This window comes from Allomuricauda sp. XS_ASV26 (genome assembly GCF_041224615.1).
GTDB lineage: Bacteria > Bacteroidota > Bacteroidia > Flavobacteriales > Flavobacteriaceae > Flagellimonas > Flagellimonas alginolytica.
The window spans coordinates 288,358-403,700 of record NZ_JBGFGK010000031.1; the positions used below are offsets into that span (position 1 = coordinate 288,358).

Below are 115,343 nucleotides of genomic sequence, written 5' to 3' on the forward strand. Positions count from 1 at the left end.
GACGGTAGGATAAACTTGGCGAACATCTCCCAAGCATATCCTGTGCCGGACGATTATAACCTTAAAGGCATATTGAATGCCGACGTATCCACATCTTTCGATATGGCTTCTTTGGAAAAGAAACAATATCAGAACACCAAAACCAGTGGTAAAGCATCTTTGACCGGTTTTGAGTATGCTTCGCAGGAGCTTAAAAACCCTGTAGCCATAAACAAAGCGGCCCTTACCTTTAATCCCAATACCGTTACATTGGATTCTTTTGAAGGTAAAACGGGAAGTACGGATTTTGCCGCCAAGGGAACTTTAACAAATTTACTGGGTTTTATGTTCAACAATGAAAATATTGAAGGTAGGTTTTCCTTGAACTCGAACCAATTTTCACTGAACGATTTTATGGTCGAGGAAACGGCAGATGAAAACCTGTCAAAGACCGAGGAAACTGCAATTGCTGGAGAAGAACGTATCAAAATACCATCTTTTTTGGATTGTACCATAGATGCTACTGCAAATACCGTGATCTACGATAACCTTGATCTAAAAAATGTAAAAGGGACATTGGTGATCAAAGACGAAACCGCTACTGTGAACAATCTTACTTCGGATTTATTCGGGGGTACTATGGGACTTTCTGGGGCGGTATCCACCAAACAAGAGACTTCTACATTCGATGTAAGCCTCGGTATGAACAATTTTAATATTGGCGAATCTTTTGCTGGTCTGGAACTGTTTAAAGTGTTAACCCCTTTGGCGAGTGCATTGACAGGTAAACTCAATTCGGATATTAAGATATCGGGTAACCTAAAAGAGGATTTTACCCCTAATTTGGCAACCATTTCCGGAAATCTGCTAGCGGAATTGATTTCTCCCAAGTTGGATGCACAGAAAGCACCTTTGGTGTCTTCTTTGGATAATAAGCTCAATTTTTTGGATACAAAGCAAATCAATTTGGACGGACTTAAAACCGCTTTGAGCTTTGAAAATGGGGCAGTTAAAGTAAAACCTTTTACCTTAAAGTATAAAGATATCAATATAAATGTCGACGGTAGCCATACTTTTGATAGGCAGATGCAATACAAAGCCACTCTGGACGTACCTGCTAAATACTTGGGTGCAGAAGTGAACAAACTTATCGCGCAAATGAACGATCAAAGCTTGGGAGAAGTAACCATTCCCGTTACCGCCAATATTGGAGGTAGTTTTACAAACCCGTCCGTGAACACCGATATGACTTCGAGTGTAAAAACACTGACCGGTAAGTTGGTGGAAATGCAAAAGCAGAAATTGGTGAGTCAAGGAAAGGATAAGGCCAAAGACCTATTGTCCGATGTCTTTAAAAAAGATGAAGCCGATACTACCAAGACCACATCTGGCGGCGTAAAAGAGGCCATTGGCAACATTCTTGGAGGAAAAAAGGATACTACGGCAACGGATACGAGCAAAACAGAAAAGGATGAGGTTAAAAATGCGGCCAAATCCATATTGGGCGGGCTGCTCGGAAAAAAGAAAAAGGATACAGTGAATTAAATGAGAAGGGCGATTTTAAAATCGCCCTTTTTTATTCCTTGATTTCGTTGTCGATGGTTTTCAGAATCTCATCTATACTTTGCATCAATGGATTGTAATGTAACGTTTCCGTTTTGATACTGGTTAGTATGAACATGAGCATATTGTTCTCAAACTCTTTCGACTTTAAAAGATTACGGTTGCTCGTTCGGTCCGAACTAGCGGGAATCCCCAATTCATCGGAGACCCCTGTGAGGTCATACAGCGTTTTAATGCTATTTTGTTCGCTGCGGAACATATCCAGTATCTTGTCCCGCTCATTGGCCAGCATCATTTCTTGCTTCGATATGTCCTCGATGTTGGAAATCCAATTGGTCAAAAGGATGCGAAGGCGTGGATTGGAGATGTCTTTTAAACTACCCGAATTGATCATTTCCATCAAAAGGGAATTGTTGGGGTTGAACGAAATATCGAAAGCCAAGGCGTTATACAGCAAATTGGCGAGCTCTTGCTCATCGGGCAGGTTTTTGGGGTCGACCATATAGACCAAAATTGTTTTAGAGTCCTCATAGCTTTGCCTGTTGAAGGATATAAGTTCTTTTAATTTGGTTTGGCTGGTCTCGAACTCATCCCGAAGTCCCATAAGGTAAATCTGCTCTTTTTCCCGTTTGATACCTTGCTCATTGGCGTTATCTATGGCCAGTGCGATCAAAATCCCGATGACCACCAGAACAATTTCCCCTATGGCGTAAAGAATGTAATTGCTGACTTTTTTCTCGGCTATCAATTCCTTCCTGATTTTTCTGAAAAACTTGAGCATTTTGGAATGGATTGGTCAGCTGATGTTTATACCTACAAAGTAGCCTTCGCTACTCCTAACATTGAAGACTGTATTGTCATCAAAAATAAGGTATTGGCCTTTTATGCCCTTTAAGGTTCCTTTGTAACTTGGGGTCTTGTCCAAATTGAGGCTTTTTACCTTTTCTGGATATTGAAGCACGGGAAACTCCAATAAGGTTTCTTGCTTATCGTTTATAAAGTAGGCAATGGTTTCTTCGGGAATACTGGATTTCAGCTTCTCCCTCCATTCCACTAGATCCACGTCCTCGATATCATTTTTAAGCATTTTTTGCCAGCTGGTCTTGTCGCTCACGTGCGCTTTAAGGGCAACCTCGGTAATGCCTGCCAAATATCGATTGGGCACTTCCATAATTTCAATGGCTTCGTGGGCGCCTTGGTCTATCCATCGTGTCGGCACTTGGGATTTTCGGGTAACGCCTACTTTTACATTGCTGGAGTTCGCCAAGTAAACAATGTGTGGCTGTAACTGCATTTTTTTCTCGAATTCAAGGTCACGGTCCGCTTTGTCCAAATGTGCCGTGCTCAATTCCGGTTTCATGATCCAATCTCCGGCAAGTGGAGTTTCAAAAAAGCACGTCTTGCAAAAGCCTTGTCGGAAAATAGGCAGGTCTCTGCCACAGTTCAAACACTGAAATTTGATAAAATCTATTTGAACCTCTTTGTCCAAGGCTTGGTTCATATTGATAAAATCGTTCTCGAAAACCAAAAAATACTGGATGGGGTTTCCGATTTCGGTTTTCATTTTTCTTAGGACTCCTTCGTACAGCATTTTTGGATTGAATGTATTTGACTTATTTGAAAATGAGTGTTAGAAAAGTTATTTTAGCTGTTGCACCAATCTAATTTTCCAGGTTAAAGATACCTAAAATGCCAATACCATTATTCAACTCCATCGCTTCTTGGTTGTTACGCAAACGTTATCACCAAATTGAACTTTTTTTAAAATATCCACTGGATGTTCAGGATGAGGTGTTGCGCAAGCTTTTGGATTTTTCCAAGGACACCATGATCGGTAGGCAATATGGTTTTCCGGACCTGCCAAAGTATGATGAATTCCGCAATAGGGTTCCCATAGTGACCTATGAAGATATTGCCCCGATGATCGAGCGTACCCGTCGTGGGGAACAGAACCTTTTCTGGCCCACTTCTATAAAATGGTTTGCCAAGAGCAGCGGGACCACCAATGCAAAAAGCAAATTTATCCCAGTAAGTGGAGAGGCCCTGGAAGACTGTCACTACAAATCCAGTAAAGACCTGTTGTGCCTTTATTTAAATAATAACGAAAATTCACAATTGTTCACGGGTAAAAGTCTCCGTCTGGGAGGGAGTAAAGAGCTGTACGAGGACAATGGGACTTTTTTTGGTGACCTTTCGGCCATTTTGATCGATAATATGCCTCTTTGGGCAGAATATAGCAGTACGCCCAGTAACAAAGTCTCCCTAATGACCGAATGGGAATCCAAGCTGGAGGCCATTATCGAAGAAAGTATTAGGGAAAATGTGACCAGTTTGGCAGGCGTACCCTCTTGGATGTTGGTATTGCTCAACCAAGTTTTGGAAAAAACGGGAAAGAACCACTTGTTCGAACTTTGGGAGAATTTAGAGGTGTACTTTCATGGAGGTGTGAGTTTTACCCCATATAAGAATCAATATAAAAAATTGTTGCCCCGCAAAAAGTTCAACTACTATGAAACTTATAATGCATCGGAAGGCTTTTTTGGGATTCAAGATCAAAACAGTTCCGACGAATTACTGTTGATGTTGGACTATGGAATATTTTATGAATTTATTCCTATGCACGCTTATGGAGAAGGGGATAAGGCCATTCCGCTTTGGGAAGTGGAAACCGGAGTGAACTATGCTATGGTCATCACCACCAATGCCGGCCTATGGCGATATAAAATTGGGGATACGGTGAGGTTTACGAGCAAAAATCCCTATCGGATAAAGATTACCGGGAGAACTAAACACCATATTAATGTGTTTGGTGAAGAATTGATCATTGAAAATGCCGAGGAAGCCTTAAAGCAAGTCTGTTTAAAAACCGAGGCTGAAATTATGGATTATACCGCAGCTCCCATTTTTATGGCAGGAAAGGAAAAAGGGGCGCACGAATGGATGATCGAGTTTAGAAAACCACCGAAAGATGTCGGCTATTTCACTGAAATGTTGGACAATGCATTAAAATCACTCAACTCTGACTACGAGGCCAAAAGGTACAACAACATAACCTTGAACATGCCAAAGGTGCATTTGGCCAAAGAGAATTTGTTTCATCAATGGCTGAAATCCAAGAATAAATTGGGTGGTCAACATAAAATTCCAAGATTGTCCAATGATCGCGATTGCCTCGAGGAACTTCTTCAAATGAACAAGGGGTAAGCCAGATTTACGGTATCATCAGGAACCAGTACAGAAGTAACGAAAACGTTTTCGTAAAATAATCCCTTTCGTCGTAAAAACTTTTCTCTTGAACAAATAAAAGTGGATTTGGGCCGTTTATTAAAGAACTTTCCCCTATCAATACTTTAAAAACACTAAACCATTAAAAGTCATGTCGGAAAAGCTTGTTGTTATCTCGGATAAATGGGGAGCCAAAAAAGGTCTTTGGATCGCCTCTTACTTTGGCTACTTGCAGCAGTATTATGATATTGAATTTCACGATTGCCAGCAATTGGGAAATGTGGAGGTTTCCATCTATTCGGAGGAGAATATAGATAAGGCCTTTAAAGAAGAAGGTCTGGAGAGAGCGGTAGCCAACTTATTGAGAAAAGAATCGGAGAAGGCCCATTATTTAGCCTTCGGTACTGGTGCCGCCGTTGTTTACAAAGCTGCTCTACAAGGTTTGCCCACCAAGACGATAACCGCTATTTCGGCCACTGGAATAGAGGGGGAAAACCAAATAGCTCCATCCGGTGTGCAACTGATCTATGGGGAATGTGATCAATTAAAGCCAGGAATGAAATGGGCCAAAAGTGTTGGGGCCAATCTAAAGATTGTACCAAATTTTGGGCACACCCTTTACTCGGATGAAAAGATTATCTCTGATGTAAGTTTGTTGTTATTGGAAAATATTACAAAAAAAGCGGTCTAGGAGACCGCTTTTAGTTTTTTAACTGTTTCGTAGGACAGTTTTTTCTCTGCGTATCCTTTGGTAACCTTGAATTCTGTTTCATCGCTGCTTGGTAGGGTAAACATGGCGTCTGTAAAAATGGCTTCGCACAAAGAGCGCAATCCACGTGCACCAAGTTTATATTCCACAGCTTTTTCTACAATGTAATCCAATGCCTGATCGGTAATGGAGAATTTAATATCGTCCATGGCGAACAGTTTTTCGTACTGTTTTATGATGGCATTTTTAGGCTCCGTTAAAATGGCGCGCAAGGTTTTTGCATCCAAAGGATTCATGTGTGTCAGTACAGGAAGTCTTCCTATAATCTCTGGAATAAGTCCGAATTCCTTTAAATCTTTTGGTATAATATATTGGAGTATGTTTTCTTGATCCAGATTTTCTTCGGCCTTGGAAGCACTGTACCCAACTGCCTGCATGTTTAATCGTTTGGTGATGATACGTTCGATACCATCAAAAGCACCACCGGCAACAAATAGGATATTCTCGGTATTTACCTCGATAAATTTTTGGTCCGGGTGTTTGCGTCCACCTTTGGGCGGCACGTTGACCGTTGTGCCTTCCAATAGTTTTAGGAGTCCCTGTTGTACTCCTTCGCCCGATACATCTCGGGTAATCGATGGATTATCGCTTTTACGGGCAATTTTGTCTATTTCGTCAATAAATACAATCCCGCGCTCTGCTTTTTCCAAGTTATAATCGGCAGCCTGCAGCAAACGGGTCAAAATGCTTTCAACGTCCTCTCCTACATAACCGGCTTCCGTTAAAACTGTAGCATCTACAATGGCAAGGGGTACGTTGAGCATTTTGGCAATGGTCTTGGCGATAAGGGTCTTGCCCGTACCTGTTTGCCCTACCATTATAATGTTGCTCTTTTGGATTTCGATTTCCTCGTCCTTGCCTTTGGGCTGCAATAATCTTTTATAGTGGTTGTAGACGGCTACGGACATAACCTTTTTGGTGCGTTCCTGTCCGATTACAAAAGTGTCCAAGAAATCGTGGATCTCCATTGGTTTTTTTAATACCAACTCGGATGATAGATCTTGATTTTTAGTTTGTTTGGACTCTTCGGCCACAATACTGTGGGCTTGTTCTATACATCTATCGCAAATATGCGCATCCAGACCGGCGATCAATAAATTGGTTTCCGGTTTTTTTCTTCCACAAAAAGAACATTCCAAATTTTCCTTTGCCATAAAATTTTATTCTTCAACCATCAATAACGCAAAAATAATGGATTTGTTCTGTGTTAACTGGTTGTTTTGTAATCTATTGAGAAGTTTTACTTTTCCCTTACTAATATTTCGTCGATCATTCCGTACGCTTTGGCTTCTGGGGCCTTCATCCAGAAATCACGATCACTGTCTTCATAAACTTTGTCGAAACTCTGACCTGAGTGCTTGGAAATGATTTCATATAACTCGTCCTTGATCTTTAAGACTTCTTGGGCTGCAATTTCAATATCGCTTGCTTGTCCTTGTGCTCCGGACAGTGGCTGATGGATCATTACCCTTGAGTGGGGCAATCCGCTCCGCTTGCCCTCTTGTCCGGCACATAGCAAAACGGCTGCCATAGATGCGGCGATACCCGTGCAAATGGTAGCAACATCGGGTTTAATAAACTGCATGGTGTCGTAAATGCCTAGACCGGCATATACGCTTCCTCCCGGAGAGTTGATATAGATTTGGATGTCCTTGGAAGCATCAGCACTTTCCAAGAACAGTAGTTGTGCTTGTATAATATTGGCCACCTGATCATTGATCCCGGTTCCCATAAAAATAATCCTATCCATCATCAATCTGGAGAAAACGTCCATGGCAACCGCGTTCAATTGCCTTTCTTCAATAATGTTCGGGGTCATGTTTATGGGATACATTGTACTCATGATCTGGTCATAGTACATGCTGTTTATACCATGGTGCTTGGTAGCGTAGTTTTTGAATTCTTTTCCGTAATCCATAGGATATGACTCGATTTATCTTAAAAAAAAGGTGCCGAAAAATTGGCTTTTCGGCACCGTAAAGATACTTAATTTTCTTTTAGTGGAATCTTAGCTGTACGCTTCCTTGATGAAATCTTCATAGGACACCTCCTTGATCTTAAGGTTGGCTTTTTCCTTATAAAGGTCCAAAAGTTTTTGGCTCATCAATTGTTCGGACAATCTTTTTACTTCGTCCTGGTTGCTCATTACCCTTGCGGCAACACTTTCCAGTTCTTCTTCTTTTGGGTCCATGTGGCCATATTGAGCCATTTGGGACTTAATGAAGCCTTTGGCGAACTCCTTAAGTTCATCGAACTGAACCTGAAGATCGTTCTCTTGAATGATTTTCCCTTCGATCAATTGGTAACGAAGTCCTTTTTCTGATTTTTCGAACTCTTCTTTGGCTTCATCCTCGGTCAAGGGGTTTTCTCCACTGATTTGAATCCACTTTTTAAGGAACTCGGACGGAAGCTCGAATTTGGTTTCGTCAATTAATTTTTCGGTGATATCGTTCAATAACTTCTGATCGGCTTGTTGTTCAAACTGCTTTTCAGAGTCTTCTTTGATCTTGTCCTTCAGTTCTTTTTCGGAACTTACTTTTCCTTCGCCAAACAATTTGTCGAAAAGTTCTTGGTCCAGGGCAGCTGGTTCTCTTTCGTTGATCTCTTCTATTGTAAAGGTAACATCGATCTTAAGGCCATCGGCTTTGTCTGCGGAAATTCCCAAGGCACTCGACAACAAATAGTCTTCTTTAAAAAGACCTTTGCTTGCTAGGGTCACAGTGTCGCCCACTTTTTTACCTACCAGGGCATCAATGGCTTTTTTGCCCTTGATCTTGTCCATTTCGATAGTGGTCTTGTTCTCTATTTCCTCTTCTTGATTGGTGAACGTACCGGTAATTTCATCCTTTTTGCCAACTTCGGACTTGGAGATCAGTTTTCCGTATTGCTTTTGGATACGTTCTACTTGTTCCTCGACCATTTTTTTATCGGCAACAATTTTATATTGGGTCACTGCTTTTTTTGTCTTCAAGTTTACGTCGAAGCTCGGTGCCAATCCCAGTTCAAATTCAAAATCGAGATTGTCTTTGTCCCAATCAAAATCGTCCTGTTGTTTTGGAAGCGGATTTCCAAGAACATCCAACTTTTCTTCGGTAAGATATTTGTTCAGATTGTCTTGGAGCAGTTTGTTAACTTCGTCCACCAAAACAGCTTTGCCGTACTGCTTTTTGATAAGCCCCATAGGAACTTGACCTTTTCTAAAACCAGGAATGTTTGCCTGTTTTCTGTAATCCTTAAGGATTTTCTCTACTTTGTCTTGATAGTCTTCTTTGCTTATGGCAACCTTTACTACTGCATTAAGATCGTCAATCTGCTCTTTGGTTATATTCATTTCCTACCTAATTTGCTTTCTAAAAATGGGATGCAAAAGTAAGTCTTTTTTGAATTGTCGGCAAGTTTTTAAACCGTTGGTTCTCAAACAAAATGAATTCTATTGATCTTCTTTTAAAATGGAGTGTAAAATGGCCTGTAAAATTGCTAGCAACAAACTGAAGATTACCGCCGACCAAAAACCACTTACATAAAATCCATCGATGAGTTTTGCGGCCAATAGAATAATTATGGCATTGATGACCAATAGAAAAAGCCCTAGAGTAAGAATGGTAATGGGCAAGGTGAAAATTACCAATATTGGTTTTACCAAGAAGTTGAGGATGCTCAGTACAACAGCCACTAGAATGGCGGTCATCATGGAGTCGACCCCGACCCCGGGGAGTACATAGCTCAGAATTACTACGGCTATTGCATTTAAAAGAAGTCTCAGTATAAGTTTCATAGTATTTAGTTTTGTCAGTAATAAAAAAAGGCACCGAAATTCGGTGCCCTTAAGATAAGAAAATAATGTTTGTTTAGTCAATATATAACCCGGTGTAATCCAATGGGTTTACGTTGGGTAAATTTGATCCGTATTTTGAATTTATTGCCGCTATAAAAGCGTTGGCAACAATGGCGTAGCCTCTTGGCGACGGGTGAACCCCATCTAAAGAGAATCCTCCGCCTGTTGCGAAAGTTGCGTCAACATTGCTACCATCTGCTTGCTGAAAACCATTGGTGTTCAGTTCGTTCAGCAAGGCGTTGGCATCTACAAAAGCTAGGTCGTAGGCTGTGGCCAAACCTGAAATGGTCTGGTTGTATGCTGTTAATGCGGTTTCCACGGTGGCCTGTTCTTCTGGAGTCAAAACCCATTCGTCTCCAAGGGGAACGGCAACTCCATTAATGGATGTTGGGTTGTTCGGGTCGGCAAGAGTGCCGATGAATGTTCTGGAGGTAAGCACCATTAAATCGTCTTCGGTGGCTTGCCTCATATTGATCAAAGCTGGGTTGTAGCCTGTTAAATCGGTCAAATCTTCATCGATAATTACAACAGCGTTACCTTCACCTGCCGAGAAAGATATGGTTCGCTTTGCCAGTTCGTCCTCTGTGATTATACCCAATCCTTGTAATTGTGCAAGTCCTGCATTATAGGCTCCGTAGCCTTCGGCGCTGTTCAAAAAAGCAGCAGTCGAAGCATCCAAAGGCACTGGATTGTGCGGCACGGTGGTAAAATAAGGAATATCTGTAACGTTGGGAAGGTTGGCAATAACGCCACCTGCACCGTTGGCTGTCATGGTTTGAATAATACCATCCAAGGTGGCTGCGAAAACGTTGGGGTCGGTGATGTCGCTTCTGGAATAGGTGCTAGGGTCCAAGTTGCCTGTTTGGTCAACTCCTGTTCCGCCGCCCGTTGCGTAAATTAAAATATCGTTCGCTCCGACCCATAAGGTGAAAAATGTAGCGCCTTGTGCTGCTGCATCACCTAAGACGGTGGCGGTCTCCGAGGATGAAAATCGTGCGAAGTAAGGATTGGCTGTGCCCATGGCAACCCCTGCGACGCTTCCGTAACCCGGAGCTAACAATTCATAGCTTTTGGCGCCAGGAACACCCATGTTGTTGTATGTTCCGGATAATTTAACGGCTACATCGGTAGAGCCTTGTCCTTCAGCAGGTACAGGACTTGGGCTTGCGCCCAAGAAGGATAGTATAAGTCTGTTGCCGGCAACTACGTTTCCGCCAAGCGTCATGCCTCCTAAATTATCGGCCATAAAAGGGATTTCAAAACTTCCACCTCCTGCAAGGGCGAAATTGGCGGCGAGCATATTGGGGAAAGATGCTGTTTGTCCGTCAATAAATAAAGCATTGTCCGAGAAGCCCGCGGTCAAGGAGTTGCCTATGGCTACGTAGTTGGAAAAATCTGCTGTTCCTGAAGTATATTCTACTGGTGTTGGGTCTGGTGTGTCGATCGGGGTGTCATCTTCACATGCAATCAAGAATAAGCCTAAGAATGGGAGTAAGGCATACAACTTTTTCATATCAAAAAATCTGTTTCAGTTAGTTTATGTTAATTGTTATGGTAACAACCAGAACTAACCAAATCTATATCAAATTTGTCATACAGGCAATAAATTGAGTAAAAAAATTATGCATGCATAATAAATATAGGCCAATTTTATGAATTTAAAAACGCATCGCTTTTTTCGAAAAACTGTTTGGGGTTTTCTGCATGGAGCCAATGTCCAGCTTTATCTATAGTTTCGATAATGGCGATGGGGAAGTGCCTTTTGATCTCGTCGTAGTCGTTAGGTTGGATGTATTCTGAGCGGTCGCCTCTTAAAAATAATGTGGGGCCATTATAAACTGCGGAAGGAAATATATTTTCCCCTATTTCTTCCATGCGGTTTTTGAGTACGTCAAAGTTGAAACGGAACCCTAGCTTTTCTTTTTCCACCCAATAGAGGTTTTTGAGAAGAAACTGTCTAATTCCCCTATCTTTTATGTGTTTGGCCAGTTCATCATCAGCTTCTCGACGATCCGAAATGGTGTTGAAGTCCAAATGTGAAAGCCCGTTAAAAATAAAGTCGTGATGCGGGGGGTAGTATTTTGGGGCAATGTCGGCCACTATTAATTTGGTCACTTTTTTGGGGTGGGATGTTGCCATTTGCATGGCTGTTTTGCCTCCCATGGAGTGTCCCATAACCAATGCCGATTCCACATTGTGGTGCTCCATGTATGTGACCACATCATTGCTCAATACATCATAATTGAACTCTTCGGAGTGGAAACTTTTGCCGTGGTTCCGTTGATCTATCAAATGTACTTCGAATCCATTTTCGGCATATTTGGAGCCCAGGGTTTTCCAGTTGTCGGACATTCCCAGAAATCCATGAAGAATAACAAGTGGCTGGCCTTTGCCCAATATTTTTGAATGTAATATTTGCATTATTTCAATCTATCTAAATACATGTTCACTACATTTTCGAGGCCTAAATAAATGGACTCACATATTAATGCGTGACCGACGGATACCTCTAAAAGGTTAGGAATATGTTCCTTAAAAAACTTGATGTTGTCCAAGCTAAGGTCGTGACCTGCATTTAGGCCAAGGCCAACTTCCTGTGCCATTTTGGCCGCTGCAACAAATGGAGCAATGCTACCTTTCTTGTTGCCTTTGGCAAACGTTTCGGCAAAGCTTTCCGTATAGAGTTCAATGCGGTCGGTGCCGGTTTCTGCCGCTGCTTTTACCATTTCTACGTCGGGATCCACAAAAATAGAAGTGCGGATACCACTTTCTTTAAAGGTTTTGATTACATCCACTAAAAAATCTTTGTGTTTTATAGTGTCCCAACCGGCATTGGAGGTTATGGCATCCTCAGCATCGGGCACCAAGGTGACCTGCGTGGGTTTTGTTTCAAGTACCAAATCAATGAATTTTGGAATGGGGTTGCCCTCAATGTTGTATTCCGTGGAGACCACTTTTTTTAGGTCCCGGGCATCTTGGTAACGGATGTGGCGTTCGTCCGGACGCGGATGTATGGTGATGCCCTGTGCGCCAAAAGATTCGATATCCTTGGTGGAAGTTATCAAGTTGGGTACGTTGCCGCCTCTGGAATTTCTTAAAGTGGCCAGTTTATTTATGTTGACACTTAACTTTGTCATGGAGTTCATTTTTAGAATGTCAAAAATAAGAATTCGGCATGCCTTTTGCCATTTTAAATTAGTATTTTGCACTTAATAGTAGAGATATGCAGATTCAAGATAAAATAATCAATACGGTTCCTGTTTTCAATGTGTCGGAAACTTTAAAAGATGTTATTGCGTTTTTTGAAGAAACCACATTTTCCCATGTTGGAATTACCGAGAACGGAACGTATTTGGGGCTACTGTCAGAAAACGATCTGCCCTGTTTTGATGCGGAAAGGAAAATTGAGGATTTTAGGTTTGAAATGGAGGATTTCTTTGTGACAAAGGAAACTGCTTGGCTGGATGTTTTGGAAATGTTTTCCCGTAACGAGGCCAATGTGCTGCCTGTATTGGACGCAGACCGTTTGATTATCGGGTATTACGACCTGGAGGATATAGTGGATGTATTTATCGATACGCCTTTTTTTAGGGAGCCTGGAGCTATATTGGTGGTTTCCATCGGGATAAAAGATTATTCTTTTAGTGAGATAGCCCAAATCGTAGAAGGCAATAATGCCCGTTTGTTGGGAGCCTTTATTACCGATTCGCACAATGATATTGTGGAAATAACCCTTAAGGTAGGTACGCAAAGCCTAAACGAGGTCACCCAGACCTTTAGGCGGTACAACTATACTATTGTGTTCGGAAACAGCGATGATCAGTTCTTGGAAGATTTGAAGCAGCGTTCCGACTATCTGGAAAAATATCTTAACGTTTAGTATGAAGGTAGCCATATACGGTCAATCTTTTCAAAAGGAAGATCAACTTTGTGTAGAGGAGCTAATGGACGAGTTGAAAAAACTGAATGCTTCCATATATGTAGAGGAATCTTTTTATGCGCTTGTAGCAACGATCACCAAGGAACAAATAAAAGGTACGTTTACCCAATCCAAAGGATTAGATCCATCTTTTGATATGTTCGTGAGTTTTGGTGGAGATGGAACTATGTTGCGGGCCGTTACCTATATTAAGGACTATGGGATTCCTATTGTTGGTGTAAATACCGGGAGACTGGGGTTTTTGTCCACGTTTAAAAAAGAAAATGTCCGAAAACTTGTAACCGAGTTTCAAGCGGGGCATTTTACTATAGAGGAGCGTTCTTTGGTGGAACTGGAACTCGATTCGGAGCTGGACGAATTCAACGGACTCAATTTTGCCTTGAACGAGATTACGGTGAGCAGAAAAGATACCACTTCTATGATCACTGTGGAAACATGGTTGGACGATGAATATTTGACCTCGTATTGGTCCGATGGCCTGATCGTTTCCACACCAACAGGGTCAACAGGTTACTCTTTGAGTTGTGGTGGCCCTGTAATGGTGCCCTCTGCAAAATCGTTGGTGCTAACACCGATTGCGCCGCACAACCTCAATGCGAGGCCATTGGTAATTTCGGACAATACACAAATCAGGTTAAAAGTTTCCGGTAGGGAACACACGCACTTGGTATCCTTGGATTCGCGAATTGCAGATATTCCGAACGGAAAGGAAATTCGAATCAAAAAAGCGGATTTTACCGTTAAAATGATTGAGTACAAATCGGAAAGTTTCCTGAAAACTTTGAGGAATAAATTACTTTGGGGGGAAGATAAACGCAATTGATACGGATAAAAACAATAAATAGAACGAAAAACTGTTTAACAAGGGAGGACAATTTTAAACGTACAACTATAGACCTTCCTTTACTCTTAATACTTGAAACTTTTTGGATCGTATGCGAATAGTTTTGGCAGTTTTTCTGTGCTGTGTGATCAAAGTGAGCGCGCAAACCTACGAGATAGGGGTGTTTGCCGGCGGGGCCAATATGATAGGGGATGTGGGAAGGACCAATTATATCTTACCATCGGGACCTGCATTTGGCGGAATATTTAAATGGAACAAGGGCAAACGCTATGCATGGCGTGGCAGTATACTTTATGGTAGTGTTACGGCTGATGACACTAAATCCAGTATGGAATCCAGGCAACAAAGAGGGTATAAAGTGGATAATTCCATTTTGGAGTTCTCTGCCGGACTGGAAATTAACTTTGTGGAATACAACCTGCACAAGCTCGGACCGGCCTTTACACCATACCTTTACACAGGTTTTACTTACTTCAGGTACGATTTTAATTATATTGATGCCCTTCAAATGCAGGATATTAACCAAAAAGACGGTAGTTTTGCAATTCCAATGACGGTTGGGGCCAAGTATCGTTTAAATCAGTTTTTGATTCTTGGAGCAGAGATCGGGGCCAGATACACCTTTACGGATAATTTGGACGCTAGTAACCCGGAGGGCTCCAATTTTGAACAGTTCCGTTTTGGGAATATATTGAGCGATGACTGGTACGTTTTTACAGGTATAACCTTAACGTATACCTTTGGACGTAAACCTTGCCAGGATTGTTTTCAATAAAATGTACACACTAGAAGAAGTAGACAAAGATAAACTGCCGCAACATGTTGCCATTATAATGGATGGTAACGGTAGATGGGCAAAACAACGGGGAAAGCTCCGTATGTTCGGGCACGAGAATGGTGTTGACGCTGTAAACCAAGCCGTTGAGAATTGTGCCAAACTCAAGATACCTTACCTTACCCTATATGCTTTTTCCACCGAAAATTGGAATCGCCCTAAAACAGAGGTCGATACCTTGATGCGACTTTTGGTCAATGCCCTTAAAAAAGAACTAAAGACCTTGACCAAGCACAATATAAGGTTAAAGGCCATAGGTAAGATCGACACGCTGCCCAAAAAAGTCTATAAAGAACTTACGGAGGTAATGTCCAAAACTGAAAACAATACGGGGATGACCCTTACGTTGGCATTGAGCTATGGCTCTAGGGAAGAGATAAAAACAGCTGTGCAAGAAATAGCGGTCAAAGTTAAAAATAACATAATTTCCCCCGAAAATATTGATGAAACAGTTATAAATACACATCTTTACACGCACTTTTTGCCTGATGTAGACCTACTTATACGCACAAGCGGCGAATGTAGGATAAGTAATTTTTTACTTTGGCAAATAGCATACGCCGAATTATATTTTATTGATGTATTTTGGCCCGACTTTAGAGAAAGTCATTTGGTAGAGGCCATAATAAGTTATCAAAATAGAGAACGACGATTTGGAAAAACGAGCGAACAACTTAACTAAGGGTATCACAAACGCTATACTTTCTACCCTTTTTATCCCCTTATTACTACTATCCACCCAGGCAGTTGCCCAAGAAACCACTTTCGAGGAAGGCAAGCAATATATTTTGGGCGGACTATCTGTAACTGGATTGCAGAGTTACAACGAGCAAACCGTTAAAAGTTACACAGGGTTACGGGTAGGTCAACCCATCAAAGTTCCTGGTGACGAAATAAGTGCAGTGATCAAAAAGTTGTGGAACTTGGATTTGTTCAGCAATGTGGAAATGTTCTACACCAAAGTAGAGGACGACAAAATATTTCTGGAACTCAATATTATGGAGCGTCCAACATTGAACAATGTCACTGTATATGGTGTCAAAAAAAGGAAGGTGGACGATATCATTGACGACACCGACCTTAAAAAAGGTAAAAAAATTACCGAGAGCTTGATCGCAAACACAAAGAACTACCTTCAGAACAAGTACAAAAAACAAGGTTTCCTCAATGCAAAGGTAAGTATTGCCACCGCTACGGATACTACCGGGGCCAATACGCAGAACATGGTCATCAATGTAAACAAAGGCGATAAGGTTAAAATTCGCAAGATCACTTTCGATGGCAATGAGAAACTTTCCAACAAGCGACTCAAAAAGTCTTTAAAAAACACTAAAAAGAAAAAGTTTTACCGTTTCTGGAAAAAGTCCAAATACATCGAAGCCGACTTTGAAGAAGACCTGTCCAATTTGGTCGACACCTATGCGGAAAGAGGGTATAGGGATGCCAGGGTGCTGTCCGACAGCTTTGTAAAGGTCGACGAAAAGAATATAGACCTTGTGATTTCTGTCGAAGAAGGGGACAAGTATTATTTTGGGGATATCAACTTTGTGGGCAACACAGTTTATACCGATAGAATGCTGACCCAATATTTAGGTATCAAAAAAGGTGATACTTACAATGGGGTTCTGTTAAAGGAACGTATCGCAGACGATACAAAGCCAGATGCAGAGGACTTGACCAATCTGTACCAGAACAACGGTTACCTGTTTTCGAGTATTAACCCTGTTGAAGTTTCTGCAGTAAACGATACCATCGATTTTGAGATTCGAATAATAGAAGGCAAGGAAACATTCTTGGACCACGTTACGGTTTCTGGAAACGACAAGACCAATGACCACGTTATTTTTAGGGAAATCCGAACCAGGCCTGGTCAAAAATACAGCAAGGCCAATATTGTTAGAACCATTCGCGAATTGGGCCAACTCGGATTTTTCGATGCAGAGCAGATCGTGCCGGACATTATCAATCCCAACCCTAACGAAGGAACTGTGGATGTAAACTATAGCTTGGTAGAATCCGGATCCAGCCAAATTGAACTCCAAGGTGGTTTTGGGGGTGGAGGTTTTATAGGGACCCTTGGGCTTTCTTTCAGTAATTTTTCCTTAAAGAATATTTTTAACAAAGAGGCCTATCAGCCGGTTCCCATGGGAGATGGTCAAACATTTGCTCTGCGTTTACAGGCGAGTAGAACTTTCCGTGTATATAGTTTAAACTTCTCGGAGCCATGGTTGGGGGGCAAAAAACCGGTCCGATTTAATTTATCGCTATCCAGGACCCAACAATTTGCGACCGGGTTCGATCAAAATGGAAGATTGGATGTGGATAAATCCCGTGGATTTGCCATTACAGGGGTATCTGCTGGTTTGGCAAAAAGAGTGCAATGGCCAGATGACTTTTTTACTATTTCACATTCCTTGAGTTATCAGTTGTACGACTTTAACGATTATAATAGTGGACTGTTCAATTTTGGTAATGGTAACTCCAATTCGCTGAGTTATACCTTTGGTATTTCAAGGAGTTCCCAGGGGCCAAGTAGAATTTTCCCGATGACAGGTTCAAACTTCGAACTAACGGCCAAGTTTACTCCGCCATACTCTTTGTTCAGTAATAAGGACTACGGTCAATTAAAAGATGATATCGACAATACCCTTGAGCGGTTGGATGAATTACAAAATTCCACAGATGCGGAAGAAATATTGGAGCGTGAGCAATTGGCAGAGGATTTGGAACGATTTGAAGAAGAGCGCTTTAAATTGTTGGAGTATTACAAAATCAAGTTCAAAGGCGATTGGTACACCACCCTTGTAGATAAATTGGTGCTGCGCACAAACGCCGAGTTTGGCTTTTTGGGAGCCTACAACCACGATATAGGAGATGTGCCGTTCGAGCGTTTCTATGTCGGTGGGGACGGACTAGGGAACTTTACTTTGGACGGTAGGGATGTAGTTCAATTGCGAGGGTATGAAAACCAGTCGCTTACACCATATATTCCAAATGCCATAACCGGAAATCTTGAGCAGGACGGGGGTACCATTTATAATAAATTCTCCCTGGAGATGAGATATCCGCTAACTTTAAAGCCTTCTGCATCCATTTATGCACTATCATTTTTAGAAGCTGGTAACGCTTTCAACAATTTTAATGACTATAATCCGTTTGAGTTAAAAAGATCTGCCGGAGTGGGGCTACGTATTTTTATGCCGGCATTCGGTCTCTTGGGAATAGATTTTGGTTACGGTTTCGATAGCGATGCTCGTCCAGGATCTGTAGGGCCAAGTGGCTGGCAAACGCACTTCATCATCGGGCAGCAGTTTTAATCAGTGGAAAATTGTGTATTACTAATTTGTAAATAACTCATATTTAATTAATTAGTAATTTTGGCACGATATTTTCTATGTAAAATGCGGAATCAAAGATGAATACCAAAGTTCTTTTATCACTAGTTGTTTTAATGTCCTCCTTGTATGGATTTTCCCAAAGGGGTGTTCGCATTGGGTATGTTGATATGGAGTATATCCTAGAAAATGTGGAAGAGTATAGGGACGCAACACAACAATTAAATGCCAAAGCTCAAAAGTGGAAGCAAGAAATTGAACTAAAGCAAAGTGTTGTCGACCAAATGAAGAAAGATCTAATGGCGGAAAAAGTGCTTCTTACCGATGAGTTGGTCCTTGAGCGTGAAGAAGAAATCCAAATTTTGGAAAAAGAAATGTTGGATTACCAACAAGACCGATTTGGGCCACAAGGAGATTTGGTGTTGCAAAAACAATTGCTGATCCAACCTATACAAGACCAAGTTTTTAATGAAGTACAAAAAATAGGTGCTAATAAAAGATACGATTTTATTTTTGATAAATCAGCAGATGTTGTAATGTTGTATTCCGAAAAACGGCACGATATCAGTGATTTGGTTTTAAGGGAAATAGGTCGCACAAGAAAAATAAGCGCTTCCAATAAAAAACAACAAGAACAAAGCCGTTTGGAGCAGTTCAAGGAAGAAGAGGACAAGATTAGCGATGCCCTAAAAGAAAGACAGGAAAATGCTGCGCAAGCTTTGGAAGAAAAAGAAAAGGCAGCAGAAGAACGAAGAGAGGAAAAGCTAAAGGAACGCGAAGAGCGCAAAAAGGCATACGAAGAACGAAGAAAAAAATTATTGGAAGAGCGCGAGGCCAAACGCAAAGCTAAATTGGAAGAGCGAAAAAAAGCGCAAGAACAACAAAAGGATTCAATAGGATAGTTTTATATTGAAGCACTAAATTTTAAGTCAAAATAGTAACGTAGAGAATCATGAAAAATGTAAAAAGAATCGCTGTGGCCCTAGTATTGTTTGTTGCGGCTACGGGTTTTGTAAACGCACAGAGCAAAGTTGCACATATCAATGTTCAGCAACTATTGTCTGACATGCCAGAGATGAAAGCTGCACAAGCTGAGTTGAAGAAATTACAGGAAACCTATAGAGCGGATATCCAAAGCTCAATGACAGAGCTTCAAAACAAGTATACCCAATACCAAAACGAAGCAACGTCCAAAACAAGAGAAGAAAACGAGCAAAGAGCAGTAGAGCTTCAAGGTTTTGAAAAAAATATTCAGGAAGCGGAACAAGCAGCTATGCAAGAAATGCAAAAAAAGCAACAAGAGTTGTTCTCACCAATCTCCGAAAAGGCCAAAGCAGCTATCGAAAAAGTGGCAGCAGCACAAGGTTACGACTATGTAATCGATGCAAGCCCAGGATTGAGCCTTATCGTGGCCAAAGGAAAAGACCTGTTGCCAGAAGTTAAGAAAGAACTTGGTTTCTAAACCATATCTAAGATTACGTAAAAAAACCGCTTTTATAAAAGCGGTTTTTTTATGCCATAAAATTTTTAGATACTATTTTTAATCATGCCAAAACCAATAGGAATATTCGATTCGGGAGTAGGGGGCACCTCCATTTGGAAGGAAGTTGCAAAAATGTTGCCGCACGAGCATACCATCTATCTGGCCGACAGCGCCAATGCCCCGTATGGAGAAAAGTCAAAAGAAGAGATTTTACGGCTCAGTATTAAAAATACCGAATATTTGGTCCAGCGTGGTTGTAAAATCATCATAGTAGCCTGTAATACCGCTACAACGAACGCAATTGATCATCTACGTTCCCATTACTCAGTACCTTTTATAGGCATAGAACCGGCAATCAAACCTGCAGCACTACAGACGAAAACAAAAAAAGTGGGTGTATTGGCCACTAAAGGAACGCTCTCCAGTAGCTTGTTCCACAATACTTCCAAACTTTTCGCCGAGGGCATAACCGTTTTCGAGCAAGAGGGAAAAGGATTGGTAGAGCTAATAGAGGCCGGTAAAATTGATACAGAAGAGATGAGGAACCTCTTGTCAACGCTTCTTGAACCTATGCTAGAGGAGAATATGGATTGTTTGGTGCTAGGGTGTACACACTATCCTTATCTTGTTCCTGTTTTAAAGGAAATATTGCCAAACAATGTAAATATCATAGATTCAGGTGAAGCCGTGGCCCGTCAAACCAAAACAATCTTGGAGCAGAAAAACTTGCAGACCAAGGTAAATGGTAATCCTGAACATATTTTTTATACCAATGGCGATGTAACGGTTTTAAAAGACCTAATAGATAGCCCCAACGCTAAAGTCTCCTATCTTGATTTTTAATCCCTATTTTCTACGGTAGGTCAAATAAGTGAAATCATATTGGTGCCTGTCGTCCTTTGGGTGGTATTCTTCCTTTACGAGCTCCCATTGGTCCTCATTTATTTCAGGAAAAAAAGCATCCGCTTCAAACTTGCCGTGCACCCGTGTCAATTCAATATCCGTGGCAATGGTCATGCATTGCTTGTAAATTTTTCCGCCACCAATTATAAAAGCGGTCTCGTTATCATCTACTAAATCGATCGCATCGCTAATGGAATGTACCACGGTACATGGGAATTTTGGCACGTAGTCCTCGTCCCGGGTAATGGCAATGTGCGTTCGGTTGGGCAAAGGCTTGGGGAAGCTCTCCAAGGTTTTTCGCCCCATAATGATCTTGTGTCCGGAAGTCAAGGCTTTAAATCGCTTAAAATCATCGGGCAAATGCCAAACTAGATCGTTGTCCTTGCCCAAAGCATTGTTTTCTGCGGCCGCAGCAATGATGATCAATTTTTTCACTGATCTTTTTTTTTATTGATTTTGGAAAGGGGGAAATCGGTTTCTATTTCCTTTTGAAGTTCGCTTATTCGTTTTTTCTGAAGCTCCACCAACCGTTCACGTTGGGATCGCTCCCAATCCTGCCCCATAAATTTATGTGTAACAAACACCTTAAAAGTGTGCATGGCGACCAAAAAGGTCCATATACAGATCAGCCAAATGGACCAATCGTAGGCAACACCATATTTTAAAACTTTGTTGGCAATAATCAAGAAAATACTGCCGATCAGAAATATGACCACATGGGAGTACAACCTCTTCTTCTGTTTTATACGTTTTTGGGCATTTTCCAGAAGTTGGTGCTGTTCCAAATCTATTTCAGGTTTTTTCTTTTTACCAAATGACAACATGGAATGGCTATCTTTATGGACAAAGATAATTGAATTGTTTCCAAAAATCCCGACATGCAAAAGCTAAGAAAAAAATTTCCAGTACTCAACCAGTGCATATATGCAAATACCGCAGCGACCGGTTTATTGAATGAGGATTTAATGGAATGGCGACAAGGACACGACCTTGATTACTTGATCGGGGGCAGTGAGATGAAAATGAACGGGTTTCTGCATATGCCTGAAATCAAGAGAACTGTGGGCAAATTTTTTAGTTGCCGGCCAGAAAACGTGGCCTTGGTACCCAATTTTAGTTTAGGGATCAATCTTTTGTTGGAAGGACTCCCCAAGAACAAAAGCATATTGCTTGTTAACAATGATTACCCTAGTCTTAATTGGCCTTTCGAGACGCGAAATTTTAAGAGAACGTATGTGGATGCCGATGAAAATTTGGAAGAAAATATCCGTGGGCAGCTTAGAAAAGGGGGATTCGATGTATTGGCATTGAGTTTGGTGCAATGGCTCAATGGACTCCAAATAAATATGGAATTTTTAAAAGACCTAAAAAAAGAATTTCCCGACCTTGTTATTATTGCAGATGGTACGCAGTACTGTGGAACACAACCCTTCGATTTTGAAGCTTCGGGTATCGATATTTTGGGGGCAAGCGCTTACAAATGGCTTTTGGCCGGGTATGGCAATGGCTTCTTTTTGGTCAAGGATACGGTAAAAGATCATTTCGAACTAAACGGTATCGGAAACGGGTCGGTGGATAACGATGCATCCAAACGAAATAATATCGGGTTTTGTAAGCATTTGGAACCGGGTCATCTGGATTCCCTCAACTTTGGAAGCTTGGAATTTGCGATCAAGTTTCTGGATGAAATAGGTTTGGACAATATTCAGTCTCAGGTTAAAAAGTTGTCCCACCGGGCCCTCACAGTTTTTAACGAATTGAATTTGTTGGAAGATAAGATCGTAAATCGGGAGCAACACAGTACCATTTTCAATATTAGGGGCGGAGACGAACTCTTCCATAAGCTTACCAAGGAAAATATTGTGGCATCGCCCAGGGGAGGTGGTATTCGACTGAGCTTCCATTTTTACAATACCGTGGAAGAGGTGGATAAGATTGCCGCACTATTAAAACAATGGACGTAAGAATGTTTAATGATAAAAATCTACAGACATATTTATCAAAAGTAATCCTATTGTTAGGTAGATTTTATCAATTTGATAAATCGGTTCTAACTTATTGTAAATAAGCAGTTTTATGTATTGTTTTGTGCTTTAAATTAAACAACATTACCATGGCAATTAAAAAACAATACCTTAAGAGCAAGCCAGTTTGCAAAGTTACTTTTACAGTTCCTGCGGACGAGGCAAAAACAGTTGCTGTAGTTGGGGACTTTAACAAATGGAACCCTAAAAAAAGTACTTTAAAAAAATTGAAGAACGGCACTTTTAAAGGAACGTTCGATCTACCTGTCGAAAACAGCTACGAGTTTAGATATTTAATAGACGGAAATTACACCAACGATGCCGAAGCTGATCGTTTTCAATGGAACGATTATGCAGGTGCCGAGAATGCGGTATTGGAGATTTAATCAAAAAACTGTTTGCCATCAGTAGTGTTGAAATTACTGATGGCGATTTTCTAAATTGCTACCTATCTTTTTCATGAACCTGCAATAGGGCTCCATAAACTTTTGGTATAATTTGATGGGGTGCGGAAAGGGGTTCAGCTGAATGAGCCCAAAAATTACTTGGCCCAATAGTCCACTACCAAAACATCTGCAATATGCGGGCCGGCAATGTCTCCAAACGCCACGTGGTCGGGGTGGGTAAGGTAAGCGTCACGGTCGTCTTCGTTGTCAAATGTCAGTAAAAAACAGTGGGTTAGGTCTTTGTTCAAGCTCTCCGGGCTGTTGTTCATTCCCCATTCATAACCTTTTATTACATCTATTTTGGATGGCAGGGCATTAAAGGCCTCCTCCACTAGGTTGATGTCCTCTGTGCTCGAAGACTCCTTAAATTTGAACAAAACTACATGGCGTAACTTAGGGGCTTCGGTCTCGGTATTTTCTTCCACGGTCTTGTTCTGCTTTTCCGTTTTTTCCTTTCTGGGTTCTTCACCGCAGCTGGCAAATAGCAGTGCGGTAAAAAGAGTGATGATGGGTTTCATGAAATATCGTTTTTTTGATGAATTGACTCAAATGTACGATTTTACAAAGATTAATATTGTTTCTGCTTCCACTACATTTTTTTGTCATCCTTAAACTCGATACATGTACTCATGAGTTCAATTGCCCATTTTGATGGGAGTGGGGCAGGTTAGCAAAAACCTGGATGGATTTAAGTCTAGGGAATACTTTGTGGATTAAACGAACCATATTTTGGCATTGGCCATTGTGTTGTGATACAGAAATATTTGGAAAAACAGATCTTGATTACTCGTTCAAAAGCTCTTGGAATTTTTCTAGGAATTGGCCAATATGGTAGCCGTCCACCAAAGCATGGTGTACATGAATGGAAACAGGCATAGTTTTAACGTCATTTACCTCTGTTACCTTTCCAAATGATATTTTGGGGCAACTATCCGGATGGGAATAACTCCGAGCGTGGGATAGGCTGGTAAAATCTACCCATGGAATAGCTGAAAAGTGGATAACGTTCTCATGCAGGGCGGGTATTAGAGTGGTGGAATTCTTTACTTTTTCTATTACCTCCAAAGCCTCTTTTTGGAATATATGTTCATCTTCAAAATACTCCATATAGGAGAATCCAAAAGTGCCATTGGGGCGGTTAATGGTGGGGGAGGCAAATATCTTTTCGTACAAATAGACATTATGGTCTATGATCCTGTACCGCAAGTTTTCTATCTGGTTTGCTGCTTTTAGCGCACGATACAGATAGTAAAGAAAAAAAGAGGAATTTTTTGATTTGGCCGTTGTGTACGCATGGGTGCAATCTACTTTGGCCGTTATACCGTAAAAGGGCTCCTCAAATTTTGAAAAAAACCGAAAATGTTCCCTTCTGTCCCAATTTTCAATATCAACCTGTATTTTGTCCTCATTTTGCCGCATTGCAACCTATTTTATACCGCGACCACTCCCTTAATATGTGGGTGTGGATCGTAATTGGATAACTCAAAATCCTCGAAACTAAAAGAGAAAATATCTTTTACTTCAGGGTTTAGCTTCATGGTCGGCAAGGGGCGTGGATCTCGTGTCAATTGCAATTCCACTTGCTCCATGTGGTTGTTATAAATATGGGCATCGCCAAAAGTGTGGATAAATTCACCCGGTTGGTAGCCACAAACTTGTGCCATCATTAAAGTGAAAAGGGCATAGGAAGCGATATTGAACGGTACTCCCAAAAATATATCCGCGCTTCTTTGGTACAATTGGCAAGATAGTTTGCCATCTGCCACATAAAATTGGAAGAAGGCATGGCAGGGTGGAAGAGCTGCCTTTCCGTTGGCTACATTTTCCGAAAAAGAGACCGATGTGTCTGGTAAAACGCTGGGATTCCATGCGGAAACCAACATTCTACGGCTGTTGGGGTTATTTTTTAAGGATTCCACTACTTCTTTGATCTGATCGATTTCCTCGTTGTTCCAATTGCGCCATTGGTGTCCATAAACAGGGCCCAGATCTCCATTTTCGTCAGCCCACTCGTTCCATATACGCACACCGTTGTCTTGCAGATATTGGATATTGGTGTCGCCGTTTAAAAACCACAGTAATTCGTGGACTATGGATTTTAAGTGTAACTTTTTGGTCGTTACCATAGGGAATCCTTCAGCGAGGTCAAATCGCATTTGATATCCAAAAACGCTCAAGGTACCTGTTCCTGTCCGGTCGCCTTTTTGGTTTCCGTTTTCCAATACATGTTTAAGAAGGTCGTGGTATTGTTTCATGCTGTTGTTTCGTTAACAAATGTCGCTTCGAGCAGGGGGAATGAGGGTAAATCCAAAACATTTCGACTACGCTCGATACGACAAAAAATCAATCTATCGAAATTAATTCAATAAGTGTGTTTTGGGAACTAAAATTAGCAAGACTTATGAAAACTTTATTAACTATAAGGGGTGAAAGATAAAGGATGTTTGGTTGAAGGGTTAATGGTTTGCCCGGTTGTATTTTATCAAGGATGCAATTCCCTGTTGTAGTTTTTGAATGTTTTTAATGATGAGCTTTGCTGAATTTGAAGAAATAAAATTTAAATCTTCGCATAGAATAATATGTGATTCCAGTTCGTAAGCAGAGCCTAAACTGACTTGTAGAAAGCGAACAAAATCTTTCTGTGAATATTTTGCACATCCTTCAGCAATTTACCCTAAAATCATCCCAGCAATGGTGGCGGATAACAAGGAAGCTAGTGAACCTCCCAAAACAGCCTTCATGCCAAATGAGGAGAGTACCTTGCGTTGGCCCGGTGCCAAAGACCCGATACCTCCAATTTGAATACCGATGGAGGCAAAATTGGCGAAACCACAGAGCATGTATGTAGCCATGATCACCGATTTATTATAGGTAAAATGAACCCCGCTGGCTACATTTTTAAGGTCTGCCAATTGAATATAGCCGACAAACTCGCTTGCGGCCAATTTTATCCCTAGCAATTGTCCCATGAGCATTATGTCCTCATTGGCGACACCAATTAACCACATGAGCGGGGCAAAAATGGTTCCAAGGATAGCTTCGAGGGAGAAATTTTCGTAGGGAGAGTTCGTAGATATCCAATGGTTCAGGGTGGTCAAGTCACCGATCCATCCCAAAATACCATTGATCATGGCAATAAAGGCAACAAAAACCAATAACATGGCACCAACGTTCAAGGCCAATTTTAATCCTTCTGTGGTTCCGTTGGCAATGGCATCCAAAAAATTGGCCCCTATTTTTTTTGCCGATACCTTAACATCGGTGTTGACTTCCTCTGTTTGTGGGTACAATATTTTTGAAATAACAATTGCTCCCGGGGCGGCCATAACCGATGCCGCCAATAGGTGTTTTGCAAAAACCAAACGGAGTTCGGGATCATCGCCTCCCAAAAAGCCGATGTATGCTGCCAATACAGCACCAGCTACCGTCGCCATACCACCGATCATAACCAACAGGATTTCTGACTTGTTCATTTTTTCCAAATAGGCTTTGATCAACAAAGGAGCTTCTGTTTGGCCCAAAAAAATGTTGCCGGCCACAGAAAGGCTCTCCGCTCCGGATATGCCAAGAGATTTGGAAAGCAACCATGCCATCCACTTAACAACAACCTGGATAACCCCTAAATAGTATAGCACCGATGTGAGTGCCGAAAAGAAAATAATGGTCGGCAATACTTGGAATGCAAAGATGTACCCGAAAGTATCCATATCCACAACAAGACCTTCAAATAAAAATTGGCTACCTGCCCTTGTAAAATCTAAAATGCTCACAAAAACACCGCCCACTTTTTCAAAAATATATTGTACAAAAGGTACTTTAAGCACACCGATGGCGATCAGTACTTGTAGTGAAAGTCCAATGCCCACGGTTTTCCAATTGATAGCTTTTCTGTTCGAACTGAACAAAAAAGATATTAAGATCAGTACTGCCATGCCCAAGGCTCCACGTAGTAGGGTGGAAAGTGAAAAACCCTGGTTAGGGATTATGTCAGAAGCTTGTTCTTGAGCGATATTTTCCGTAATGGTTGATCCAATCGCAATATTTAGTGAATCTGCGGGGATGGAACTTTGGCCGAAAGCGACCGAACAAACGAGTAAAAGTATGAGTAAACTTTGGGTCCTTTTCGCCATGTAAGTTTTATTTGCGCTTGGAAATTTCATCCCTTAATTTGGCCGCTTTCTCGTAGTCTTCACTGGCCACTGCTTTTTCCAATTCTTGATGAAGTTCTTGGAGGGACATTTCTCGGTATCCGTGGGTGTCGGAGCCCGATTCGATTTCGACAGCTTCACCTTCTTGGAGTATTTCATCTACCATAATACTGTCATTCTCATCTTCGTCCTTTTCCTTGGATGAAAATTTCAGGAAAATGCCTGCCTTGTCCAATATGGTTTTGTAGGTAAATATCGGAGCATTGAACCTAAGTGCCAATGCAATGGCATCGCTGGTTCGAGCATCTATAATTTCCTCTTCTTCATCCCTTTTGCAAATTAGGCTGGAATAAAAAACACCATCTACCAATTTATGTATGATCACTTGTTTTACCACGATCTTAAATCTGTCGGCAAAGTTCTTAAACAGATCGTGTGTCAAGGGGCGCGGCGGTTTTATTTCTTTTTCCAATGCAATGGCAATGGACTGCGCTTCAAAAGCACCTATAACGATGGGAAGTTTTCTGTCTCCATCCTCTTCATTCAAAATAAGGGCGTATGCGCCATTTTGTGTTTGGCTATAGGAAATCCCCTTTATTTTTAATCGTACTAAACTCATATATCTCCTCCTAAAGCAAAAGGGCCGTTCAAATAAGTGGCAATGCCAGTTATCTGAACAGCCCCTTGCAATGGGCAAATTAACAAAATTTAAGCGTTTTGGGCTTTAAATTCTTTTAATTTTTCTATCAGCTGGGGCACTACCTCGAAGGCATCGCCCACGACTCCGTAATCCGCAGCCTTAAAGAATGGTGCTTCAGGGTCATTATTGATTACCACTTTTACTTTGGAAGCGTTGATTCCTGCCAAATGTTGTATGGCCCCGGAAATACCGATCGCGATGTAGAGATTGCTTGCAACTGGCTTTCCTGTTTGGCCTACGTGCTCGCTGTGCGGGCGCCATCCCATATCCGAAACCGGCTTTGAGCATGCTGTTGCCGCGCCCAAAACATCCGCTAGTTCTTCTACCATGCCCCAGTTTTCTGGTCCTTTTAGGCCACGTCCACCGGAAACTACGATATCGGCATCGGCAATTGTTGCTTTGCCGACCACTCTGTCCACTTCCACAGATTTTACATTAAAGCTCCCATCTCCCAAATTGGCGGAGAATTTTTCCACCGAGGCCGGAACGTTGTTTTCCACAATTCCGAAGGCATTGCTGGATACGCCAATAATTTTTGTTTCTGCCGAAATCTCGGTCATGGCAAATCCTTTATTACTGAATGCCGTTCGTTTTACTACAAAAGGTGATGTGCTCTCAGGAGCGGCTACGACATTGGGAACGTACCCTGCACTAAGTTTAGCGGTAAGAATCGGTGCTAAAAATTTAGTATCTGCACTGGAGCTCAATATAATTACCTTGGCATCTTCTGCTTTGGCCGCTTGTGCCAAAACTTCTGCGTATGCCTTGGCATTAAATGTGGACAGGCTTTCATCGGAAATTTTTAAAACTTTGGAAACTCCATAATTGCCCAAAGATGCATCTTCTTCGGCATTAAAGGATACAGCAGTAACTGTTGTGCCTAGATCTTGGGCCACTTTATGTGCGTAAGAGGCCACTTCAAAGGCATTTTTTTTGAATTTTCCCTTTAGGGATTCTGTATATACTAGTACTGACATAATTTTTTCTTGTTTAGATAACTTTTGCTTCGTTGTGCAGTAGCTCGACCAATTCGCCGATATTTTCGGCATCTACCAATTTTACAGGTCCCTTGGCTGCTGGTTTTTCAAACTTTTGATCTTGTGTGTGCTGTGCGGCATCAATAGGTTCTACTACGTTCAAAGTTTTTTTACGGGCCATCATAATACCTCTCATATTGGGAATGCGAAGGTCGCTTTCCTCTACCAAACCTTTTTGTCCTGCGATGACCAACGGAAGACTGGTGCTTATTTTTTCTTTACCACCATCGATTTCGCGAACTGCTGTGGCATTGTTTCCGTCAATTTCTAGGCCTATACACGTGTTAACGAAGTTCATGTCCAATAGTGTGGCGAGGATACCAGGTACCATACCACCGTTGTAGTCGATAGATTCTCTACCGGCAATAACAAGGTCGTACGAACCATTTTTAACCACTTCGGCCAACTGTTGGGCCACAAAAAAGCCGTCTGTTGGTTCTGCATTTATTCTAATCGCCTCATCGGCGCCAATGGCCAAGGCCTTACGAATGGTAGGCTCGGTTTGAGCTCCACCTACATTCACCACATGTACGGTGGCACCTTGTTTCTCCTTGAACCACATGGCTCGGGTCAATCCAAACTCATCATTAGGATTAATAACAAATTGAACCCCGTTTGTGTCAAACTTGGTATCGCCTTCCGTAAAATTGATTTTGGAAGTGGTATCCGGCACGTTGCTTATGCAAACTAAAATCTTCATATATACTTTAGGTTTATGTGTTCAAATATAATTATAAAATTGGAAATTTATTATGCATGCATAATAAATTTTGTTCTTTTTTTGGATTTTGGTCAAGCAAATTTCGGGTAGTTTTTCCTATTTTTGCTTGCGTTTTTAAGCAGACTATAAATATTTAGTACGATTTAATGAAAACATTACAGTTTAGGGAGGCAGTAGCCGAGGCTATGTCCGAAGAAATGCGAAGAGATGATACCATTTACCTAATGGGCGAGGAGGTAGCCGAATATAATGGGGCTTACAAGGCTTCCAAGGGCATGTTGGACGAGTTTGGGCCGGAGCGTGTGATCGATACACCGATTTCCGAGTTGGGATTTGCCGGTATCGGCGTGGGTTCCGCTATGAACGGAAACAGACCTATCATTGAATTTATGACGTTCAATTTCTCATTGGTGGGAATTGATCAAATTATAAACAATGCTGCCAAGATTCGTCAGATGTCAGGTGGTCAGTTTAATTGCCCTATCGTATTTAGAGGGCCTACAGCCTCTGCAGGACAGTTGGCCGCGACACACTCCCAGGCTTTCGAAAGCTGGTACGCCAACACTCCTGGGCTAAAAGTTGTTGTTCCTTCGAATCCGGCGGATGCCAAGGGACTGTTGAAATCTGCCATTCGAGATGACGACCCTGTGATTTTTATGGAATCGGAACAAATGTATGGGGATAAAGGCGAAGTCCCAGAAGGTGAGTATACCATTCCTTTGGGGGTTGCCGACATTAAAAGGGAAGGTACCGATGTAACCATTGTTTCCTTTGGAAAAATTATAAAAGAAGCCTACAAAGCCGCCGATGAATTGGAAAAAGAAGGTATTTCTTGTGAGATAATCGATTTGAGAACCGTGCGTCCCATGGACCACGAGACCATCTTGACCTCTGTTAAGAAAACCAATAGAATGGTAATTTTGGAAGAGGCATGGCCATTCGGGAACGTAGCAACCGAGATTATCTATCACGTTCAGGACAAGGCATTCGATTATTTGGACGCCCCGATCGTAAAATTGAACACAGCTGACACCCCTGCGCCATACTCACCAGTGCTTTTGGCAGAATGGTTGCCAAATCACGAAGATGTGATAAAGGCTGTTAAGAAAGTGTTATACAAGCTTTAGAGTTAAAATTGTAAAGTATATTAGCCCCGTCAACATTGTTGATGGGGTTATTTTTTAGGGAACATTTTTTGATTAGAAATTACTTTAAACCAAATTTGACCTTATTAATTATTGGAATCGCTCGTAATTGGTTTCCATATGGCCCTTATATCTACCTATGAAAAGATACTTTTCCTATTTTTTACTTCTTTTTTGTTTTGGTGCATCCGCACAGTCCAAAATTGAAGGTGTGGTAACCGATGAAGAAGGGATGCCCATTGCCTTTGCAAACATAATTTTTGTGGATTCATCAGAAGGAACCATTACCAACGATAATGGTCGTTTTTATTTGGAATCCGATGAAACGCACGAGGCTATAAAAGTATCGTTTATTGGTTACGAGACCGTTGAGATTCCCTTGGGGCAAAAGGTGAGTTATGGTATGGAAATCATTTTAAGGGAATCGGCGGAGCAACTTCAGGAAGTGGTTATTTATACAGGGAAGCAATCCAAAAAAAATAATCCTGCCATTGATATTTTGCGAAAAATTTGGTCCAAAAAGCGCGAAAATGGCGTCCGTAAATTTGAACAATATCAATACGATAAATACGAAAAAATCGAGTTTGATCTTAATACCATCGATAGTGCTTTGATCAAAAGCAAACTTTTTAAAGGATTGGAATTTATGTTCGAGGATTTGGATACTTCTCGAATTACGGGCAAAACCTATTTGCCCATGTTCCTGAACGAAAGTTTTTCCAAGGTTTATGGAGATAATACGATGGAAAGGGAAAAGGAAGATGTACTTGGAAACAAAAATTCAGGATTTAGTGGGAACCAGGCTATTACAGCATTTGTGGAAGATCTTTATTCCGACTACGACATCTACGATAATTACCTTAAATTTTTCGATAAAAGCTTTACAAGTCCTTTATCCAAAACTGGGATAGATGTGTATAATTACGTGCTTTCGGACAGTACCTATATCGACAACAAATGGTGCTACAACATAATTTATTATCCAAGAAGAAAGAACGAGCTTACATTTAAAGGGGACTTTTGGGTAAACGACACCACCTTCGCCATAAAAAAGATTAATATGCAGGTCACCAAGAGTGCCAATATTAATTGGGTGAAGGAAATTTATATTGAGCAGGAGTTCGATGTGGTCAATGATTCTGTCTTTTTGTTGAAGCGTGACTATATGCTAAGTGATTTTAGTTTTTCCAAAAAAGAGGAATCCAGAGGTGTGTACGGAAAGCGTACCACCGTTTTTGATAATTACACGTTTAATAATCCTAGACCTGAGGAATTTTACAAAGCAGTTGCCGACCCTTACGATCCAAGGGTTTTCTCTCAGGACAGTATCTTTTGGAAAAACGCCCGTTTGGAAAGTTTGAACGAGGATGAATCGGGCATTTTTAAGTTACTGGATACTTTAAAGACCGTTCCAAAGTTTCGTACCTATTACGACATTGTAAGTATTTTAGGTTCTGGATATGTCGAAATAGATAAGTGGAACCTCGACATCGGAGATATATATTCCACATTTGGTTATAACGATGCGGAAGGAATCCGTTTGCGCGCAGGAGCCAGGACATATTTTGGTCAGAACGATCTATGGCGATTGGAGGGCTATATGGCCTATGGTTTTAATGATAAAAAGGTAAAACATGGATTCTCGGGTAAATTTTTGCTCGATCGTAAAAATAGATTGATCATATCGGGAGGAAATCGACGCGATATAGAACAATTGGGATTGAGCCTTACCAGTACCAACGATGTGATGGGAAGGAGCATTGCATCTTCTTCTTTGGTGACTGTTGGCTCCAACGATCGTTTGACCAATATTAACCTTTCAACGCTGAACGTGGAAATGGAACCGGTCAAAAATTTTAGGATAAATGTGGGAGGGTCGTTCCGTACCTTAAGCTCCGCATTGCCCGATGCCTTTAGTTTGGACTACGTGGATGCAGGTTCCCCTTCAGGTATTGCGTCGGAAATAAAACAGTTCGATCTGAACACCACACTGATCTATACTCCGGGCAAGCGCACCATTGGTTACGGCGTTGAACGCTCCAATATTAATGATGACTACAGCACATTTATATTGCAGTACACCAAAGGTGTGGATGGCTTTTTGGAAAGTGATTTTGATTATGAGAAAATTCAATTCTCCTATAGACAACCATGGCAATTGGGAGGATTTGGTAGGTTGACGAGTAGTGTGGAACTTGGAAAAACATTTGGAACGGTGCCATTAGGTTTGCTGAGTGTGGTTCCGGGCAACCAAACGTTGTTTTCTTTATACAATGTTTTTCCCAATCTGGATTTTTATGAGTTTGTTACGGATACCTATGCCACCGTACATTTGGAACACAATTTTAATGGTCGGATTTTTTCGCGGATTCCGTTGTTGCGAAAACTGAATCTAAGGGAGATTATTGGCGTTCGAGGAGCGTGGGGTCAGTTGTCCGAAGAAAATATAGCTCTGAGCGCCCCTACAAATATTCCGCTTATGGCCCCCGAAGATCAAATCTATTGGGAATACTCACTCGGTGTGGGCAACATTTTCAAAATATTGCGGATCGACTTTAATTTTCGTGGAAACTATCTCGAAAATCCAGATGCCAGAGCGTTTGGGATAACAGGAACCTTCGGATTTAATTTTTAATTAATACGAAACCGCCAATTTATGCACACTATTCCAGTTATACTGGTTATTTTTGCACAATAAATTTATTGCTGACATGTCTAAAAAACCACGTATTACCTTTGATGTACTGGTAGAAATTCCCAAAGGTAGCAGAAACAAGTACGAATACGACTTTACCTTGAACAAGATTCGGTTTGACCGAACCTTATTTTCTTCGATGATGTATCCCGGTGATTACGGATTTATTCCCGAAACCTTGGCCCTGGATGGAGACCCTTTGGATGTATTGGTGCTTTGTACCGAACCCACCTACCCCATGGTAGTGGTAGAAGTTAAGCCGGTAGGTGTGTTCCACATGACCGATGAAAAAGGTCCCGATGAAAAGATAATTTGTGTTCCGGTATCGGACCCTATTTGGAGCAAAAGAGATGATATCAGTGAATTGAACCCGCACAGATTAAAAGAAATCGAGCACTTTTTCCAGGTATATAAAGATTTGGAAGAGAAAAAAGTAGATACCGGGGGTTGGGGAGATGTAAACGAAGCGGTCAAAATCTATCATGAGTGCGTGCAGCGCTATGAAGAAAGTGATCATAAAAAGAGACGGGCCTATACTATATAGAATACATAACAAAAACTTTTAAAAAATGCGCTTTTAATAATTAAAGGCGCATTTTTTTTATTACTTCGTATTTCATTACATTAGCTTCCATTAAAAATCACTAAATAACTCAATCTATGGATTTAATCGTGAAATTTTTGCCCGTATTCGGTATTCTGGGCCTTTTGTACGTCTTTATTAAAAACGTATGGATCTCCAAACAAGAGGTGGGGGATGCCAAAATGGCAAGAATAGCCAAAAATATTGCCGATGGAGCAATGTCCTTCTTAAAAGCGGAATATAAAATATTGAGCATCTTCGTTATTGCAGTAGCTGTTTTGCTGTTCTTTAAAGGAAGTAATGAGACAGGCTCAAATGGAATGGTCGCAGTATCCTTTATAGTAGGGGCCATTTGTTCCGCCCTTGCTGGTTTTATCGGTATGAAGGTGGCTACAAAGGCAAATGTTAGAACTACCAATGCGGCAAGAACCTCGCTGGGCAAGGCCCTGGAAGTGGCATTTGCAGGAGGGGCCGTAATGGGGTTGGGTGTTGTAGGCCTCGGTGTTCTCGGTTTAAGTGGATTATTTATGATATACAGCGGTCAAGGCTGGGAAATAGGAGAAGTGCTCAATGTACTTTCCGGTTTCTCCTTGGGAGCATCTTCCATTGCACTTTTTGCCCGTGTTGGTGGAGGTATTTACACCAAAGCTGCCGATGTAGGAGCTGATTTGGTAGGTAAAGTAGAAGCGGGTATTCCCGAGGACCACCCATTGAACCCTGCCACCATTGCAGATAATGTAGGTGATAATGTAGGCGATGTTGCCGGGATGGGAGCCGATTTGTTTGAATCTTATGTGGGTTCCATAATAGGTACAATGGTATTAGGTGCGGTTTTTGCCGGTATCCCTGAGTTTCAAAATGCTTTTGATGGACTTGGAGCAGTGTATTTACCATTGGCGTTAGCAGCCGTGGGTATTATCATGTCTATAATCGGAACCTTTTTTGTAAGGGTCAAAGATGGTGGAAACCCACAAACAGCATTAAACGTTGGCGAGTTTGGTTCGGCAGGTTTGATGCTGATAGCCTCCTATTTCATTATTAATGCCATGCTGCCGGAATCTTGGGTAGAAGGAGGAAAAGAATACTCGGCCATGGGTGTTTTCTGGGCCACAATTGCTGGACTTGTGGCGGGATTGTTGGTTGGAAAAGTAACCGAATATTACACAGGAACGGGCACAAAGCCTGTAAACTCTATCGTGCGTCAGTCCGATACAGGTTCGGCCACAAATATTATAGCCGGGCTTGGAGTGGGAATGATGTCCACCGCAATACCGATTATCTTGATCGCGGCAGCGATTTTGGTTTCCCATTATTTTGCAGGACTGTACGGAATTGCCATTGCAGCGGTCGGTATGTTGGCCAATACGGGTATTCAACTAGCTGTAGATGCTTATGGACCAATCTCCGATAATGCCGGAGGTATTGCGGAAATGGCAGAACTGCCGAGCGAGGTGCGAGAAAGAACAGATAAATTAGATGCTGTTGGGAACACTACGGCTGCCATTGGTAAAGGTTTTGCCATTGCCTCTGCGGCTTTGACAGCTTTGGCACTTTTTGCCGCCTTTATGAAAACTGCGGGAGTAGAATCAATAGACGTTTCTCAACCCGATATTATGGCAGGTTTGTTGATCGGAGGCATGCTTCCGTTTGTATTCTCCGCACTCTCCATGAATGCCGTAGGTAGAGCGGCAATGTCCATGATAGAAGAAGTGCGCCGACAGTTTAAGGATATTCCGGAATTGAAAGCAGCATTGGAGATTATGCGCAAGCACGATGCGGATTTATCAAAAGCAAGCAAGGAAGATATGGAAATTTTTGAAGCAGCGGACGGGAAAGCCGAATATGAAAAATGTGTGGCCATATCCACACAAGCTTCCATTAAAGAAATGGTGTTCCCAGGATTGTTGGCGATAGCCGTACCCGTTGCCATCGGATTTATTGGTGGCGCGGAAATGTTGGGAGGTTTATTGGCCGGTGTAACCACGGCCGGTGTACTTATGGCAATTTTCCAATCCAATGCCGGAGGTGCATGGGACAACGCCAAGAAGACCATCGAGAGCGAAGGTCGTAAAGGTAGTGATGCCCATAAGGCAGCGGTGGTCGGAGATACGGTAGGGGACCCGTTCAAGGATACCTCTGGACCGTCATTGAACATTTTGTTAAAGTTAATGTCGGTAGTGGCATTGGTAATTGCGCCAAGTCTGGTAAGTCTTGCCCCTGCAGATGAGGTGAGTATGTTGAAAGAAGACGGCACAACAATTACCATTACCGAAGAGGGAATAAAAGAAACCAAAGAGGTGGAAAAACAAATTCGTATAGAGGTGAGCAACACAGAAGACGGTACTTTTAAGGCCGTTGTCACCTCCACATCTTCTGTAAATGGTGAAGAAACTGTAGAAACCAAAGAATTTATGGCAGCGACCAAAGAAGAATTGGAAAGAAAGATACAAGCCTATAAGAGTGCCGAGGCAAAGGATTAGCTCTTGCTTTAAGTAAAGCTGAAAAACCACGCCCCATGGCGTGGTTTTTTTATTTTTTATGGGATAAAGAAATCTCGATCAGTTTTTCAGTCCTCATTTTAAAAATGATACTTCCAACCATTTGTCATTTTAGATCCGTTGATAGGGAGCCTTGGAGATCTCATGGATATAAATAAATGTTTCTATTTGTTCAACTTAAAGGTAATCGGAATGGAATAAGGAACTTTTACCGGTGTCCCTCTTTGTTTTCCAGGTGTCAAGGCGGGTAATTTAGATATAATTCTGGCAGCCTCTTTCTCCAAACTCTCATGTGGCCCCCTGAGCCTAATGTCTCCAATGCTTCCATCCTTTTGAACGGTGAATACAACGCTAACCCGACCTTCGAGACCTAATTCTTGTGCAATTTCAGGGTACCGGAAGTTTTTTCGGATATGCTTTAACATCTGTTCTTGAAAGCATAGCCTTTTTTCCGCTTCATCCTTTTCGTTTTCACAACCGGGGAATATCGGGGCATTCTCAATAAGGATAAAAGGAATTTCGTCCGGGATGTCGTCTTCGGCAACTTCAATGCTTTCAACTTCTGCTATTTTGGTATCCTGATCTATATCGTTCGATTCTATAAAGGTTTCCTCTACCTTTTCATCATCCTCGGCAACCACAATTTTTGGAGGAGTCTGTATTTTTGGTTGAGGTGGGTCCGGTAGTTTTATTTTAAGGATGGTCGCATCCTCGTCCAGACTTTCCTGAACTGTGAGTTGACCAATTTCCCAAGCATTGTTTTTGTGGTACGTTTTCCATTCCAAGGCCAAATAGGTCATAAAGAGTATCAAGGTCATTCCTACAAAAAAGTAGAGCATGCTGTTTCGCTTTACCTCCATTTGAGGGTTCTTTTTCGGTTCCATAATTTTCAAGTTTTAAACCTTTTAAAAAGGTGTAGTTAATAGCTATGGGACAATCCCGAGCTTAAACTACTTTAAACTTGGGTCGATATAAACCAACAATGAGCAAGAAGGGCATTTGGTTGAGGGAAATGACCTTATAAGGTGAGAATTAATTAATTGAATATGTGGCATGGGGGAAACTTAGTTAAATGCTTGGTCGTTAAGAATCCCCAAAACCAAATAAAATGAATGCTACTCGAACAACCCGTGGATTTCGCCATCTATACGATTGATAACTTCGCCCAAGTCTTCGGGATTGTCCACAAAATCCAAATGGTCCACATCAAAAATGAGCAATTTGCCCTTTTTGTAGGTGTTCACCCAGGCCTCATAGCGTTCATTCAATCGACTTAGATAATCAATCGAAATTGAGTTTTCGTAATCGCGCCCACGTTTATGGATTTGGTTCACCAAATTGGGGATGGAGCTTCGCAAATAGATCATAAGGTCCGGTGGCTGTACCAATGTTTCCATGAGTTCGAATAAACCTTTATAGTTTTCAAAATCACGATTGGTCATAAGGCCCATGGCGTGCAAGTTAGGGGCAAAAATATGGGCATCTTCATAAATGGTCCTATCCTGTATTACATTTTTGCCGCTCTCCCTAATTTTAAGGATTTGGCGATATCGACTGTTAAGGAAATATATCTGCAAATTAAAGCTCCAACGCTCCATCTGATTGTAAAAATCATCGAGGTAGGGATTGTCCACCACATCTTCAAAATGAGCTTCCCATTTATAATGTTTGGATAAAAGATTGGTCAGGGTGGTTTTCCCTGCGCCTATATTCCCAGCTACAGCAATATGCATATGTCAGTGTTTATTGATGATGTACTTTGTGCCACTTGGAGCGCAATATACAAAGTTAATAGGCGTCTTTGAAAATTTTTGGATGTACGCACTTTTTCTTAAATAAATACTAAACTATGGTTTTTGGTTAGCGTTGGTTAAACCTTTCTTCGAAATTGGAGTCAAATTCACAATTTTGAACCTAATCGCATGAAAAAATCGTTGTTATTTTCTTTTATTCTGACCCTGGCCATATATTATGGACACTCCCAGAATTTTATCGGCACAGCAATTTATCAAAGTAAAACTTCCATTCAAGGTGATTTTGGTCCACCGGACATGCCAGAGGCCCGCAAGCAAGAAATTTTGGAACGGATGAAGAAAGCCATGGAGAAATCTTACGAGTTGACTTTTGATCGTTCTACCTCCATTTATATAGAAGAAGAAAAACTGGAAACCCCATCCGTTGATCAAGGTAGAGGTGGCCCGCGATTTGGTATGTTCTCGACGACCGGCGGCACATACTATAAGAATATTCAAGGGCAGGTCTATACTAACTCGGTAGAGACATTTGGTAAAAAGTTTTTGATAAAGGACAGTTTGCCTCAACTAAATTGGCAGCTCACTTCGGAAACCAAAAAAATAGGCAATTATACATGTTACAAAGCCACAGCGGTAAAAACGATAGATACAACATCCATGGAAAATCTTAGGAACATGATGCGGCCGCCACGAAGGGATAATGGGGATAAAGCAGGAGAACAAGAGCAAAAGGATTCGGTTCAAGGGAATTCATTGTTGGCCCGTATTGAATCTCCCAAGGAACAAATTATTACCGCATGGTTTACACCGGATATACCCGTGGGTCAAGGCCCAGGCCCCTACTGGGGGCTACCGGGATTGATCTTGGAGGTGAATGATGGACGTACGGCCATACTGTGTTCCAAGATAGTCCTCAGCCCCGACAAGGAAATTGAAATAGTCCAACCTAAAAGGGGCAAAGAGGTGACCCAGGCCGAATACAACAAAATTTTGGTAGAGAAGATGAAGGAAATGTCGGAAAGGTTTCGGAATAACGGACGAAGGGGCGGAGGTCCCGGAGGCAGACCATAATTTTATTGGATAGTCGATGAATAAAATTTTTCAGGCACTTGTGTTACTTTTTGTAACATCTGCCATGGCGCAAAAGGTAACGGTAACGGGAATCGTGTCAGATTCTCTTAAAAATCCTTTGGATGTTGCAAATGTAGTTGCGATAAATCAAGAAAACCAGGCATTGGATGCTTTTGGCATAACCAATGATAAAGGGGAGTACAAACTAAACCTAAAAACAAATGCCAGCTATATTTTAAAAGTAAGCTACCTTGGTTTTAAACCTGCCGAGATTCCATTGCAAACAAAGGAATCGGATAAGGTCCTGGATGTGGTGTTGCACGAACAGGCGGAAAGTTTGGATGAGGTGGAGGTTGTTTATGAGATCCCTATCTCCATCCAGGGCGATACCATAGTATATAATACGGATTCCTTTGTATCCGGAACGGAACGAAAACTGGCCGATGTACTGGAAAAGTTACCTGGGATAGAGGTCAGTGACGAGGGAGAGATACAGGTAGAGGGCAAGACCGTGACCAAAGTTATGGTCGAAGGCGAAGAATTTTTCGATGGTGACTCTAAATTGGCATCGAAGAATATTCCTGCCAATGCGCTGAGTAAAATTGAAGTGCTGCGCAATTATTCAGAAGTTTCCCAACTGGGTGGAGTTACCAATAATCAAGATAACGTTGCACTTAATATAAAATTAAAGGAAGGCAAAAAGAAATTTTGGTTTGGTGAAGTTACAGGAGGTTTTGGCTTGGATGAAAGATATATTGCCCATCCAAAGCTATTTTATTATTCACCGGACTTTAGTGTCAATATCCTTACCGACCTTAATAATATTGGCGAAGTGGCCTTCTCTTCTCGCGATTATTGGAATTTTACGGGAGGGTTTCGCAGTGCCACCCGAGGAACCGTAGGAACATCATTTAGTACAAGCTCCAGTAGCCAAGGAATCAGTACTGCCCAGAACAATAGGGCAAAATCGTTGGAAACCAAGTTCGGAGCTATAAATTTTAGCTATAAACCATCCGAATCATGGAGGTTGAGCGGTTATGGAATATACTCCTACAACAACACCCTGATGCAGACCACCGCGACCAATACGTACATCTCCAGTGGCGAAACGGAGCTTACGGATACCAATACCGATCAAGCATCAAAATTGGGACTCCTGCAATTTAAATCGTCTTACAGTCCGAACGAAAGGCTGCAATGGGACTACCAGGTCCAAACAAGGTTATCGGAAGAGGAACAATACACCAATACTTTGTCCGTTTCCGATGTAACGGACGAAATTGGGCAGAACAATGCACAAAAACCGACCACGGTTACACAGAACACCAATCTATATTACACCTTAAACCCAGAACATATATTCGCTTTTGAAGGGCAATATGAGTATTCCGATGAAGACCCGTTTTATAACGCTATACGATCAGAACAGCCTTTTGGAGGATTGATTCCCTTGGATTCCGATCAATCCAATTATAACATTAACCAAAAACAGTATACCCAAACCAATAGGTTGGATGCAAAACTCGATTATTTTTGGGTAACAGGGGCAAAGAGCAACATCAATTTAACCTTGGGGGCCACACTATCCAGTCAGAGGTTCAACTCTTCTATTTTTCAGGTGTTGGATGAAGGCAGTGAGATTACTTTTAATGATGATGAACTCAATAACAATGTGCAATTCAACTTTTCCGATATGTATCTAGGGTTTCATTATAAATGGATCATGGGCAAGTTTACGTTCAATCCAGGTTTCCATGTACACAATTATGTGGCGGCCAATACCCAGTTGGGTTCAAAAGTGAAGAACGAACTTACCAATATAGTGCCCGACCTGTTCATTAATTTTCAGATTAAACAATCCGAGAGCATTAGGTTCAACTACAATATTACCCGGAATTTTACGGATATCAACAATTTGGCCGCTGGCTACATATTTAATAATTACAACTCGGTGTATCAAGGTAACCGTGATCTGGAAAGTGCGCTGTACCATAATCTATCGCTCAATTTTTTCAGTTTTAGTATGTTCAACCTTCAAAATATATTTGCCAGGTTCAACTATAGTAAGCGTATCGATGCCTTTAAGGTCAATACAAGTATCGAGGGGATCAATCAGGTGCGTACCACCATCAATTCCAATTTAGACGATGAAACCTTCAGTGGTTCAGGTAGTTTTCAGAGGACATTTGGCCGAATTAAGGTAAAGACCAACGCTTCCCTTTCACTTTCAAATACATTCAATATAGTGAATAATGCCCCTCAAAATTCAAAATCCCTAACTCAGAGCTATTCAGCCTCTGTTGGCAGCAGCTTTACCAATGCACCCAATTTAGAGCTTGGTATCGGATATACCATAAACGATTACGATAACGGAAATACGAGTACTACCTATTATACCAACAGACCGTTTGTTAAGTTCGATGCGACCTTCTTGAAGAACTTTCTCTTTTTGGTGGATTACGACCATTACATATATACGGACAAAGAAGGTACCATAGACAATAGATATGGCTTTCTCGATGCAAGTCTATCCTATCAAAAATCCGATAGTAAATGGGAATATAGTATTGAGGCCACCAATCTTACCAACAATGCTTCTTTGGACCAAAACTCTTATGATGACCTGTATTTTAGAACATCGAACTATATGGTCCAGCCACGTTATGTTGTTCTAAAGGTGAAGTATGAATTATGATTTGTTTTTGTGTTCAAAATTTTGATGGTTTTGGGTTTCACCGTACTTTTGCCCTTTAAAACGAGGAAAGATTTGACTGATTGCAACCTCTTGTCCCAAACTATCAGGGATGAAAAATGCTAAAGCAGTTTACTGGACGTGTGTTCAGTGGTCTCTACCGAGAAAAAACTCCTTTGGTTATTCAATTGAATCTTTCCGTTAAAGGAAAACAATGTCATATTTATTTACGTCCGAATCCGTAAGCGAAGGACACCCGGATAAGATAGCCGATCAAATAAGTGATGCCCTATTGGATAATTTTCTTGCCTTTGATCCCGAGAGCAAAGTGGCTTGCGAAACTATGGTCACTACAGGTCAAGTGGTTTTGGCCGGCGAGGTAAAAAGCCATACTTATGTGGATCTGCAAAGTATAGCCAGGGAGGTTATCAATAACATTGGTTATACGAAAGGCGAGTACAAGTTCAGTGGGGATTCCTGTGGGGTAATCTCATTGATCCACGAACAATCCCAAGATATAAACCAAGGAGTGGACCGGGGCACTAAAGAAGAACAAGGCGCCGGTGATCAAGGAATGATGTTTGGGTACGCCACGACCGAGACCGACAATTACATGCCATTGGCTTTGGATATATCCCATAAGATTTTGGAAGTGTTGGCCGATTTAAGAAGGGAGGGGACACAGGTCTCTTACCTAAGGCCCGATGCCAAGGCCCAGGTGACCATTGAATATTCTGATGATAATGTGCCCCAGCGTATAGATACTATTGTGGTTTCCACCCAACATGATGAGTTTGACACGGACGAAGCCATGTTGGCCAAAATCAAAGAAGATGTAATCAAAATATTGATTCCCGCAGTTAAAAAACTGTTGCCGGAAAACATACAAAAACTTTTTACGGACAGTATCAAATACCATATAAATCCGACCGGAAAATTCGTGATCGGTGGTCCTCACGGGGATGCAGGGCTAACTGGAAGGAAAATTATTGTGGATACTTATGGCGGAAAAGGTGCCCATGGCGGAGGTGCCTTTAGTGGAAAAGACCCTAGCAAGGTGGATCGCAGTGCAGCCTATGCTGCACGGCACATGGCAAAAAACCTTGTTGCCGCTGGGGTGGCGAACGAAATTTTGGTACAGGTAAGTTATGCCATAGGAGTAGTGGAACCAACGTCTATTTTTGTGGAAACCTACGGAACATCGAACGTTGCTTTAAATGATGGTGAGATTGCCCAAAAAGCATCCCAACTTTTCGATATGCGCCCCTTTGCCATAGAAGAACGTCTAAAACTCCGTAATCCAATTTATTTGGAAACAGCGGCCTACGGTCACATGGGTAAAGAGCCCACGACCATGACCAAGGTTTTTGAGTCTCCATATAATGGAAGAATAGAAAAAGAGGTAGAACTCTTTACTTGGGAAAAATTGGATATGGTGGACAAGGTGAAAAAAACCTTTGGTTTGTAAGCCAAACCACTTTATAAAATTAAGGAAGGAGACTATCCAAGAAGTATTGAAACGCGTCATTCTGAATTCATTTCAGAATCTCACTATAATCCTAAATGAATTGTAGTGAGAACCTGAATCAAGTTCAGGTTGACGATAATCTACTTCTTAGATAGTCTTTTTTATTGGCATACTCTTGCGAACTTTAGTAGATTTAGCATATCAAAATTAGAATGTATGAGAAGTTCGTTTAGAATTGTGTTCCTAAGTGTTTTTGTGCTATTGTCTGCTGTTGGTTGCAAAAAAACCACTAAAACGGAGGTCAAGACAGTAGATACCTACGTCGCCGATAACTACACCAAAAAAGAGGTAGATATAGAAATGCGGGATGGGGTAAAACTGCATACTACCATATATGCTCCCAAGGATACCTCCAAGGAGTACCCGATTATTATGCAACGGACTCCTTACAGCTCAAGACCTTATGGAGAAGGTAATTTTAAGACCAAAATCGGTCCTAACGAACATTTAATGCGTGAAGGAAACATCATTGTTTATCAAGATGTGCGCGGAAGGTGGCTCAGTGAAGGCCATTACGAAAATATGAGGGCCTACATTCCCAACAAAACATCCAACGATCAAGTGGACGAAAGTTCCGATACCTACGATACCATTGAGTGGTTGGTTAACAATGTGGAAAATAACAATGGCAACGTGGGAATTTGGGGTATATCTTATCCTGGGTATTATGCTACATATGCAACTGTGGATGCCCATCCAGCCCTAAAAGCGGCTTCTCCACAAGCCTGTATCGGGGATTTCTTTTTCGATGATTTCCACCACAACGGAGCGTATTTGTTGAGCTATTTTAGGGCGACCTCTTTGTTTGGAACGCCAAGGCCCAATGGTGACGCACCTATCGACACAGCTTGGTACACACTTCCCAAATTGCCGACAGAAGACCAGTACCAATTCTTTTTGGATGCAGGGCCACTTAAAAACTTGGATTACTTTTTTGAATACGAGACTGCAGATACCCCGACCATGCGCCCTGAAGGTGTTACCGATGATTTCTTTTGGAACGAGTTAAAGGAACATCCCAATTATGATGAAATGTGGCAGAGCAAAGGGCTCATCCAACATTTGAAAAATGTTAAGAGCAGTGTGGCCACGATGATCGTTGGTGGTTGGTTTGATGCGGAAGACCTCTACGGACCATTGGAAACGTATAAGAACATAGAAAAATACAATACGGACAATTACAATACTATGGTTTTCGGACCATGGGACCACGGTGCTTGGGCAAGAACAAAAGAGCGGAATACCGTGGGCAATTACTACTTTGGTGATTCCATATCCTTGTTCTTCCAAAAAAACATCGAAACAAAATTCTTTAATCATTTTCTAAAAGGTGAAGGAGATAAAAATTCTGGTCTGCCAGAGGCTTATGTGTTCGATACCGGAAGAAAAGAATGGAAAACGTACGATACTTGGCCACCACAAAATGTGGAAAAACAGACCATGTACCTATCCGAAGACGAAGAGCTTACATCCGAAGCTAAAAATGTAACCGGCATAGACTTCGTGAGCAATGTAAAGAAACCCGTGCCTTATTCCGAGGACGTAAAAACAGTCTTCACGCCAAGAAAATACATGACCGATGACCAACGTTTTGCTGCCCGTCGTTCCGATGTTCTGGTGTTCGAGACCGAAGTGATGGAAGAAGACCTTACCTTGGCCGGGGATATTTTGGCAAAATTAAAGGTGGCCACCACCGGTACAGCAGCAGATTGGATCGTAAAGGTTATCGATGTACACCCAGCGGATACCGAGACAAATGAAGAAATGCAAGACCATCTTAAAATGAGCAATTACCATTTAATGGTAAGGAGCGAGGTGCTTCGTGGTCGATTTAGAAATAGCTTTTCAGACCCCGAACCATTTACCCCAAATCAAAAAACAGATGTGGATATCAAGCTTCAAGATGTGTTCCACACGATCAAAAAAGGGCACAAATTGCAAATTCAGGTACAGAGCACGTGGTTCCCGCTTATCGATTTGAACCCGCAGACCTATGTGGACAATATTTTTAAGGCAGACGAATCCGATTTTAAAACGCAGACCCATACTGTATTTACCGACTCCAATATCGAGTTTACGGTATTGAAGTAAAATGACTTGGAGCTTCGGACAACACATGTGAAGGATTAATTTTTTCCAAAAGATTAGGAAAATCAAATTTTCCATCAGTATATTTGTTGTTCGAAGTTCAAACAAGTATTGATTAGTTATCAAGAAAGGTGGAGGGAATAGACCCTTTGAAGCCTTAGCAACCCTTGGCCCCCAGTGTCGAGAAGGTGCTACATTCTATCCCGATTGGGTATAGATAACGACAATCGACCATTTTCGATTTCATTTTCTTATAACTTTTTGATTTTCTTACGCCCAAGGGCTAAGCGTTTGACTTTTTAATTTTTCGTTTAAAAAATTTAAAAAAAAACAAAAGTCATGAGCGATCAAAAATTTGCAACAAACGTATTACACGCAGGTCACGATACCACACAGACCGCAGGAACAAGGGCAGTGCCTATTTATCAGTCAACATCCTATGTCTTTAACGACACGGACCATGCCGCGAATCTATTTTCATTGTCGGAATTGGGTTTTATTTATACAAGACTGAATAATCCAACCAACCAGGTACTGCAAGATAGATTGGCCGCTGCAGAGGGAGGGGTAGGTGCCGTTGTATTTGCATCTGGTACTGCTGCAATTTCTACAGGGCTGTTGACCCTGCTAAAAGCGGGCGACCATATTGTGGCATCCAGCAGTTTGTACGGGGGCACCTATAATTTATTGAATGTTACCCTGCCAAGATTGGGTATCACTACCACTTTTGTAGATGCTTCGGACCCTTCAAATTTTGCGGATGCGGTTCAAGAGAATACACGGGCAATCTTTGTGGAATCTTTGGGCAATCCTAAATTGGATGTGTTGGATTTAAAAGGAATTTCTAAAGAGGCCAAAGCGGCAGGAGTACCATTTATTGTGGATAACACGGTAGCTACGCCCGGACTTTTAAATCCTATTGAGCACGGCGCCAATTTGGTGATACATTCCTTGACCAAATATATTGGAGGTCAGGGAACATCGCTTGGAGGAGCTATAATTGATGCCGGCACTTTTGATTGGAGCAATGGTAAATTTCCGGAATTTACAGAGCCATCTGCAGGGTATCACGGCTTGGTGTATCACGAAACTTTGGGCGCGGCGGCTTTCACTTTTAAGTTAATTTTAGAAGGATTACGAGATTTTGGTGGAGCTTTGAGCCCTTTCAATGCTTTTCAAATTTTACAAGGATTGGAAACTTTGCCGGTTCGTATTAAGCAGCACAGTGCAAATGCACTGGAGTTGGCGGAGTGGCTACAAAGCAGGGAAGAAGTAGCATGGGTAAACTATCCAGGGCTTAAGGGAAACAAGTATTACGATTTGGCACAGGAATATTTGCCAAAAGGACAAAGCGGAATTGTAACATTTGGAGTAAAAGGAGGGTTCGAAGCGGCAAAAAAACTAACCGATGCGACCAAAGTATTCTCTTTGCTTGCTAATATTGGTGATACAAAGTCGCTTATAATTCACCCGGCAAGTACAACGCACCAACAATTGGATGAGGAGCAACAGGCAAGCGCGGGCGTTACTCAAGATTTGATCAGACTTTCTGTAGGTCTGGAAGACATTGAAGATTTAAAAAACGATTTGGAAGCTGGTTTTGCAGCTATTGGTTAAACATTTTGAAATTGGTAAGCACGCATGTTGCATAAAATAGAGATAAAGGAATACACGACCTTATCCGGTCATACACAAGAAATTGAACTGTCGTATCAGTTGTTCGGAAAGCCATTGCATTCGGCACCGATCATTCTTGTGAACCATGCCTTGACAGGTAATTCGAACGTTGCCGGAGAAGATGGCTGGTGGTCCGATTTGATCGGGGATGGAAAATGTATCGATACAAAAAAGTACACCATTCTGTCATTTAACATACCGGGAAATGGTTTTGATGGTTTTATTATTGAAAACTATAAGGACTTTGTTGCCGGGGATATTGCCAGAATATTTTTATGGGGACTTCGGGCCTTGGAAATCGAAAAATTGTTTGCCATAATCGGAGGCTCGTTGGGAGGAGGAATTGCATGGGAAATGACTGCTATTGACCCAAAGATAACCGAGCATTTGATCCCTGTGGCCTCCGATTGGAAATCCACGGATTGGTTGATTGCCAATTGTCAGATTCAGGAGCAATTTTTGGTCAACTCCAAACAACCGGTGCACGATGCACGTATGCATGCGATGTTGTGCTACCGTACCCCGGAATCATTTAAAGAAAGGTTTAAAAGAAGTACCAACGAAGAGCTTCAAATATTTAATGTAGAATCTTGGTTGATGCATCACGGCAAAAAGTTACAAGAGCGTTTTCAGCTTTCTGCCTATAAATTAATGAACCAATTGCTCAAATCCATCGATATAACCAGAGATGGAGAGGAAGCATTTAACGCCTTGCAGGAAAGCGATACCAAAATCCACATAATCGGGGTAAACTCCGATTTGTTCTTTACTGCCGAAGAAAATAAGGAAACATTTAAGCGATTGGCACAGGCCAATACCAATGTTACTTATGGCGAAGTACAATCCGTACATGGGCACGATGCCTTTTTGATGGAGTTTGAACAATTGGAGAAATTGTTGTCCACCGTATTTCAGAAGAGTACAGAACGCATCAAAATTTTAAAATTTGGTGGAAAATCTTTGGCAAACGGCGAAGGAATTGAACGTGTTTTGAATATTATCGGTAAAAGATATGATGAGCAAGAACATTTTGCAGTAGTAGTTTCTGCGCGCGGTAAGGCAACGGACCAATTGGAGAACCTATTGGAAAAAGCGGTCAATGGGGAAGACTTCCAAAAAGATTTGAAGAAGTTTGCCGAATACCAAAAAAATAATTTTGATGGTGTGGACATAACCGAAGAACTGTCCGCAATCGAAAAAATATTGAGCGGGGTAACATTAACAGGTGATTACAGTCTAAAAACCAAGGATGAAGTACTGTCCTTCGGTGAATTGATATCTGGAAAATATGTTACTGCTGCCTTGCAGGCAAATGGGGTAAAGGCTACATTGCTCGACTCCAGACAACTCATAAAAACCGACGATAGTTTTAGCAATGCCGAGGTAGATGAAGGGCTGTCCAAAGAAAATGTGCTACGATATTTCCATGAGCTGGATTCGGACACCGTACCCGTGGTAACCGGGTTTATAGCCTCCAATAAGAATGGTGCAACCACTACTTTGGGAAGAAATGGAACAAATTATTCCGCAGCTCTGTTGGCCAATTTTTTGGATGCAAGCGAGTTGATCAATTATACCCATGTTGATGGTATTTTTACCGCCAATCCCGATTTGGTGAAAGATGCCAGATTGATCGATATGATTTCTTACAGTGAGGCCAATGAACTCGCCAATTTTGGTGCCACCATTTTGCATGCAAAGACGATTATCCCCTTGATCGAAAAAAACATCCCATTACGTATCTGCAATACTTTCAATGATGATAACGAGGGTACCTTGATCGGTCCAAAAACTGGTCGTGGTGGCATAAAGTCCCTTTCCGTGTTGGATAATATGGCCCTTATCAATCTTGAGGGTAGGGGGTTGCTCGGTAAAGTAGGTGTGGATATGCGTATTTTCAGGGCCCTTGGCCAAAACGATATCTCCGTTGGAATTGTTTCCCAAGGATCATCAGAGAGAGGTATTGGTTTGGTAGTGGATGTCTCCAAGGCGGATAAGGCAAAGAAAGTACTCGATCAGGAATTTGAGACGGACTATTCATCACAGGATATCAATAAAATATCCGTGGTGAAGGATGTTTCCGTCATTTCCATTGTGGGTATGGACTTGAGCAGTTTTCATAAACCCTTCAATGCCTTGGTCAAAAACCAAATCACACCCTTGCTGTTCAACAACACGGTGACAGGAAAAAATGTGAGCATGGTGATGAAGAAAACCGATCTGCACAAAGCCATAAACGTGATTCATGGGCAAATTTTTGGTATCGCAAAGAAGATTAACTTGGCTTTGTTCGGTCATGGTAATGTGGGGGGAACACTGATCCATCAGATTTTGGATTCAAAAAATACGATCGAGGACAGAAAAAGTATCGATTTAAAAATATTTGCAGTGTCCAATTCAACAAAAGTACTATTGGATGCTTCGGGTATTGGTGCCGATTGGAAAGAGCGTTTGGAAACTGAGGGACAGCCTTATTTTGCCGAAGATATAATCACTTTTGCCAAAAAACATCATTTAGAGAATTTGATTGCAGTTGATAATACCGCAAGCAAAACATTTGTGGAAAAATATGAAACCTTGATCGAGCATGGTTTTGATCTGGTGTCATCCAACAAGATTGCAAATACCTTGAGCTTTGATCAATATAAATCCATACGAAAGTGTTTAGATCAAAATCAAAAACAATACCTGTACGAAACCAATGTGGGTGCAGGGCTTCCACTTATCGATACAATTAAACTACTGCATCTTTCCGGTGAGAATATTACTCGGATTAAGGGGGTGTTTTCAGGGTCGTTGAGTTATATTTTTAATACATTTTCCGAGAAAGATGTCACTTTTTCCGAAATTGTAAAGGAAGCTATGGAAAATGGTTTTACAGAACCTGATCCTAGGGAAGACCTGTCCGGGAACGATGTAGGAAGAAAACTTTTGATTTTGGCCAGAGAGTTGGACCTTCAGAACGAGTTCGCGGATATTGAAGTGCAAAATTTAATTCCAAAAGAGCTTGAAGTCTTGGATTTTAAGAATTTTATGGAACAAATTGAAAAGATGGACACTGTTTTTGAAAAGATAAAGAAGGACCAGAAACAAGGCCATGTATTGCGATATGTTGGGGATTTGCATGGAGATTTACAACAGGACAAAGGAGTCCTGGATGTAAAACTCGTCTCTGTGCCCAAAGAGAGTGCATTGGGCCAGGTAAAGGGCTCCGATTCGATCATTGAAATTTATACGGAGTCTTACGGAGAGCACCCACTTGTGATTCAAGGAGCGGGAGCAGGAGCTGCTGTTACGGCAAGAGGTGTATTTGGCGATATTTTAAGAATAGCGGAAAAGATATAACTTCGAATACGCTCAACTACTGTGCTTTAAAATCTCTGTTGGCTGAGCGTAGTCGAAGTCACAATAGTTTGTTCGTTTAGGGTTTTGATGGTGTAGTTTTGACTAAGATCAACTACCAGTTTTTAATTTAATTGGGTAACTGAGTGAGGTGTTTACTTAAAATAGAATGTATAATTAGGTGTCTGAACCTAGTCGAAGACACAATAGTTTGCTCGTGAAAGGTTACATATATATATTACAATGTTCGGATGGTAGCTATTACACCGGAAGCACTGTTGATTTAGACAAGCGTTTGCGAGAGCATCAAGATGGAAAAGGAGCCAATCACACCAAGAAAAGATTGCCTGTTAAATTATTGTATGCTGAAGAGTATTTGAGTATTGCAATGGCTTTTGAACGTGAAAAGCAAATTCAAGGGTGGTCACGACCAAAGAAAGAAGCTCTTATTAATGGCGAGTTTGAGGTTTTGCCTTATTTATCTGAATGTAAAAACGAAACGAACTTTAAATATTATAAAGAAGAAAAATGAAGTAGCTTCGACTCCGCTCAGCTACCCAAGTTAGAATGTTTTTGGTGACTGAGCGTAGTCGAAGTCACATTTGATTGTCATGGAAGGGTTTGAACAAAGTAGTCGAAGCCACAAAATAAAAAGGGATAAAGATGAAAAAATTTGAAACAGAAGCGATTCGCACCCAAATAGAGCGTAGTCAAAATTTGGAGCATTCCAGTCCCATTTATATGACCTCCAGCTTTGTTTTTGAAGATGCAGAGGATATGCGGGCCTCTTTTGCCGAAGAAAAGGAACGGAATATTTACTCCAGATATTCCAATCCCAATTCATCGGAATTGATTGAAAAAGTTTGCCAAATGGAGGGGGCGGAAAGCGGCTTCGCCTATGCTTCGGGTATGTCGGCCGTTTTTTCCACCTTGGCAGCCTTGTTAAATGCCGGTGATCATATTATATCTTCCAAGAGTATTTTTGGATCTACGCATAGTTTGTTTACCCAGTTTTTCCCAAAATGGAATATCGAAACCAGTTATTTTGATGCCAACGATGTATCTCAAATCGAAGGGTTGATCAAACCTAATACAAAAATCCTATATGCGGAAACCCCGACCAATCCTGGGGTGGATGTTTTAGATCTGGCCGTTTTGGGAAAGATCGCCAAAGCACATGGACTTATATTTATTGTGGACAATTGTTTTGCGACCCCATATTTACAGCAACCCATAAAGTTCGGGGCCGACTTGGTCATCCACTCCGGGACCAAGTTAATGGACGGGCAGGGCAGGGTACTGGCCGGAATCACCGTAGGTAATGGTGACCTGATGGACAAAGTATATCGGTTTTCAAGGATTACAGGGCCAGCATTGTCTCCCTTCAATGCTTGGGTATTGTCACGAAGCTTGGAAACCTTGGCTGTTCGGGTTGATCGACATTGTGAGAATGCTCTGAAATTGGCCACCTATCTCGAAGGTCATAAAAAAATTGAATGGGTCAAATACCCTTTTTTAAAATCACACCCCAACCACGAAATTGCCAAAAAGCAAATGAGAGCAGGCGGGTGTGTTGTTGCTTTCGGGGTCAAGGGCGGTCTGGAAGCAGGCAGGGAATTCTTTAATGGGATTCGATTGTTGTCCCTTTCGGCCAACTTGGGCGATTCGCGAAGTATAGTGACCCACCCTGCTTCAACAACGCACAGCAAGCTTACCACCGAAGAACGTAATGCCGTTGGTATATCGGATGGCATGGTGCGGGTATCCGTAGGCCTTGAACATATTGATGATATTATTTCGGATATTGAACAGGCCTTGGGGTAAGGTTTTTTTGATAGTATTCTTCTAGGGAACGGATTGTTTAATTTCGTTATATTCGTACGATGCTCTCCAAGAAGACAAAATACGGACTAAAAGCACTTACCTATCTTGCAAAAGTAGATGATAGACAGCCGGTGCAGATTGCTGAAATTGCCAAGCATGAAAATATTTCCCAAAAATTTCTGGAAAGTATTTTGTTGACTCTTCGAAGGAACGGATTTTTAGGTTCCAAAAAAGGAAAGGGAGGGGGATACTACCTTATAAAAGAACCCAAGGATATTCCAATGACTACTGTAATGAGGGTGCTGGAAGGTCCTATAGCCATGGTTCCATGTGTTAGCCTCAATTTCTACGAAAAATGTGAAGACTGTCCTAATGAAGACGAATGTTCCGTGCACAAGTTAATGCTTCAGGTAAGGGATAGTGCTTTGGACGTTTACCGAAACAATACCCTGGCAGATTTACTTTAAAATTCAAAAAATATAGTTGAATAGGTTCAATTCTGTTCATTTTTATTATCACATCTTCAATAATCTACTAAAACTATAGGGTAAAACTAAATTTAGTATAAATTTTGTGTTTCGTTACGAAAAATAATTTTACTTTTGAAAACCCTATTAAATCGATAGGGTAAAAAATAATTAGCATGATTACTGACCAATTGATAGTTAAAAGCGGAAAGGAACAAAATACCTACTCAAAGGATATAACTTCAGAGAGTCCAAAAAGAAGTATTGCAAAATCCATTAGCTGGAGAGTTGTAGGGACTTTGGACACCATTATTATATCGTGGTTGGTTACCGGTACCTTGAGTTTGGCCTTTTCAATAGGTTTGGTGGAGCTCGTTACCAAAATGATACTGTACTTTTTTCATGAAAGAATTTGGAACTCCATCAAATGGGGTAAATAAAAAATGTTATGGCATTGAACCAACAAGAAATCCAGAATTTAAATAAACAGTTTAAGGGTATTTCTCCAGAAGAAATCATTTCTTGGGCAATACAGCACGGTAAAACTCCCGTTGTAACTACGAACTTTAGACCTTACGAGGTTGCCATCCTGCATGCAACAACAAAAGTAGATAACTCCATACCTGTAATATGGTGCGACACGGGCTACAATACCCCTCAAACCTATAAACATGCAGAAGAGTTAATTTCAAGATTGGAATTGAACATTAAATTATATGTTCCAAAACAAACATCATCCCATCGAGATGCTGTAATGGGGATTCCACATATAGACGATCCAAAGCATGCCATATTTACGGAGCAGGTAAAGTTGGAGCCGTTCAGAAGAGCTATGGAAGAACATAGACCCGATGTTTGGTTCACCAATCTTCGTAAAGGTCAAACTGCACATAGAGATTCTTTGGATGTGTTGAGTTTGAGCAAAGATGGAGTTTTAAAGGTGAGTCCTTTTTATCATTGGAGCGATACCCAGTTAGATACTTATTTACAAGAACATGGACTGCCCAACGAGCATAAATATTTTGACCCGACAAAAGTATTGGAAAACCGAGAATGTGGTTTGCATACCTAAATAATATAAACTATTGCCTTACCTATGGTAGAAGGTAATTTGATAAAAACACATAGCCTTGAGCACACTAACAGAACCAATTAAAAAATCAGACACTTTGATAGGTGACGAAAGACCAAGCGCAAACGCTTTGGAACATGAAGCAATTTACATTATTAGGGAGGTAGCGGCACAGTTTGAAAAACCTGTACTACTGTTCTCCGGAGGAAAAGACTCGATAACGTTGGTGCGTTTGGCACAAAAAGCGTTTTGGCCTGCCAAAATTCCCTTCCCATTAATGCATATAGATACAGGGCACAACTTTCCCGAAACCATTGAGTTCAGGGATAAGTTAGTAGAAGAACTTGGAGTGGAACTTATAGTTCGCAATGTCCAAGATTCCATTGATGAAGGAAAAGTAGTGGAGGAAACTGGTAAGTACGCCAGTAGGAATATGCTCCAGACCACAACTTTGTTGGATGCAATCGAGGAGTTTAAGTTCGATGCCTGTATTGGTGGAGCAAGAAGAGATGAAGAAAAGGCACGGGCCAAGGAGCGTATTTTTTCGGTTCGAGACGATTTTGGTCAGTGGGACGAAAAGAATCAACGTCCAGAACTGTTCGATATGCTTAACGGAGAAATCGAAATAGGTCAGAATGTACGGGTATTTCCAATAAGCAACTGGACAGAGTTGGACGTTTGGAGCTACATCCAAAAGGAGAACATCGAGATACCATCAATCTATTTTGCCCATAAGCGAAATACCTTCTTGCGTGATGGATTGATTTGGTCCGCGGAAGACGAAGTCGTTTTTCGTGCAGAAGACGAACAAGTGGAGGAGCGAATGGTCCGCTTTAGAACCGTTGGCGATATGAGCTGTACGGCCGCAGTGGAATCATATGCCGATACCATTGATAAGGTAGTAGCCGAAATCAGGGACTCCAGAATTTCTGAACGGGGCGCTCGGATTGATGACAAACGTTCCGAAGCAGCCATGGAAAAACGAAAACAACAAGGATACTTTTAAGAAGCAACAAATGGAAGTTTTAAAATTAGCAACAGCAGGTAGTGTGGACGATGGTAAAAGTACCTTGATCGGAAGATTGTTGTACGACACAAAATCCATGACCGACGATAAATTAGAGGCCATAGAACGTACCAGCAAACAAAAAGGGTACGATTATCTCGATTTTTCACTGGCAACCGATGGATTGGTAGCCGAGAGGGAGCAGGGAATCACTATCGATGTGGCCCATATTTACTTTTCAACACCATCCAAGAGTTATATTATTGCCGATACACCTGGGCATGTCGAATACACACGCAATATGGTTACAGGAGCATCAACATCCCAAGCATCCATTATTTTAATTGATGCACGTAAAGGGGTGATCGAGCAAACACATCGCCACTTTTTTATCAATAACCTATTAAGGATAAAAGACGTGATAGTGGCCATAAACAAAATGGACCTGGTAGATTTCTCAGAGGAGAGGTACAACAACATCAAAGCTGACTTTGAGGAGTTGATGAAAAAACGGGAATATCAAGACCAGACCATCACCTTTATCCCAGTCAGCGCATTAAAAGGGGATAATGTGGTAAATCGTTCAGAGCATATGTCTTGGTACAAAGGCCAAACTCTGTTGGAACACTTGGAAGAACTGGACCAAAAAGATATTTATAATACAGGTACACCTCGTTTTCCTGTACAATATGTAATCCGTCCAAAAACAGACGATTTCCACGATTTCCGTGGATTTGCCGGGAAAGTGTATGGTGGAGAACTCAGTGTTGGGGACGAAGTAATAGTGTTGCCATCCATGACTCGTTCTACAATAAAGGATATTTATTTTTATGATAAAAAGTACCAAACTGCGCCACGACGCTCTTCAGTAACCATTACTTTGGAAGATGAGGTAAATGTTAGCAGGGGCGATATGCTGGTCAAGGTGGGTGACTTGCCTACCGTGAACAAGCAATTAACCGCAACCATATCGTGGATGGATGGTACCAGTTTTATTCCCGGAGGAAAATATGTACTACAACATGGGGTAAATAAAGTGCTGGCCAAAGTGGATGCCATAGAGCATAAAATCAATCCGGACTATTCAGGGATAGAGGAAAATGTTTCTGCTTTGCAAATGAACGACATTGCCAAAGTACGCTTCAGGCTCAACAAACCCATTTTTTATGATAAGTTCAAAAATCACCGCACAAATGGCTCATTTATTTTAATCGATAGCCGAACAAATAATACAGCAGGGGTAGGGTTTATTGAATAACATCTTCTTGCCCAAGGAAAGAAGAAGTATATTTTTTTAATATAAATCTACAAAAAAGATAGGATAAATAGGAGATGCAAAGCTTTAGAACAGAAATAGAAAACCCGGTAGTGGAAAAGGACATCATTGATTTGGAGAAAAAAATCAATCAGTTCAATGGAGGCAATATTGACGAGGAAAAATTCCGAAGCCTTCGGTTGGCTCGAGGTATTTATGGTCAACGCCAGCCTGGGGTACAAATGATCCGGATTAAGTTGCCTTACGGAAAGGTGACCTCAAATCAGTTGTTGCGGATTGCAGATGTTTCCGATGAGTACTCCAGAGGACGATTGCATATCACTACTCGTCAAGATATCCAGATTCATTATGTGGACTTGGAACGCACTCCGGAGCTTTGGGCGCAACTGGAGAAGGATGAAGTAACCATTCGAGAAGCTTGTGGAAATACCGTTCGCAACGTAACCGCTAGTGAAACTGCAGGAATCGATGTAGATGAACCTTTTGATGTTTCCCCCTACGCCCAAGCAGTATTCGAATATTTCTTGAGAAACCCTATTGGGCAGGAAATGGGAAGAAAATTCAAAGTTTCTTTTTCTGCCAGTGATGCCGACACCGGACTTTCCTATATGCACGACCTTGGTTTTATCGCCAAAGAAAAAGATGGTGAAAGAGGGTTCAAAGTCATGTTGGCAGGCGGATTGGGTTCTCAACCACGCCATGCCGATGAACTCTACAGCTTTTTGCCTACGGATAAAATTATTCCGTTGATGGAAGGTGTAATCCGTGTGTTCGATAGATACGGAGAGCGAAAAAGTAGAGCAAAAGCCCGGATGAAATTTTTGCTGAAGGATATCGGTCTGGATGGTTTTAAACAATTGCTGGAAGAAGAACAAACCGCAGTTCCACACCAAACCTACCCCATCAATTTTGAAGATTATCCAAAAGTAAAAATTGCTGAAGTTGATACTCCAGAAGTTATAATTGAAAACCAAAATGCGTTTGAAGAGTGGAAATCCACCAACTTGGTGCCTCAAAAACAAGAAGGTTATGTGGCTATTGGGATTAAAGTGCTATTGGGAGATTTCTACACGGATAAGGCACGTAAACTGGCCAGATTGGTGCAGAATTATGCAGCAGGGGAGATTCGTTTGTCCCTAAGACAAAACATATTGGTTCCATATGTAAAAGAGGAATTGGTGCCATTCTTTTACCAAGAATTGAATAAACTTGGCTTTGCCGAAGCTGGCTATAACAAAGCACTGGATATCACCGCGTGTCCGGGAACCGATACCTGTAATTTGGGTATTGCCAGTAGCACGGGAATTGCCGATGAGTTGGAAAGGGTAATCAAAGCTGAATATCCCCAATACATCAAAAATCCGGATGTGGTTATCAAGATCAGTGGATGTATGAACGCTTGTGGTCAGCATAACATGGCACATATTGGGTTTCAAGGCATGTCCGTTAGAACCAAGGATAAATTGGTGGCACCCGCACTTCAAGTTTTATTGGGCGGAGGAAATTATGGTGATGGAAAAGCAAGATTTGCCGACAAAGTCGCTAAGATTCCAAGTAAAAGAGGGCCGCAGGCTTTGCGTCTTATTTTGGATGACTTCGAAGCCAACGGAAATGGAACTTCTTTTACCGATTATTATGAAGATAAAGGACAACATTATTTCTATGATTTCCTTAAACCGTTGACGGATGTGGATAATTTGACCCAAGACGATTTTATCGATTGGGGCAACGAGGAAAAATATAAAAAGGAGATTGGAATCGGGGAATGTGCGGGAGTCATTGTTGACCTTGTGGCCACATTGTTCTTTGAAAGCCAAGAGAAGATTGAAAATGCCGAAGAGGCCATCAAAGAAAGAAAATGGGCGGCAAGTATTTATTACTCCTACCAATCCATTGTGAATTCTGCGAAGGCATTGTTGACGGCCGAAAAAGTAAAGACCAATACCCATGCGAGCATCATCAAGGATTTTGATAGGCTGTATGTGGAAACTGGAAAAATAGCCTTTGAGGGAGGTTTTGATAAAGTGGCCCTTCAATTGAACAAGAACGAACCATCCGAAGCATTTGCAAAAAGCTATCTGGAAGATGCCAAAACAGTGCTGCAACGTTTGGAAACGTTCAGAAAATTGGAATTGGAACATGCGTAAAGGAAAGTTGACCGTAGTTGGCGCAGGCCCGGGAGATGTGGAGTTGATTACCCTAAAAGGTGTCAAAGCCTTGCAAAGTGCAGACGTTGTGTTGTATGATGCATTGGTGTCGACGGAGTTATTGGAGTATACCGATCAGGCCGAGCAAATATTTGTGGGAAAGCGCAAAGGATGTTATGCTTATCAACAAGAGCAAATCAATGATTTGATCGTGCAACGAGCAAACCTAGGGCTGCATGTGGTGCGGTTAAAAGGAGGTGACCCATTTGTTTTTGGCCGTGGGGCAGAAGAAATGGAACATGCCGCTCAGTATGGAATCGAGGTTGCAGGTGTGCCGGGAATATCATCTTCGGTATCCGTACCGGCATCACAACATATTCCTGTGACCAAGAGAGGCGCCGCCGAAAGCTTTTGGGTCATTACAGGAACAACCAAAGAACATAAACTGTCCAATGATGTGGCTTTGGCCGCAAAATCCAACGCCACGGTCATCATACTTATGGGGATGTCCAAACTGGGGGAGATTATGGAACTCTTCAAAAAAGAAGGAAAAGAAAATACACCAGTGGCCATTATCCAAAATGGCACAACAAATCACGAAAGGGTTGGAATAGCAACTGTTGCCTCTATTGAGAACAAGGCAAGGGGGCAGCAGTTATCCAATCCAGCGATCATTGTGATTGGAGAAGTGGTGAATCACCGTCAAAAAATATTGGATATTCAAGAAGAGTATCAAATTAAGGGAGAAAAATTGCAAGAAAAAGTTTAGTAAAAATTGTCAGCACTTTAGGACCCAGAGCTGAGTCGAAGGGGCTTTAAGGACGAATTAAAAAGTAGTAGTATGATCAAAACAGATATCATTATAATCGGGGCGGGACCAACGGGTTTGTTCACTGTTTTTGAAGCAGGATTGTTAAAGCTAAAATGTCATTTAATTGATGCATTGGCACAACCGGGAGGCCAATGTTCCGAGATCTATCCTAAAAAACCGATTTACGATATTCCAGCCTATCCAGAAATTTTGGCGGGTACCTTGGTGGATAATCTTATGGAGCAAATAAAGCCGTTCGAGCCTGGTTTTACGTTGGGTGAGCGAGCTGAAACTTTGGAGAAGCAAGAGGATGGTTCTTTTATCGTAACTACAAGTAAAGGTACCCTACACCACGCTCCAGTGGTGGTGATTGCAGGAGGGCTAGGTTCTTTTGAACCTAGAAAACCTTTGATCGCCAATATCGGATTGTTCGAAAGTAAGGGTGTGGAGTACATGATTAAGGACCCAGAGCAATTCCGTGATAAAAAAGTAGTGATTTCTGGTGGTGGTGATTCAGCTTTGGACTGGGCCATATTTCTGGCCGATGTAGCCTCCGAGGTATCTTTGGTACACCGTAGAAACGAATTCCGTGGGGCTCTGGATTCGGTGGAAAAAGCGCGGGAGTTGGCCAAATTGGGCAAGATTCGACTATATACCGAAGCTGAGGTAAAAGAAATTCATGGGAAGGACGAATTGCATGCCGTTGTAATAAAATATAATGATCAAGCAAAGGAAGATGCTTACGTAGAAACCGATTATTTTATCCCGCTTTTTGGATTGTCGCCAAAACTGGGGCCTATCGGTAACTGGGGATTGGAAATCGAAAAGAATGCCATCAAAGTAAACAATGCAAAAGATTACCAGACCAATATTCCCGGCGTATTTGCCATTGGCGATGTAAATACCTATCCTGGGAAACTTAAATTGATTTTGTCGGGCTTCCACGAAGCTGCCGTGATGTGCCAATTTGCCTATCAAATCATTAATCCAGATAAGCGATTTGTAATGAAGTATACCACGGTGGGTGGTGTTCAAGGATTTGATGGTACCAAAAAAGAAGCCAAAAAAGAAGTGGTACAGAGTATCAACTAGATAATTTAGTTTTTAGAAGCAGGGGCACCCTTTCAGAAGCAGTTTTGGAGGGTGTTTTTGTTTTTAGGTTATATTTGAATTTTACAAAAAAAAGGTCGAAATGTTCACGCTTGAGGACTTTTATGGAAAACTCCAATTGCCCATTCCCGAGGGTATCGGCAAGGATATTGGACATTTTAATGTGTTCAATATTACCGAGTACCGCACAAAGTTGAACAAGGGGGAAATGCGATATGATCGCCGTTCTTATTTTAAAATAAGCTTGATCAGTGGTAAGAACACGGCGGAATATGCCGATAAGGTGATTCAAATAAATGATAAGGCGCTGTTGTTCGCATCGCCCAAAATCCCATATCACTATCTGCCAAAGGAAGGGGAACAGGCGGGGTATTTTTGTGTCTTCACCGAAAATTTTTTATCTAAAGATAAGAGTGGGGTTATTTTAGAAAAGTTCCCGTTATTTCAACCGGGAAGTTATCCTATCCTAACAATTTCCAATCAAGAATACGCCGACTTGGAACTGCTTTTTCAAAAAATGGATAGCGAATTGTCTTCCGATTATCCCTTTAAATTCGATTTGATTCGTGCCTATATTATTGAATTGCTGCACATAGGGCAAAAACTCCAACCAAAACTCCCAACAGAAAACAGTCATAATGCCTCTACCCGCATTACGGATATGTTTGTTGAATTGCTCGAGCGACAGTTTCCTATAAATTCGAGGGTTCAACGATTGATGCTGAAAACGGCCAACGATTATGCCGCACAATTGGCCGTGCACGCCAATCATTTAAACAAGGTTTTAAAGGAGACCACAGGCCTCACCACTACCACTATTATTCATTCCAGAATTTTTGAGGAAGCCAAGATCTTGCTCAATAACACCGATTGGACCATTTCTGAAATCGCATTTAGTCTTGGGTTTGAAGAAGTAGCACATTTTTCCAACTTTTTTAAAAAACACGCACAACTTTCCCCTTTAAAATTTAGGTCGGCCCTCAAAGTTTGATTTTTACAAATAACAGTTTGATACTCGCAAGCAAACTTCGGCTGTTGGGGTTACTTTTGTTCATAATCAAAAATCAAGTAAAATGAACAAAGCAAAAATAGCATTGGTAACAGGAGGAAGCCGCGGACTTGGCGAGGATATGGCCATCAAATTGTCCAAAAAAGGATTCCATGTTCTGTTGACATACCATAGCAATAAAAAAGAAGCTGATAAAACGGTAAACCAAATTGAAAAAAATGGTCAAAAAGCATATGCACTCCAGCTGGATGTGGCGGACAATCAAAATTTTGATGCCTTTGTGGGTGAAACAAAAAGAGTGTTGAACAGCTATTTTGAAGCATCAACGATTAATTTTTTAATAAATAATGCAGGAATAGGAATCAATACTCCTATACTCGAGACTACCGAAGATCAGTTCGATGTTTTGGTGAATGTCCACTTTAAAGGAGTCTTTTTTCTAACCCAAAAATTGTTGCCCATACTATCAGATGGAGGTGCTATTGTAAACATTTCGAGTGGATTGACCCGTTTTTCATTTCCCGGATTTTCAGTGTACGGTTCCTTGAAAGCAGCAGTTGAGACCTTAACAAGATACCAGGCGAAAGAATTGGCAGGCCGAAGAATAAGGGCAAATGTGGTTGCACCTGGGGCCATTGAGACCGATTTTGGTGGTGGATCCAATAAAAATGATGAAGGAAAAAGAACGGCCATAACCAATATTACGGCATTGGGTCGAGTAGGAGTCCCGGACGATGTTGGAGGTGTGGTTGCATTTTTATGCACCGAAGAAGCCAAATGGATCAATGGGCAGCGTATAGAAGTATCCGGGGGAATGCTGCTGTAAATTAACATAACGTGATTAAAAAAGGAACGGGTTGTTCGATCAGCCCGTTTTTTAATGGTATGTTTTCTAAATATTCAGGGGCTTTTTTTGCTTTTCAATGAGGAGAGCCGTTTCTTTGTAGTTCAGTTCATTTATAAATTGAAAGTGTTATCAAGAAAGGTGGAGGGATTGGACCCTGTGAAGCCTTAGCAACCCTCGACCTCGAGAAGGTGCTACATTCTACCCCTGTCTTGAATTCATTTCAAGACCTTTTGGAAGATCAACCTGAAGGGGGAAGGATAACGAAAGAAATACAACACCGTATTTTTCCGTACTTTTCTTGATTTCACTACATCCTTTTTTGAAGGTAATTATACTATGGAAAAAATTAAAGATATACTGAAGAAGCGGATTTTAGTGTTGGATGGAGCCATGGGCACCATGCTGCAGCGCTATAAATTCAAGGAAGAGGATTTTAGGGGCGAACGTTTCAAAGATTGGCCAAGTGATCTGCAGGGTAACAACGATCTACTTTCGTTGACTCAGCCAGAGGCGGTAAAAGAAGTACATCGCAGCTTTTTACAAGCTGGCGCCGATATTTTGGAAACCAATACCTTCTCGGGAACAACCATAGCCATGGCAGATTATGGTATGGAAGAATTGGTATACGAACTCAATTATGAATCGGCCAAGCTTGCAAAGGAAGTGGCCGATGAATTCACTGATAAAAACCCAAACAAACCAAGGTTTGTAGCGGGAAGTATTGGCCCGACCAATAAGACAGCCAGTATGTCGCCCGATGTAAACGACCCAGGATTTCGTGCCATATCCTTTGATGAACTTCGAATTGCATACAAACAACAAGTTGAGGCGCTGCTCGATGGCGGTGTGGATATTTTACTGGTGGAAACCATTTTTGATACACTGAATGCCAAGGCAGCTCTTTTTGCCATTGAGGAAGTAAAAGATGAGCGGAATATAGAAGTTCCCGTGATGGTCAGCGGTACCATTACCGATGCTTCGGGCAGAACATTGTCCGGTCAGACCGCCGAAGCCTTTTTAATTTCCATTTCACATATCCCGATTTTATCGGTAGGGTTCAACTGCGCGCTGGGAGCCAAACAATTGGTACCTCATTTAGAGGTGGTTTCCGCCAAATCAGAATTTGCGGTTTCTGCACACCCCAATGCGGGGTTGCCCAATGCCTTTGGTGAATACGATGAAACACCAGAGCAAATGGCCGCACAAATAAAAGAATACGTAGAAAAAGGGTTGGTAAATATCGTAGGTGGATGTTGTGGAACCACTCCGGAACATATCAAGGCCATTGCAGATGTAGTAAAGGATTATGAGCCAAGGTCTTTATCGTTATCCGTAATTTGTTAATGTTGTTGGAAATATAGCGATGGAAATAAACGAACAACGAACAACGAACAACGAACAACGCTTTTTACGCCTGAGTGGCCTTGAACCATTGGTGGTAACTCCCGACAGTAATTTTATCAATGTGGGAGAACGGACCAATGTGGCAGGTTCCAAGCGTTTTTTACGGTTGATAAAGGAAGAAAAGTACGACGAAGCCTTAGATGTTGCGCGTGATCAAGTGGAAGGTGGTGCCCAGATTATAGATATTAACATGGATGATGGTCTGATCGATGGAAAGGAAGCCATGGTCAGATTCCTGAATCTGATAGTTTCTGAGCCAGATATTGCCCGCGTTCCCATTATGATCGATAGTTCCAAATGGGAAATCATCGAAGCGGGTCTGCAAGTGGTACAAGGAAAATGTGTAGTAAACTCCATTAGTCTAAAAGAAGGAGAAGAAGAATTTATCCGCCACGCCAAGTTGATAAAACGTTATGGAGCAGCTGTAATCGTGATGGCTTTTGACGAAGTTGGACAGGCAGATAATTTTGAACGACGAATTGAAATTGCCAAACGATCCTATGATGTGTTGGTCAACAAGGTCGATTTCCCACCGGAAGACATCATTTTCGATCTCAATATTTTTCCCGTGGCCACAGGAATGGAAGAGCACAAGAAAAATGCCGTCGACTTTATTGAGGCCACTCGTTGGGTTAGGGAAAACTTGCCCTATTGCAGTGTTAGTGGAGGGGTGAGCAATGTATCGTTTTCTTTTCGGGGCAACAATCCTGTTCGTGAGGCTATTAATTCTGCCTTTTTGTTCCATGCCATAAAAGCCGGAATGAATATAGGCATCGTGAACCCTACCATGTTGGAGGTTTACGATGATATCCCTAAAGATCTTTTGGAATATGTGGAGGATGTGCTTTTGGATAGGCGTGATGATGCTACCGAAAGACTCTTGGAGTTTGCCGAAACCGTTGTAGGTAAAGCCAAAGAAAGTAAGGTAGATCTGTCTTGGCGGGAAGAACCGCTGCAAGATAGGATTACCCGTGCCTTGGTCAAGGGAATAGATCAATATATAGTTGAAGATGTAGAAGAAGCTCGTCAGCAAGCAACCAAACCTTTGGAAGTCATCGAGGGCAACTTGATGACAGGTATGAACGTGGTTGGTGATTTGTTCGGTAGTGGAAAAATGTTCTTGCCACAGGTGGTAAAGTCTGCTAGGGTAATGAAAAAGGCTGTGGCCTACCTAACCCCTTACATTGAAGCTTCAAAAGATAAAGATGCCAAAGCAGCAGGTAAAATTTTGATGGCTACGGTTAAAGGCGATGTGCACGATATTGGAAAGAATATTGTGAGTGTGGTGCTGGCCTGTAATAATTACGAGATTGTAGATATGGGGGTGATGGTACCTCCAGAAAAAATCATCAATAAGGCCAAGGAAGAGCAAGTGGATATTATTGGGTTGAGTGGCTTGATCACCCCATCTTTGGACGAAATGGTGTTCTTGGCCAAGGAAATGGAACGCCAAAACTTTGAAGTGCCCCTTTTGATTGGTGGCGCAACAACCAGTAAAGCTCACACTGCTGTAAAAATCGACCCGCAATACAGTCATTCTGTGGTGCATGTGAACGATGCTTCCAGAGCCGTAACCGTGGTGGGTGATTTGCTTCAGGAGGAGACTTCGGTGAAGTATAAAAAATCCATCAAACTGGATTACGAGAGTTTTCGCGATAAGTTTTTGAATCGTTCCAAGCACAAGGAATATTTGACGTTGGAAGATGCTCGAAAAAACAAATTGCAAATCGAATGGAATCCATCAGATATTAAAAAACCGAACCAATTGGGTGTTCAAGTGTTGGAAGATTTCGATTTGACTAAATTGGAGGAATTCATCGATTGGTCTCCATTCTTCCGAAGTTGGGATCTCCATGGAAAATATCCTGATATTTTGAACGATGAGGTGGTAGGGGAACAGGCCAAGGAGCTTTTTAAGGATGCCAAAGAACTTTTAAAACAAGTTTTGGACGAGAAACTGTTGAAAGGCAAAGCTATCTTTGGGTTATTTCCAGCCAATCAAATTGATGAAGATGATATTGAAGTAGACAAGGATGGTGAAACCTTTGTCTTTAGAACGCTGCGTCAACAATTAAAAAAGCGCGAAGGGGTTCCCAATATTGCATTGGCAGATTTTATCGCCCCAAAAGATTCGGGAATTCAGGATTATATAGGTTGTTTTTGTGTGAGCACAGGATTTGGAACCCAAGAATTGGCCACCGAGTTTGAAAAGAATCACGATGATTACAATTCCATTATGATCAAAGCGCTGGCAGATAGGTTGGCTGAAGCTTTTGCTGAATATTTGCACAAGGAGGTTCGGACCAAACATTGGGGCTATGCAGTGGATGAGAATTTAGATAACGACGCTCTGATTAAAGAAAAATACCGAGGTATTCGACCTGCACCGGGCTATCCAGCCTGTCCCGACCATTTGGAAAAACTGACAATTTGGGATATGATGGAGGTGGAAGAGAAAGTAGGCGTGAAATTGACCGATAGTTTGGCCATGTGGCCGGCTGCCAGTGTAAGTGGCTACTATTTTGGACATCCCGAAGCCAAATATTTTGGATTGGGAAAAATTAAACAAGATCAGGTTCAGGATTTTGCTGAACGAAAAAATATAAAACTGGAAGAGGCCCAAAAGTGGCTGGCACCTAATATTGTTGATAGTTAAGAATTATCTCAGTTTAATTAATTTTTACCATCAACTAATAACGATTAACGGATAACCGTAAAATGAAAATTACCGACCACATAAATAAAGCAAACGGAGAAACGCTTTTCAGTTTTGAAATCGTTCCACCCGTAAAAGGGAAGAGTATTCAAGAACTCTATAAAAATATTGACCCTTTAATGGAGTTCAAGCCACCCTTTATAGATGTGACCACCTCCAGAGAAGAGTATGTGTACAAAGAGAAAAATGGCTTGCTGGACAAAAAGTTGACACGAACGCGTCCCGGTACCTTAGGTATATGTGCTTCATTGAAACATAAATACGATGTGGATACGGTTCCACATGTGCTGTGTGGTGGGTTTACCAAGGAGGAAACCGAATATTTGTTGGTGGACTGTCAATATTTAGAGATAGAGAACGTGATGGCGCTTCGTGGTGATGCCCGTAAAGAGGAAAAATATTTTATGCCTACCAAGGGCGGGCACCAATATGCTTCCGAATTGGTAAAACAGATTTATGATGTGAACCAAGGAAACTATTTGCACGATTCCATTGAATCCAATGATTGTGGAGACTTCTGCATAGGTGTGGCAGGTTACCCCGAAAAGCATATGGAAGCACCCTCTTTGCAATCCGATTTAAAACGTTTGAAGGAAAAAGTGGATTTGGGAGCGGATTATGTGGTGACCCAGATGTTTTTTGACAATCAAAAATTCTTTGCCTTTGTTAAGGCTGCCCGCGAAATGGGTATTGAAGTGCCGATTATTCCTGGAATCAAACCAATAGCGGTTAAAAGACATTTACAATTGTTGCCCCAAGTTTTTAGAGTGGACATACCACAAGATCTTATAGATGCCGTAGAGGCCTGTAAAACCAACCAAGAAGTACGACAAGTTGGTGTGGAGTGGGCAATTCAGCAATCAAAAGAATTAAAGGAGTCCGGAGTACCCGTGTTACACTACTATTCCATGGGAAAATCAGATAATATAAAGGCAATTGCCAAGGAACTTTTTTAATTTTCCTACTTTAGCTATCCATGAGGTACCTACTTGGCCTAATTCTATTGTTGACTTCATTTTTAGGGATTTCCCAATCCGATGAAGATCCAAAAAAATTCGTGTTGGATGCGAATCAGTTTTACGGCTCCATATTGCTCCATAACCCGGATATTTCGCACTTGATCACCAATCATCCGGCAGGTGTAATTCTTGGAATAAGTAGAAAAACCTACGGACAAAAAGAATGGGAAGCGGATTTTGGTTATCCAGATACAGGCTACACCTTTGTTTATCAAAATACGAACAATCCAACCCTTGGTGATCATTTTGGACTTTACGGACATTACAATTTTTACTTTCTGAAAAGAAATGTTCAATTGAGAGTTGCTCAGGGATTGGCTTACAATACCAACCCGTACGATAAAGATGTAAATTTCAGGAACAATGCCTACGGAAGCCATATTTTGAGCAGTACCTTGTTGATGCTCAACTATCATAAAGAAAACCTCTTCGCTGGTTTGGGAGTGAATGCTGGGTTGTCTTTTATCCATTATTCCAATGCCAATTTTAAGGCACCCAATACTTCGACCAATACGTTTGCCTTTAATATTGGCTTGACGTATAATTTAGATCATGAAACTACTTATAAGTATCTAAAACCAGAATCAACTGGGGAAATATCGGAGCCTGTTCGATATAACTTAGTGTTTCGGGTTGGAGCTAATGAAAGTGACGTAATAAACATGGGTCGTTATGGCTTTGCCATTGTTTCGGCCTATGCCGATAAACGTTTGGGAAAACGAATCGCTATACAACTGGGAACCGATATTTTCTTTTCCAATTTTTTAAAGGAGTTGATTCGTTATCAATCCATATCGTTCCCAGAATTGGATGTTGACCCTGATGCTGATTATAAGCGGGTAGGGGTATTTATAGGTCATGAACTTTTTGTGAATAAGATGAGTGTTGTTGCCCAATTGGGATATTATGTGTACTACCCGTTCGATTTTGAGGGGAAAATCTACAATAGGATTGGTATGAAACGCTATTTTGGGGAGAAGATTTTTGGAGCGGTTACCCTAAAATCGCATGGGGCAAAAGCGGAAGCCGTAGAATTTGGAATAGGAATTAGACTATAGTATTGAGATTAGAGATGTTAGAATTTAGAAGATGTGAAAGAATAATTAATGTCACCTCGAGAGCAATCGAGAGGCGTTTTTATTTGGTATTTTTTCTAATTCTGATTTCTTGCAATGGCGAAAATGTTCCCGATTGTTTTCAAAATGCTGGTGACCTGGTGCGTGAACAGATCGATCTTCCCGAATTTGCCAAGATCACTGTTTTTGAAAACCTTAATGTGGTGCTAAAACAAGGCACTGAACAATCGGTGGAAATAGAAACTGGGGAATATTTGCGAAATGAAGTTACCGCCATTGTGGAAGAGGACCGTTTAGTTCTTAGAAATGAAAATAGCTGTAACTATGTCCGCGATTATGGTTTGACAACCGTGTACATTACTTCTCCGAATTTGACCGAAATAAGGAGTAGCACAGGGCTGTTGATTTCGAGTGATGGGGTTTTGGAATATCCTAGTTTAAGTTTAATTGCCGAAAGTTTTAATAACCCGGAAACCGAGACTACAGATGGTTCTTTTGATATGGAATTAAAGTCATCTACGGTTAGAATTACAGTAAACGGCATTGCTTATTTTAAGCTTCGTGGTGAAACTGAAAACTTTAATGTAAATATCGCAGCAGGGGATTCAAGGATAGAAGCCCAACTACTGGTGTCCGAAAATGTTAACTTAAACCATAGAGGTTCCAACGATGTTTTTGTGAATCCGCAGCAAAGTATAAGCGGAGTAATTAGTGGAACAGGGGATGTAATCAGTGTGAACACTCCGCCTGAGGTTGACGTAGAGGAAATCTTCAATGGTAGATTGATTTTCCAAGATTAAGAATCAATAATCTCCATTAACTTTAATATTTCTGGTTAATTTCGGGACTCAAACCGAATTCTTGGGGAATCTGTTCGCACATATTAAAAGTTATTTCTCACCATTTCCAAAGGTTAAATCTTTAGATGGGTTGCAAGGACAGGAAAAGGTCGATGCGCTTTTTCATAATCTGGTCGCAGAGAAAAAAGTTCCGGGAATGGCCGTGACTTTTTTGGATAAAGGTGAAACTGTGCTTCAAAAAGGGTATGGATTTTCTAATCTTGACAAGAAAATCTTTGTCGACCCAAAGCAAACAGTTTTTCGTATTGCAAGTATTTCCAAATGCATTACGGGTTTGGCCTTAGGAAAAATGGTAGAAGATAGGATAATTAATTTGGATGAATCCATTTATACCTACGTGCCGTATTACCCCAAAAAACGTTTTGGTTTTACACTAAGGCAATTGGCTTCGCACACCGCCGGAATACGCGGTTATCGCGGTAAAGAATATGCATTAAACCAAGATTTTTCCATTAAAGACGGAATCAACATGTTCAAAAACGATCCGTTGGTATTTAAACCTGGAACTGGCTATTTATACAATAGTTTTGATTTTGTTCTTCTCTCCCTTGCCATGCAGGAGGCAAGTGGAGTGCCGTTTGAAAGATATGTTGAGGAACATATTTTGAAGCCTTTGGGATTGCATGGCACATTTTCCCCGAATTATGGGCCCGGTTTAAAAAAAATGGAAAACCATGCGCATTTCTATACCAAACGATCTATGTGTTTTAAACAATCTGTTGAGGTAAACAATCAATATAAATTGGCAGGAGGTGGATATTTGTCGACCTCTAAAGATGTGGCACGATTAGGTAGAGCCATTTTAAAACGCGAATTACTGAGTGATGCAACGTACGACCAATTGTTGACTTCGGAATTGATCAATGGCAAACCTACTTATTACGGTCTGGGATTTCAGGTAAGTCAAGATGCAAAGGATAGGTCTTTTGTGGGACATATAGGCAGTAGTGTTGGAGCTTATACCAACCTTTACATCTATCCAGAGCAGGAAAAAGTGATCTCCATCCTCATCAATTGTACAGACCCAAAGGTGCAGCCTGTATTAGATGAGGCAATTGATTGTTTTTTAAAAGATAACGTTTAGATTTTGCTTTCCAGTTCCTCTTCAATTTCCAAGGCGTATTTTTTACAAAGATCAAAAGTTTCCGTTACATCTTCCATAGAAGTTCTTGGGTTGATCAAGCACATACGGAGCACAATTTGACAGTTTAAAATAGTGGTGACCAAAAGCGCCTTTCTAGATCCAACCACTTTTTCGGAAATGTATTGGTTGATTTTGTCCAATTCTTTCTCCGAATAATTTTTATTGATGGGGTTGTACCTAAAATTGATGACCGCTAAGGTTGCCGGGAAAACCACTTCCCAACTTTTGCTGCCCCTGAGCATGGTCTCCACTTCTTCTGCCAAATCAATATTATAGGAAATAGCATCCCGGAACTCTTTTAAACCAAAGGTTTTTAAAGACATGTAAAACTTTAGGGCACGGAACCTTCGGGTCAGTTGAATACCATGGTCATAAAAATTGATTTCGGAGGTATTCCCCTCGATATCCCTTAAATATTCTGGTTTTTCCGTAAAGGTGTTGCTTAGGTTTTTGTGGTTTCGTACCAAAAGACATCCCATTTCATAAGGTTGAAAAAACCATTTGTGGGGGTCCACGGTCAAAGAATCCGCTTTTTCAATGCCTTTCATGGCCAATTTACCTTTTTTGGATAGAATAGCTGCTCCTCCATACGCCCCATCAATGTGGTACCAAATGTTTTCTTTTTTGCAGATTTTGCCCAGCTCTACCAAAGGATCTACCGTACCTGTGTTTGTAGTTCCTGCAGTTGCTATTAAACAAAAAGGATGCAATCCCTCCAATCTATCCTTTGCAATACAATTTTTGAGTTTGTTTACCGAGAATTTTAGTTCACTATCTGTAGGGATTATTCGGATCTGTTCCTTTTTAAATCCTAATACCCGAATGGCCTTAATGTTGGAAGAATGGGCTTGATCCGATAGATAGATGACAGCCTTTGAAAAATCATCGCCACATTTAATGCGACGGGCAGTAACCACCGCAGTCAAGTTGGCCATAGAGCCACCACTGGTAAAAATACCGCCCCCTTTTTTCTTGGGGAAACCAAAAATCTTCAACAACCATTGAATGGTAACTATTTCCAATTCCGCAGCAGCTGGGCTAGCGGCCCACCCGCCAGAAAAAATATTATAGCCCGTTGCTAGGGCATCTGCCATTACACTAATATAGTTACTTGGTCCTGGAACAAAAGAAAAGGATTTGGGGTGCGCCATATTCGCACTATTGGTCATAACCTTTTCCAGAACAAAGTCCAACACTTTGGTCGGTTCCGAACCTTGTTCGGGAGCTTCCTCCAAAAACAAGGAATCCATTTCTTTCCTTGAACCAAGTGCGACCGGTAGCTTCTGGTGTTGTGTGGAATGATGCTCAACAATGGCATCAACAATTTGATAACCATAGCTTTTCATCTCTTCTTTGGATAGTTCCAATTTGGCAGTATTCTTTTTCATTGGGCTCTATTTCTTCTGAACTGCAAAAGTACCATATTTGGAACGGTTTTCAGCTTCCTTTCAGGAGAGAGTCAACACGAATCAGGGCTAAAGGAATTAAGAGGTAAGTTCTGTAAAGAGACTTTCCAAGTTTTTGTTTTTTCTGCTAAGTTGTAACGTTTTTAGTGAATTGTCGTGTGCAAAATCGAAAACAGCGGGCCGCATATCCTTAGATGTTGTAAAAGTGATTTCGTAGACAAAGCCACCGGTGTTTTTTACGTTGGACACGTTGGGCATTTGTTGTAACAACTGCTCTTCTACCCGGTAGTCAAATTCAACTTCGATAATTTGCTCCTCGGCTTCGCGAAGTTCCTCCAATTTTTTATCGGCCACCAATTCTCCTTTGTTGATGATGATCACACGATCACATACGGCTTCCACTTCTTTCATAATATGAGTGGAAAGTAAAATGGTCTTTTCTTTACTGATTTCACGTATCAATTTTCGGATTTCGATCAATTGATTTGGATCAAGGCCGGTCGTGGGTTCATCTAGTATCAAAACTTCTGGGTCGTGCAACAAGGCGGCTGCAAGTCCTACACGTTGACGGTATCCTTTGGATAACTGTCCAATTTTTTTGTGGGCCTCGGGGGTCAAACCCGTTTGCTCGATTACCTGGTTTATTTTGGACCTGCCCACTTTGTACACATCGGCATTGAACGATAAATATTCTCTTACGTACATCTCCAGATATAAGGGATTGTGTTCTGGTAGGTAGCCTATACTTTTTTGAACTTTTTTTTCTGCGGCGAGTACATCAAAACCGTTTACCGATGCTTCTCCATTGTCCGCTTTGTAATAAGTAGTCAAGATCCTCATCATGGTGGACTTGCCGGCACCATTTGGGCCTAAAAACCCAACAACTTCACCCTTGTTGATGGTGAACGAAACATTGTTCAATGCTTTTTGGGTTCCAAAGGTTTTGGTGATGTTCTTAACGGTAATGGACATTTGTACTAGTTTAATTGCTTTCAAAAATACACTTTTATAGGTTTTGTTCACTACAAGTAAGGACAAGGATAATTGGCCTGTTACGATCCTTTAAAAAACTATCGAAATGTGAATTTGAAAAAAAAATCGATTTTCTGTAAGATAATGTTCAGTGAAAATCAACTTTTTAAAAAATATCAAAAAAAATATGGGATTGGAGTAGTGTTTAGGATTGAATGCCTAAATTAGCCGACAATTAACAAAGAGATGACAAACACGTATTTCTGGAACCGTTTTTATTTTTACTTCTTTTTTCAAAGAGGAACGGGACTATTGTAGATACGTTTAAAGTATAACTAATTTATAAAGTCCCGATAGCATCGGGACTTTTTTTTTGCCATGGGTTTAAAAATAGCCATACAGGGAATAAAGGGGTCCAACCACCATCAAGTAGCCAAAGATTTTTTTGGAAGTAATATTGAGTTATTGGAATGCAATTCCTTTGATGCCGTAGTGGATAGTTTATTGTTGGGCATTGCGGACAAAGGTATTATGGCGATAGAAAATTCTATTGCAGGATCTATAATCCCCAACTATAATCTGGTGTATCACAATAACATCCATATTATTGGAGAGCATTACCTTAACATTCATCATAACCTAATGGTTTTAAAAGGAAAAACATTTGATGATATCCGCGAGGTGCATTCGCATCCAATGGCATTATTGCAGTGCAAAGAGTTTTTTAAGGCCCATCCGCAGATAAAACTTGTTGAAAGTGTGGATACTGCGGAAACCGCAAAAAGAATAAAAGAAGGTAAGTTGGCTAATATAGCTGCAATTGCTCCCAAAATGGCGGCAGAATTGTACGGATTGGATATTATTGCTGATAACATCCAAACTATTGTAAATAACTCAACACGTTTTATAATCCTTAAAAAGCAAAACAAGGTGTTGCCAGAGGAAGAAATAAACAAGGCTTCTTTAAGATTCATTACCGATCATAAACGGGGGAGTTTGGCCACTGTATTGAACGTGATGAGCGATTGTAACATGAACCTTACCAAAATTCAATCCTTGCCGGTAATAAAGACCCCTTGGAAGTATGCCTTCTTTGTTGATGTCACTTTTGAGAATTATGAACAATTTTCCAAAACTAAATCTTTGCTAGAGATTATGGCAGAGGATTTTCGGGTTTTGGGCGAATACAAAAATGCATTGATCCTATGATAACTGCAGATAGGTTAAATAGCGTAAAGGAATACTATTTCTCTACAAAATTAAGAGAAGTCCGTGGGCTAATCGCACAAGGAAGACCCATTATAAATATGGGGATCGGCAGCCCCGATTTGGCACCCTCGCCACAAGTGTTGGAAACACTAAGGGATTCCATAATAGAAACAGGTGCACACCAGTACCAGAGCTATCAGGGACTGCCAAAACTAAGGGAAGCGATTGCAGACTTCTACCATCAAAAATTCGATGTAAACGTAGATCCGAACACGGATATTTTACCATTGATGGGTTCCAAGGAAGGCATTATGCACATTAGTATGGCTTTTTTAAACAATGGCGACAAGGCTTTGATCCCCAATCCGGGATACCCGACATATGCCGCTGTGACCAGTTTAGTGGGCGCTGTTCCTATACAGTACAATTTATCCGAAAAAAACGGTTGGTTTCCGGATTTGGACGAGCTAGCTACAAAAGACCTGTCCAAGGTAAAGTTAATGTGGGTAAGCTACCCTCATATGCCAACAGGTGCAACGGCCACCGTAGAACAGCTTAAAATGTTAGTGGATTTTGCGAAAAAGAACCAAATTCTATTGGTGAACGATAACCCGTACAGTTTTGTGCTTTCCAGTAACCCGACCAGTATTTTGTCCATTGATGGGGCAAAAGAGTGCACTTTGGAACTGAACAGTCTCAGCAAGACCTTTAATATGGCAGGATGGCGAGTGGGCATGGTATTGGGCAATGCGGAGCACATAAATGCAGTGCTAAAGGTAAAGAGCAATATGGATTCCGGGATGTTCTATGGCATTCAAAAAGGAGCCATCGCAGCCTTGCAAAGCGGTCCGGAGTGGTTCGAGGCTTTGGACACAGTCTATACCAAAAGGCGGGAGCTTATGTTTAGATTGGTGGACAAATTAGGATGCTCCTACGACGAGAACGCGGTCGGTATGTTTGTGTGGAGCAAGCTTCCAGCTGGGTCACCCCCATCAGAACAATTTATAGATGAAATATTGTACAGCAGAGATATTTTTATAGCCCCGGGAACCATTTTTGGAAGTAATGGCGAGGGCTATATTCGTTTTTCACTTTGTGTAAAAGAAGAAAAGATCAAAGAAGCGATCCAAAGATTTTAGATTATGAAAATAGTCATTATAGGTGTTGGTTTAATAGGGGGGTCCTTTGCGAAGGATGTAAAAAGGCTGCACCCGGAAGCCGAAATAATCGGAGTGGATAAAAGCGAGGCCCATTTAGATGAGGCCCTGCAACTGCGTATTATCGACAAAAAAGGAGGGTACACGGACCTACAGACCGCCGATATGGTATTCGTGGGCATTCCTGTCGATGTTTTAATGGCCGAGCTTCCAAAAATTTTGGATGCCTCGGGAGAAGAAACCGTAGTAATGGACGCAGGTTCCACCAAACAATCGATTTGCGAACAGGTTGCCGATCACCCCAAGAGAAGAAATTTTATGGCCTGTCACCCCATTGCGGGAACGGAGTTCTCCGGTCCGACTGCTGCATTCGAAGGTCTGTATACCGGCAAAACAATGATCATATGTGAAGTAGAAAAAACAGCGTTTAAACTTCAGGAAAGGGCTTTGGCCATATTTCAGGAAATAGGCATGCGCATTCGGTACATGAATCCCAGGGCACACGACAAACATATCGCCTATGTATCCCATTTATCACACATTAGTTCTTTTATGTTAGGGAAAACGGTTATCGATAAAGAAAGGAACGAACGCGATATTTTTGACATGGCAGGCAGTGGTTTTGAAAGCACGGTCCGTTTGGCAAAAAGTTCCCCGGATATGTGGACGCCTATTTTTGAACAGAACAAAGATAATGTGGTCGAAACCCTTGAAGAGTATATTCAAAACCTGATCACCTTTAAGCAATTGATATTGGACAACGATTTTAAGAATGTCCACCAAGAAATGAGTAATACCAATAAAATAAAACAAATACTAAAAGGAATACCACTTACAAAAAAATAGAACGTATTATGGAAAACAAAAAGGAAATGAGAAAATGGTTGGATGATATGAATTTAGGTCATCCATTGGTAGTTGCAGGTCCCTGCAGTGCCGAAACCGAAGAACAGGTGCTAAAAATTGCCCATGATCTAAAAGATACCGATGTGAGCTATTACCGTGCCGGAATCTGGAAACCACGAACTCGTCCTGGTAATTTTGAAGGAGTAGGGGCCATAGGGCTAAAATGGTTGCAAAAGGTAAAAGCGGAGACCGGACTTAAAACCGCCACCGAAGTTGCCAACAGAGCACATGTTGATCTAGCCTTGGAGCACGATATCGATATGTTATGGATAGGGGCACGTTCTACCGTAAGTCCATTTATTGTCCAAGAGATTGCAGATGCGCTCGAAGGTACCGATAAAGTTGTGTTGGTAAAAAACCCGGTAAATCCAGATCTTTCACTTTGGTTAGGTGCCGTGGAGCGTTTATATTCTGCCAACATTAAAAAATTAGGTGTGATCCATAGAGGTTTTTCCACTTACGAAAAAACCAAATACCGTAACATACCGGAGTGGCAGCTGGCCATTGAACTACAAACAAGGTTCCCGGATTTGCCCATCGTAAACGACCCAAGCCACATTACAGGAAAAAGGGATATGGTTTTTGATGTGTCGCAGACTGCATTGGATTTGAATTTTGATGGGTTGATGATAGAAACACATTATGACCCGGACAACGCATGGAGTGATGCCGCACAACAGGTAACCCCAAAAACCTTGGTCCAGATCATGAAGGATCTGCGAATTAGAAAAGAAACCGATGAAGAAGCAGAGTACATGAGCAATTTGACCAACCTAAGAGCGCAGATAGATGTCCTGGACAATCAGTTGATCGATCTTTTGGGCAAAAGGATGAAAGTGTCGGACGGAATCGGTGAGCTCAAAAAGCAGAAGAACGTTGCCGTACTCCAAAGCAATCGTTGGAACGCAATCCTGGGCAATATGATCTTGGAGGGCGAGCAAAGGGGATTGAGCGAGGAATTCGTATTAAGAATGTTCAAGGCAATCCATCAAGAATCCATTAACCACCAAGAAAAAATAATCAAGTCATAAGCTGATTTTTTAACAGTCAGATTCATTTAAGAACTATTTACGGCCATAATATCCAGTGCCGTAAATAGTTTTTTTTGTTTCAAACTGTAACAAACCTCCTAAGTGATCATCTTTCCAAAGTAAAAACACTCTATCATGAAAAAAATATACACATTAGGATTTTTATTGCTTCCATTGATCATGTTATCGCAAAGAATTATAGACACGGAGGTTGGGGAATTCAACAAAATCAAAGTTTTTGATTTGATCGAGGTCAATTTGATCCAATCCGACGAGAACAAAATTATGATCAAAGGCTGGAACGTGGACGATATTAAATGGACCAACAAAAATGGGGTTCTTAAACTGCGTATGCAATTGGATAAAAAATTCCAGGGAGAAGATACAATGATCGAAGTCTACTACACCAACTTGGATGTTATAGATGGGAACGAGGGTGCCAGAATTACCTGTAACGAGTTGGTGAACAAAAGTAAAATAGAGCTAAGGGCCCAGGAAGGCGCCATGATCCATATTGGGATGGATGTAGATTATGCAGAGATCCGAGCGGTGACAGGCGGTATTGTTAAAGCCTCTGGACTTGCCAAAAACCAAACCGTTGTGCTCAATACCGGAGGTATTTTTGAAGGTAGGGAACTGCGCACCGCAACAACGGATGTAAAAATTTCAGCTGGTGGCGAAGCCGATGTTTTTGCTTCGGAATTGGTGGAAATCAATGTAAAGGCCGGAGGAGATGTCTACGTGTATGGAAATCCGACAACGGTGAATAAGAGAACATTTGTAGGGGGCAGGGTCCATATTAAAGAATAAAGACTGTTTGGTGCCGCATCAAACTCAAAAAAATACGTGAATTTTTGAAAGGTTCTTGTCGACTTCCGACTGATTATGATTAAAACCTAAAGAAAATATCATGAACAAGACCATTTTGGCAGCAGCGTCAATTTTATTTGTCGTTTCTTGCAAGGAACAGGTAAAGCAGAATCCCGATTCCGAGATTGAGATCACTACAAAAGAAAAAGTTGAAAATACAGTTGCCGTTCCAGAAAGTTGGATCAACAATAGAGTGAGAAAAGCTGAAGAACGCTTAGCTACTTCAGAAGCAGGTAAAGTAGTTTGGGCTGCTATGAAAGCTCATGGAGGATTGGATACTTGGTATACAAACGGACCATTGGGAATGCGCTTTAAATATCAGCCGTTGGATGGTAAAACCCCGCGTGATAGTTACGAAGTGGTGGATGTTTGGAACAATAGGGTTGTGCACAATAGTATCGAAAATCCTGATGCCAAATTCGGGTTCACAGGAAAAGAAGCCTGGATAAAGGCCGAGGATTCCACAGCATTTAATTACGATGTTAAATTTTGGGCACTTACACCACTTTATTTAATGGGACATCCGTTCGTGGAGGATGGAGAAGGGGTTAATTTGGAATTGCTCCCGGATACCACTTATAAGGGTAAAAAGAACAAGGTGGTAAAAGTAACCTATGATCCTGGCACCGGAGATGCACCGGACGATTATTATATCCTACATTTTGATGCAGAGACCTACCTTCTCACTGCAACACGTTACATTGTTTCGTACCCGGAATATTTTAAGGATGGCGGACATAATCCAGAAAAATTTATGGAAGTCGGGGAATTGGTAAATGTCAATGGTGTATTGCTTCCAAGTGAACTGAAAACACATTGGACAGTAAATGGAAAACCTGGTGAATATATTACCAAAATAGAAATTTCCGAGATGGAGTTCAAATCAGGACTGCCGTCCAACTTTTTTGATGCACCGGATGGGGCAGAAAAATTGTAGTACGTATTTATTGGTGCAAGTGTCCGTGGTGTTGTTCCCTTAAACATGCCACGGCCGCCCCAATAATACCGGCATGGTTCATAAGTTCTGCTTTTACCACTTTTGTTTCAATCTTGATATTGTGACTGAATTCTCCCCATTTTTTGGAAGTTCCACCACCCACAATAATAAGATCCGGTGAAACGATCAGTTCTACATATTTTAAAAATTTATTGAACCGTTTGCTCCATTTCTCATAGCTAAGATCCTCTCGTTCTTTGGCGGAAGCGGCTGCCCAAGATTCTATTTTTTTGTATTTCTTATATGGAATTTGGCCCAATTCAAAATTTGGGATCAAGACCCCATTGTAAAAGGCGCCACTTCCCAGTCCGGTGCCAATGGTGATCATGATCACCAACCCATTTTTTCCTTTTCCCACGCCATAGTTCATGGATGCGTAACCTGCGGCGTCGGCATCGTTAAGTACGGTAAATTCATGATTGGTGTATTCGGTGAAAAGTTCATCAATATTGACACCTACCCAACTTTTATGGAGATTTCCGGGAGACATGCAGACCCCATTTTTAACAATGGAAGGAAAACCACAGCCAACGGGTCCTTCGTAATTGAAGTGCTTCACAATTTTGGCCACTACTTTGGCCATGTCCTCTGGTTTTTTTGATTTTGGAGTTGGGATTCGGAAGCGTTCTGTTAACATTTCCCCAGTTTCGGCGTTCACCAAGGCACCTTTAATGCCCGATCCGCCTATATCAATACCAAGAATTTCCATATAGGAAGCGAAATTTGTTTAGGCAAAGTAACAAAAACTTTCGGTGATCAGGCAAATGTTTTGTAAACGAATGGCTTACAGTGTAATACGTCTTGCTAAATCGCCTTTTGGATTACTTCAAAAACCTTGCTGCCATCGCACTTCAATGTTTTGTGCGGATATTTTAAGATAAGGGCGTAATCGTGGGTAGCCATTATAATGGTACGTCCATTTTGGTTAATATCCTGCAATACCTTCATCACCTCTACGCTGGTCTGAGGGTCAAGGTTGCCCGTGGGCTCGTCTGCCAAAATAAGTTCAGGATCGTTCAAAAGGGCACGGGCAATGGCAATCCGCTGTTGCTCTCCACCCGATAGTTCGTGGGGGAATTTAAAACCTTTGGTTTTCATACCGACCTTGTCCAAGACTTCACCTATTTTGTCATCCATTTTTTTTGGGTCGGTCCAACCGGTGGCCTTAAGAACAAATTTAAGGTTGTTGTTTACATTTCTATCTGGTAGCAATTTAAAATCCTGAAAAACAATGCCCAATTTTCTTCGTAAAAAAGGGATTTCCCTTTCCCGCATAGTTTTTAGGTCGAAATCTACAACATTACCGCTCCCTTGCCTTAAGGGGAGATCGGCATAGAGCGTTTTCATAAAACTACTTTTTCCACTGCCTGTTTTACCGATCACGTAAACGAATTCACCTTTTTTTACCTCCAGGTCTATGTGGTTGAGCACTAGGTTCTCATTTTGGAAAACAGCGGCGTCTTTTAATTTTACTATGGTCTCGGACATAACATCACTTTATGGAATAAAGGTACTAAGTTCTATAATTATTCATCATTATTGTATAACCAAATGTTAGAACTTTTAGGTGTTGACATACTTTGGCCTTAATTTTGACGTTATGAGTAAAGTCAATCGAGAAGAGCGTAGAACACTATGAATCGAAAAAATCTCCTATTAATTCCCATTTTTATGGGAACTTTTTTTGTGCTTTCCGCGCAGGAAACCAAGATCCACACTCACGAGAATAAAGCGTATCAAGATGCCTTGGCGCTCTACAACAATGAGCAGTACCAAGCAGCGCAAAATATTTTTGAGTCTGTCAAAGCCAACACTAAGGATGGGGAAACCGAAGCCAATAGCGCCTATTATGCCGCTAATGCCGCCATTCGACTGAATCAGCGAGGAGCGGATAAAATGATGGAGGATTTTGTGGAACGTTATCCCACGTCCACCAAAAGGAATTCTGCTTTTTTGGATGTGGCCGACTACTATTTTGAAACGGGAAAATACCCCTATGCGTTAAAATGGTACAAAAAAGTGGATGAAAACTCCATGCCCTATTCGGAGCGCGACCGCTTTAACTTCAACAATGGCTACGCATTGTACGCATCCAAGCGCCCGCAAGAAGCAGAACGCTATTTGAACAAAGTGACGACATCTCAAAAATATGGTTCACAGGCCAAATATTATTTGGGGTATATCGCTTACGAGCAAGACGACTACAACTCTGCAAGTGCCCGGTTCGACCAGATTCGGGACCCCGAATTGCTAGATGAAAAGTTGACCTATTATCAGGCCGATTTGAATTTTAAATTGGGCAAGTTTGAAGAAGCCATTGCGTTGGCCAAAAAACAACTGCCCAAATCCAATCGTCAAGAAGTTTCGGAATTGAATAAGATCATTGGCGAAAGCTATTTTAATTTAGAACAATACGCCGAGGCAGTTCCTTATTTGGAGGAATACAAGGGCAAACGTGGCAAATGGAACAATACCGATTTCTATTTGCTCGGATATAGTCATTATAAGCTCGGTGATTATCAAAAAGCAATTCAGCAATTCAATAAAATTATAGGGGGCAGCAATGCTGTTTCCCAAAACGCATATTACCACTTGGCGGAATGTTATTTAAAGTTGGATAAAAAATCCGAGGCATTGAATGCATTTCGAAATGCTTCGCAGATGGAGTTTAGTCCAGAAATTCAAAAAGATGCTTGGTTGAACTATGCTCGCTTGAGCTACGAAATCGGTAATGCTTACGAACCTGTTCCCCAAGTGTTGACCACGTACTTGGAAAAATACCCAAAGGATGAGCATCAAATGGAAATTCAAGAGCTTTTGGTGGATTCCTATATCACCTCCCGAAATTTTGAAGGTGCCATGCAACTTTTGGAGGAGAACCAGAACTATGCTAGCAAGGAAACCTATCAGAAAGTCGCCTACTACCGAGGAGTGGAACTTTTTATTGATGGTAATTACGAAGGGGCTTGGGAAAGATTCGATAAATCACTGAAAAGTGCAGATAACGCAAACTTTGAAGCCCGTGCTTTATATTGGAAAGCGGAATCGGCCTACCGAATGAACCGTTTTGAGGAAGCTTTGGTGGATTTTGTGCGGTTCCAGAACTCGCCAGCAGCCAAATCACTTTCAGAATACGAGCAGTTGGATTATAATTTAGGCTACTCGTACTTCAAACTAAAAGATTACAACAACGCTATATCCTATTTTCAAAACGTAGTGAGCTCCAATGCTATTGATGAGGAAAGAAAGAATGATGGTTATTTGCGCTTGGGCGACAGTTATTTTGTGAACAGTAAATACCAATTGGCGAAAAAGGCTTACGATGCTTCATCAAAGATGAACGGGCCAGAACGTGATTATGCGGCATTCCAAAAGACACTTTGTGATGGATTTTTAGGTAACAATGCTGCAAAAATCGATGGCTTGAACGAATTCTTGAGGATGTTCCCTACATCATCATTACGGGATGATGCCCTGTTTGAATTGGGTAATTCTTACATCAACAATAACCAAGAAAGTTTAGGACTTCAGACTTACGATAGGATTGTGGCCGAATATTCCGGGAGTAAGTTTGCCCCTCGAGGACTGCTCCGATCTGGGCTGGTGTACTACAATTCCAATAGAAACGACCAAGCATTGAGCAAGTTAAAAGAAGTAGTTCAAAAGTACCCGAAAACCCCAGAAGCCAAACAAGCAGTGGCCACAGCTAAATTGGTGTATGTGGACGAAGGTCGAGTAAGCGAATACGCAGCCTGGGCCAGAAGTTTGGATTTTGTTGAAGTAACCGATACCGAGTTAGACAATGCCAGTTTTGAATCCGCAGAGCGAAAACAAATTGAAGGTAAAACCGCAGCAGCAATCCGTGGCTATGAAGATTATTTGAACGAATTCCCTAACGGACTCCATGCGCAAAACGCCAATTTTGCCTTGGCGCAACTCTATTTTGCTAATGGAGAAAAAGATAAGGCCCTGTCAAAATACAAGGCTGTTGCTGATGGAGGCAATGGGGAGTATACCGAGCAGGCCTTGACACGTGTTTGTGAGATTTATGTGGATAAGCAGGATTACAACAGTGCTATCCCTTATTTAAAAAGATTGGAAAACACGGCCGATATTTCAGAGAACAAAACCTTTGCCCAGTCCAATTTGATGAAAGGTTTTTACGGTCAAAAGGATTATGAACAGACCATCGCCTACGCCGAAAAGGTACTTAGCGCCTCCAAAATAGATGATCGTATAAAAAGTGATGCGCAGATCATGATCGCGCGTTCGGCTATTGCAACAGATAACGAAAGTATAGCCAAATCTGCCTACCAAGAAGTTCAGCAAATTGCATCTGGTGAGCTCGCTGCCGAAGCTTGGTACTACGATGCGTATTTTAAAAATAAAGAGGGAAATTTTGAGGCTTCCAACACTTCCGTTCAAAAATTGGCCAAAGATTATGCGGCGTATAAAGAATGGGCGGGAAAAGGATTGGTGGTTATGGTCAAGAACTTCTACAATTTGGGAGATGCCTTCCAGGCCACCTACATTTTGGAAAGCGTTATTTCCAATTTTTCCGAATTTGAGGAAATCGTTTCGGATGCTGAAATTGAACTGGCCACAATCAAGGCCAAGGAGGCCGAGAGCAATTCATCCGTAGACCCCAATCAAAACTAAACGAGACACAGCATGCAAAAGAGAACCTATATATTTTCATTACTTTTTTTGAGCCTTTGTGGGGCCGTTATCGCCCAAGAAGAAGATAACATTGGTACAGAAACGGTAACGGTGGTGAAACCGTATTCCCCTACCGTTTCGGATGCCTTTAAAATTAAATCGTCGCCTAGTTTAAACGATTCCATTGTGCTGCAAAAGAAGAAAATCAATTATAGCATATTTTCGGTGCCCGTAGCATCCACTTTTACACCGGCAAAAGGAAAGGCTTCGGGTGTGGAGAAAACACCACCGCCCACCTTGTACAATTCATATGCCTCGGTGGGATTGGGCAATTATAACAATGCCCTGGTCGATTTTTATACCAGCCGAGAATTTAATCGGGGCGAAGACCTTTTGGATTTTGGTTTGACCCACAATTCATCAAGAGGTGACTTGGATTCCACACCTTTGGATACCGATTTTTACAACACCAAGCTCAACGCTTCCTATGCCAAAAAAGATCGCTATATGGATTGGGGCGCAAGTATTGGCTTGCAACATCAATTATATAACTGGTACGGCATCCAGAGTGAATTGTTCAGCGAAGATGAAATCAATGCAATCGACGAGACGCAAAATTATTTTAATGCCCAGGCCAAGGCCCATTTTAATATGGAGGATTCTCCTTTTAAAAGTGGAAATGTATTGTTGAGGCGTTTTTGGGATGCAACCGAATCAGCGGAGAATCGTGCGGTGATCAACCCAACTTTTGAACTTCCCATAACCGAGGAATTGATTACCGTCGCTGCCAAAGTGGATTATGTTGGGGGCAATTTTAAAAATGGCACCATAACGGAACTCGAGAATACAGGAGAAAAAAAATATAGCCATTTACAGGCTGGTGTAACCCCAAGTCTTTTGATTTTGAGGGATGACCTTACTTTGAACCTGGGGGCCAACATAGTTTATGGTCTGGATTTGGAAAACAGCGAGAACAATTTTTATATCTATCCTGCCGTAACCGCTTCGTATAGATTATTGGAAGAAAATGTAATTGCGTATGGCGGAATAGAAGGAGAGCTAAAGCAAAACTCCTATTACGATTTTGTGAATGAAAATCCGTATGTGTCGCCAACGTTGGACATTATGCCCACCGACCAGCAATACGAAGGGTATTTGGGACTTAAGGGCCAGCTAACCTCCAATATCGGTTATAATCTTAAAGGATCCTACATGGCGGAAAATAGAAAGCCGCTTTTTTATCAAAATACAGTCAATACTTCCAGAATGGATGAAAAGAGCTATTACTACGGTAATTCTTTTCAGGTTTTTTATGATGATGTAAAAACATTGGGAGTTTTTGGTGAAATAAATGTAGATGTAAATCGAAATTTTTCTTTAGGGGTAAACGCAGAATTCTACGATTACGATACGGAAACGGATAATCCGGCCTGGAACTTACCATCGATAAAAGGATCCCTGTTTTTGGACTACCAGATCACCGACCAATGGTATATGGGCGCCAATCTGTTCTTTGTGGGCGAGAGAGATGCTTTGACCTCAATTGCACTAACCGATAATGTGCCACCGACCATTTCCTATTCGCCAATTACCTTGGATTCGTTTTTTGATGCCAATGCGCACCTTGGCTATCGTTTCAATGATCAGCTCTCCATCTTTTTAAAAGCTTCGAATATAGCAAATAACAATTACCAACGATGGGCCAATTTTAGAGTGCAGGGATTCCAAGCGTTGGCAGGGGTCTCCTATAAGTTTGATTTCTAATTTGTAGGATTTTACGCAATAAATTATTGAAAATACCGTTCATTATTTTCGGTCAACTTGTTGATGTACCCATAGTTGACCTTTCTTATTTTGAGGAAAATAATGCAGCCAAGACCAATATTTAAAAGACTTCTATGCCTTTTTTTGATGAATTCCTTCTTTGGAATTGGTCAAAATTTGGTTCATAATGGAGGTTTCGAAGAATATTCTTCCTGTCCTGTTAAAATGAGTAATCTAAATAGGGATGCTGCTTACTGGAGCGCTCCGACCTTGGGAACAACCGATTATTTTAATCAATGTAGTAGAACCAAGTTGGGTGTTCCCATGAACTTTAAAGGTAAACAAGAGCCTTATGAGGGTGCAGCATATGCCGGACTCTACTTGTTTGCTCCAAAGGATTATCGCGAATATATTCAAGTGCCGTTGACCGAAACCCTGCAAAAAGGTAGTCGGTACAGGTTGACCTTATTTTTGAGCCTATCCGAAAAATCGGATGGTGCTGTTATGGATATGGGCGCCGTTTTATCCGATAGACCCTTATCTATTTATACCAAAAAAGAACTGTCTCAAAGTCAATTGATCTCCACTTCCGCACAAACTACCCATATCAAACAATTTCCAGTATCAAATTATTATCAGGATAAACAAAAGTGGATGGAGTTAAGTTTTGATTTGGTAGCCAAAGGATTTGAGAATCATTTGATCCTGGGAAATTTTAAAAGTAACGCAGGTACCGCATATATCGATAGCAAAGACCCTTCAAATAATAAGGAAGGTTATGCCTATTACTATTTGGACGATATTTCTTTGGTCTATTTAGGACCGGAATACAAGACCAACGAAGTGTACGTTTTAAATCATGTAAATTTTAATTTTGATAGGTTCGACTTGCAACCCAAGGCAAAACAGAGTCTCCGGGATGTTTATAATTACTTGCAGCAAAACCCGGATTTAAAAGTAGCTATCAGTGGCCATACGGATGATCTGGGTTCCTCAGAATATAACAATGTGCTCAGTCGCGAAAGGGCAAGTTCGGTCGCCAATTACCTTATAACTTTAGGGTTGCACAAAAACCGGATTTCCTATCAAGGATATGGTGACAGTAAACCATTGGATACTACTTTGACCGAAGAAGCACGGAGGAAAAATAGAAGAGTAGAGTTTGTTATGACAGAGTTCGAGGATGACAATCCCTAAAATTTCAATCACTTTTTCTATTTTTGGAAGAAACCATCCAAAATGAAAAAGTACGTTTTACTGCTCTCCACATTGTTCATTATTTCTTGCCATACCAAGGAACAAGTGGACCTAATTGTATCCAATGCCAATATTTATACGGTAGATGAGGATTTTTCCAAAGCGACCGGCATTGCGATAAAAGACGGAAAGTTTGTAGAAGTCGGGGATACGGACGAAATCAACAAAAAATATACTGCCCAAAACAGTTTTGATGCCCAAGGTAAAACCATAGTTCCGGGACTTATAGATGCACACTGCCATTTTTACGGATTGGGGCAAAATCAACAAGTGGTCGATTTGGTCGGCACGGAAAGTTATGAAGAGGTGATGGAAAGGGTGGTGGCCTTCCAAAAGGAACGCCCATCCAATTTTATTCGTGGTAGAGGTTGGGATCAAAACGATTGGGAGGTCAAAGAGTTTCCCACTAAAGATAAACTGGATGAATTGTTTCCGGACACGCCCGTGGCATTGGAGCGCGTGGATGGTCATGCCTATTTGGTCAATCAAAAAGCCTTGGATATGGCCGGAATTACTGCTGAAACAAAAACTGAAGGTGGGGAAATTGTAAAGGAAAATGGTAAAATCACCGGTGTATTGGTGGACAATCCCATGGGATTGATAGATCAAGTGATTCCCAAAGCAAGTTTGGCACAAAATATACAGGCGCTTAAGGATGCAGAAGCTATTTCTTTGGATTATGGCCTCACTACCGTGAACGATGCAGGTCTTCCGAGGGAGATAGTTGAGTTGATCGATAGCCTACAGCAAGCAGGTGAATTATCCATTAGGGTATATGCAATGATCTCCAATTATCCAGAAAATTTGGATTACTTTTTGGAAAAGGGAATCATCAAAACCAATCAATTAAATGTACGTTCCGTAAAGGTATATGGCGATGGGGCCCTTGGTTCGCGAGGTGCGGCCCTAAGAGATCATTATTCCGATAAGCCTGGCCATTTTGGTGCTATGGTAACACCTGTGGACCAAATAGAAGCACTGGCTCATCGCATTGCGGAAACCGATTATCAGATGAACACCCATGCAATTGGCGATTCTGCCAATATTGTGGTGCTAAGGGCCTACGAAAAAGCACTAAAAGGTAGAACGGACCGCAGATGGAAAGTGGAACACGCGCAGGTAATTTCGCCATCCGATTTTAACTATTTTGAAAAAGGAATCATTCCATCCGTACAGCCAACACATGCCACAAGTGATATGTATTGGGCAGAAGATCGTTTAGGCAAAGAACGGATAAAAGGAGCTTACGCATATAAAGACCTGTTGAACAAAGCAGGACTGGTTGCCTTGGGAACCGATTTCCCAGTGGAGCAGGTAAATCCGTTCTTAACCTTTTATGCGGCGGTCGCCCGCCAGGATGTAGCACAATACCCCGAAGGTGGTTTTCAGATGGAAAATGCCTTGAGCAGAGAGGAAACTTTAAAGGGGATGACCATTTGGGCGGCCTATTCCAATTTTGAGGAAGAAGAAAAAGGGAGTATTGAAGCGGGAAAATTTGCAGACTTTGTGGTTCTGAGCGATGATATTATGACAATCCCATCCGAAGATATTCCCAATATAACTGCAGAACATGTGTTCTTGGGTGGTGTTCAGAAGAAATAACGCCCCCTTTGTTGATTTAAACTAAGTGAAGAAACCAATCTATAATAGGTTGTAGCAAAAGAACAATAAAAAAGCCCCTTATTAAGGGGCTTCGTATTTTTAGAACGATCATGTATTAATAGCTGATCGGCAAAGAGACTCTGGTAGTTCCCCATCCCATAACCATATTTCCATCGTCGTCAAAAGCAACGGAGAAGGCTTCCAATTCTTCGCTATCCGAAGAAACTGCAGCAGTGGCACGTACCACATCACCGTCACTATCATAAGAATAAGCGCCCCATTGGTGTAGGTTGCTGTTCAAGATAACGGTCCATTCGCTATCACCCGGAATAGTGAACAATGCATAAGAACCTGCCTTAATCGTTTTGCCGCCAATAGTGGCATCTTTGTAAAAAGTTATTTCCGTAGCTTCATTGGCTCCGGTTCTCCAAACTTTTCCGGCAGGGGCCAATTCGGCCATGCTACGTCCCTTCAATTGTGGACGACTGTAAATAATGCGCGCAGATTTATCATTTTCTCTAGAGCTTGCTGGATAATAGGCAATATCCGCAGGACTTTTGTCAAGTCCACTAAACTTTTGGGCCACGGCATCCGTAGAAAACACTAAACTGGCACAAAACATCAATACTAATACTGTTAAATTCTTCATGATTGCGATTTAATTTCCGTTTTTCAGGAGTTGATTAATAGTTTTTTCAAATATACAGACGGGAAAATTAAGCGACCTTACAAAGCATTGGATAAAAATGATTTAAAAGCGCATATTATTTCAATATGAAACAGTAAGATGATTTAAAATTATAAAATATAATTAAATATCTAATAATAGTTTTATTGAATAATAATAAAGTTCATATTTGTTTTAAAATTGTTATTAAATATAATAAATTATGTGTGGTATTGTTTGCGCATTTGATGTGAAGGAAAGTACGGAAGTACTAAGGCCCCAACTATTGGAAATGTCTAAAAAAGTGAGACATAGAGGGCCGGATTGGAGTGGTATTTATGCCGATGATAAGGCAATTTTGGCCCATGAGCGATTGGCTATTGTTGATCCGGCTTCGGGAAAGCAGCCGTTGATCAGTGCCGATGGTAAATTGGTATTGGCAGCCAATGGCGAAATTTATAATCATCAGGAATTAAGAAAACGGTTCGAGGGGAAATATGAGTTCCGTACACAATCCGATTGTGAGGTTATTTTGGCCCTATATCGGGAAAAGGGAGTCGATTTTGTTGATGAAATGAACGGTATATTTGGTTTTGCCATATACGACTCGGAAAAAGACGAGTATTTCATCGCCCGCGACCATATGGGAATTATTCCGTTGTACATAGGTTGGGACAAAAACGGAACGTTCTACGTGGCTTCCGAGTTGAAAGCTTTGGAAGGCACTTGTTCCAAAATCCAACTTTTTCCCCCTGGTCACTATATGCACAGTTCTAACGGTGAATTTGTACGCTGGTACAAACGGGATTGGATGGAATATGATGCAGTTAAGGAAAACGAGACCAGCATTGCAAAAATCAAAGATGCATTGGAAGCTGCGGTACACCGTCAATTAATGTCCGATGTGCCTTATGGCGTACTATTGTCCGGTGGATTGGATTCATCGGTAACATCGGCCATTGCAAAAAAATATTCCCAAAAAAGAATCGAGTCCGGGGACACGGCGGATGCTTGGTGGCCACAATTGCACTCTTTTTCGGTAGGCTTGGAGGGTTCTCCTGATTTGGCGGCGGCCCAAAAGGTGGCCGACCATATTGGAACGGTCCATCACGAGATCAAATTTACCATCCAAGAAGGGCTGGATGCCATAAAGGACGTTGTTTATAACCTCGAAACATACGATATTACAACCATAAGAGCTTCGACTCCAATGTATTTAATGGCCAGGGTGATCAAATCCATGGGAATTAAAATGGTCCTTTCGGGTGAAGGAGCGGACGAATTGTTCGGCGGATATTTATACTTCCATAAGGCCCCTAGTCCAAAGGATTTTCATGAAGAAACAGTAAGAAAACTGGACAAGCTTCACATGTACGACTGCCTTAGGGCCAATAAATCCTTGGCGGCCTGGGGCATTGAGGGGCGTGTGCCCTTTTTGGACAAAGAGTTTATGGATGTGGCCATGAGCATAAACCCAAAAGATAAAATGATCAACGGCGAACGCATGGAGAAATGGGTGGTGCGCAAAGCATTTGAGGATTATTTGCCCGAAAGCGTGGCCTGGAGGCAAAAAGAACAATTTTCCGATGGAGTCGGGTACAGCTGGATAGATACCTTAAAAGCTTTAGTGGAAGAGGAGATTTCGGATGAGCAACTAAAAAATGCCCATTTTAAGTTTCCAATTCAGACCCCTACATCCAAAGAAGAGTATTATTACCGTTCAATTTTTGAAAGTCATTTCCCTTCCGATGCGGCGGCTATGAGCGTGCCGCAAGAACCATCAGTGGCATGCAGTACCAAAATTGCCCTGGAGTGGGACGAGGCATTCAAGAACATGAACGATCCATCGGGAAGAGCTGTGGCTAAGGTTCATACCGATGCATATGTGAAATAACCCCTGTTTAAACCAACCAAACGATATGAAGCAGTTAATCTAACATGTTTCATTTTTTAATTAGTCAGAAGGCCCCTTTCCCGAGGGGCTTTTTAGTTGTTCGGACCATGTTGGGGTACAAGCAATAAAAAGAGGCTGTTTTCCACACACTTTGTTGATAACTTAGGGGCTTGAGAGGGGTGTTTTTGGCCATTTCCACAGGGTATTGTTTATATTTGTAAGATTTGAATTTTTGAGGCAAATACTGAATATATATGAGCGAAGAAGCTAACAAGAAACAATACTCCGCGGATAGTATCCAGGCCCTGGAGGGGATGGAGCACGTACGTATGAGACCTTCCATGTATATTGGAGATGTTGGGGTCAGAGGATTGCACCATTTGGTTTATGAGGTGGTGGACAACTCCATTGATGAAGCCATGGCGGGCCATTGTGATACGATAGATGTAATTATTAACGAAGACAACTCTATCACTACCCAGGATAACGGAAGGGGTATCCCCGTGGACCTGCACAAAAAAGAAGGTGTTTCCGCTTTGGAGGTAGTAATGACGAAGATCGGGGCAGGGGGTAAATTCGATAAGGACTCCTATAAAGTTTCCGGTGGATTGCACGGAGTGGGTGTGTCTTGTGTGAACGCTCTATCGTCCCATTTAAAGGCCACTGTTTACCGAGATGGAAAAATTTGGGAGCAGGAATACGAAAGAGGAAAAACGTTGTACCCTGTAAAAAGTGTTGGCGAAAGCAATGAGACTGGTACCATAGTAACCTTTGTTCCGGACAATACCATATTCACCCAAACCACAGAATATAGTTATGAGACCCTTGCCAATAGGATGAGGGAACTCGCATACCTGAATAAAGGAGTGACCATAACGCTAACCGACAAGCGCAATAAGGACGAAAAAGGAGAATTCGTTTCCGAAACTTTCCATTCCGAGGAAGGCCTCAAGGAATTTATCAAGTTTTTGGACGGTACTCGAGAGCCCTTGATCCAAAAGGTAATCTCCATGGAAGGAGAGAAGAACGGAATTCCGGTGGAAGTAGCAATGATCTATAATACGGGATACACCGAAAACCTTCATTCCTATGTAAACAATATCAATACCCATGAAGGAGGAACACATCTTTCAGGTTTTAGAAGAGGTTTAACATCGACCCTTAAAAAGTATGCCGATAATTCCGGCATGCTGGATAAGGTGAAATTTGAAATCTCTGGTGATGATTTCCGCGAAGGACTGACGGCGATCGTTTCGGTGAAAGTGGCAGAACCGCAATTCGAAGGGCAGACAAAGACTAAATTGGGTAACCGAGAGGTTACCAGTGCAGTGAGTCAGGCCGTATCCGAAATGCTGACCGATTATTTGGAGGAAAACCCGGATGATGCCAAACAAATCGTTGAAAAAGTAAAACTTGCTGCACAGGCCAGACATGCCGCGGCAAAGGCCAGAGAAATGGTACAGCGCAAGAACCCTATGAGTGTAGGAGGGTTGCCAGGGAAACTATCCGACTGTTCGGAGCAAGATCCTACCAAGTGCGAAGTGTTTTTGGTAGAGGGGGATTCTGCAGGTGGAACAGCCAAACAAGGTAGGGATAGAAACTTCCAGGCCATTCTCCCATTGAGAGGTAAAATCCTGAATGTGGAAAAAGCCATGCAGCACAAGGTTTTTGAAAACGAGGAAATAAAGAATATTTATACTGCTTTGGGAGTTACCATCGGAACCGAAGAAGATAGTAAGGCCCTCAATTTGGATAAACTGCGATATCATAAAGTGGTGATCATGTGTGATGCGGATGTCGATGGTAGCCATATTGAAACCCTGATTTTAACTTTCTTCTTCCGATATATGAGGGAGTTGATCGAGGGTGGCCATGTCTACATCGCAACACCACCTCTATATTTGGTAAAAAAAGGATCTAAAAAACGTTACGCATGGAATGATAAGGAGCGTGATCAGATCAATGCAGAAATGGGAGGGGGAGCAGGTATCCAGCGATATAAAGGTCTTGGTGAGATGAACGCCGAGCAACTTTGGGACACCACAATGAACCCGGAATTCAGAACCTTACGTCAAGTTAGTATTGACAATGCAACAGAGTCCGATCGTATATTCTCAATGCTAATGGGTGACGAAGTGCCACCGAGACGTGAATTTATTGAGAAAAATGCCGTCTATGCGAATATAGATGTATAGAATTCAGGCATTTCACAACAAAAACTCGCCCCAGCAGGGCGAGTTTTTTAGTTTTGGGTAAAACTTCAATATTATGAAAAGACTAATTTTAGCGCTTGCACTAGTTACTGTGACCATGGGCAAGTCCCAGGATCTCAACGATATATTTGTTTCGGGAGTTGCGGATGCCGAGCGATTTGCCAACGCTTATTTGTCCCCGGTCTCGGAAGGAGCCATTTACAGCATCTCCAATGGATGGTACAATACGGCAGATGCCAAGCCCTTGGGTGGATTTGAGATTTCCATTATAGGAAACATGACCGGATTTAAAAACAAGGACGATAAAAAAGCATTTATATTGGATCCTGCCGATTACGATAACTTGGATTTTGTACAAAACCCGGGCCAGGCCAGAATGGTGTCTACCGCGTTAGGGGATATTGAGGGAGTAGAAGTTTTTGTGGAAGATGAAAGTGGTATCTTCAGAGAGAGTTTTGAGCTGCCCACAGGTCTTTCTGCTGAAAACCTCAATTTTATACCATCGGGGTATCTACAGGCCAGTGTGGGTTTGATCAAGGGGTTGGAAGTAAAAGCTCGTTTTTTACCAAAGATCAAATTTGACGACGATGCCAAGATTGGATTGTTCGGGGCCGGATTGCAATATGATTTTACCAAAATATTGCCTGCCGATAAAGTATTGCCCGTTGCTATTTCTGCGGTAATTGGCTATACTAATTTAAATGGGGAATACGATTTTTCCGATTCTGATTTTATCAGCGGAAGTGATCAACGAATCGATGCTTCTTTCAGAACATGGAATTTTAGCGCCGTGGTCTCCACTAAAAATATCCCGGTAATTAATTTTTATGGAGGGATTGGATATATCACAGGGAACTCGGATATCGATGTGCTTGGTACTTACGAGGCCAACGGGCCTTTCTTTTCAGAAACAGTGGTAGACCCTTTTACGGTATCGCAAGATGCAAGCGGAGTATCTGCTAATTTGGGTACCAAACTTAAACTGGGATTTTTTAGGTTGAATGCAGAATATAATTTCTCCGAGTTCAGCACATTTACCTTTGGAGTGAACTTTGGATTTAGGTAAGAGAGAATCAAAAATTACCGATCAAAAATAAAGAAGGCCCCGTTTCCGGGGCCTCCTATTTTCATATATGTAGTCTTCACGTCATTCCCTGGTGGCGAAGACCGAGCCATTATCCAAGGTTAATACTTCGGGGGTTTTTGCTTTTTCCAAACTAACGGTTATATCGGTAACCTGTGGGTCGCCATAAATAATGGAATAGGCCCCATTTTCTTGCGACCATTTAAAATCGGTGTAAAAATCTAATTGGGAGTTGGTGTATCTCTGGTATCTTCCTAGATAGACATCGTTAAAAATCCACTCTTCACGGATCGTGTTCGAATTTTTTCCTTCAATAGTTGAAGATGCAGTTTTTGCCCAGATACCCAGAATGGGATCGTGGTTGTCCGGAACACTGGTACAGTTGCTTATGGCTATAATGCCAAGAATGGACAACAATGAAAAGAGCTTTTTCATAGGTCAAGTAGGTTACGTTAAATTTGGGACTATAAGAACGTAGGTTTGTAAGAATCTATTGTATAAAACGGATAAAATATTTTATTGCACAACTCTTATGCTGCTCAAGAGTGATCTAGGTGTCGTTAAATCCATGTCAACTTTGTTGTTTTTACCGGAATTGATGGTCTAAAACTGGTAAATGTCAGTTTTTATCTGCCCTAAATGCCTTATTTTTGAGGACTAAAATTTAAATCTATACAAATGAAAGTTACCGTAGTAGGAGCAGGCGCAGTTGGAGCAAGTTGCGCTGAGTACATAGCAATGAAAAATTTTGCATCGGAAGTAGTTTTATTGGACATCAAAGAAGGGTATGCCGAAGGTAAGGCCATGGATTTGATGCAAACGGCATCATTGAACGGATTTGATACCAAAATTACCGGGTCTACCAGCGATTATGGTAAGACTGCCAATAGCGACATTGCAGTGATCACTTCGGGAATTCCTCGTAAACCTGGTATGACGCGTGAAGAGTTGATAGGTATTAATGCCGGTATTGTGAAAACCGTGGCCACAAGCCTTTTGGAGCACTCCCCTAACGTAACTATTATTGTAGTGAGCAACCCAATGGATACGATGACCTATTTGGTGCACAAAGCAACAGGACTTCCTAAAAATAGAATTATAGGAATGGGTGGAGCTTTGGACAGTGCCCGTTTCAAATATAGATTGGCCCAAGCCTTGGAAGCACCTATTTCAGATGTGGATGGTATGGTGATCGGCGGACACAGCGATAAAGGAATGGTGCCCTTGATCGGCCATGCTACAAGAAACAGTGTAAAAGTTTCCGAGTTCCTATCCGAAGAAAAAATGAACTGGGTTGTGGAAGAAACCAAAGTTGGAGGTGCTACTTTGACCGGATTGTTGGGTACAAGTGCTTGGTATGCCCCAGGTGCTGCCGTTTCCAGCTTGGTCCAGGCCATTGCATGTGATCAAAAGAAAATGTTCCCTTGCTCATCACTGTTGGAAGGTGAGTACGGACTAAACGATATTTGTATAGGGGTACCGGTAATCCTAGGTAAAAATGGTATCGAGAAAATTGTAGAGATAGAATTGTCCGATGCCGAAAAGGCCAAAATGCAGGAAAGTGCCGAAGGTGTAAAAAAGACCAACGGACTGCTAGAGGTCTAGATTTAAACCCTATCGGTTAAAATGTCATTTTGGGCATCGACCAAAAGAAAATTACCATCAAATTGGATGGAAATCTTTAGGTTTGTCCGGGATGACATTTTTAATTTTATACCGTAACCATTAACAGTAATTGCAATTACATCAAATTCTATTGTCAAATCTTATCGGAAATGATATATTTGCACGCTGTTTAAGAAAACTTCTAAAAAATTAACAATCAATGCAGAATAAAGGACTTATAAGGCTTTTCGCGATCCTTTTTGGCTTGGTGAGCATCTATCAGTTATCTTATACTTTCATCACTAATAAGTTGGAGAAAGATGCTGAGGCTTACGCAATTGGCCAAATTTCGGAGGCTGAGGAAGATTATGTTGCAAAGCGCGAAGCTTTAGAGGCATCGTACTTGGATTCCATCAGTGATAATACTGTTTTGGGGTATACGAGCTACGCGGATGCCAAAACAAAAGAGTTGAACAAAGGATTGGACCTTAAAGGAGGTATCAACGTTACCCTTCAGATTTCCGTTAAGGATATTTTGAAAGGCTTGGCCAACAATACTAAGAACCCTGTGTTCAACAAAGCCTTGGCAGATGCCGACGAAGCATCAAAAAATAGTGACAACACCTATTTGGAACTGTTTTTCGAAGCTTTTGACAATATCAAAGGAGATACCAAACTGGCCTCACCGGACATTTTTGCCAATAAAGGACTGAGCGATGATATTAATTTTCAAATGTCCGATGATGAGGTAAAACCCATCATCAGAAGAAAGATTGATGAATCCATAGTTTCTGCGTTCGAAGTTTTGCGAGAGCGTATCGATGGTTTTGGGGTAACACAGCCCAATATTCAAAGAGAAGGTAACTCGGGAAGAATTTTAGTGGAACTTCCAGGGGCCAAGGATATTGCCCGTGCCCAGGAATTGTTGTCCAGTACGGCACAGTTGGAATTTTGGGAAACCTATCCACAGAGCAACCAAAGTATTGCAACGTTTTTGGTTAATGCCAACGAACGTTTAAAAGAGATTTTGGAGCCGAAAACGTCTACCGAGGACGAAATCTCAAAACCGGAATCGGAAATTGATTCCCTGCTATCCGATGTAGCTCAAGACTCGTTGGATATGTCACAGGATGCCAATCCGATTTTGGGTAAATTGATTCCGGCCGATCCAGGGAGTCACGCCATAGCAAGAGCCTTGGTGGCCGATACCGCAGAAATTGGCGGGTATTTAAGAATGCCTGCAATTAAAAGGCTATTGCCGAATGATGTTCAGTTTACCAAATTCCTTTGGGAAAGACCTTCGCAAGATGCGGAAATAGTTGACTTGTATGCATTGAAATCCAACCGAGAAGGTACACCAAGGATTAGCGGAGATGTTGTTTCCGATGCTCAGGATACCTTTGATCAGTTCAATAAACCGGCCGTTAGCATGACGATGAATACTCGTGGTGCCAAAGAATGGGAAGAATTAACGGGGGATGCCTACAACAACCAAACTGGTATTGCCATTGTATTGGATAACAAAGTGTACACTGCACCTGGGGTTTCTTCGGGGCCAATTTCTGGTGGGCGTTCGGAGATTACTGGAACATTTACTGTAAACGAGACCAAAGATATTGCCAACGTTTTGCGTGCGGGTAAACTTCCTGCTTCTGCGGATATTATCCAGTCAGAAGTGGTAGGCCCATCTTTGGGTCAAGAAGCTATCGATAGTGGATTTATGTCCTTTATGATCGCCATGGCGTTCGTATTGCTTTGGATGATATTCTACTACGGTAGGGCAGGAGTGTTTGCCGATATCGCTTTAGTATTCAATATTTTGTTGATTTTTGGTGTGCTGACCAGCCTTGGCGCTGTATTGACATTGCCAGGTATTGCGGGTATTGTACTGACTATAGGTATGTCGGTAGATGCCAACGTACTTATTTTTGAAAGGGTTAAAGAAGAGTTGGCGCGCGGAAAAGGAAAGGCACAAGCCATAGCCGATGGTTTTGGAAACGCTTTGTCCTCTATTTTGGATGCCAATATTACTACAGGTCTTACTGCGATCATTCTTTTTGTTTTTGGTTCAGGACCAATTAAAGGTTTTGCCACGACCTTGATGATCGGTATTGTTACTTCCTTGTTCACGGCCATTTTTGTTACTCGATTAATGATCGAGGCCTACACGAGCAAAAAAGGAAGGCGCCTCGATTTCAGTACAGGTATCACAAAGAACCTGTTTACCAATTTGGATATCAACTTCTTGTCCAAACGAAAGATCGCCTATGTGGTATCCGCCATTTTGGTAGCGGTGAGTGTTTTCTCGTTGTTTACCAATGGACTTAACCAAGGGGTTGATTTTATAGGAGGACGTTCTTATCAGATCCGTTTTGAGAAAGCTGTGAACCCTTCGGAGATTGCATCCGAACTTAATACGGTATTCGGTAGTGGTACCAATGTGAAAACTTTTGGTGATGCCAATCAGATAAAAGTGACCACACCATACAAAGTGGATCAAGAAGGAGTGGAGATAGATACGGAGATCCAGGATAAGCTGTACACATCGCTACAAAAATATTTGCCAGACGGAACTTCTTTTGAAGATTTTACCGTTGGTGCTTCCGAAAAATCTATCGGTATCCTTCAATCTGTTAAGGTTGGGCCTACCATCGCGGATGATATCAAGAAAAACGCTTTCTTGGCCATTATCGGTTCCTTGGCGGTAGTATTCCTTTATATTCTTTTCAGGTTTAGAAAATGGCAGTTCTCTTTAGGGGCTGTGGTAGCGGTATTCCACGATGTTATGATCGTTTTGGGTATATTCTCCCTTACAGGTAGCATAATGCCGTTCAACATGGAAATTGACCAAGCCTTTATTGCGGCCATCCTAACCGTAATTGGTTATTCCCTGAACGATACGGTGGTAGTATTCGACCGTATTCGTGAAGTAACTAGCCTAAAAGGCTGGAAGGGTGGAGAGCACATTAACTTGGCATTGAACAGTACATTGAGCCGAACCTTGAACACCTCGCTTACCACATTGATCGTGTTGTTGGCCATCTTTATTTTTGGAGGTGAGAGCCTAAGAGGATTTATGTTCGCGATGATTATTGGTGTAATCGTAGGTACATATTCATCTGTATTTATCGCAACACCGGTGATGTTCGATTCATTAAAGAACAAAGTTGCTGAAGCAACCGAATCGTAGTTTTTCGTTTTTTATATTACACTTTATATTAAAGACCCTCTTTTTTAGAGGGTCTTTTTTTGTGAACTATCCTGAATAAATACAATCAGTGATCAAATCAGTGGTTTTTGTAAAAGGATGCGCCGTGCGCCAATCTATTTATGAATTTTTTGTGATGGTTTACCCGTCGATCCCATTTCGGATGGTTGTAGTTCAAAGATGTGTTCTGGATGTAACTGAGGTTCTTCTCTATGTGAGACAAAAACTATGGCAGTGTCGCTTTCTTTGGCCACCTTGTTTACCAGGGCAACAAAGAGATTGGCGCTCTTATCGTCAAGTCCAGCAGTAGGTTCGTCCAAAATTAACAAAGGAGGGTGTTTTATCATGGCCCGTGCCATCATAAGTAATCGGCTTTCACCAATTGTTAGATCTTTGAAATACTCATTTTTTCGAGTTTCCAAATTGAGTAGTTGTAGCCATTGTTCGGCCAAATTTTTTTCACGGTCGGTTGGTTGTACATACAGTCCAATGGAATCGTGCAGGCCAGAAATAATCATATTTTCCAGACTGTGGTATCCTTTAAATGTATTGGTGATTGCAGGAGTGTAATAGCCGATGTTTTGTTTGAGGTCCCAAACACTTTCACCCTTGCCTTTTTGTAGGCCAAAAATGGTCAAATCTTGGCCGTAACCTTTATGGCTGTCCCCTGTGATCATGGACAATAGTGTGGACTTTCCGCTTCCATTCGGACCTTTCAATTGCCAAAACTCTCCTTTGTTTATGGTCCAATCTATATTGTTCAGTACTTGGCGGCCATTAAAGCTGACCGAAACCTTCTTAAAACTTACCAGTTCCTTATGGTCAATTTTGACTTGTGACAAAGATGGAGGAATGGTGCCATTAAAAGGTATGGGCTCCATTTTGTTTTGCGTCCAAAACTCATCGGATGAACAATAGTGGTGTAGCGTATTTCCATCAAGTTTAAAAAAATCGGACGTGTTGGGCAAAATATCATCCAATCTACTGACCAATTGTACCAAAATTTTGTTTGATGAAATATTTACAAGTTCCTCTTTCAATTTGGCTTGTGTGTCAGTGTCCAAATTATCGAACGGATTTATCAAGATTAAAAAATCCGGGTCTTTTTGAAGCAGATAGGTAAGTAGCGCTTTTTTTTGCTCTCCACTGCTCATGGTTTTTAACGGCTGTTCGCTGTCCTTGGTCAAAATTTTAATATCGTGGCGTTCCTCTTCGTCCATATAACGGTCAATTTCTGACTTTGAGAAAAGCAAACCTTTTAAGTTCTGTAGTTCGAGCAGCCCATCAATTGGATCGTTCTTCAATAGATTTTGAACCAATTGTTTAGTGTTGGAATTGTTCTGCGTAAGGATAGTGTAGCTTTTGTGTAGCTTCATGAGGCAATTGGTATTGCCTTAAAATTACGATTATCCTCGCTTAACTCTAAAAATATGTACGGGATTGTTCTTATAGACTGTTGTTTTGTCCAAGTACATACCATTGTTTATTGCGACTTTTTGGGAGGGTATGTTGTCCACATGGATAATGGAGATCAGGGAATCCGAAAAATTGTTTTCAAACGCAAAGGCCTTACATTTTCGGGCAGCTTCAGATGCAAGACCCTTAAGCCAATAATTGGGTAGAATGGAATAGCCAATTTCCAGTTCCTTTACATTGTCCACAGTTTGAACTAGGAGTCCGCAAATACCGATCAGTTTTCCGGATTCTTTTAAAATTAGGGCGTTCATGCCACCTAAATCGTTTTGATAGCGTTCAAATACCCGTTCGAACTGTGCTTTGCAAGCTTCTACGGGATCTTTGGGCAGACCGTCCCAGTATTGTGTGGATCTTGGGTCGTTGTAGAAAGGGAGCCAATCTTCGAAATCCGAATCGGTCAACTTACGATAAAGCAGTCGGTCGGATGTTTGGTTGTCCAGAAGGTATTTAGACATTTAATCACGTGTAAATGAAATACTATCACCAACTTGTAGTCCCAATTTATCCGAAAGCCCTGCGTTAATTTCAAATACATATCTTGCAGGGATATTGGATGGTAAGGTATCTTCATTGAACGGTTGGGCGTTTTTCTGAAAGCTCACGATCTTCATTCCTGAATCAATGTAAATTATATCCAAGGGAATTTCTGTGTTCTTCATGTAAAAGTACTGCAAGGATTCTGTGGGCTGAATAAATAGCATTCCTCTATTCTCTTTCATGGATTTTCGGTACATTAACCCAGTTTGTGTCTCGTATTCCGACTCGGCAATCTCGATTTCAAAACTAGCCTTTATGGCTTCTGATTCCTCAGAAAGAATGGTTAGCTCTCCCTCTTTTGTAAAGGAAACCGTTTCTGTTTTAATGGCTTGTTTGGATTCGCTCTTGCACGATACCAGAATCAAAACAACCGTGAATATTATTATTTTTCCAAAATTTGCCATGTCGCTAAGGTTCTACAGGTGCTGGTTTTACCATAAAAAATACACCGATCAAAATCATGGGGATACTGAGCCATTGTCCAGTGGAAAGCATGCCGAGGGTATCTTCGAAACCGCCTTGGCTTTTTTTGTAGAATTCCACAAAGAACCTTACCACGAACAAAAGAACCATAAACAAACCAAAAAGGAAGCCTGGTTTGTTTTTCCAATCTGTTTTCCAGTAGAGCAGGTATAGAACCACGAATACGAAAATGTAACAAATGGCCTCGTACAATTGGGCGGGATGGCGAAATGGTATGGACTGTAAAACTTCAGAGAACTCCGGGTTGTGCTGAATGGCTTTGTAGGCTGCGTTCGGTGTTTTTTCTTTGGTGAGTGCCATCGCCTGATATGCAGGCATATCGTCCGAATCACGGATAAAACGAGTTGCTAGGAAATAGGCTTCATCCACTTTTTTTCCATTGATCTCGGAATTGAAAAAATTACCGAACCTTACAAATGCGGCACCGATTGCAGAGGGAACTACCAACCTATCCAATAGCCAAAGCATTTTAATATCTTTCCATTTACGAGTATATAACCAAATACCGATAATGGCAGCGATAGTAGCTCCATGACTGGCCAAGCCTGTAAAGCCGGTAAACTCGTACCCATTGATGATACCGAAGAGCGAACTGTTCGCGTTTTCGTGGATAGGTAAAAGGATTTCTGCCAAATGATCTTTATAGTAGTCCCAATCGTAAAAAAATACGTGCCCCAATCGTGCTCCGAGCATTATGGATACCACGGTATAAATAAAAAGGGAATCCAGTTTTTCCATGGACTTCTTTTCGTTCAAGAAGATTTTCTTCATGATAAACCAGCCTAATATGAAGGCGGCAATCCATAGCAAATTGTAATATTTTATCTGTAGAAAACCCAGTTTAAAAAGAGTTCCTTCGGGGTTCCAGTCAAATCCTAGAAAGTACATTGAAATAAATTTTGGACTAATATAACTACTTTGAACGGTTGCAGGGTGTTAATTAAAGCGCAATTTTTTAAGGGACAGGATCATATCCGCTTCCTCCCCAGGGGTGGCAACTGGCTATACGTTTAATAGAAAGCCATCCGCCTTTAAAGAGTCCGTGCTTTTTTAAGGCTTCCAAGGTGTATTGTGAACAAGTGGGGGAATAGCGGCATGTGGAAGGAAACATGGGGGATATAAAAAGTTGGTAAAACCTTACCAACATAACAAATGGAGCTATCAAAATTTTCTTCATGCTATCTACGTAGTGAAACAGAGAACAAGGTATGAAAAAGCCCCGAATCTATCGGGGCTTGCTTTATGCTTCTTCTGCGGGTTGTACGGGTTCCAGATGTTCCCGTTCCTCATCCGTGTACAATCGCGACTTGATGACAAAACGGAGTCCCAACGGAATTTCCAGACTGAAACTGGCACCACGCCCCGTTGTCACATCGACCGTGAGCTGTGTATGTTTCCAGTATTCGAACTGGTCCTTGCTCATAAAAAAACCACAACCATGGATGGTGCCCAACTTCACATCGTTCTCATTCAGCATCAACTCACCTTTGGGAAAGCACATGGGAGAGGAACCATCACAACAACCCCCACTTTGATGAAACATCAATTCGCCATGGCGTTCCCTTAATTGGTCAATAATTTTTTTGGAATTGTCCGAAACCAACACACGCTTTATCAAATTTTCCATCCTAGAAAAAGCCCAATTTGTTCTTATCGTAAGAAATCAGCATATTTTTGGTCTGAGTATAGTGGCTGAGCATCATTTTATGGTTTTCTCTTCCGATTCCTGACTTTTTGTATCCTCCAAACGGTGCATGTGCAGGGTAGTTGTGATAGCAGTTTACCCAAACCCTGCCAGCTTGTATCTGTCTGGAGATTTTATAGGCTTGGTGCATATCGCGTGTCCAAACTCCCGCTCCCAATCCATAAAGGGTGTCGTTGGCGATTTCCAGTGCTTCTGCTTCATCTTTAAAAGTGGTGACACAGACCACGGGACCAAAAATTTCTTCTTGGAATACGCGCATTTTGTTGTTTCCTTTCAAAATAGTGGGTTGAATGTAATACCCACCTTCCAGGCCTTCGTTATAAGCAGCGTCACCTCCTGCCAGAACTTCGCATCCTTCTTCTTTACCTATTTGGATGTAGTTCATGATTTTCTCGAACTGATCATTCGATGCTTGTGCGCCCATCATGGTGGTTGGATCCAACGGATGGCCAAGTTTGATGGCTTTGGTACGCTCTATAACTCGCTCAATGAATTTGTCATAAATGCTTTCCTGAACCAATATTCTGGATGGGCAGGTACAGACCTCCCCTTGGTTCAAGGCAAACATTACAGCGCCTTCCAAACATTTATCGAAGAACTCATCATCCGCATCCATAATGCTTTCGAAGAAAACGTTCGGGGATTTACCGCCCAACTCCAAGGTCACGGGAATAATGTTCTTGGACGCATATTGCATGATCAATTGCCCAGTAGTGGTTTCTCCCGTAAACGCGATTTTTTTTATGCGTGGACTGGAAGCCAATGGTTTTCCTGCTTCCAAGCCAAATCCATTTACAATGTTAAGTACGCCTGCGGGTAGAATATCCTCTATAAGTTCCATCAAAATAAGGATTCCGACGGGTGTTTGCTCTGCAGGCTTAAGTACTACACAGTTCCCAGCGGCCAATGCGGGGGCCAATTTCCATGCGGCCATCAGGATAGGGAAGTTCCATGGGATGATTTGCCCGACCACACCTAGAGGCTCCAAAACGTTCATGGACACGGTGTTGGAATCCAACTCACTTACGGAACCTTCTTCTGCGCGAATTACTCCCGCAAAATACCTGAAGTGGTCAACCGCTAATGGCATGTCCGCGGCACGTGTCTCGCGCAAGGCTTTGCCATTGTCCCAGGTTTCGGCACGGGCCAAAGCCTCGAGATTGTTTTCCATAACGTCGGCAATCTTTAACAATAAGTTGCTGCGGTAGGTTGCGGAGGAATTGTTCCATTCTGGTGCTGCCGCCCACGCTGCATCGATGGCTTTGTCCACATCCTCGGACGTAGATCGCGCAATTTTGGTGAATGCATTCCCATCGACAGGAGAAATATTGTCAAAATATTCCCCTTTTGTCGGTGGGGTCCATTTTCCGCCGATGTAATTTTCATACTGATCTTTGAACTTAGGTTTTTCCAAAACACTACGTTCCGTAGTTTGTACATTGCTCATAATACTTGTTGTTAAAATTAATTTTTATGTGTTGCGCACTTTGCTCAAGTGGCTGATTCTAAAAGTATTGATTTTGAACCCCGTATATCTGACGTATACTATTAATGACATGACCAATTCTCTTTGTTTTTATACTTTTAACAAAAAACAGTATCATAATTTTTATATTTATTAAGTATTTATATAATTTATTAAGAAGTGGGTATTTTATATGCATTTACCGGATAAATTCTTTAAAGAAAGAAAGCTGGAATATTTGGTCGAGAACCAAACCTCCTATACTTTGAACAATGCTTCAATGCATGTTTTTGAGACGCATCTGCAAGCAGAAAAAGTATTCCTTCAGTTTGATCAACCTGTGCTCGCCTCTATGCTGATAGGGAAAAAGGTAATGCATCTCAGGGATAAGAAGTCATTTAATTTCCTGCCGGGTGAGTCCTTGATTCTTCCCTCCAATGAAGTTATGTGCATTGATTTTCCAGAAGCAAACGAAGAGAATCCGACACGTTGCTTGGCCATGGCCATTTCCGATGAAAAAATAAACAAAGTCATCAATTTAATGAACGAAGTAATGCCGAAACACGATGGAACTGAATGGGTTTTGATGGATTACAACTACCACTTTACCAACGATGCCAGTATTTATGGTATTATTCAGCGATTATTGTACTTGTTCACCGAGAACCATCCGTCCAAAGACTATTTTGTGGACAACATGCTTCAGGAATTGATTATTCGAATTTTACAGGGCAATACGCGGGAAAAATACATGCAAAATGCCTCTAAAATAAGTTCTAACAATCGGTTGGCCTATGTAATCGAATTTATCTCCCAGCACTTGCACGAACCTTTGTCCGTAAGTGATCTGAGCAAAAAAGCCTGTATGAGCGAATCGCATTTCCATAAGACTTTTAAAGAAGAATTAGGAGTAACCCCGATTGATTACATTAACAGCGAACGCATAAAAATGGCCATCAATCTCTTAAAAGATCCCGATAGGAAAATAAAGGAGATTTATTTGGAATGTGGGTTTGAAAACCGCTCGTATTTCAACCGTTTGTTCAAGCGAAAAATACACGTTTCGCCAGGGGAGTACCAATCAAAATTTATCAAGCATTAATTTACGCTGAAAGTGGTCCCGTCCTTACCATCTTTGATTTGGATGCCCAACTCAACCAATTGGTCCCTGATTTTGTCGGAAGTAGCAAAGTCCTTTTTGGCCCGTGCTTCATTTCTAATATCAATCAATAATTCCATAACACCATTTAGTGTATTGGAATCATCTTTGGTCATGGATTGATTTTCGATACCGAGCACATCGTAAACAAAGGCTTTAAGTGAACTGGAAAGCACCTCTTTGTCTTCAGCAGAAATTGCTTCCTTGTCCTCTTTGATCAAGTTGATATGCTTTACGGCCTCGAACAACTGTGCAATTAAAATTGGCGTGTTGAAGTCGTCGTTCATGGCATCGTAGCATTTCTGCTTCCAAGTAGCCACATCAAAATCTGTTTTGTCTGCGGTTTTGAGTTTATCGATTCCGTCCAAAGCATCCATCAAACGGTTGTACCCTTTTTCAGATGCCTGTAATGCTTCGTCACTAAGATCTAAAATGCTGGTATAATGGGCCTGCATCATAAAGAAGCGAACCACTGCAGGGGTGTAGGGCTTGCTTAAAATATTATTGTCGCCGCTAAAAATTTCGGCAGGGTAGATGTTGTTGTCCGTGGATTTGGACATTTTTCTGCCGTTCAGGGTCAACATATTGGCGTGCATCCAGTAGTTTACAGGGGATTTGCCCGTACTGGCCTCTGCCTGTGCGATCTCGCACTCGTGGTGGGGGAATTTAAGGTCCATTCCTCCGCCGTGAATATCGAAGGTTTCGCCCAGATATTTGGTGCTCATGGCAGTACACTCCAAGTGCCATCCGGGAAAACCATCTCCCCAAGGGGATGGCCAGCGCATGATGTGCTGGGGTTCCGCTTTTTTCCAGAGGGCAAAATCCTGAGGGTTTCTTTTTTCGTCCTGGGCGGTAAGCTCTCGAGTGTTGGTGATCATATCCTCCAACTTTCTACCACTTAATTTTCCGTAATCGTGATCTTGGTTGAACTTGACCACATCAAAATATACAGAGCCATTTGCTTCGTAGGCAAATCCTTTTTCAAGGATCTCTTTAATGATCTCTATTTGTTCAATAATATGACCTGTGGCCGTTGGCTCAATACTGGGTGGTAAAAGGTTGAATTGCTGCAGGGTGTTATGGAAATCCACGGTGTAGCGCTGCACCACTTCCATGGGTTCAATCTGCTCCAGTTTGGCCTTTTTTGCAATTTTATCCTCACCTTCGTCAGCATCGTTTTCCAAGTGTCCGGCATCGGTGATGTTTCGAACGTAACGCACTTTATATCCCAAATGTTTGAAGTACCTAAAGATCATATCGAACGACATAAACGTGCGGCAGTTGCCCAAGTGCACGTTACTGTATACGGTAGGACCGCAAACATACATGCCTACGTGGCCTTCGTTTATGGGTTCGAACAGGTCTTTTTTTCCGGTAAGTGAATTATGGATTCGTACTGGTTGGTGTTTATAAAGTTGCATTAATCTTTTAGGATTAAAATTCGGTTTCTAGTTTAATGTAATCCAGGAACTCTCTTCGTGTGGCTTCTTCTTTAAACTTTCCGCCATATTCCGCGGTTACCGTGCTGCTTTCTATATCGCGGATTCCACGGGAGTTGACACAAAGGTGTTTTGCGTCGATAACACAAGCAACATCTTCGGTGCCCAATACTTTCTGAAGTTCCTTTACAATTTGGATGTTCATACGTTCTTGAACCTGGGGCCGTTTGGCAAAATAATCCACAATACGGTTCATTTTGGAGAGACCAACAACGGTACCATTGGAAATATAGGCAATATGTGCCCTTCCTACAATGGGTAGCAGATGGTGTTCGCAAGTGGAATAGACCACAATGTTTTTTTCCACCAACATTTCACCGTACTTGTATTTATTGTCAAACGTGGACGATTTTGGTTTTCTATCAGGGTGCAATCCTCCGAAGATTTCCTGTACGTACATTTTTGCCACGCGTTTTGGTGTTCCTTTCAAACTATCGTCATCCAGATCAAGTCCGAGCGTAAGCATAATTTCCCTTACATTGTTCTGTATTCTCTCGATTTTTTCTTCATCGCTCAATACAAAAGCATCTTCTCTCATGGGTGTGTCGGTAGATGCAGACCCTACATGGTCCTCACCTCTTTCGTCGTGTTGTTCTTCCAAAGTTTGCTCAAGTTTCATAGCTGTTGCTTAAAGAGAGCAAAGATATACATTAATGAACGATTTAACATCTGGTATCAAGGGTTTGACAACATAAATTATTGTTAAGACCTATGCCATGGTACTTTTATAATGCGCAAACCCACAGTGTTTTATGTTGAAATCGATTTCAAAGACTTTACTTCTGTTCTTATTTTGCCAAGGTGCTCTGGCACAGGTGGCCCAAGATTGTACGGATGCCATTCCCATTTGTAACAATACTCCTATCAATGGAGGTACCAATGGTTTTGGTTCCGACGATTTTTACGGTGCGACCTCTAGTGGGTGTTTGGAGCAAACAACTACTGGTGCCATTGAATCCAACTCATCCTGGTACCGGTTCAGGACCGCAGAGGCAGGTCAGTTGGGGTTTAATATTGGCCATAATAGCAACGAAGATTGGGATTTTGCACTTTATCGAGCTACCGACTGCAATAATTTGGGCGAACCCATTCGGTGCAACTTTTTTGACAATAGTGAGGGAGCCAGTTTTATTGGAGTAGGGGAAGATCCAACTGGTGATTTGGATTCGGTACATTTTGAAGATTGGGTTCAGGTGCAGGCTGGTGAAGATTATTATTTGTTCATCAATAATTTTAGCAATGTAAATTCTGGCTTTTCCATACAGTTTACTGGTGATATTTGGGAGAATCATCCGAATACTGCATTGGACTGTTCCATTGTTAGTAACCTTCTGGGTCCACCCATAACCGCATGTGAGGGCGAGAATATTATCTTGGATGCTACTACCTCCGGAGCCCTGGGATATGAGTGGTACATGGATACGGGCAGTGGATTTCAATTGATTACAGGTCAGGTGAGCTCAGTTTACAGTCCACAAGTTTCGGGTCAGTATCGCGTAGTGGTTTCAACGCCTAGCGGAAGTGAAATAAGTGATGTTCAGGTTGGCTTCAACCAAGTTCCGGTGACGAGCACGCTCGAAGATGAGTCTGTTTGTTATGATTTTGATATGATCTTTGATCTGAACGCAAAGAATTCCGAAGCGCTGGGTGACATGGACCCCCAAAGTGTCATGGTGAGCTATCATGCCTCCCAACAAGACGCCGTCGCAGGGGTCGATGCGTTGGATAAGGATTACATGCCCATAGGTGGTACAGAAACGATCTTTGTTAGGACCACATCTTTGTCCAACCCGGATTGTTACGATGCCAGTCAAAGTTTTATTTTGAATTCCATTGAGACCCCGGTTTTAACCTTTGACCAGCAAGTGGTGATTTGTGAATCGGTAGGCGTTTTAGAAATAGGGGAAACAACACCGGACCCCAACTATAGCTACGAGTGGGAATCCGGCGAACAAACACCGTCCATTCTGGTTTCGGAAGAAGGGGAATATACGCTCACGGTGAGCAATGAATCCAATGGAGTTGTATGCGAAACTGTCCGTACCGTGTCTGTAACCATATCCAATTTGCCGGCAATTTCCAGTATCGACATCGAGGATATGAGCGTAAACAACACGGTAACCATCAATACAGAAACTTCTGGGGCCTACGAGTTTAGTATGGATGGTGGAGAGTTTCAGGAAAGCAACCTTTTTACAGCCGTAGCTCCAGGTGTTCACAGAGTTACCATGCGAGATCCCCATGGTTGCGGCGAGGTTCAAGAAGATATTGTCGTTGTTGGGTTTATGCCCATTTTTTCTCCCAATGGGGATGTTTTGAACGAAACATGGCAAATAGAGGGGCTTTCTACTTTAAATTCTCCAATAGTCACCATATTTGATCGTTATGGAAAACTTATAAAACAGATGACGGAGTTCGACCCTGGATGGGATGGCAGCTTAAATGGGAAACCACTTCCCTCTACCGATTATTGGTTTAAATTATCTTATATAGACGAGGGTGGGAACAGAACCTATGCCAAGTATTTACAAAGTCACTTTTCTTTGAGAAGATAACGGTAAACGTCCCTTTCATCGATTAACTGCAAATTTTTCGGATAAAAACATACTAAAACGATGAGTTAAGGAGTTATACAGGTTATAAATAGAATAACCTTTAGCCCCAAAATTCTATGAAAGCCCTTTTCAGCGCTGTCTGCTGTTTTTTTCTATTTCAAGCGACAAGTGCGCAAAACTCGCCAGATTGTAGAACTGCAATTCCTGTTTGCGCCGACGCGCCTATCTTGGGGACCACCGATGGAGGTGGGGATATCGACGATTTTGACCCGGAAGTGATTACCCAAACAGGATGTTTGGAAAAAGGTAGCGTAAGTTCTGCCAATATAGAAAACAATACGGGCTGGTTCGTATTTAGGGCTGGAACGGACGGTCAAATAGGGTTTGATATTGAGGCATTGCCCGTTAATCCCGGAGGCCCTATAACGGCGGAATGGGATTTTGCACTATATGGGCCATTTGATGAAACATCCAATGATAATTTTTGTACCATAATAGGGGATGGCAGCGCCCAGCCGATTCGCTGCAATTACGAATACAACGACACAGGTTTTACCGGAATTGGAGTTAACCCTGTGGATGGCCGGGAGGGAGCTCCCTTTGTAAAGTCCAGTCAAAACACCTACGACGAATGGTTAAATGTGACTGCTGGGGAAATTTACTATTTGTACATTAACAACTACAACACCAATTTTGATGACGAGCCAGAAGATTTTATCCTTACGTTTACAGGGTCTTCGGTAGATGCTGATCAGAACAGCGCTTTGGATTGTACACTTCGTGACCAGTTTTTAGGGTTCGATATTGTTGCTTGCGAGGGTGACCCGGATATCACCTTGTCTGCTTTAAACTCGCCGGCGGGTTCCAATATCACTTCAGTAGAATGGAGTGTGGACTATGAGGATGATGGAATTATTGATGCTACTTTGCCAGGGACAGGTTCTTTTGGTGCCGAGTTGGTGGTTTCAAGTCCTAATTCAGGAAGATATTATGTTGAGATTGAAAATAATTTTGGACAAGTTTATCCTGACCACATCTTGATTACCTTTTACGGAACGCCCGAATTGGATGAGGTCCGGGTAATCGACGATTTGGTAAACAGTGATCAAACTGACCCCTACAATATCGAGATTGTGCCCGTGGGCGATGGTAATTACGAATATGCCATTAACGGTGGAGAGTTTCAGGACGACCCCTTGTTCTACGATGTGCCTCCCGGGATAAATACCGTGGTGATCAACGATAAAAACGGATGTGGTATAACCGATCCTATTGAGTTTTTAGTGGTCGGTTATCCTAAATTTTTTACGCCCAATAGCGATGGGGTTCACGATAACTGGAATGTTTACGGTGTTGAGGAGTTGGTGAATCCGGTGGTTTATATTTTTGACCGTTATGGTAAACTATTAAAACAAATAGATGTAAATATCGGTTGGGACGGAACATTTAATGGTCGTGATATGCCCTCTTCCGATTATTGGTTCCGTTTGGATTATGAACGCGACGACGAGGGTGTATTGGTGGCTACCTCGGTTCGCCGACACTTTTCATTGGTGCGATAAAAAAAGCCGGAATTTCTTCCGGCCATTGAATATCATCTTCGTATTGTATTCTAAAATTTTAAGGTGTAGCCCAGGGATATATTGGTGTTGACCCTTTCTATAAAGGTTGCGCTATCGATGCCGCCATCAAATAAATATGAATTTACATCTTGTTCGGTTCTACTAAAGGCCAAATCCAGTCGGTTGGGACCAAAATTGTAACCAATTCCTGCGGAGAACCCATTTAGGTCACCAATAAAATCACCATCCTCATAAGGGCTTTCTTCAAACCGGTATCCAGCTCTAAGGCTTACTTCCTGTATCCTGTATTCGCCACCAAGTCGATACGAATTTACAGCACCCAGCGTGCTGGCTATAAAATCGTTCTCAGCGCCAAAACTAGGGTCGGATGTGGGTCTAAGTTCGGCCTTGGACATATCTTGGTACGAATAATCCAAGCTGATCAGTCCTTCTTGTCCAAATACAAGGGCAATACTACCGGTATACTTTTCGGGTGTTTTGATTCTGTATTCATCATATAGGTTAACAATGCCAAAATTGATGAAGTCGATATCGGAAACCGCCAAATTAGTGTTGATGCGTTGGGATGTATCATCCGTTAGTCTATACCATGTTGGTGATTGATAACTACCGCCCACCCTAATGGATTGGTTCAATTTGGCTATGGCGCCCACGCTAAAGGAGAAACCGTGTCCCTCGGTGTGCAATAAATTGTCAAAAGAGGCAAACTGAATCGGGGATTCGGCATCGTAGCCACTTTCATCCAAATAGGTGACCCTGTCGTACAATACATTGTGAAAATTCAGCGTGGCCCCTATGTAAAGGCTCTCCTCGTATTGACTGGCGAAATTCAAGGTGAACTTGCTATTGTAGCCCGATGTGTTTTGGATAAATCTCTGGTTTACGCTTCCGTATTGGGCATTGGAGAAATAAGCTGTGTTTTGGTCATCATCATCAACGGGTTCTATTAATCCGGCCTGAAAACCAAGAAACGCTTGTTGCGCGGAATAGCCCAAACTAGAGCCAATATCCAAATAAGCCTCTTCGATAAATTCCCCTTGTTGGGTTCGCAATGGCCCCAATGGTTCTCCTTGTGCAAAATTGAGGAAATAATTGTCAATTCCGACTGAAGTGTTTCCGGTAGCAACGAATTCATTGTCAAAGTTATTCACCAAATCATAGTTGAATGCCAGCGCAATTTTCTTCCAAGGACCATCGTTGGATGAATTAAATACAAATACGCCACCGACCTGATTAAAATCCAAAGAGTTGGATGTTGTATTGGTTACGCTGTTTCCGTAAAGTGCATCGTTATTGGTATGATAGTTGGATCCTGTGATGGCAATTTCACTAAAATTGAACACGGCCGAACCCGCAGGATTGATATTTAGGGCGGACAAGTCGCCTCCCAAAGCACCAAATGCGCCGCCCATGGCTTGGAACCTTGCAGTTCCCTGAAGGTTTTCGGAACTGTAGCGCAATACATCGTCGATGGTCTGAGCACTTGCGAAAGTGCAAGCCAATACCATTATGAAAGTTGAGATTCTTTTCATTTTTTATGTTTTAGTTTTTTTATGCCGTTTGTGGAATTATGGTCTTCCGCCACCTCTGCCACCTCTACTTCCTCCTGAAGAACGAGATGCTCCCGAAGACCTTGATGAACCGGAAGACCTACTTACGCCAGAACTTCTTGAGCTGCCACCGGAGCTTCTGTAACTTCCGCTAGATCTGCTGCTGGAGGAACCGCTGCTGCGGTAACTCCTGGAGCTTGACCTACTAGAGGAGCGACTGTAATTTCTGCTGGGAGCAGAACTTCTTGATTGGTAGCTTCTTGAGGTTCCACTAGGGTTCCTGTAGCTTCTCGATGAAGATGAGCTACTTCTGTTGTAACTCCTACTACTGCGCGTGGAAGGCGATGTTCCATAAGAAGGATAATTTCTTGAGCTTCTATTGTAATTGGGAGAGGTCCGTGTACTTCTGCTTGTTCTATAGTTTTGGTTTCTGGCCACGGCATCCGCACTTACAGAGCGTCTTACATTGGAACGATTGCTATATCCACGAGAGCTTCTATTGGCCAAATTGCTGTTTCGGGAAACCGTTGCATTGGAACGGCCACTATTGCTTCTGTATCTACTGGCATAGGCATTAGTTCTAGATGATAGGGTAGTGCCGGGAATGCGTGAACTATATCCTCTTCTTCCGGACATATAGGCATAATTTCTGCCGTAGTACCCTCTGTTGTACGGGTTGTTCCAATGGCGACCATAATAGCCGCCCCAGCCGTAACCTGCCCAGCCCCAGCCATTATATGGGTAGCCCCAGCCCCAACCAGCATTCCAGCCCCAACCGTAGCCTGCCCAGCCCCAGCGGTTCCATCTCCAAGGGTTGTTCCAGCCCCAGCCCCAGCCAGTGCTCCATGCCCATCCGGCATTCCATAACCAAGGATCGTTCCAGCCGTAATAGCCTCCCCAGCCCCAACTGTTATCGTAAACGTTTATGGAGATGCTTGTTGGATTGTCTCCCCACCCAGGGTTGCCGTTATAGTTATTGTTGTACGCGAAATAATCGGTTTGTTCACCATAAGGAATCGAGTCATTTCGAACTTGACTTGAGTAACTATCGATGTCGGTGAAAACTTCGTCATCCAATATTTCGCCATATTCGTTTGCCTTTTGGCCAAAATAATCCCCATACATATTATTTTCCTGCTCTTCAACCCGCATAGCTTCGGCATTTTTCTTTTCTACCCCAACTACACGATCGTTGGTAGAATAGATTCCATCATCATAATAAGATGCTTGTTGGTAGGAGCCGCACGATGCCATAAGGATGGCAGTTATCATCAATATGGAGGGCGTTCTCAATTTATTGTGGAGTAAAGACTTTAACATGGCGCAATTTTTATTGTTGAACATACTAAAAATAATTAGTTTTACCCAATCATTTCAAGACTTAAAGGCACAAGTTTTGTGCCAAACTACAACAGATGGGTAAAAATTTAACAAGAAGAGAAGAGGATTATTCCAAATGGTACAACGAACTGGTTGTGAAGTCAGATTTGGCGGAAAACTCAGGAGTTCGGGGATGTATGGTAATTAAGCCCTATGGTTATGCCATATGGGAAAAAATGCAGGGCCAACTGGACAAAATGTTCAAGGAGACAGGGCACGAGAATGCTTATTTTCCGTTGTTTATACCCAAGTCTTACTTAAGTAAGGAAGCGAGCCATGTGGAAGGTTTTGCCAAGGAGTGTGCCGTGGTGACCCATTACCGGCTAAAGAATGCCGAGGATGGTAGTGGCATTGTGGTGGACGAGGATGCGAAATTGGAAGAGGAGCTGATCGTAAGGCCAACTTCGGAAACCATTATCTGGGATACGTACCGCAGATGGATTCAATCGTATAGAGATCTTCCGTTAAAGGTGAACCAATGGGCAAATGTGGTTCGTTGGGAAATGAGAACGCGCCTTTTTTTACGGACTGCCGAATTTTTATGGCAAGAGGGACATACGGCTCATGCAACAAGAGAAGAGGCTATGGAGGAGGCGGAGCTTATGATGAACGTGTATGCCGAGTTTGCCGAAAAATATATGGGTGTTCCTGTGATCAAGGGCACAAAAACGGAAAGCGAACGTTTTGCGGGAGCAGAAGAGACTTTTTGTATAGAGGCTCTAATGCAGGATGGTAAAGCTCTACAGGCTGGCACTTCTCACTTTTTAGGGCAGAATTTCGCAAAAGCTTTTGATGTAAAGTT

98 protein-coding genes and 2 riboswitches (2 of these 100 only partly in view) are annotated in these 115,343 nt (G+C 41.7%); of the genes, 60 read left to right on the forward strand and 38 right to left on the reverse strand.

What is annotated here, in order from left to right:
* Positions 1-1,524: the 3' portion of an AsmA-like C-terminal region-containing protein gene (locus AB9K32_RS08765; RefSeq protein ID WP_369884963.1), read on the forward strand. It extends 1,170 nt beyond the left edge of the window; only the last 1,524 of its 2,694 coding nucleotides appear in the window; its start codon lies off the left edge, out of view; it ends in the stop codon at positions 1,522-1,524.
* 31 nt (positions 1,525-1,555) lie between these two features.
* Here the strand turns inward: AB9K32_RS08765 and AB9K32_RS08770 are convergent, their stop codons facing one another.
* Both AB9K32_RS08770 and AB9K32_RS08775 read right to left on the reverse strand, forming a co-directional pair.
* On the reverse strand, positions 1,556-2,323 hold the full coding sequence (locus AB9K32_RS08770; protein WP_224835403.1) for a DUF6090 family protein: 768 nt from the start codon (positions 2,321-2,323) through the stop codon (positions 1,556-1,558).
* Between the two features lie 15 nt (positions 2,324-2,338).
* Complete coding sequence (locus AB9K32_RS08775) at positions 2,339-3,133, reverse strand: DUF2797 domain-containing protein (RefSeq protein WP_224835402.1); 795 nt, start codon at positions 3,131-3,133, stop codon at positions 2,339-2,341.
* Between the two features lie 98 nt (positions 3,134-3,231).
* On the opposite strand from AB9K32_RS08775, the gene AB9K32_RS08780 reads away from it, so the two are divergent.
* Positions 3,232-4,746: a GH3 auxin-responsive promoter family protein gene (locus tag AB9K32_RS08780; protein WP_224835401.1), complete on the forward strand. Its 1,515-nt coding sequence runs from the start codon at positions 3,232-3,234 to the stop codon at positions 4,744-4,746.
* A 172-nt stretch (positions 4,747-4,918) separates the two neighbouring features.
* On the forward strand, positions 4,919-5,458 hold the full coding sequence (locus AB9K32_RS08785; protein ID WP_293296580.1) for a hypothetical protein: 540 nt from the start codon (positions 4,919-4,921) through the stop codon (positions 5,456-5,458).
* Here the strand turns inward: AB9K32_RS08785 and clpX are convergent.
* The 7 genes from clpX to AB9K32_RS08820 form a co-directional block, all read right to left on the reverse strand.
* Positions 5,455-6,690 carry an ATP-dependent Clp protease ATP-binding subunit ClpX gene (gene clpX / locus AB9K32_RS08790; RefSeq protein WP_369884964.1) on the reverse strand — a complete coding sequence of 412 codons (1,236 nt, stop codon included), beginning with the start codon at positions 6,688-6,690 and terminating at the stop codon, positions 5,455-5,457. The two genes, AB9K32_RS08785 and clpX, sit on opposite strands and share 4 nt — an antisense overlap.
* An 86-nt stretch (positions 6,691-6,776) precedes the next feature.
* The gene (clpP, locus tag AB9K32_RS08795; protein ID WP_369884965.1) at positions 6,777-7,454 is read right to left on the reverse strand and encodes an ATP-dependent Clp endopeptidase proteolytic subunit ClpP; all 678 of its coding nucleotides are present in this window, start codon (positions 7,452-7,454) and stop codon (positions 6,777-6,779) included.
* A gap of 90 nt (positions 7,455-7,544) precedes the next feature.
* Positions 7,545-8,867: a trigger factor gene (tig, locus tag AB9K32_RS08800; RefSeq protein WP_224835397.1), complete on the reverse strand. Its 1,323-nt coding sequence runs from the start codon at positions 8,865-8,867 to the stop codon at positions 7,545-7,547.
* Positions 8,868-8,966: 99 nt separating this feature from the next.
* A complete protein-coding gene (locus AB9K32_RS08805; protein ID WP_252079029.1) occupies positions 8,967-9,311 on the reverse strand; it encodes a phage holin family protein in 345 nt (114 codons plus the stop codon).
* Positions 9,312-9,384: 73 nt separating this feature from the next.
* Complete coding sequence (locus AB9K32_RS08810; RefSeq protein WP_369884966.1) at positions 9,385-10,884, reverse strand: G-D-S-L family lipolytic protein; 1,500 nt, start codon at positions 10,882-10,884, stop codon at positions 9,385-9,387.
* 137 nt (positions 10,885-11,021) lie between these two features.
* On the reverse strand, positions 11,022-11,792 hold the full coding sequence (locus tag AB9K32_RS08815) for an alpha/beta fold hydrolase (RefSeq protein WP_369884967.1): 771 nt from the start codon (positions 11,790-11,792) through the stop codon (positions 11,022-11,024).
* On the reverse strand, positions 11,792-12,508 hold the full coding sequence (locus tag AB9K32_RS08820) for a pyridoxine 5'-phosphate synthase (RefSeq protein WP_369884968.1): 717 nt from the start codon (positions 12,506-12,508) through the stop codon (positions 11,792-11,794). The genes AB9K32_RS08815 and AB9K32_RS08820 overlap by 1 nt, the downstream gene beginning before the upstream one ends.
* An 86-nt stretch (positions 12,509-12,594) precedes the next feature.
* On the opposite strand from AB9K32_RS08820, the gene AB9K32_RS08825 reads away from it, so the two are divergent.
* The 8 genes from AB9K32_RS08825 (at position 12,595) to murI (ending at position 20,651) form a co-directional block, all read left to right on the forward strand.
* The gene (locus tag AB9K32_RS08825) at positions 12,595-13,251 is read left to right on the forward strand and encodes a CBS domain-containing protein (RefSeq protein ID WP_369884969.1); all 657 of its coding nucleotides are present in this window, start codon (positions 12,595-12,597) and stop codon (positions 13,249-13,251) included.
* A 1-nt stretch (position 13,252) separates the two neighbouring features.
* Positions 13,253-14,134 (forward strand): NAD kinase, encoded by an 882-nt coding sequence (locus AB9K32_RS08830; protein ID WP_224835391.1) that lies wholly within the window; start codon positions 13,253-13,255, stop codon positions 14,132-14,134.
* 112 nt (positions 14,135-14,246) lie between these two features.
* Positions 14,247-14,930: a DUF6089 family protein gene (locus AB9K32_RS08835; RefSeq protein ID WP_224835390.1), complete on the forward strand. Its 684-nt coding sequence runs from the start codon at positions 14,247-14,249 to the stop codon at positions 14,928-14,930.
* Position 14,931: 1 nt separating this feature from the next.
* Positions 14,932-15,672, forward strand: coding sequence for an isoprenyl transferase (locus tag AB9K32_RS08840; RefSeq protein ID WP_224835389.1), 741 nt, complete (start codon positions 14,932-14,934; stop codon positions 15,670-15,672).
* On the forward strand, positions 15,644-18,307 hold the full coding sequence (locus tag AB9K32_RS08845) for an outer membrane protein assembly factor (protein WP_224835388.1): 2,664 nt from the start codon (positions 15,644-15,646) through the stop codon (positions 18,305-18,307). Before AB9K32_RS08840 ends, AB9K32_RS08845 begins: the two co-directional genes overlap by 29 nt.
* 98 nt (positions 18,308-18,405) lie before the next feature.
* Positions 18,406-19,227: an OmpH family outer membrane protein gene (locus AB9K32_RS08850; RefSeq protein WP_224835387.1), complete on the forward strand. Its 822-nt coding sequence runs from the start codon at positions 18,406-18,408 to the stop codon at positions 19,225-19,227.
* A gap of 50 nt (positions 19,228-19,277) precedes the next feature.
* Entirely contained in the window at positions 19,278-19,787 is a 510-nt protein-coding gene (locus AB9K32_RS08855; protein WP_224835386.1) for an OmpH family outer membrane protein, read from the forward strand.
* An 84-nt stretch (positions 19,788-19,871) separates the two neighbouring features.
* Entirely contained in the window at positions 19,872-20,651 is a 780-nt protein-coding gene (gene murI / locus AB9K32_RS08860) for a glutamate racemase (protein ID WP_224835385.1), read from the forward strand.
* 3 nt (positions 20,652-20,654) lie between these two features.
* Here the strand turns inward: murI and AB9K32_RS08865 are convergent, their stop codons facing one another.
* Positions 20,655-21,146, reverse strand: coding sequence for a dihydrofolate reductase (locus tag AB9K32_RS08865; protein WP_338193310.1), 492 nt, complete (start codon positions 21,144-21,146; stop codon positions 20,655-20,657).
* Positions 21,143-21,535 (reverse strand): 2TM domain-containing protein, encoded by a 393-nt coding sequence (locus AB9K32_RS08870; RefSeq protein WP_224835383.1) that lies wholly within the window; start codon positions 21,533-21,535, stop codon positions 21,143-21,145. Before AB9K32_RS08870 ends, AB9K32_RS08865 begins: the two co-directional genes overlap by 4 nt.
* Before the next feature lie 54 nt (positions 21,536-21,589).
* On the opposite strand from AB9K32_RS08870, the gene AB9K32_RS08875 reads away from it, so the two are divergent.
* Together AB9K32_RS08875 and AB9K32_RS08880 are read left to right on the forward strand one after the other, a co-directional pair.
* Positions 21,590-22,675 (forward strand): aminotransferase class V-fold PLP-dependent enzyme, encoded by a 1,086-nt coding sequence (locus AB9K32_RS08875; RefSeq protein WP_369884970.1) that lies wholly within the window; start codon positions 21,590-21,592, stop codon positions 22,673-22,675.
* A gap of 149 nt (positions 22,676-22,824) precedes the next feature.
* Complete coding sequence (locus AB9K32_RS08880; protein ID WP_224835381.1) at positions 22,825-23,121, forward strand: isoamylase early set domain-containing protein; 297 nt, start codon at positions 22,825-22,827, stop codon at positions 23,119-23,121.
* 155 nt (positions 23,122-23,276) lie between these two features.
* Here the strand turns inward: AB9K32_RS08880 and AB9K32_RS08885 are convergent, their stop codons facing one another.
* The 8 genes from AB9K32_RS08885 to AB9K32_RS08920 form a co-directional block, all read right to left on the reverse strand.
* Positions 23,277-23,699, reverse strand: coding sequence for a Dabb family protein (locus tag AB9K32_RS08885; protein ID WP_369884971.1), 423 nt, complete (start codon positions 23,697-23,699; stop codon positions 23,277-23,279).
* Positions 23,700-23,964: 265 nt separating this feature from the next.
* Positions 23,965-24,600 (reverse strand): chloramphenicol acetyltransferase, encoded by a 636-nt coding sequence (locus AB9K32_RS08890; RefSeq protein ID WP_338193316.1) that lies wholly within the window; start codon positions 24,598-24,600, stop codon positions 23,965-23,967.
* Positions 24,601-24,611: 11 nt separating this feature from the next.
* Positions 24,612-25,436, reverse strand: coding sequence for a thymidylate synthase (locus AB9K32_RS08895; RefSeq protein WP_224835378.1), 825 nt, complete (start codon positions 25,434-25,436; stop codon positions 24,612-24,614).
* A 201-nt stretch (positions 25,437-25,637) separates the two neighbouring features.
* Entirely contained in the window at positions 25,638-25,850 is a 213-nt protein-coding gene (locus AB9K32_RS08900) for a four helix bundle protein (RefSeq protein ID WP_338198091.1), read from the reverse strand.
* Positions 25,851-27,311 (reverse strand): NupC/NupG family nucleoside CNT transporter, encoded by a 1,461-nt coding sequence (locus AB9K32_RS08905; protein WP_224835377.1) that lies wholly within the window; start codon positions 27,309-27,311, stop codon positions 25,851-25,853. It abuts the gene before it with no gap.
* Between the two features lie 7 nt (positions 27,312-27,318).
* Positions 27,319-27,948: a bifunctional nuclease domain-containing protein gene (locus tag AB9K32_RS08910; RefSeq protein ID WP_369884972.1), complete on the reverse strand. Its 630-nt coding sequence runs from the start codon at positions 27,946-27,948 to the stop codon at positions 27,319-27,321.
* Between the two features lie 89 nt (positions 27,949-28,037).
* Positions 28,038-29,006, reverse strand: coding sequence for an electron transfer flavoprotein subunit alpha/FixB family protein (locus tag AB9K32_RS08915; protein ID WP_369884973.1), 969 nt, complete (start codon positions 29,004-29,006; stop codon positions 28,038-28,040).
* A 13-nt stretch (positions 29,007-29,019) separates the two neighbouring features.
* The gene (locus AB9K32_RS08920) at positions 29,020-29,766 is read right to left on the reverse strand and encodes an electron transfer flavoprotein subunit beta/FixA family protein (protein WP_293296548.1); all 747 of its coding nucleotides are present in this window, start codon (positions 29,764-29,766) and stop codon (positions 29,020-29,022) included.
* Between the two features lie 167 nt (positions 29,767-29,933).
* Between AB9K32_RS08920 and AB9K32_RS08925 the strand changes: the two genes are divergently transcribed.
* From AB9K32_RS08925 to AB9K32_RS08940, 4 genes are all read left to right on the forward strand, one after another.
* Entirely contained in the window at positions 29,934-30,914 is a 981-nt protein-coding gene (locus AB9K32_RS08925) for a pyruvate dehydrogenase complex E1 component subunit beta (protein ID WP_224835373.1), read from the forward strand.
* 157 nt (positions 30,915-31,071) lie between these two features.
* On the forward strand, positions 31,072-33,567 hold the full coding sequence (locus AB9K32_RS08930; protein ID WP_369884974.1) for a DUF5686 family protein: 2,496 nt from the start codon (positions 31,072-31,074) through the stop codon (positions 33,565-33,567).
* A 76-nt stretch (positions 33,568-33,643) separates the two neighbouring features.
* Positions 33,644-34,171 (forward strand): inorganic diphosphatase, encoded by a 528-nt coding sequence (locus tag AB9K32_RS08935; protein ID WP_224835371.1) that lies wholly within the window; start codon positions 33,644-33,646, stop codon positions 34,169-34,171.
* 116 nt (positions 34,172-34,287) lie between these two features.
* Entirely contained in the window at positions 34,288-36,690 is a 2,403-nt protein-coding gene (locus AB9K32_RS08940; RefSeq protein WP_224835370.1) for a sodium-translocating pyrophosphatase, read from the forward strand.
* A gap of 182 nt (positions 36,691-36,872) precedes the next feature.
* On the opposite strand, the gene AB9K32_RS08945 is transcribed toward AB9K32_RS08940, so the two are convergent.
* Positions 36,873-37,592 (reverse strand): energy transducer TonB, encoded by a 720-nt coding sequence (locus AB9K32_RS08945; protein WP_369884975.1) that lies wholly within the window; start codon positions 37,590-37,592, stop codon positions 36,873-36,875.
* A 231-nt stretch (positions 37,593-37,823) separates the two neighbouring features.
* Positions 37,824-38,441 carry a deoxynucleoside kinase gene (locus tag AB9K32_RS08950; RefSeq protein WP_224835368.1) on the reverse strand — a complete coding sequence of 206 codons (618 nt, stop codon included), beginning with the start codon at positions 38,439-38,441 and terminating at the stop codon, positions 37,824-37,826.
* Between the two features lie 189 nt (positions 38,442-38,630).
* Here AB9K32_RS08950 and AB9K32_RS08955 point away from each other — a divergent pair, with 189 nt between their 5' ends.
* From AB9K32_RS08955 to AB9K32_RS09070, 24 genes are all read left to right on the forward strand, one after another.
* Positions 38,631-39,533: a GLPGLI family protein gene (locus AB9K32_RS08955; RefSeq protein WP_369884976.1), complete on the forward strand. Its 903-nt coding sequence runs from the start codon at positions 38,631-38,633 to the stop codon at positions 39,531-39,533.
* Positions 39,534-39,549: 16 nt separating this feature from the next.
* Positions 39,550-42,228, forward strand: coding sequence for a carboxypeptidase-like regulatory domain-containing protein (locus tag AB9K32_RS08960; RefSeq protein WP_369884977.1), 2,679 nt, complete (start codon positions 39,550-39,552; stop codon positions 42,226-42,228).
* Positions 42,229-42,439: 211 nt separating this feature from the next.
* Entirely contained in the window at positions 42,440-43,693 is a 1,254-nt protein-coding gene (gene metK, locus AB9K32_RS08965) for a methionine adenosyltransferase (RefSeq protein ID WP_224835365.1), read from the forward strand.
* Positions 43,694-43,909: 216 nt separating this feature from the next.
* Positions 43,910-45,844 (forward strand): CocE/NonD family hydrolase, encoded by a 1,935-nt coding sequence (locus AB9K32_RS08970; protein WP_224835364.1) that lies wholly within the window; start codon positions 43,910-43,912, stop codon positions 45,842-45,844.
* Between the two features lie 113 nt (positions 45,845-45,957).
* Positions 45,958-46,065, forward strand: a riboswitch (SAM riboswitch).
* 115 nt (positions 46,066-46,180) lie between these two features.
* A complete protein-coding gene (locus tag AB9K32_RS08975; RefSeq protein WP_224835363.1) occupies positions 46,181-47,458 on the forward strand; it encodes an O-acetylhomoserine aminocarboxypropyltransferase/cysteine synthase family protein in 1,278 nt (425 codons plus the stop codon).
* 24 nt (positions 47,459-47,482) lie between these two features.
* On the forward strand, positions 47,483-50,863 hold the full coding sequence (gene thrA, locus AB9K32_RS08980) for a bifunctional aspartate kinase/homoserine dehydrogenase I (RefSeq protein ID WP_369884978.1): 3,381 nt from the start codon (positions 47,483-47,485) through the stop codon (positions 50,861-50,863).
* A 214-nt stretch (positions 50,864-51,077) separates the two neighbouring features.
* On the forward strand, positions 51,078-51,392 hold the full coding sequence (locus AB9K32_RS08985; protein WP_369884979.1) for a GIY-YIG nuclease family protein: 315 nt from the start codon (positions 51,078-51,080) through the stop codon (positions 51,390-51,392).
* 131 nt (positions 51,393-51,523) lie between these two features.
* Positions 51,524-52,684, forward strand: a complete 1,161-nt coding sequence (locus AB9K32_RS08990; RefSeq protein ID WP_369884980.1) for a PLP-dependent aspartate aminotransferase family protein — start codon at positions 51,524-51,526, stop codon at positions 52,682-52,684.
* Positions 52,685-52,743: 59 nt separating this feature from the next.
* Complete coding sequence (locus tag AB9K32_RS08995) at positions 52,744-53,151, forward strand: Rrf2 family transcriptional regulator (protein ID WP_224835359.1); 408 nt, start codon at positions 52,744-52,746, stop codon at positions 53,149-53,151.
* Positions 53,152-53,327: 176 nt separating this feature from the next.
* Positions 53,328-53,591, forward strand: a complete 264-nt coding sequence (locus tag AB9K32_RS09000) for a DUF2061 domain-containing protein (RefSeq protein ID WP_224835358.1) — start codon at positions 53,328-53,330, stop codon at positions 53,589-53,591.
* A gap of 8 nt (positions 53,592-53,599) precedes the next feature.
* The gene (locus tag AB9K32_RS09005; RefSeq protein WP_369884981.1) at positions 53,600-54,223 is read left to right on the forward strand and encodes a phosphoadenosine phosphosulfate reductase family protein; all 624 of its coding nucleotides are present in this window, start codon (positions 53,600-53,602) and stop codon (positions 54,221-54,223) included.
* A gap of 100 nt (positions 54,224-54,323) precedes the next feature.
* Positions 54,324-55,229, forward strand: a complete 906-nt coding sequence (cysD, locus tag AB9K32_RS09010; RefSeq protein ID WP_252081242.1) for a sulfate adenylyltransferase subunit CysD — start codon at positions 54,324-54,326, stop codon at positions 55,227-55,229.
* 10 nt (positions 55,230-55,239) lie between these two features.
* Positions 55,240-56,487, forward strand: a complete 1,248-nt coding sequence (locus tag AB9K32_RS09015; protein WP_369884982.1) for a sulfate adenylyltransferase subunit 1 — start codon at positions 55,240-55,242, stop codon at positions 56,485-56,487.
* A 74-nt stretch (positions 56,488-56,561) separates the two neighbouring features.
* A complete protein-coding gene (locus AB9K32_RS09020) occupies positions 56,562-58,652 on the forward strand; it encodes a HEPN domain-containing protein (protein ID WP_369884983.1) in 2,091 nt (696 codons plus the stop codon).
* Positions 58,645-59,421: a uroporphyrinogen-III C-methyltransferase gene (gene cobA / locus AB9K32_RS09025; RefSeq protein ID WP_369884984.1), complete on the forward strand. Its 777-nt coding sequence runs from the start codon at positions 58,645-58,647 to the stop codon at positions 59,419-59,421. Before AB9K32_RS09020 ends, cobA begins: the two co-directional genes overlap by 8 nt.
* Before the next feature lie 72 nt (positions 59,422-59,493).
* Positions 59,494-60,555 (forward strand): NAD(P)/FAD-dependent oxidoreductase, encoded by a 1,062-nt coding sequence (locus AB9K32_RS09030; protein ID WP_369884985.1) that lies wholly within the window; start codon positions 59,494-59,496, stop codon positions 60,553-60,555.
* 100 nt (positions 60,556-60,655) lie between these two features.
* Entirely contained in the window at positions 60,656-61,564 is a 909-nt protein-coding gene (locus AB9K32_RS09035) for an AraC family transcriptional regulator (protein ID WP_224835352.1), read from the forward strand.
* Positions 61,565-61,646: 82 nt separating this feature from the next.
* Positions 61,647-62,408, forward strand: a complete 762-nt coding sequence (locus AB9K32_RS09040) for an SDR family NAD(P)-dependent oxidoreductase (protein WP_369884986.1) — start codon at positions 61,647-61,649, stop codon at positions 62,406-62,408.
* Between the two features lie 144 nt (positions 62,409-62,552).
* Positions 62,553-62,693: riboswitch (SAM riboswitch) on the forward strand.
* 72 nt (positions 62,694-62,765) lie between these two features.
* Positions 62,766-63,773, forward strand: coding sequence for a homocysteine S-methyltransferase family protein (locus AB9K32_RS09045; RefSeq protein ID WP_369884987.1), 1,008 nt, complete (start codon positions 62,766-62,768; stop codon positions 63,771-63,773).
* A gap of 19 nt (positions 63,774-63,792) precedes the next feature.
* Complete coding sequence (gene metH, locus AB9K32_RS09050; RefSeq protein WP_369884988.1) at positions 63,793-66,489, forward strand: methionine synthase; 2,697 nt, start codon at positions 63,793-63,795, stop codon at positions 66,487-66,489.
* A 62-nt stretch (positions 66,490-66,551) separates the two neighbouring features.
* The gene (metF, locus tag AB9K32_RS09055) at positions 66,552-67,505 is read left to right on the forward strand and encodes a methylenetetrahydrofolate reductase [NAD(P)H] (RefSeq protein ID WP_293296507.1); all 954 of its coding nucleotides are present in this window, start codon (positions 66,552-66,554) and stop codon (positions 67,503-67,505) included.
* 20 nt (positions 67,506-67,525) lie between these two features.
* Positions 67,526-68,626 carry an acyloxyacyl hydrolase gene (locus AB9K32_RS09060; RefSeq protein WP_369884989.1) on the forward strand — a complete coding sequence of 367 codons (1,101 nt, stop codon included), beginning with the start codon at positions 67,526-67,528 and terminating at the stop codon, positions 68,624-68,626.
* Between the two features lie 158 nt (positions 68,627-68,784).
* A complete protein-coding gene (locus tag AB9K32_RS09065) occupies positions 68,785-69,444 on the forward strand; it encodes a head GIN domain-containing protein (protein WP_369884990.1) in 660 nt (219 codons plus the stop codon).
* 61 nt (positions 69,445-69,505) lie between these two features.
* Positions 69,506-70,588 (forward strand): serine hydrolase domain-containing protein, encoded by a 1,083-nt coding sequence (locus AB9K32_RS09070; RefSeq protein ID WP_369884991.1) that lies wholly within the window; start codon positions 69,506-69,508, stop codon positions 70,586-70,588.
* Here AB9K32_RS09070 and AB9K32_RS09075 read toward each other — a convergent pair.
* Both AB9K32_RS09075 and gldA read right to left on the reverse strand, forming a co-directional pair.
* Positions 70,585-72,036, reverse strand: coding sequence for an aspartate aminotransferase family protein (locus AB9K32_RS09075; RefSeq protein ID WP_369884992.1), 1,452 nt, complete (start codon positions 72,034-72,036; stop codon positions 70,585-70,587). The genes AB9K32_RS09070 and AB9K32_RS09075 overlap by 4 nt on opposite strands.
* Positions 72,037-72,132: 96 nt before the next feature.
* Positions 72,133-73,026, reverse strand: a complete 894-nt coding sequence (gene gldA, locus AB9K32_RS09080) for a gliding motility-associated ABC transporter ATP-binding subunit GldA (protein WP_369884993.1) — start codon at positions 73,024-73,026, stop codon at positions 72,133-72,135.
* Between the two features lie 378 nt (positions 73,027-73,404).
* Here gldA and AB9K32_RS09085 point away from each other — a divergent pair, with 378 nt between their 5' ends.
* The 6 genes from AB9K32_RS09085 to AB9K32_RS09110 all read left to right on the forward strand — a co-directional run bounded on the left by AB9K32_RS09085 (position 73,405) and on the right by AB9K32_RS09110 (position 79,136).
* Complete coding sequence (locus tag AB9K32_RS09085) at positions 73,405-74,235, forward strand: prephenate dehydratase (protein WP_293296499.1); 831 nt, start codon at positions 73,405-73,407, stop codon at positions 74,233-74,235.
* Positions 74,232-75,374: a pyridoxal phosphate-dependent aminotransferase gene (locus AB9K32_RS09090; protein ID WP_369884994.1), complete on the forward strand. Its 1,143-nt coding sequence runs from the start codon at positions 74,232-74,234 to the stop codon at positions 75,372-75,374. The genes AB9K32_RS09085 and AB9K32_RS09090 overlap by 4 nt, the downstream gene beginning before the upstream one ends.
* 3 nt (positions 75,375-75,377) lie before the next feature.
* Positions 75,378-76,238 carry a prephenate dehydrogenase gene (locus AB9K32_RS09095; RefSeq protein ID WP_252079065.1) on the forward strand — a complete coding sequence of 287 codons (861 nt, stop codon included), beginning with the start codon at positions 75,378-75,380 and terminating at the stop codon, positions 76,236-76,238.
* An 8-nt stretch (positions 76,239-76,246) separates the two neighbouring features.
* On the forward strand, positions 76,247-77,329 hold the full coding sequence (locus tag AB9K32_RS09100) for a chorismate mutase (RefSeq protein WP_369884995.1): 1,083 nt from the start codon (positions 76,247-76,249) through the stop codon (positions 77,327-77,329).
* Between the two features lie 135 nt (positions 77,330-77,464).
* Positions 77,465-78,139, forward strand: coding sequence for a head GIN domain-containing protein (locus AB9K32_RS09105; RefSeq protein WP_224835338.1), 675 nt, complete (start codon positions 77,465-77,467; stop codon positions 78,137-78,139).
* 100 nt (positions 78,140-78,239) lie between these two features.
* Positions 78,240-79,136 (forward strand): outer membrane lipoprotein-sorting protein, encoded by an 897-nt coding sequence (locus AB9K32_RS09110; protein ID WP_252079066.1) that lies wholly within the window; start codon positions 78,240-78,242, stop codon positions 79,134-79,136.
* A 7-nt stretch (positions 79,137-79,143) separates the two neighbouring features.
* Here the strand turns inward: AB9K32_RS09110 and ppgK are convergent, their stop codons facing one another.
* Positions 79,144-79,905, reverse strand: a complete 762-nt coding sequence (ppgK, locus tag AB9K32_RS09115) for a polyphosphate--glucose phosphotransferase (RefSeq protein WP_252079067.1) — start codon at positions 79,903-79,905, stop codon at positions 79,144-79,146.
* Positions 79,906-80,000: 95 nt separating this feature from the next.
* Entirely contained in the window at positions 80,001-80,684 is a 684-nt protein-coding gene (locus AB9K32_RS09120) for a cell division ATP-binding protein FtsE (protein ID WP_224835335.1), read from the reverse strand.
* Between the two features lie 147 nt (positions 80,685-80,831).
* Here AB9K32_RS09120 and AB9K32_RS09125 point away from each other — a divergent pair, with 147 nt between their 5' ends.
* From AB9K32_RS09125 to AB9K32_RS09140, 4 genes are all read left to right on the forward strand, one after another.
* Positions 80,832-83,855 (forward strand): tetratricopeptide repeat protein, encoded by a 3,024-nt coding sequence (locus AB9K32_RS09125; protein WP_369884996.1) that lies wholly within the window; start codon positions 80,832-80,834, stop codon positions 83,853-83,855.
* Positions 83,856-83,867: 12 nt separating this feature from the next.
* Positions 83,868-85,619 (forward strand): TonB-dependent receptor, encoded by a 1,752-nt coding sequence (locus tag AB9K32_RS09130; protein WP_369884997.1) that lies wholly within the window; start codon positions 83,868-83,870, stop codon positions 85,617-85,619.
* 147 nt (positions 85,620-85,766) lie between these two features.
* Positions 85,767-86,816 carry an OmpA family protein gene (locus AB9K32_RS09135; protein ID WP_369884998.1) on the forward strand — a complete coding sequence of 350 codons (1,050 nt, stop codon included), beginning with the start codon at positions 85,767-85,769 and terminating at the stop codon, positions 86,814-86,816.
* 42 nt (positions 86,817-86,858) lie between these two features.
* Entirely contained in the window at positions 86,859-88,478 is a 1,620-nt protein-coding gene (locus tag AB9K32_RS09140; RefSeq protein WP_338193376.1) for an amidohydrolase, read from the forward strand.
* 115 nt (positions 88,479-88,593) lie between these two features.
* Here AB9K32_RS09140 and AB9K32_RS09145 read toward each other — a convergent pair whose 3' ends face one another.
* Positions 88,594-89,127, reverse strand: coding sequence for a DUF2911 domain-containing protein (locus AB9K32_RS09145; RefSeq protein WP_224835330.1), 534 nt, complete (start codon positions 89,125-89,127; stop codon positions 88,594-88,596).
* Between the two features lie 241 nt (positions 89,128-89,368).
* On the opposite strand from AB9K32_RS09145, the gene asnB reads away from it, so the two are divergent.
* From asnB to AB9K32_RS09160, 3 genes are all read left to right on the forward strand, one after another.
* The gene (asnB, locus tag AB9K32_RS09150) at positions 89,369-91,039 is read left to right on the forward strand and encodes an asparagine synthase B (protein WP_369884999.1); all 1,671 of its coding nucleotides are present in this window, start codon (positions 89,369-89,371) and stop codon (positions 91,037-91,039) included.
* Between the two features lie 254 nt (positions 91,040-91,293).
* Positions 91,294-93,234 carry a DNA topoisomerase (ATP-hydrolyzing) subunit B gene (gene gyrB, locus AB9K32_RS09155; RefSeq protein WP_369885000.1) on the forward strand — a complete coding sequence of 647 codons (1,941 nt, stop codon included), beginning with the start codon at positions 91,294-91,296 and terminating at the stop codon, positions 93,232-93,234.
* A gap of 73 nt (positions 93,235-93,307) precedes the next feature.
* The gene (locus AB9K32_RS09160; RefSeq protein WP_338193381.1) at positions 93,308-94,318 is read left to right on the forward strand and encodes a DUF6588 family protein; all 1,011 of its coding nucleotides are present in this window, start codon (positions 93,308-93,310) and stop codon (positions 94,316-94,318) included.
* An 81-nt stretch (positions 94,319-94,399) separates the two neighbouring features.
* Here the strand turns inward: AB9K32_RS09160 and AB9K32_RS09165 are convergent, their stop codons facing one another.
* Positions 94,400-94,771 carry a hypothetical protein gene (locus AB9K32_RS09165; protein WP_224835326.1) on the reverse strand — a complete coding sequence of 124 codons (372 nt, stop codon included), beginning with the start codon at positions 94,769-94,771 and terminating at the stop codon, positions 94,400-94,402.
* 243 nt (positions 94,772-95,014) lie between these two features.
* Here AB9K32_RS09165 and mdh point away from each other — a divergent pair, with 243 nt between their 5' ends.
* Both mdh and secDF read left to right on the forward strand, forming a co-directional pair.
* Complete coding sequence (gene mdh, locus AB9K32_RS09170) at positions 95,015-95,941, forward strand: malate dehydrogenase (RefSeq protein WP_224835325.1); 927 nt, start codon at positions 95,015-95,017, stop codon at positions 95,939-95,941.
* Between the two features lie 220 nt (positions 95,942-96,161).
* Complete coding sequence (secDF, locus tag AB9K32_RS09175; RefSeq protein WP_224835324.1) at positions 96,162-99,131, forward strand: protein translocase subunit SecDF; 2,970 nt, start codon at positions 96,162-96,164, stop codon at positions 99,129-99,131.
* Between the two features lie 134 nt (positions 99,132-99,265).
* On the opposite strand, the gene AB9K32_RS09180 is transcribed toward secDF, so the two are convergent.
* The 7 genes from AB9K32_RS09180 to AB9K32_RS09210 all read right to left on the reverse strand — a co-directional run bounded on the left by AB9K32_RS09180 (position 99,266) and on the right by AB9K32_RS09210 (position 104,797).
* Positions 99,266-100,525 carry an ATP-binding cassette domain-containing protein gene (locus tag AB9K32_RS09180; RefSeq protein ID WP_369885001.1) on the reverse strand — a complete coding sequence of 420 codons (1,260 nt, stop codon included), beginning with the start codon at positions 100,523-100,525 and terminating at the stop codon, positions 99,266-99,268.
* A 30-nt stretch (positions 100,526-100,555) separates the two neighbouring features.
* Positions 100,556-101,080, reverse strand: a complete 525-nt coding sequence (locus AB9K32_RS09185) for a GNAT family N-acetyltransferase (protein WP_293294055.1) — start codon at positions 101,078-101,080, stop codon at positions 100,556-100,558.
* On the reverse strand, positions 101,081-101,566 hold the full coding sequence (locus AB9K32_RS09190; protein ID WP_338193391.1) for a DUF192 domain-containing protein: 486 nt from the start codon (positions 101,564-101,566) through the stop codon (positions 101,081-101,083).
* Positions 101,567-101,570: 4 nt separating this feature from the next.
* Positions 101,571-102,533 (reverse strand): prolipoprotein diacylglyceryl transferase, encoded by a 963-nt coding sequence (lgt, locus tag AB9K32_RS09195; protein ID WP_224835320.1) that lies wholly within the window; start codon positions 102,531-102,533, stop codon positions 101,571-101,573.
* Between the two features lie 67 nt (positions 102,534-102,600).
* Positions 102,601-102,822, reverse strand: coding sequence for a membrane protein insertion efficiency factor YidD (gene yidD / locus AB9K32_RS09200; RefSeq protein ID WP_369885002.1), 222 nt, complete (start codon positions 102,820-102,822; stop codon positions 102,601-102,603).
* Between the two features lie 63 nt (positions 102,823-102,885).
* Positions 102,886-103,272: a DUF779 domain-containing protein gene (locus AB9K32_RS09205; protein ID WP_369885003.1), complete on the reverse strand. Its 387-nt coding sequence runs from the start codon at positions 103,270-103,272 to the stop codon at positions 102,886-102,888.
* A gap of 1 nt (position 103,273) precedes the next feature.
* The gene (locus tag AB9K32_RS09210) at positions 103,274-104,797 is read right to left on the reverse strand and encodes an aldehyde dehydrogenase family protein (protein WP_224835317.1); all 1,524 of its coding nucleotides are present in this window, start codon (positions 104,795-104,797) and stop codon (positions 103,274-103,276) included.
* Between the two features lie 211 nt (positions 104,798-105,008).
* Between AB9K32_RS09210 and AB9K32_RS09215 the strand changes: the two genes are divergently transcribed.
* A complete protein-coding gene (locus AB9K32_RS09215; RefSeq protein WP_224835316.1) occupies positions 105,009-105,917 on the forward strand; it encodes an AraC family transcriptional regulator in 909 nt (302 codons plus the stop codon).
* On the opposite strand, the gene cysS is transcribed toward AB9K32_RS09215, so the two are convergent.
* Together cysS and folE are read right to left on the reverse strand one after the other, a co-directional pair.
* Positions 105,914-107,395, reverse strand: a complete 1,482-nt coding sequence (cysS, locus tag AB9K32_RS09220) for a cysteine--tRNA ligase (protein WP_224835315.1) — start codon at positions 107,393-107,395, stop codon at positions 105,914-105,916. The genes AB9K32_RS09215 and cysS overlap by 4 nt on opposite strands.
* A gap of 13 nt (positions 107,396-107,408) precedes the next feature.
* The gene (folE, locus tag AB9K32_RS09225) at positions 107,409-108,092 is read right to left on the reverse strand and encodes a GTP cyclohydrolase I FolE (protein WP_224835314.1); all 684 of its coding nucleotides are present in this window, start codon (positions 108,090-108,092) and stop codon (positions 107,409-107,411) included.
* A gap of 133 nt (positions 108,093-108,225) precedes the next feature.
* On the opposite strand from folE, the gene AB9K32_RS09230 reads away from it, so the two are divergent.
* A complete protein-coding gene (locus AB9K32_RS09230) occupies positions 108,226-110,028 on the forward strand; it encodes a T9SS type B sorting domain-containing protein (protein ID WP_369885004.1) in 1,803 nt (600 codons plus the stop codon).
* Positions 110,029-110,144: 116 nt separating this feature from the next.
* Positions 110,145-111,590 carry a T9SS type B sorting domain-containing protein gene (locus tag AB9K32_RS09235; protein ID WP_224835312.1) on the forward strand — a complete coding sequence of 482 codons (1,446 nt, stop codon included), beginning with the start codon at positions 110,145-110,147 and terminating at the stop codon, positions 111,588-111,590.
* A gap of 50 nt (positions 111,591-111,640) precedes the next feature.
* On the opposite strand, the gene AB9K32_RS09240 is transcribed toward AB9K32_RS09235, so the two are convergent.
* Positions 111,641-113,143, reverse strand: a complete 1,503-nt coding sequence (locus AB9K32_RS09240; protein WP_369885005.1) for an OmpP1/FadL family transporter — start codon at positions 113,141-113,143, stop codon at positions 111,641-111,643.
* A 36-nt stretch (positions 113,144-113,179) separates the two neighbouring features.
* Positions 113,180-114,481 carry a hypothetical protein gene (locus AB9K32_RS09245; protein ID WP_369885006.1) on the reverse strand — a complete coding sequence of 434 codons (1,302 nt, stop codon included), beginning with the start codon at positions 114,479-114,481 and terminating at the stop codon, positions 113,180-113,182.
* A gap of 95 nt (positions 114,482-114,576) precedes the next feature.
* On the opposite strand from AB9K32_RS09245, the gene proS reads away from it, so the two are divergent.
* Positions 114,577-115,343, forward strand: partial view of a proline--tRNA ligase gene (gene proS / locus AB9K32_RS09250; protein WP_369885007.1) — the 5' portion only. Its footprint extends 709 nt past the window's final position; only the first 767 of its 1,476 coding nucleotides appear in the window; it begins with the start codon at positions 114,577-114,579; the stop codon falls past the right edge of the window.

Coding starts and splice junctions, on each gene's coding strand:
- AB9K32_RS08770 (WP_224835403.1), bottom strand. CDS start 2,323: ATGCTCAAGTTTTTCAGAAAAATCAGGAAGGAATTGATAGCCGAGAAA.
- AB9K32_RS08775 (WP_224835402.1), bottom strand. CDS start 3,133: ATGCTGTACGAAGGAGTCCTAAGAAAAATGAAAACCGAAATCGGAAAC.
- AB9K32_RS08780 (WP_224835401.1), top strand. CDS start 3,232: ATGCCAATACCATTATTCAACTCCATCGCTTCTTGGTTGTTACGCAAA.
- AB9K32_RS08785 (WP_293296580.1), top strand. CDS start 4,919: ATGTCGGAAAAGCTTGTTGTTATCTCGGATAAATGGGGAGCCAAAAAA.
- clpX (WP_369884964.1), bottom strand. CDS start 6,690: ATGGCAAAGGAAAATTTGGAATGTTCTTTTTGTGGAAGAAAAAAACCG.
- clpP (WP_369884965.1), bottom strand. CDS start 7,454: ATGGATTACGGAAAAGAATTCAAAAACTACGCTACCAAGCACCATGGT.
- tig (WP_224835397.1), bottom strand. CDS start 8,867: ATGAATATAACCAAAGAGCAGATTGACGATCTTAATGCAGTAGTAAAG.
- AB9K32_RS08805 (WP_252079029.1), bottom strand. CDS start 9,311: ATGAAACTTATACTGAGACTTCTTTTAAATGCAATAGCCGTAGTAATT.
- AB9K32_RS08810 (WP_369884966.1), bottom strand. CDS start 10,884: ATGAAAAAGTTGTATGCCTTACTCCCATTCTTAGGCTTATTCTTGATT.
- AB9K32_RS08815 (WP_369884967.1), bottom strand. CDS start 11,792: ATGCAAATATTACATTCAAAAATATTGGGCAAAGGCCAGCCACTTGTT.
- AB9K32_RS08820 (WP_369884968.1), bottom strand. CDS start 12,508: ATGACAAAGTTAAGTGTCAACATAAATAAACTGGCCACTTTAAGAAAT.
- AB9K32_RS08825 (WP_369884969.1), top strand. CDS start 12,595: ATGCAGATTCAAGATAAAATAATCAATACGGTTCCTGTTTTCAATGTG.
- AB9K32_RS08830 (WP_224835391.1), top strand. CDS start 13,253: ATGAAGGTAGCCATATACGGTCAATCTTTTCAAAAGGAAGATCAACTT.
- AB9K32_RS08835 (WP_224835390.1), top strand. CDS start 14,247: ATGCGAATAGTTTTGGCAGTTTTTCTGTGCTGTGTGATCAAAGTGAGC.
- AB9K32_RS08840 (WP_224835389.1), top strand. CDS start 14,932: ATGTACACACTAGAAGAAGTAGACAAAGATAAACTGCCGCAACATGTT.
- AB9K32_RS08850 (WP_224835387.1), top strand. CDS start 18,406: ATGAATACCAAAGTTCTTTTATCACTAGTTGTTTTAATGTCCTCCTTG.
- AB9K32_RS08855 (WP_224835386.1), top strand. CDS start 19,278: ATGAAAAATGTAAAAAGAATCGCTGTGGCCCTAGTATTGTTTGTTGCG.
- murI (WP_224835385.1), top strand. CDS start 19,872: ATGCCAAAACCAATAGGAATATTCGATTCGGGAGTAGGGGGCACCTCC.
- AB9K32_RS08870 (WP_224835383.1), bottom strand. CDS start 21,535: ATGTTGTCATTTGGTAAAAAGAAAAAACCTGAAATAGATTTGGAACAG.
- AB9K32_RS08875 (WP_369884970.1), top strand. CDS start 21,590: ATGCAAAAGCTAAGAAAAAAATTTCCAGTACTCAACCAGTGCATATAT.
- AB9K32_RS08880 (WP_224835381.1), top strand. CDS start 22,825: ATGGCAATTAAAAAACAATACCTTAAGAGCAAGCCAGTTTGCAAAGTT.
- AB9K32_RS08885 (WP_369884971.1), bottom strand. CDS start 23,699: ATGAAACCCATCATCACTCTTTTTACCGCACTGCTATTTGCCAGCTGC.
- AB9K32_RS08890 (WP_338193316.1), bottom strand. CDS start 24,600: ATGCGGCAAAATGAGGACAAAATACAGGTTGATATTGAAAATTGGGAC.
- AB9K32_RS08895 (WP_224835378.1), bottom strand. CDS start 25,436: ATGAAACAATACCACGACCTTCTTAAACATGTATTGGAAAACGGAAAC.
- AB9K32_RS08905 (WP_224835377.1), bottom strand. CDS start 27,311: ATGGCGAAAAGGACCCAAAGTTTACTCATACTTTTACTCGTTTGTTCG.
- AB9K32_RS08910 (WP_369884972.1), bottom strand. CDS start 27,948: ATGAGTTTAGTACGATTAAAAATAAAGGGGATTTCCTATAGCCAAACA.
- AB9K32_RS08915 (WP_369884973.1), bottom strand. CDS start 29,006: ATGTCAGTACTAGTATATACAGAATCCCTAAAGGGAAAATTCAAAAAA.
- AB9K32_RS08920 (WP_293296548.1), bottom strand. CDS start 29,766: ATGAAGATTTTAGTTTGCATAAGCAACGTGCCGGATACCACTTCCAAA.
- AB9K32_RS08925 (WP_224835373.1), top strand. CDS start 29,934: ATGAAAACATTACAGTTTAGGGAGGCAGTAGCCGAGGCTATGTCCGAA.
- AB9K32_RS08930 (WP_369884974.1), top strand. CDS start 31,072: ATGAAAAGATACTTTTCCTATTTTTTACTTCTTTTTTGTTTTGGTGCA.
- AB9K32_RS08935 (WP_224835371.1), top strand. CDS start 33,644: ATGTCTAAAAAACCACGTATTACCTTTGATGTACTGGTAGAAATTCCC.
- AB9K32_RS08940 (WP_224835370.1), top strand. CDS start 34,288: ATGGATTTAATCGTGAAATTTTTGCCCGTATTCGGTATTCTGGGCCTT.
- AB9K32_RS08945 (WP_369884975.1), bottom strand. CDS start 37,592: ATGGAACCGAAAAAGAACCCTCAAATGGAGGTAAAGCGAAACAGCATG.
- AB9K32_RS08950 (WP_224835368.1), bottom strand. CDS start 38,441: ATGCATATTGCTGTAGCTGGGAATATAGGCGCAGGGAAAACCACCCTG.
- AB9K32_RS08955 (WP_369884976.1), top strand. CDS start 38,631: ATGAAAAAATCGTTGTTATTTTCTTTTATTCTGACCCTGGCCATATAT.
- AB9K32_RS08960 (WP_369884977.1), top strand. CDS start 39,550: ATGAATAAAATTTTTCAGGCACTTGTGTTACTTTTTGTAACATCTGCC.
- metK (WP_224835365.1), top strand. CDS start 42,440: ATGTCATATTTATTTACGTCCGAATCCGTAAGCGAAGGACACCCGGAT.
- AB9K32_RS08970 (WP_224835364.1), top strand. CDS start 43,910: ATGAGAAGTTCGTTTAGAATTGTGTTCCTAAGTGTTTTTGTGCTATTG.
- AB9K32_RS08975 (WP_224835363.1), top strand. CDS start 46,181: ATGAGCGATCAAAAATTTGCAACAAACGTATTACACGCAGGTCACGAT.
- thrA (WP_369884978.1), top strand. CDS start 47,483: ATGTTGCATAAAATAGAGATAAAGGAATACACGACCTTATCCGGTCAT.
- AB9K32_RS08990 (WP_369884980.1), top strand. CDS start 51,524: ATGAAAAAATTTGAAACAGAAGCGATTCGCACCCAAATAGAGCGTAGT.
- AB9K32_RS08995 (WP_224835359.1), top strand. CDS start 52,744: ATGCTCTCCAAGAAGACAAAATACGGACTAAAAGCACTTACCTATCTT.
- AB9K32_RS09000 (WP_224835358.1), top strand. CDS start 53,328: ATGATTACTGACCAATTGATAGTTAAAAGCGGAAAGGAACAAAATACC.
- AB9K32_RS09005 (WP_369884981.1), top strand. CDS start 53,600: ATGGCATTGAACCAACAAGAAATCCAGAATTTAAATAAACAGTTTAAG.
- AB9K32_RS09015 (WP_369884982.1), top strand. CDS start 55,240: ATGGAAGTTTTAAAATTAGCAACAGCAGGTAGTGTGGACGATGGTAAA.
- AB9K32_RS09020 (WP_369884983.1), top strand. CDS start 56,562: ATGCAAAGCTTTAGAACAGAAATAGAAAACCCGGTAGTGGAAAAGGAC.
- cobA (WP_369884984.1), top strand. CDS start 58,645: ATGCGTAAAGGAAAGTTGACCGTAGTTGGCGCAGGCCCGGGAGATGTG.
- AB9K32_RS09030 (WP_369884985.1), top strand. CDS start 59,494: ATGATCAAAACAGATATCATTATAATCGGGGCGGGACCAACGGGTTTG.
- AB9K32_RS09035 (WP_224835352.1), top strand. CDS start 60,656: ATGTTCACGCTTGAGGACTTTTATGGAAAACTCCAATTGCCCATTCCC.
- AB9K32_RS09040 (WP_369884986.1), top strand. CDS start 61,647: ATGAACAAAGCAAAAATAGCATTGGTAACAGGAGGAAGCCGCGGACTT.
- AB9K32_RS09045 (WP_369884987.1), top strand. CDS start 62,766: ATGGAAAAAATTAAAGATATACTGAAGAAGCGGATTTTAGTGTTGGAT.
- metH (WP_369884988.1), top strand. CDS start 63,793: ATGGAAATAAACGAACAACGAACAACGAACAACGAACAACGCTTTTTA.
- metF (WP_293296507.1), top strand. CDS start 66,552: ATGAAAATTACCGACCACATAAATAAAGCAAACGGAGAAACGCTTTTC.
- AB9K32_RS09060 (WP_369884989.1), top strand. CDS start 67,526: ATGAGGTACCTACTTGGCCTAATTCTATTGTTGACTTCATTTTTAGGG.
- AB9K32_RS09075 (WP_369884992.1), bottom strand. CDS start 72,036: ATGAAAAAGAATACTGCCAAATTGGAACTATCCAAAGAAGAGATGAAA.
- gldA (WP_369884993.1), bottom strand. CDS start 73,026: ATGTCCATTACCGTTAAGAACATCACCAAAACCTTTGGAACCCAAAAA.
- AB9K32_RS09085 (WP_293296499.1), top strand. CDS start 73,405: ATGGGTTTAAAAATAGCCATACAGGGAATAAAGGGGTCCAACCACCAT.
- AB9K32_RS09090 (WP_369884994.1), top strand. CDS start 74,232: ATGATAACTGCAGATAGGTTAAATAGCGTAAAGGAATACTATTTCTCT.
- AB9K32_RS09095 (WP_252079065.1), top strand. CDS start 75,378: ATGAAAATAGTCATTATAGGTGTTGGTTTAATAGGGGGGTCCTTTGCG.
- AB9K32_RS09100 (WP_369884995.1), top strand. CDS start 76,247: ATGGAAAACAAAAAGGAAATGAGAAAATGGTTGGATGATATGAATTTA.
- AB9K32_RS09105 (WP_224835338.1), top strand. CDS start 77,465: ATGAAAAAAATATACACATTAGGATTTTTATTGCTTCCATTGATCATG.
- AB9K32_RS09110 (WP_252079066.1), top strand. CDS start 78,240: ATGAACAAGACCATTTTGGCAGCAGCGTCAATTTTATTTGTCGTTTCT.
- ppgK (WP_252079067.1), bottom strand. CDS start 79,905: ATGGAAATTCTTGGTATTGATATAGGCGGATCGGGCATTAAAGGTGCC.
- AB9K32_RS09120 (WP_224835335.1), bottom strand. CDS start 80,684: ATGTCCGAGACCATAGTAAAATTAAAAGACGCCGCTGTTTTCCAAAAT.
- AB9K32_RS09125 (WP_369884996.1), top strand. CDS start 80,832: ATGAATCGAAAAAATCTCCTATTAATTCCCATTTTTATGGGAACTTTT.
- AB9K32_RS09130 (WP_369884997.1), top strand. CDS start 83,868: ATGCAAAAGAGAACCTATATATTTTCATTACTTTTTTTGAGCCTTTGT.
- AB9K32_RS09135 (WP_369884998.1), top strand. CDS start 85,767: ATGAATTCCTTCTTTGGAATTGGTCAAAATTTGGTTCATAATGGAGGT.
- AB9K32_RS09140 (WP_338193376.1), top strand. CDS start 86,859: ATGAAAAAGTACGTTTTACTGCTCTCCACATTGTTCATTATTTCTTGC.
- AB9K32_RS09145 (WP_224835330.1), bottom strand. CDS start 89,127: ATGAAGAATTTAACAGTATTAGTATTGATGTTTTGTGCCAGTTTAGTG.
- asnB (WP_369884999.1), top strand. CDS start 89,369: ATGTGTGGTATTGTTTGCGCATTTGATGTGAAGGAAAGTACGGAAGTA.
- gyrB (WP_369885000.1), top strand. CDS start 91,294: ATGAGCGAAGAAGCTAACAAGAAACAATACTCCGCGGATAGTATCCAG.
- AB9K32_RS09160 (WP_338193381.1), top strand. CDS start 93,308: ATGAAAAGACTAATTTTAGCGCTTGCACTAGTTACTGTGACCATGGGC.
- AB9K32_RS09165 (WP_224835326.1), bottom strand. CDS start 94,771: ATGAAAAAGCTCTTTTCATTGTTGTCCATTCTTGGCATTATAGCCATA.
- mdh (WP_224835325.1), top strand. CDS start 95,015: ATGAAAGTTACCGTAGTAGGAGCAGGCGCAGTTGGAGCAAGTTGCGCT.
- secDF (WP_224835324.1), top strand. CDS start 96,162: ATGCAGAATAAAGGACTTATAAGGCTTTTCGCGATCCTTTTTGGCTTG.
- AB9K32_RS09180 (WP_369885001.1), bottom strand. CDS start 100,525: ATGAAGCTACACAAAAGCTACACTATCCTTACGCAGAACAATTCCAAC.
- AB9K32_RS09185 (WP_293294055.1), bottom strand. CDS start 101,080: ATGTCTAAATACCTTCTGGACAACCAAACATCCGACCGACTGCTTTAT.
- AB9K32_RS09190 (WP_338193391.1), bottom strand. CDS start 101,566: ATGGCAAATTTTGGAAAAATAATAATATTCACGGTTGTTTTGATTCTG.
- lgt (WP_224835320.1), bottom strand. CDS start 102,533: ATGTACTTTCTAGGATTTGACTGGAACCCCGAAGGAACTCTTTTTAAA.
- yidD (WP_369885002.1), bottom strand. CDS start 102,822: ATGAAGAAAATTTTGATAGCTCCATTTGTTATGTTGGTAAGGTTTTAC.
- AB9K32_RS09205 (WP_369885003.1), bottom strand. CDS start 103,272: ATGGAAAATTTGATAAAGCGTGTGTTGGTTTCGGACAATTCCAAAAAA.
- AB9K32_RS09210 (WP_224835317.1), bottom strand. CDS start 104,797: ATGAGCAATGTACAAACTACGGAACGTAGTGTTTTGGAAAAACCTAAG.
- AB9K32_RS09215 (WP_224835316.1), top strand. CDS start 105,009: ATGCATTTACCGGATAAATTCTTTAAAGAAAGAAAGCTGGAATATTTG.
- cysS (WP_224835315.1), bottom strand. CDS start 107,395: ATGCAACTTTATAAACACCAACCAGTACGAATCCATAATTCACTTACC.
- folE (WP_224835314.1), bottom strand. CDS start 108,092: ATGAAACTTGAGCAAACTTTGGAAGAACAACACGACGAAAGAGGTGAG.
- AB9K32_RS09230 (WP_369885004.1), top strand. CDS start 108,226: ATGTTGAAATCGATTTCAAAGACTTTACTTCTGTTCTTATTTTGCCAA.
- AB9K32_RS09235 (WP_224835312.1), top strand. CDS start 110,145: ATGAAAGCCCTTTTCAGCGCTGTCTGCTGTTTTTTTCTATTTCAAGCG.
- AB9K32_RS09240 (WP_369885005.1), bottom strand. CDS start 113,143: ATGAAAAGAATCTCAACTTTCATAATGGTATTGGCTTGCACTTTCGCA.
- AB9K32_RS09245 (WP_369885006.1), bottom strand. CDS start 114,481: ATGTTAAAGTCTTTACTCCACAATAAATTGAGAACGCCCTCCATATTG.